Below are 115,343 nucleotides of genomic sequence, written 5' to 3'. Positions count from 1 at the left end.
CTGCTCGAAACAGGCGACGGCCACTGCGCTGTAGCGCGCCGCGGCATCTTGCGTGGCGTCGCCTGCCACATGCCGCGCTTCGATACCCGGCATGCGACCGGAATCGAGATGATCCAGATCGCACAGCAACACCACGTGACGGCGATAATCGACCGCGCCATGGGCGGCGCCGACGGCTTCCCAGCGCGGCACGGCGATCAGGGTGCCGACCTCAATCTCCTGCATCGAGCGCGACGCCAGGCCTGTCAGGCGGGCGCACAGGGTGCCATCCTGGCCGCACAGGTCGATGTCGATCTTTTCTCCGGCGCGGCGCACCCAGGCAAACATGCGCGCCGCGAACGGCGCATGCACGACGATGGCATCGAGCGCAAACGGCACGGCCGGTTGCCTGGGCAGGTTATCGATATCGGCGACGAGGCCAATGGCAGCCTGCAAGGCGCTGTCCAACATGCCGGGATGGAGCACGAATGCGTCCGCATCACCCTGCAAGCTCAGCTCGGCCAGTACCTGGCCGTCGCCGCGCGCAAGCGCCGTGATGCAGCGGAACGACGGTCCGTAGTGAATGCCCATTGTCTTGAAGGCGCCGTAAGCCGATTCGGCGCTCAGCTCACCGAGGTTCATCCCGGCTCGGACGGCGTTCAGGTCGATCCGCTCGGCGCCGGATGCATCCGACAGCACCACTTGTCCCTGGCAGTGCGTGACACCGCCGCCGGTATGTACCTCGAAATCGATGACGCTATCGCCACGCGGCGCCAGCGCGACTGTCACCTCCCGATTGCCATCAACGACAATCGGCTGCGTCCACGCGACATTGTTGATCTGCAGTTGCCGCGCCTGCGCGCCGGCCGGCATCGCCATGTCAACCGCTGCGCGCACCATTTCCAGGTACGCGACGCCGGGCAGGATTTTCTGGCGCGTGGCCCCGATCCGGTGATCGGCCAGGAAAAACTCGTCGCCGCTGAACTGGGCGCTGTAGCTTTGCTCGAAAAAGTCCGACGTATTCGCGTGCACGAGCGGATGCAGCGGCGCGGCCCCACCGGAACGGCGCGTTGCGGCCACGCGGCTGATCCAGTAGCGGTCTTTGGCAAACGGGTACGCTGGAAGGCTGATCAGCACCGGCTTGCGCCCGGCGTGCAGTTGGCGCCAGTCGATTTCCAGGCTGTTGACCCAGAGCTCGGCCAGTTTCGGCAGCTTTCTGCGGGCGATCCACTTGGCGATGGTCTCCATCATGTCATCGTCCTGACTGAGGACGGACATGCTGTCTTTTTCCTTGTCGGCCTGGCCGAGGTAGAACTGGTCGATGCCGTCTTCGCCGCGGCCGAACGCGGCCAGTTTTTCGGCCAGCTGCGCAACCGAGTCCACCACAACCGCCAGCCGCATATCCATGACTTCGCGCCCGACTTGAAGCGTGTACGCCATCGCGTCCAGATCGGGCGCATTGTCCTGCCGTTCGATGAAGTCCAGCAGGTCGCCCGCCTTGCGCTTCAATTGCGCTTGCGTGCGGGCCGACAGAACGATCACCACCCTGCCCTGTTGCGGCGCCACCGCGTTGACGGCGGCGTATTCCTCGATGATCAGGTGCGCATTCGAGCCACCGGCCCCGAATGACGAAATGCCGGCGATCCGTGGCACCCGCTTGCCATCGACTTCCGGCTGGTCCCATGCGCGCAAGGTCTGGTTGACGACAAACGGGGATGCCTCGAAATCGATGTACGGATTCAAAACCGACGAATGCAGCGACGGCACGATCATCCGGTGCTTCATCTGCAGCAGCACCTTGGTCAGGCCCGCGATGCCGGCCGCCGATTCGCAGTGGCCGATATTCGACTTGGCTGAACCGATGGCGCAGAACTGGCGGTCCTTGGTGTACTCGCCAAAGACCTGGCTCAATGCGGCAATTTCGATCGGGTCGCCCAGCCTGGTGCCGGTGCCGTGCGCTTCGATGTAGCTGACATGGCGCGCATCGATGCCATATTCCTTCAACGCCAGGCCGATGACGCTGGCCTGCGCCTTGGGATTCGGCACGGAGTAGCCATTGGTCTTGCCGCCGTGATTGAGCGCGCTGCCCTTGATGACGCCATAGATATGATTGCCGTCGCGCTCAGCATCCGACAAGCGCTTGAGGACGACCGCGCCCACACCTTCGCCAGGAATGTAGCCGTCGCCGCCTTCGCCGAAGCTCTGGCAGTGGCCATCGCTGGAAATGAACTGCCCGGCGCTGAGGATCAGGTATTTGTTGGGGTGGATCGACACGTTGACGCCGCCGGCGATGGCCAGGTGGGTGCGGCCTTGCTTCAGGTCCTGGCACGCGAGGTGAATCGCGGTCAGCGAGGATGAACACATCGTGTCCAGGGTCATGCTCGGACCGTGCAGGTTGAGGATGTAAGACACCCGGTTGGCGATGCTGGCGTAACTGACCGGCACACCCACGCGGGCGCCCTGCAGGCTCGCTTCCGCGCCGAACAGCTGGTATTCGCCGTACATCACGCCCACATACACGCCAACCTGGCCGGTCTGTTCTTCCTTCTGCGCGGTCTTGAGCGTTGCACGGGTGTAGCCGGCGTCTTCGATCGCCATCCAGGTATGCTGCAGGAACAGGCGCTCCTGCGGATCGATCATTTCGGCGTCGACCGGTGGAATATTGAAGAACAGCGGATCGAATTCGTCCACGCCGCTGATGAAGCCACCCCATTTGCTGTAGTGGCAACCTTCGGCGGTGCGGTCTTCGCTGTAATAATCGCGCCAGTCCCAGCGTTCCTTCGGCACCTCGACGATGCAGTCCTTGCCATCGCGCAGATTGCGCCAGAACGCTTCAAGGTCGGCCGACTCGGGATAGCGTCCGCTCAGGCCGACGATGGCAATCGGTTCGTCGTGGCGCGCGCCCGGGGTCGCGGGGGCGATGCCGCGGCCTGCCCGCTTGCGCGGCGTGGCGTGCGTCACCGGCATTACCGGGGGAGCGGCTTCCCGCTCAGGTTCGGCCACCGAGAACAGCGCCGCCAGCGTTGGTGCCTGGCTGCGCACGAAGTATTCGGTCAGCTCGTCGATGGTCTGGTGCTCGAAGAACAGCGTCTTGGACAGCGATCCAAACGTCTTCTCCAGCTGCCGGGTGAGGTCCATCGACAGAATCGAGTCGATTCCATACTTTTCCAGCGCCGCGCGCGGGTCGACCTTGCTGTAAGGGAGCTTGAAAAGGTCGGCGAACTGCTTGCGAAGATAGTCGCGCGTCTGCTCGTGCAGATTTCCGGCCGGTGGCGCCGCGACTGGCGCCGCCTGCTCAACCACCACCGGTACCTGTTCGAACAGGACTTTCCTGATTTTTTCCACATCGCCTTCGACTACCACCGTCTGCTGCTGCCCTTCCAGGCAGCGCAGGAACGCCCGCATGCCGGTCTTGGTCTGCATCGGGTGCATGCCGGTCAGTTCGCGCATCGCGTCCTGGTCGTGCTGCGGCATGCGCATGCCGCCTTCCGCCCACAACGGCCAGTTGACGGCAATCGTCTTGCCCTTGCGCTGGCCGACGGCGGCGAGCCGGTTGCGGTGATCCGCAAACTGGTCCAGGAAGCCGTTCGCGACCGCGTAGTCGGCCTGTCCGACATTGCCCATCACCGATGCGCCGGACGAAAATAGCGCCATGAAGTCCAGGTCCACGTCCTGGCTGGCAGCATCGAGATTGACCGCGCCGGTCACCTTGGGCGCGAGCACTTGCGCGAATTCGTCGCGCGTTTTCTTGACGATCAAGCTGTCGGCAATCATGCCGGCGCTGTGGATGATGCCATTGAGCTGGCCGTGCGTGGCGACGATGCCGGCCACCAGCTGCCGCACCTGGGCCGCCTGCCCCAGATCGAGGGTGCGGTATTCAACGCGGCCTTCACCGGACAGCGCGTTCAGCTTGTCCTGCACATCCTGCGACGAATCCGCGCGGCCGGTCAGGATGACCTTCGCCCGCACCGTCTGGCGCACGATTTCCTGCGCAAACACGGTACCCAGTCCACCCAGTCCGCCTGTAATCAGATAGACGCCACCTTCCTTGAAGGCGATGGCCGGCGTGGCTGCGACGTCGTGCAGCTCTTCCCAGCCCATCACTTCGCGCACCGTGTTCCGGTAGCGGACGATGCCGTCGTGCGCCGGTTCTGCATGGATTTCTTGTGCCGCAAGCGCATCGACGAGCAAAAGCTGCCCATTGACGTCCGGGTGCTCCAGCGCGGCGGACTTCAACAGCCCGGAAAGACCGATCAGCAGGTTCGCTTCCGCCGCATCGGGCACCACCAGCTGGATAAAGACGCCAGCCGGGGTTCTGTTCGCGATGATGTCGCGAATAACGTCGAAGCAGCCGAGCGCCAGATCGGTGTAGCGTTGCGCCATGTCGCCATGTGGCGCTGTCACGTGGTGCACATGCGCATCCGCGATTGCGCCCGCAGCGAGATCGCAAAACAGGACATGGCGCTCGGCGCTGCCGGCGCGCGCATCGCCGCTTGGGCTGGCCGTCCACACCGGCTTGGCGAGCACCAGCCCGACCTGCTGGCGACGCGCATCCGGCCGCACGCTCAAGGTGCGCGATGAAAAGCCCCTGAGCTGCACGCAGACGTTACCGTCGGCGTCGCACAGGTCGATATCGAGCTTGGTGAACTTATCGTTCGCGCCGGTGCCTTGCGCATGCCGTATCCACGCCACCATCTCCTGCTTGCACGCCGACAGGACCCGTACCGATTCCAGCGCGAACGGCAACGATGGATGGCTGGGCAGTACCCGCAGGTCTCCCAGCAATCCGATGGCTGCCTGCAGCGCGCCGTCCACCAGGCTGGGATGAAGCTCGTAGGCTGCCAGCGTGTCCGTTACCGATGGCGGCAGTTTCAAACGGGCCACGACTTCCCTGTCGCCGCGATAAACCTGGCTCACCGCCTGATGCGCCGGCCCGAACTGCATTCCCATGGCGCGGTAGGCGGGATAGACAGCGTCGGCATCAAGCTGGCCGGCGGTCATGCGCGCGGTGAGCGCATCCAGATCGAGCCGCTCGTTCGTGCGGTCGCTGGCAAACCTGGCCATGCCGCGACAATGCACCACTTCTTCACCGTCGGCTTCTTCGCTGAAGATCTCGAACTCGATCGCTTCCGCGCCGGACGAAAGCGCAATGCAGACGTCTGTCCGCTCGCTCACGACCAGCGGCTTGACCCATACCACATCGCTCAATACGACCTGGCCTGCGTCCGGCATGGCATCGGCAAGCGCTGCCCGTGCCATTTCCAGATAGGCGACGCCGGGTAGCACACGAAGCGCGGCGCCACCATCGGCCAGCACCTGATGATCGCTCAGGAAAAACTCGGCGCCGGTGAACGATGAGCGGTAGCACTGCTGATACATATCCGAGATATTCCGGTGCAGCAGCGGGTGCAGCGTTGCCGCGCCACCGGAAATGGCCGCATTCCCGGAGAACTGCCTGATCAAATTGACCGCATTTTCTTTCGACAGCCTTCTGTTCTTCAGTTCCGAAACAACATACTCGATAAAGTCGATCATTGTTTTTGCACTTTCTCGCGGGAGCGGCGCTAGTTTGATTGAATAAGCTTTTTTTTGGTGGCAGAGGGCTTACACGAGCTTTCTCAATAGTTGGGCGCCCTGGGTGGCGTCGAGCGACGATTCGTCGATCCGGTCGATGAGGTCTTCGATCAGCCGCAGACTTCCATGGGCGGCAGGCGCGCGCTCGGCCTTCGCCACCACAGCCACCGGACGGCGCAGGACCGGGCTGTCGAGCCAGTATTCATCCTGTGCGAACGGATAGGTCGGCAGCTGCATGCGGTCCGGCGTAATTGCGCCATGGAGCCTGTTCCAGTCGAGATCCATGCCCTTGGCCCACAGTTCGAGCAGCTTCGAGAACTTTTTGCGTGCAATCCATTTGTCGATTGCCTCGCTGATGTCTTCGTCGTGAATGAAGCTGCTCAGACCATCGTTGTTGCGCTGGACCTGGCCGCGGCACGAACCGTCGATATCGTCGTCGCCATCGACATACGCTGCGAGATTGGCCACCAGCTGATCGACGCTGGTTACCACGAAGCCAACCCGCATTTCCATCGGCTCACGCCCGACCTGCAGGGTGTAAGCGACCGCGCCCAGATCGACACTGGCAGCGGAAGAACGCAGGAAGTCGCGCAAGTCGCTCGCTTTTTGGCGCAGTTGTTCCGCGCTCCTGGCCGACAGCGGAACGATCACCGCATCATCCGGATTGCGCACCGCAGCCGTACTGCGAGCCGGCTGGTATTCCTGCACGATGACGTGGGCGTTGGCCCCGCCGGCGCCAAAGGATGAAATGCCGGCGATACGCGGCTTGACCTTGCTATCGACCAGCGGCCGCTCCCAGGCCACCAACGCCTGATTCACCTGGAACGGCGTCTTCTCGAAGCGGATGTGCGGATTCAGGCTGGATGAATGCAGGGACGGCGCGACCTGCTCGTGCTTCAACTGCAGCAGCACCTTGGTCAACCCGGCGATGCCTGCTGCCGCCTCCAGATGGCCGATATTCGACTTGGCCGAACCGACCAGGCAGTAGCCCTTATCCTGCGTGTCCTCCGCAAACGCCTGCTGCAAGCCGGCGATTTCGATCGGGTCGCCCAGCTCCGTGCCGGTGCCGTGCGCTTCGATGTAGCTGATGTCGCGCGCGCTGATGCCTGCCTTGTCGATGGCGATGCGCACCAGCTCGGCCTGCGCGACCGGGTTGGGCACCGTGAAACCGTTGGTTTTGCCGCCGTGGTTCACATGCGTCGACAAAATCACGCCATGAATGATGTCCTTGTCGCGCACCGCCTGGTCCAGCGACTTGAGCAGCACCACGCCGACGCCCTCGCCCGGCACGAAGCCGTTGCCCGCCTCGCCAAAGCTCTTGCACAGCCCATCTTTCGACAGCATGTGCTGGGACGACATGTCCACGTAGCTGGTTGGATGCAGGTACAGATTCACGCCGCCGGCAAACGCCAGGTCGCAATCGCCGTCGTTGATGTGTTTGCACGCTTCGTGGATCGCGGTCAGGGACGACGAGCACATGGTGTCAACCGGCAAGCTCGGACCATTCAGGTCCATGAAATATGACAGGCGGTTGGCGACCGAGCTGAACGAGGTACGCGGCCAGAACTTGTCGTCACTCTGCGCGGTGTTGCGGTACAGACTGTATCCAGCGCGGGTGATGCCGGCGAACACGCCTACCCTGCCCCTGAATTTGCGCTTGAACACGCTGCGGGTGTAGGCGGCATTCTCCATTGCGCCCCACGATGCCTGCATGAAAAGGCGTTCCTGCGGGTCCATGTTCAGCGCTTCGCGCGGTGGAATGCCGAAGAACAGGGTGTCGAATTCTGCGAACCGGTCGATGAAGCCGCCGCGTTTGCAGTAGCTCTTGCCTTGCTCGACCGCCTTGTGTTCGTCCGGCTCGAAGAAGCCGTCCATCGACCAGCGTTTTTCAGGGATGTCGCTGATGGAATCCTTGCCGGCTTTCAAGTTGTTCCAGAATTGCTCCAGATTGTGTGCGCCTGGATACATGCCGCTGATGCCGATGATGGCGATGGCTTTCTGCTGGCCCGGGTTGTGGCTGATCTGAGCCACGCCACGCGACCTGCCGCGCACGGCCCGTGTCAAAGGCAACGTTGCCTGCGGCGCCAAACGTTCCAGCGCGAACATCCGTTCCAGCGCCGCCCGCTGCGTTTCCACCAGATGCCCGGCCAGCGCGTGCACTGTCTGGAACTGGTCAGTTTTGGCCCGCAAGACGTCATCGCCGACGACTGGCGCGGTGGTGCGCACAGCCACAGGTGCCGGCGCTGGTGCAGGAGCGGAACGGTCGACCTCGAACAGGCCTTCCAGTTTCTCCAGCTGGGTGTCGATCAGGTGGGCCGCCAGCGCATCGATCGTCTGGAACTCGTACAGCACCGTGCTGCCGATCTCGTCGAAGTGCTTCTGCAGCTCCTGGTTGACCAGCCCGATGATGATCGAATCGATGCCGTAGCTTTCCAGCGGCTCGCTTGCGTCGATATCGTGGCTGGCGATCTTGAGCGCCTTGCCGATCACCTGCTTGCAGAACTGAACCGTTTTGTCCCTGAGCAGATCGCCGCTGTTCACGCTCACCAAGGCCAGGTGCGGCGCCACGGTCTTGCCGCTGTCAACCGGCACCTTGACCACGGGGCGCTGGCGCACGACGCCGTCGCTGAAAGCCATGATGATCTGCTGGCCTGCAGCGTGCCCTTCGCTGCAAGGGAACTGCACTGAATAAAAGCCCTCTTCCTCCAACACCATTTTCCAGGCGTCGGGGTACAGGCCTGGCGAGCCGGGAATCCTGACCTCGTCGTCCTCGTTGAGCCACCAGCCGTCCAGCAGACCGAAGGTCAGGTGGCCGCAGACCGATTTATCGCTGATTTCATTGAGCAGCAGCATGCCGCCCTTGCGCAGCACGGCCTTGGCGTTGCGTACGGCGTTGCGGATGTTCTTGGTGGCATGGATCACGTTGGCGGCAATCACCACATCGTAGCTGCCGGCTTCAACTTGTTGCTGCGCAAGCGGCTGCTCGACGTTGAAGATGCGAGTGACAAGGTACGGCGCGCGCGGCGCGTAAATGTTCTCAGCATGGAACAGGAAGGCTTTGGAAAGATCGGTGTAGCAATATTCGGCGATCCGGTCCTGATAAGGCGTCAGCTTGTCCAGGATGCTGACCGTCGTCGCCCCGGTACCGGCGCCAATTTCCAGCATCTTGATCCGTGCAGCCGGCTCGACGTTGAGGCGTGCCTGGACGGCGGCGACCAGGGTCTCGCTCAGGCTGACGTTGTATGCGAGCGAGAGCGTGTCCGACTTGTAGACCCGTTCGACCAGTTCCAGCGACGAGTTCGGAAAGATCACATCGGTGGCCTTTTGCTTTCCGGTCAGGATGTCCGGCAATGCGCGCAGGCACTTATCGACCAGCTGGCACAGCGCTGCCTTGCCTTCGGCTTGCTGCCAGACAGTCATCGCGTGGTCCCATTCGGCCCACATTGCCGCCAGCGGGGTCTTCTCCCGCGTCGCGATCGTCTTGCTTTCCGTGCGCCAGCGTTCATAGGCCGGCAGCACGGTCGGCGTGGTCTCGAGTATGGCGCCCAGCAGGCGTGCAATGAGCCCTTCCATTTCCTGGCCAGCATGCTCCTTCATGTGCACGAATGGCGACGCACGGTTCATGCGCGCGATTTCCGCGTCGGGCACCACCATGGCAGCGGCGGCCTGATTGTCGTAGCTGGTCATCCATTCTTCCGCGCCGGTGTGCGGCACGGTTTTAGCGATCGACATCTGATCGATGCCGCTGGCAATGAACTGGTCCAGCGCCCGCATGCCTTCGGCCGGGTCGAGCGGCCGGTAGCCGATCTCGTTGAAATACGTCTTGGCAGCGTCGGTCAGTGCCTCCCCCGCGCCGACCGACCAGTAGCCCCAGTTGATGACCTTGACCGCGCAATCCCAGTGCTTGCCCAGTTGGAGCGCAAACGCATCCTTGAAGGTGCACCCGGCCGAATAGCCGCTCATCCCCGCGCCGCGCACGAACGATGCGTTCGACGAGAAGAACAGTGCGAAATCGAGCGCTTCCTTGTTGAAAACCTGGGCAATACGCACGCTCAGATCGATTTTCACCGACAGAACCGCCCTGAAATCGTCTTCCGACACCGTTTTCAGACTTTGGTCGAAGGCACCGACAGCCGAATGGACGATGCCGTGAATGCCCGGGTGGCTGCGCTTGATTTGTTGGTAGGCGGCCGCCAGTTCGCCAGGTTTGCTGGCATCGGCCTGGATATATTCGGGGGTTTTGCCGAGTGAGGCGCAGCTATCGAGTTTTTGCTGGATTTCTTCGTTCAATTCGCGGCGTCCGATCCAGATCACGGTCGCCTGATACTGTTCGATGACGTGACGGCTCCAGATTTCGCCAAGCCCGCCGCTGCCGCCGATGACGACGTACACGCCTTGGAAGCGGTACGGCGGTTTTGCATCGGCCAGGCCCGTGACGCGCACCAGCTTCTGCGCGAACCATTCGTCGCCCCGCATGGCGTAGCAGACATTCTTCGCCATCCACGGCAGCTTTTGCATGGTGGTTACCGCGAGGCCGGTCAGCGACTGCAGGTCGAGCATGCGGATTTGCCAGCGCGGATACGCGTCCGACATACTGCCCGAGAAGCCTTGCAAACCGGCGTGCGTTGGATTGACGGTCTCCGATGCCAGCACCGGAAGGCTGTTCAAGGTGACGATATCCCACGCCAGGGCGCGTTTTTCGTAACCGAGGCTGGTCAGCGCACGCATGATCCGCAGCACCTGCATGATGCCGCCGCGCTGGTCGTCGATGATCGTTTCTTCGGCAAAGGTATCGACCGCGTGAGCCGATGCGATCCAGATCAATCGGTCGACATCGACGTTTTGCAGCGTGGCGCTGATGTCGGCGACGGTGTCGCCTTCTTCGATGCGCATGAACGTGGCGGCAGCGTAGTGCTGCTCAAGGAGCTTACGCTGCTCGTTGCTGGCGTTGATGACCAGCACGCGCTCGCCGGCCAGTGCTTCAGCGGATGGCTTGACCGTGTCCCAACGGGGCGTCGTCATCACCATGACCGCGTTATCCACACTCTCCACGGATGTTTGTTCGACAAAATCGGCAACGCCACGCACATGCACGCTGTCCTGAGCGCCGGCCGTGTAGATCTCGAACGAGATGCTCTCGTCGTCGTTGGCGAACAAATCGACTACCAGTTCGAGGTTGCCGGTGACGCGCAACGGCGACTCCCAGCTTACTTCGCCAATGTCGATCGTTCCGGTTTGGTCAAGATCGCTGGTCGAGTGCTCCACCGCCACGCGCGCCATTTCCAGCAAGGCGGAAGGCGCCATGACCTTGACGCCATCGTTGGTCCGCTCGAAGCATGCCTCCTCGCCGCTGAAACTCGAACGGTAGCGCTGCTGGCTCAATACGGAGACGTTTTTGTGCAACAGCGGATGCAGCATGCTGGCAGCGCCCTCTTGCAACACGCTGACCGCGCTGGCGCCGATCCAGAAGCGCTCCTTTGCAAACGGATAGCCCGGCAATGCCATGCGCTGCGGCTTGGCGTCGCCATACAGCATGGACCAGTCCAGATCGAGACCCTTGACCCACAGGTCCAGCAGCTTGCCCAGCGCGCGCTGGCCCAGCCACTTATCGACGATCATCGCCTTCATATCGTCGTCCTGGACAATCAGCTTCATGCCTTCCTTGTGTCGCTTGACCTGGCCCTGATACACGCCATCGATGTCGCCCTCGCCCGCGGTCCAGGCTTTCAACTTGGCGCGCAGCTCGTCGACCGAGCCTGCCAAAAAGCCCAGCCGCTCACCCATCACGTCACGGCCCAGCTGCAAGGTGCAGGCCAGTTCGCCCAGATCGACCGCACCATCGCGTGCATCGATAAAGGCCAGCAGATCGCTCGCCGCCTGGCGCAGTTGCTGCTCCGTGCGGGCCGACAAAGGCACCACCATTTTTCCATCCTGGGTGACTATCGATATGTCTGCCTTTGCCTGCGCGTTTGGCTGGTGCTCGGCGAGCACGATATGCGCATTGGTGCCGCTGAAACCGAAGGAACTGATTGCCGCGCGGCGCCGTGCCCCGCTGGCGGCAGTCCATGGTTTGAGCGTGTCGTTGATGTAAAACGGGCTGCCGTCGAGCTGGAAGTGCTCGTTGCGGCGCTCGAAGTTGATGGTTGGCGGCAGCGCGCGGTGCTGCAACGCCAGAACGAGCTTGATAAAGCCGGCCGCGCCGGCCGCGGTCAGGCAGTGACCGATATTGCTCTTTACCGAACCGAGAGCGCAGAAGCCTGCCGTATCAGTGAACGGTTTAAAGGCTTCCTTGAGTCCAGCCACCTCGATCGGGTCGCCCAGTTTGGTGCCGGTGCCGTGCGCTTCGATCAGGCCGATGCTGGCCGGGTCGATGCCGAACTTGCGGTACACCGACTGCAGCAGCCGGGTTTGCGATTCTTCGTTCGGCGCGGTGATGCCGTTGGTCTTGCCATCCTGGTTCACGCCCCAGCCTTCGATCACGGCTTGTATGCGGTCGTTGTCACGCTCGGCGTCCGCCAGTCGCTTGAGCATCATCACGCCCACGCCCTCGCCCGGCACAAAGCCGTTGGCGCGCTGGTCGAAGCTGAAGCACCGGCCATCGGTCGAGAGCATGCCCGCCTGCGCCGTCATGATGTGCATCGCCGGACCGGCCATCACATATACGCCGCCCGCCAATGCCAGGTCGCTGTTCCCGGCGTTCAGGCTGTCGCAGGCGTTGGCGATGGCAACCAGCGACGACGAACACGCAGTTTCAATCGATATGCATGGCCCGCGCAGATTCAAAAAGTACGAAATGCGCGCTGCCAGGATCGAACTTGCGGCACCGGTGAAGCCTTGCGCGCTCAATTGCTGCTCCGGCGCCACCTGAAGGTAGTCGCTCGGCCCGCAGCCGACGAACACGCCGCACTGGCTGCCCGACAGCGACTGCGGGTTGTAGCCGGCGTTTTCGATGCTGTGCCAGCACGATTGCAGAAACAGGCGCTGCTGCGGGTCCATGCATTCCGCTTCGGTCGGGGAGATGCTGAAGAACAGCGGGTCGAACAGGTCGTATTCGCCGAGCGCGCCGAGCCATTTGCTGTTGGTCTTGCCAGCCTTTGGCGCTCCTTCCTGATAAAACGCGCCGAGGTTCCAGCGTGTGTCGCTCACTTCGTCGATGCAGTTCCTGCCTTCGGCAAGGTTGGTCCAGAATTGGTCCAGATTGTTCGCCTTGGCGAACTGCCCGGCCATGCCGATCACCGCGATCTGCTGCGAGGCGGTCGGCAGCGCCGGGACAACCGGCGATGCGGGGGCCGCAATGACCCGTGCGCGGCCACGCCACGAAACGAGCGCGCTGCGCGTCGGCGCAACTGTGCGTACCGGGGCAGCGGCCACCGGCGGGGGCGCCTCCTTGACCACACGGTGCCCGACTTCATCTTGAAGCAGCCGCGCGAACTGCTTCAGGGTCGGGTGACTATAGACCTTGGTGGCTTCGATGTTTGTGCCGTAGTGCTCATTAATCTTGCGCACCCAGGTCACACCGGTGATTGAATCGAGGCCCATGTCGATAAACTGGGTGGTCTCGTCGATTTCATCAGCGCCCAGATGCAGTTCTTTAGCGAGCATTTCCTTGATCTTGCCGATCACCGCGCCTGATGATGCCGGTGCAGGACCTGGCGTGCTCTCGACTTCGGGCACGGAGGCACCAGCGACCAAGCGGCTCAACTCCTTCAGGGTCGGGTGGCTGTACACCTTGGTGGCCTCGATGTCCGTGCCGTAGTGCGCATTGATCTTGCGGATCCAGGTGACCCCGGTAATGGAATCGAGGCCCAGGTCGATGAACTGGGTGTTGTCGTCGATTTCGTCCGGCGCCAGGAACAGTTCGTGCGCCAGCATCGTTTTCAGCTTGCCGATGATGGACGAGGAAGCTGGCGCGGTCTTTGCCGATGCGGCCACTGGTTGCGCCTTGTCCGCGGCGACTTTCGCCTGGATGTTGCCAAGCGTGTCCGCATTCTTGACGAAGGTTTGCTCGTGCATGTCGACTTCGCGGCGGTAGCTGTCGTCGCGCGAGCGGCGCAGCGCATCGGTCGACAGTCGCTTGAGCTCCATCAGCCGGGCACGCGGCTGCTGCGCCATGCGCGTGGCCAGCGCAATCGCGGCCGGGACTACGTCGCGGCGCGGCAGCACGGTGAGCGGCACGCCGCGTTCCTTCAATTCACGGCCGGAGATTTCCTTCGCCGCCAGCAGCGTCTCTCGCGCCAGGTCGTAGCCGATCTTCGCAGGGAACATCAAGGTCGAGCCGGCGCCCGGAGTGAATCCGTAGCCCATGTAGGGGCTCAGGTAGCGGCTCTCCTCGCTGAGCAAAATCACGTCGGCGAACATCCCGAACGACCAGCCGCCACCGATGCCGTGGCCCTGGATGGCGGCGATGACCGGCAGCGAGCAGTCCATCGGCAGCTGGAACACCTTTTCATCGGTGAACTGGGCTTGGCCTTCCTGGATCGCCAGCAGCGTTTCCATGGTGCCGCCGGTGGCGAAATAGCTGTCGTACCCGGTCAGGACCACCGCCTTGTAGCCCGGAGTTTGCTCGATGTGCGCAAAAGCCTCCTTCAAGCCGCTGACCAGCGCCTCCGAGAACATGTTCTTCGCGTCGCGCTCCTGCATGCAGACCACCACCACGCCATCGGCGTGCGCAGTCAACGTCACCACGCCTGAGCGCAGCTCGACCGGGCCTGCCGGCGGGGAAGCGGCGTCCGCCGCCACAGTTTCCGGCAGCGCCGCGACATCCACGCCGCGCGCCGGTTTCCATGGCCGCTTGCTCCACAATGCTGCCAGCTCATGCGCCTGCGCCAGGGACTCGCCGACACGTGCACCGAGATCGGCGCCGGAGTAGCTGCCGCCTGCCAAACCGATTTCCTGGCCCAGAACGGCGTCGAAACGCCGGGAGCACGGCACCGGCGAGGTGGTGTAGCGGGCGTCGTGTTTGTAAAATGCAGTGTCGCAGGCCGTACCGAACAGCCACGCCATGCCCTCAGCGTCGCCGTCGAACGCGGCAATGACAGGGATTGGGCAATCGCGCACAAGCTGCTGCAAGGCGGCGAACGTTCGGTCATCGGTCTTTGGCAAAAAGCCCTGCAATGCGCTGGTGACAATGGCCACGCGCGTACCTGCATCGAAGCCGCGTTTCAAGTCCGTCATTAATTCCTTGACGCCGTACGCCTTGCCCAGCTTGACGACAACGATACCCTGCGCCGGGCCACCGGCAGCCGGTTCGACAGGCCCCAGGGCGCCGGCCAAGGCCAAAAGATGCCGGCCCAGGTGCGTTTTCAATAGTCCGAGCGCGAGGCGCGATTTTTGCGACAGGTCGGCAGCCAGTTGCCTGGCTTTTGCATCAACTTCCGCTGTTGGCGCAACGATGCCGATGGACGGTTCCCGACCAATCCGATACAGAAACGCATCGGCCGCGGATACGCCCAGCCGCTCCTGGAACAGGCGATCTTCCGCAGCGCTTGGGAAGATGCCATGTTCAATCGCCGTGAAGCTGAACGCCCCGCCCTCGCCACGCACGACAAAGTCGCACAGCGCCGCCAGCAGCATCCCCACGCCGCTGGCGCCGTCGCGCACAACCGCGATGACCGGATACGGGAATGCGGCAACGGCAGCCAGCAAGCCACTCTCGACAGCGTCGTTGCAGGCGGCCCGGTCGCCCCGCCAGAACTGCGCGTTGCGGGCGTTCAGCAGCAGCACCTTGAGCGAACCTTCGCCGCGTGCACGGTTGAGGGCTTGCGACAGCGATGCAATCGCCTCGCGCACAGTCGCCGCGTCGATATCGATCGAAAACACTCCCTCGCCCAGATCGAACATGCGCACATTGGTGGCGTCCGTCGATGGCGCAGCCAGGTCCATCAACGCGAACGTCGCTTTTGGCGCCGGCGGCTGCGAAGGAACGAGCACGCTGGCCTGCAGTGCGATCTGCGCCGGCTTTTTACGCAGCGGCGGCAGCATGATCGGGCCTGCTGGCGCGAGCCGGATTTCACGAGGGCCGACCGCCTGCGGTATGCTTACCGGCGCACTCTGGCTACCGAACACCACCCGCCCCTGGCAATAAACAGCGTTGTCGGCGCCATTGTAAATCTCGGCATCGACAGCGTTGCCGTCGCGCGCGAACAGGGCAATGCCCACCTGTTGGCCGGGCGTGATCACGACGGGCTCGCCCCACACCACGTCCCCAACGTGCCACGAGCCAGCCTCAAGCCGCTTTGGCGACGCCAGCTCGACGGCGGCACGCATCATGTCCAGCACCAGTTGCGGTGGCAGCGTTTTTTGGCCTGCTTCCTCAACCAGATAGTCTTCCGACCCGGTGAAGGTCGACGTGTAGCCTTGTTCGGCCAGATTCGACGTATTGGCGTGGACCAGCGGATGCATGACCGCCGGCGGCGCCGCCGGTGCCGGCACTGGCGCCTTCGTCTGGGCCCAGTAGCGTTCTTTCGCAAACGGATACGTCGGAAGGCTCATCAGGCGCGGTGTGCGTGCCGGATCATTCAGCTTGCCCCAGTCGACGCTCAGGCCCATGACCCACATCCCGGCCAGCCTGGCGATGTTCCTGTCGGCGATCCACTGCGCGAGCGATTCCTGGAAGGCCGGATCTTCGTCGAGCTGCGAGATTTCGTCGCGATGCTGTTTGACCTGGGCACGATACACCTCCGGCCCGGTCGCCTCGCTGCGCATGAACGCTCGCAATTTGGTGGCCAGGTCACCGGCGGACGTCACCAGGAAGGCTGCACGCTCCTCCATCGCTTCGCGCCCGACCTGCAAGGTGTACGCCAGTGAGCGCAAGTCGATTTCGCCTCCGACCACGGCCAGCAAGGCGCTCACGCGCTGCTGCAACTGCTCCGCGGTACGTGCCGACAGCGGTACCACGACCTGCCCTTCGACGGCGGCGGTAGCCATTGCTGGTGCGCGATACTCCTCGATGATGACATGCGCATTCGACCCGCCCGCGCCGAACGACGAAATGCCGGCAATGCGCGGCAGGACCCGGCCATCCACCTCCGGTTGCTGCCATGGCTTGAGCGTCTGGTTGACCACGAACGGCGTGGCCGCGAAGTCGATGTGCGGATTGAGTTTGCTGGAGTGGAGCGACGGAACAATCGCGCCGTGTTTCATCTGCAGCAGCACCTTGGTCACGCCGGCGATGCCGGCCGCAGATTCGCAATGGCCGATGTTCGATTTGGCCGATCCGATCAGGCAGAAGCCCGCCTCGCGTCCGGGTGCCTGCACGCCCTCGTAGAACGCGCGTGTCAACGCCGCGATCTCGATCGGGTCGCCCAGTTTGGTGCCGGTTCCGTGTGCTTCCATATAGCTGACGTGACGCGGATCGATCGCGGCTTCGGCCAGGGCGCGCCGTATCACATCGGCCTGGGCCTGCGGGTTGGGCACGGTGTAGCCGTTGGTTTTGCCGCCGTGATTGAGCGCGCTGCCGCGAATGACACCATATATATGGTTGCCATCGCGCTCGGCGTCGGACAGGCGCTTGAGTACCGCCACGCCCACCCCTTCGCCCGGGATATAGCCGCCACCGCCCTCGCCGAAGCTTTCGCAGTGGCCGTCGCTCGAAATGAACTGGCCGCCGCTCAGCATCGTGTATTTATTCGGATGGATGCTGACGTTCACGCCGCCGGCAATCGCCAGGCTGGTGCGCCCCATGCCCAGGTCCTGGCACGCCAGGTGAATCGCCGTCAACGACGACGAGCACATGGTGTCGAGCGTCAGGCTCGGACCGTGCAGATTCAGGAAGTACGATACACGGTTGGCGATGCTCGCCAGGCTGCCGGAGAGATTGTATTCGCCGTACATTACGCCCGCATACACGCCGACCTGGCCATCCATGCCGCTGGCGTTGGGGATTTGCAGGCTGTCGCGTGTATAACCTGCGTCCTCGATGGCGTTCCAGGCGTACTGCAGGAACAAGCGCTCCTGCGGATCGATGCTGCTTGCCTCGCGCGGGGCGATGTTGAAAAAGCGCGGATCGAATTCGTCCACCCCTTCGATGAAGCCGCCCCACTTGCTGTAATGGGCGCCTTCCTTCGTGCGGTCTTCGCTATAGAATTCGCGCCAGTCCCAGCGATCTTTCGGCACTTCGACGATGCAGTCGGTCCCGTCGCGCAGATTGCGCCAGAATGTATCCAGGTCGCGCGATTCGGGATAGCGCCCGCTCAGGCCCACAATCGCGATCGCTTCATTGACTGGCGGCGCCACTTGGGCAGGTGCGGAGGCGAACGGGAAACGCTGGCGCTGCCGACGCCCGCCGGCAGGGGCCTGCACGGGGGGCTTGATCACAATCGGGCGCGTTGCGTCAGGGGCCGATGGCGTCGCAAACATCGTATTCAGCTTGCCGGCGTGCGACTCCACAAAATAGTCCGCAAGCTGGTCGATGTTCTGGTATTCGAAGAACAGGGTCTTGGGCAAGGCGCCGAAGGTCGCTTCGATCTGCTTGGTCAGGTTCATGGCCAGGATCGAATCGATGCCGTAGTTTTCCAGCGCGGCGCGGGTTTCGATTCGGTGAACCGGGATTTTGAGGATGGCGGCAAATTCGGCGCGCAGGAATGCACGGGTTTTGGTCGACAGGTCGGCCGATCCGGCCACGGCGACCGGTTTCGCGACGCTCTTGCGAATCGTCCGCTCGGCCGCCAGCGCGCGCTGCATGCCTGCGGTATCGCCGTGCATCACCATCACCGAACTTTGCGGTAGCGCAAGGCAGCGGTTGAACGCCTCCACGCCCTGCTCCGTGGCCAGCGAGCGCAGGCCGGTCCTCTGCTGCAAGGCTTCGCTGCTGGCCGCGTCGATATGCATGCCGCCGTCCAGCCAGTGCGGCCACGCGATGGCGACGGTGCGCCCTTTGCGCTGGCCAGCGTCCACCAGCGCGTTGCGGTAGCCCGCGAATTGGTCCATGAATCCGTTGGCGGCCGTGTAATCGGCCTGTCCGACGTTGCCCGACCACGAGGCAATCGACGAGAACAGCACAAAAAAGTCCAGGTCCATGTTCTGGCTGGCCAGGTCGAGGTGCTCGGTACCCGCTACCTTCGGCTGCAGTACCTCGCTGAACTGCGCGGAACTCTTCTTCAGGATGAAATCGTCGCGCACGATGCCGGCGCTATGAATGATTCCGTTAAGGTGACCGTATTGTTCAACAATCGACGCCAGCACGCGTTCCGTACCGGCGGCATCGGCGACATCCATCTGACGGTACTCGACCCGGCCGCTCTTCTGCAGCGCTAGGAGCCTGATGCCGGCGTCCGATGACCGCCCGGTCAGTACGACACTGGCGCCAGTGGTGGCACGCAGGATCTCCGCTGCCACCAGGGAGCCCAAACCGCCCAGTCCACCGGTGATCAGGTAAACGCCATGCTCCTTGAACGCGCACGGCGTCCTGGCCGGTACATCGACAGCGCGCCAGCGCCGCACCAGGCGGCTGTCTGCGGTGTAGTGCACCACGCGGTCTTGCGGATTACCGCGTTCGGTGCGCAGGCGGCGCGCCAGGTCACCGGCCGGTATCGCCGGACGCACCAGGACGATCTGGCCGACGATCGCCGGATTTTCCAGGGCCGCCGTATCGATCATGCCGGACAAGCCGGCGAGCATCTGCGCATCGTCGCGGTCGGCGACGACGATTTGCACGAATTGCACGCCCTGCGGTTTCGCTTCCAGAACGGTCCGAATCGCCTCGAAGCAATGGAGCGCAATATCGGCGTAGGCCTGCGAGACCGTTACTGCGACGAGGTTGACGTTACTGCAGCGGCTTCCCGGCACCAGCGATTCCAGCTCGGTGGCGGCGATCTGCGGCAGGTCGCACAGGACAATGTGGTGCTGGCCGAATGCCGGCGCCTCATCCTGCGCTGTGGACGGGGCGGCGCAGCGCTCCCAGACGGGCGACGCCAGCAGTGTTCCCATTGCGCCGGCCTTCGCCGGCTGTTTTTTCAGCGCCTTGATCTGCTCCAGAGCCTCCTGTTGCGAAAGCTTGCCGGCTGCCAGTGCACGATAGATGTTCGTTATCTCTTGCTTCATAGGTTCCCTAACTCCACAGCTTCGTCAACGGAGATCTTGTTGCTGACAATGTCAGCCAAAATCGATTGGTAATGCGCTTCATCGAAGGAGACGGAGCTCTCCATGGGGCGTGAGGAAAAGCCCCGCATCTGCACGCAGATCTCGCCGGCCGCGTCGCACAGGTCGATATCGACCTTGATCAGGCTTGCCGATGCACCCTGCCCGCCCGGCGAGTACCGCACCCAGGCCACCATCGTCTCCACGCACGGCGATACGATGCGAAGCGATTCAAGGGCAAACGGCAGCGCGACCTTGCCGGACGCTTTAAGGAACGTGTCGATCAGGGTGATCGACCCTTGCAGCGCGCTGTCCATCATGCTTGGATGGAGGATGTAGTTCTCGTCACGGCGCGCGGCCTGCGGCAAACGCAGTTCGACCAGAAGCTCGTTGTCGCCCTGGTGGGCCGCCACGATGCCGCGAAACGCCGGCCCATAATCGAGGCCCATGCCGGCAAAGGCCGGGTACAGCGCTCCCGCCTGCGCGCATGCGCCTGTCATTTGTGCCCGCAAGCGCTGCAAGTCGAGCGGCTGTAAGGCGCCCTGCTCGCCCATTGCGTAGCTGCCCTGGCAATGCAGTACTTCCTCGTAACCGTCACCGGCCTCGCTGTAGACTTCGAAGGCGACCTGCTCGCCGTGGTCGGAGAACACGGCAATCGTTACGCTTCTTGGCCCGGTGACGACGATCGGCTGGGCCCATGCCACGTGGCGCAGTTCGAGTTGGCCGACTGCTTTTTCCGCAGGCATCGCATCCATCAGGGCGGCACGCGCCATCTCCAGGTAGGCTACCGCCGGCAGCACCGGCTGGCCGCCGACCCGATGATCGCCCAGGAAGAATTCGTCGCCACTAAAGGTGCTGGTGTAGCTTTGCTGGTTCAGGTCCGACGTATTGCGATGCAGGAGTGGATGCAGCACCGCCACCGCGCTGGCCGGCGCGGCGCTCTTGCGCGACCCGGTTCCATCAACCCAGCAGCGCTCTTTGGCGAATGGGTAGGTCGGAAGCGTCATGCGACGCGGGGTGGCGTTGGTGTGCAGCTTGTTCCAGTCCAATTCAAAGCCCTTGACCCACAGGTCGGCGACCTTGGACAGGTTCTTGCGCGTGATCCAGCTCTCGATCACGGTGCGCATCTCCGGATCGGCGGCGAAGGCGGACAAGGTGTCGTCGCCCTGCGATGCCTGCCCGCGATACACGTCGGCGACCTGGCGTTCGCCGTCCAGAATTGCCTGGAGCTTCCCGGTCAGTTGCGCGACCGAGTCGACGACCAGCACCAACCGGTGGTCCATTTCATCGCGGCCAGCCTGCAAGGTGTAGGCCAGGCTGCCCAGATCGACCGTTTGTTCCTGGTGGCTGATGAATGTCAGCAGATCGCGCACTTTTTGCTGCAATTGCTCGGTTGCCTTGGCCGACAGAGGCACCAGCACCTTGCCTTCCGGCGTTTGCGTGCGATGGGCCGATGGCGACGACGCCATGTGCTCCTCGATTACCACATGGGCATTGGTGCCGCTGAAGCCGAAGGAACTCACCGTCGCCATGCGCGGAGAATCGCTGATCCAGTCGCGATACTCGGTATTGACGTAGAAAGGCGACCTGTCGAATTCGATGTGCGGATTCGGCTGGCTGTAATGAAGCGAAGGCACCAGCTTGCGGTGTTTGATGCACAGCAGGACCTTGACGATACCCGCCACGCCGGCGGCAAAGCCAGCGTGGCCGATATTGCTCTTGACCGAGCCGAGTGCGCAGTAGCGCGCGTCGCCCGCCGGTTTGCCGAACACGGACGCCAGCGCATTGACCTCGATCGGGTCGCCTAGTGCCGTGGCGGTGCCATGCGCCTCGACATAGCTGATGCGCTTCGGATCGATGTTGAACCGGCTGTAGATCTGGCGCAGCAGCTGTTCCTGCGCCCGGGAGCTCGGCGCGGTGATGCCGTTGGTCTTGCCATCCTGGTTGATACCGGAACCCTGGATCACGCCGAGGATATTGTCGTTATCACGCTGCGCCTGCGACAAAGCCTTGAGCAGCACGACCCCGCAGCCTTCCGAGAACACGATGCCGTTGGCCGATGCGTCGAACGCGGCGCAGCGGCCGTCGCGCGATGGCATGCCCACTTGCGAGGTCAAAATGTGGCCAAGCGGCGTCGCAAGCACGTTGATGCCGCCCGCCAGCGCAAGCTGGGTTTCGCCGCTGCGGATGCTGGCGCAAGCCAGGTGCACCGCCACCAGCGACGACGAACAGGCCGTGTCGAGCGCCAGGGCCGGCCCCTTCAGATTGAGCTGATAGGAAATGCGCGCCGCGAGGATCGCGTTGGATGTGCCCATGAACGCGGCGCCAACAGTATCCTGGCCATCGCCGGCCAGCACCCTTGCGTAGTCGCCAGTGGAGCAACCCACATAGACGCCGCAGGCCTTGTTGGACAACGAGCCTGGCGCGTAGCCTGCGCTCTCGATCGTTTTCCAGCATTCTTCCAGGAAGATGCGCTGCTGCGGATCGATCAGTTCCGCCTCCGCTGGCGAAATTCCGAAGAACAGCGAATCGAAGGTGTCGATATTGTCCATGAAGCCGCCCCACTTCGAATAGGAGGTGTGCGGGTGGCGCGGGTCCGGGTTGTACCAGTCCGGATAGGCGCTCCAACGTTCCGCGGGCACCTCGGTGACGCAATGCGTACCGGATTTGAGGTTCTCCCACAGCGCTTCGACGTTCTCGCTCATCGGATAACGGCACGACATGCCGATGATGGCGACCTTCTCTTCGGCCATGCCGACAACTGCCGGAGATGGCGACACGGTCGTTTGCTGCTCGATAGCCTTGCGCGCTACCCGGCGCAAGCTGATTGCATCGATGACGACAACCGCCTTACCGGCGCCATCGACCATCTCCACATAGAATTCAATCGCATCGCGCTCGATATTGCGCACTTCCGCATAGCAGCGGTAGTCAAGCCCATCGAGCGGGCCGTGCACCGCGATTTGACCTATCCGGTACGGAAGGAACTGGTCGTCGCTGGCGCCGAAGCGTTGGGCGGCAAGGTGCGCACCGTAGTTGATCACGGTGCACAGGGCGCCGTACAAGGCGAACGGATTCGCCGTGAACGCAAAATCGTGCCGTGCGACCTTGATCAGCCCCAGCGCTGCCGACTCGCCGAAGCGCAGCGATTGCAGCGGCGAGTAGTAAGTTCCGGCATTGGTCGCGATGTCGCCATGATCGAGCGTCTTTTCGACCGCGAATCCATCGTCGAAGCGGCTCGCCAGAGGTGCGGCCGCAATCGCGATGAAGCCCTGCATATGCAGCTTGTCGTTGCTGAAGTCAGGCGAGGTGCTCGACTTGACGAAGAACTGCAACTCGTCGCCAGCGCGCCGGATTACGACCTTGATGTGGTTCTTCCTGCCCTGCGCGCCCACCATCGGATTGACGATGACGAGGTTCTTCAGTGTCACCTCGGCGCAGGCGAAGTAGGTTTTGCAGGCTGCCAGAACGAGTTCAAGATAGGCGTCCGTCGGCAGCAGGTGCGCGCCGAAGACGACATGCTCCTTGAGCGAGACGTTGGTCGCCGGATCAATCGCCAGGCGCACTGAAAACTCGCCATCCGCGTCGAAATCGCCCTCGCCATCGCCGCAGTAGAAGTACAGGTCCTTGAACCGCCGGGTAAATTTCGGCTCGAAGCGGATCGCCGCCTGCCCGGCGACGCGAGCCGGCGGAGGCGCGATCACAGGAACGGACACCACCGGAGCGGTGACAGTCATTTCCCCGCCGAGGAAGGCGGCCAGCTCCTTGACGCTCGGGTAATCGTAGACGCGCGTCGCACCGATGCTGGTGCCGTACTGTTTATTGATGTTCTTAACCCACTCGACGCCGATAATCGAATCGAGACCGAGCTCGGTGAACGACTTGTTGACATCGATATCCGACGGCTGCATGAACAACGCTTCCGCGAGGCTGATCTTCAACTGCTGCTGCAGTCCGTCACGCGGGACTGGCGCTATCGCCGGCACCGCTAGCGGTTCTGCCGTGCCGAGCTGCGCCTGGAGAAAATCGGCCAGTTCGGTCACGCTCGGATAATCATAGACGCGTGTCGCCGATAGCGCCGTGCCAAACTGCTTGTTGACCGCCTTCATCCATTCGACGCCAATGATTGAATCGAGCCCCAGATCGGTGAACGACTTGCGCACATCCACATCGGAGGGGGTCATGAACAAGGCTTCCGCCAGACTCGTTTTGAGCTGCTGGCGCACCTGTTCGGCCGGAATGGATACGTCGCGCACTTGAACGACGGGCACCGGCAGCGTAATGACGGGGGCCGCAACCGGAGCGTCATCGACTGCGTCGATCCAGAAGCGCTCCTTGGCAAACGGATATCCGGGCAATCCCATCCGCCGTGGCGGGGTTTGGTGGAATCCGGTCCAGTCGAGCGCCATGCCCTTGACCCACAGCTCCGCCAGGCGAGGCAGTTCCTTCTTGGCGATCCACTTGCCGATCATGGCCTGGAAGTCGCTGTCCGCACTCATTGCCATCAGCGTGTCCTTGCTGCCGCTTACCTGGCCGCGATAGACCTGCGCACCATCGAACGCGGCGAGCGCCTTTTCAAGCTCGCCGACCGTGCCCGCAACGACAGCGGCACGGTCATTGCCCTCTTCCCGGCCCACTTGCAGGGTGTACGCCAGGCTGACGAGATCCAGGTCAGCACCGCTCTGTGCACGGATGAACGCCAGCAGATCGGCCGCCTTGCGCTGCAACTGCTCCGGCGAGCGCGCCGACAGCGGCACGATGACCGGCGCGCTGATCGCGGCGCTCTGGCGCGCGGCCACGTACTCCGCGACGACCACGTGCGCGTTGGTTCCGCTGAAGCCGAACGAGTTGATTGCGGCCCGCCGTGGGTCGCTGCCGTTGCGCTTCCACTCACGCAGCTGGTCGTTGACGAAGAATGGCGAGTCCTTCAGCGAGATATGCTTGTTCAATTTGCTGAAATTGATCGTCGGCGGCAGCTTCTCGTGCTTCAGCGCGAGCAGTACCTTGAGCAGGCCCGAGACGCCGGCCGCGGTCAGGCAGTGGCCGACATTGCTCTTCACCGAGCCCAGTGCGCAGTAGTCTTTGTTGGTGGTGAATCTGGCGAACGACGCCTTGAGACCCGCTACTTCGATCGGATCGCCCAGCGGCGTGCCGGTGCCATGCGCTTCGATCAGCCCAATGCCAGCCGGATCGATACCGAACTTGGTGTAGACATCGTTCTGCAATCGCGTCTGAGAATCGGCGTTGGGCGCGGTGATGCCATTGGTCTTGCCGTCCTGGTTGACGCCCCACCCTTCGATCACGCCGTAGATGCAGTCGCCGTCGCGCTCCGCATCGGCCAGGCGCTTGAGCATCACGACACCAACGCCTTCACCGTTTGCGATGCCGTTGGCGCGGTCGTCAAAGGTGAAGCAGCGGCCCTGCGGCGACAGCATGCCGACCTGGGACGTCATGATCTGCATCGACGGGCCGGCCATGACGTTCACGCCACCGGCAAGCGCAATGTCGCTGCCGCCCGAAACGAGGCTGTCGCAGGCGGTGGCAACCGCCACCAGCGACGACGAGCAAGCGGTATCGATTGGCAGGCTAGGTCCGTGCAGGTCCAGCAGATACGAGATACGCGCTGGGAGGATCGATGGCGACGCGCCCGTGAATCCCTGGCCACTGAGCCTTTCGCGGGTCGACAGTTGATGGTAGTCGCCCGCGTAGCATCCAGCGAACACGCCGCACTTGCTGCCGCCGAGCGATTTCGGGTTGTAGCCGGCATGTTCGATGCTGTGCCAGCAGGTTTGCAGGAACAGCCGCTGCTGCGGGTCCATGCTTTTGGCCTCGCGCGGCGAGATGTTGAAGAACGCCGCGTCGAACAGGTCGAATTCGCTGAGTGCGCCCATCCAGCGGCTGTAGGTCTTTCCGGGTGCGGCGTCGCCGGCCTGGAAGTACTGGTCGATATCGTAGCGGTGCTTCGGAATCTCGTCGATGCAGTCCCTGCCCTGCGCGATGTTCTGCCAGTACTCTTCCAGATTATTCGATTTGGCGAACTGGCCGGCCATGCCGATGATGGCGATTGTCTGCGCGTTCCGGACGGGAGGGACATCGGCCGCCTTTGCAAGGCTTGGCTGGCGCCACGATGTGAGCGTGGCCGGTGTCGTCGCCGCAGCTTGCACTGGAACCGCAACTACCGTGCCCGCACGCCCGGCTTCCCCGGCCACAAAACCGCTCAGTGCAGCCAGCGTCGGATAGCTGTACACCTTGATTGCCTCGATCGCGGTGCCGTAGGTGTCGTTGATTCTGCGGATCCATGTCACGCCGGTGATCGAATCGAGGCCAAGGTCGACAAACTGTTCGTCCTCCGATATCTCGTGCTCCTGCATGCGCAATTCGTGCGCCAGCATGGCCTTGAGATTGGCAGTCACCGTGCCGATGTCCGCTGCGCCGGCCGGTGCCGCTGCCGCAGTGGTGCGCTGTGCCGGCGTGTCGGTGCCGAAGCGGCTTTGGATGCGCGCCAGGGTGTCGGCCTGGCCGACAAACGTCAGTTCGTGCATCGCCAGTTCGCGCGAAAGCGTATCCGCCAGCGAGACTTGCTGCGCTTCGGACCAGTAGCGTTTGACCGCCACCAGATGCGAACGCGGACTTTGCGCGATGCGATGCGCCATTGCCAGTGCGGCAGGCAGCACCTGCTCGCGGGCCAGCGCCGGGTTGCGCATGCCCCGTTCCTTGAGTTCCCCGCCGGCGAATTCGCGGGCGGTCAGCAAGGTTTCGCGGGCCAGATCGTAGCCGATTTTGGCCGGGAACATCTGCGTCGAACCGGCGCCGGGAGTGAAGCCGTAACCCATGTAGGGGCTGACATAGCGGCTTTCGTCGCTGAACAGGGCAAAGTCGGCGTACATACCCATCGCCCAGCCGGCGCCAATGCCGTGGCCCTGCATCGCGGCGATGACCGGCACGGTGCACAGCAACGGGAGCTGGAACACCAGATTGTCGGTAAACTTGGCCCTGCCTTCGTGGATCGCCAGCAGCGTCTCCTGGGTGCCGCCGGACGAAAAGTAGTTGTCGTAGCCGGTCAACAGCACGACCTTGTACGCGCCGCTGGCCTCCACGTGCGCGAATACTTCGCGCATGCCGTCCGAAAAGGCATCCGAAAACATGTTCTTGGCGTCGCGGTCCGCCATGCGCACTTCGAGTACGCCGTCCGGATGCGCCGTGGCCGTGATGACTGTCGATGCGAGCCTGAGTGCCGTTTCAGGCGCAGCCACGTCGCGTTCATCAACGCTGAACGGGATCGCGGCATCGAGGAAGGCGGCGGTGCGCTGCTTCCATACCCCTAGTACAGCTGCCGGGAATGCAGCGATCGCCTCGGCGATCTTCAGGGCAGCGCCAAGTACCTGATCGGCGGGCACGACGTGAAGAACACCAAACTGCGCACGCAACTCGGCACCCGACGCTGCGGCGCCGGCCATCAGGAACTGCTTTGCCGCGTCGTTGCCGAGGCGCAGCGACGCCAGCGCAGGCAGATGGGGATTTTGCAGCGGTCCGGCGTAGCTACCCTGCTCGCTGTACACGCATGCGTCGCAGTATTGGGCGAGCAGCCAGCCGGCATCATTGGCGTCCCCGGCCAATGCCGCAACCACCGGCATGCCCGCACCAAACATCAAGTTTCTGATCGCCTCTTCGCTCGCTGGCGGAAGGAACTGTGGCAGATCGCTGGTAAGCACGACGCAGCGGCAGGCTGTCGCTTGCAGAACCTTGGCCAGTCCGTCCAGCAGGCCATCGACGCTGCGGATTGTCACGATCAATACACGGTCGCCGTGTAACGCAAGATGCAGGGCGTCGGATGGCGCTTCGAGCACGGTACTTTTTGCGGTGACTGGCGCGAACCAGGCATCGGCAACAGCGGGAAGTGCATGTACCGCACTGGTGATCGCGCGTGCAAGGTGCTTTTTCAGCAGGCGCAATGCGCTCTGCGACTTCGTCGCCAGATTGCCGGCCAATGCCCGCGCCACGCCTTCCACTGCATCGGCTGGCACGATCGGGCACGTCCAGCCCTTGGCTTTGAGGTCGGCGCCGGTGGCGTCAGCGCTCAGGTACAGGAAATCGTTCGCCTGTACACGACCGAAGCGTTCGATCAGCAGGTCCTCGGCGGCCGACGGGTACAAACCGCCGGCCGGCTGCGCGAAGGCATAGCATGCCGATTCGCTGCACACGACAAAGTCGCAGACGGCGGCCAGCAGGAAACCTGCGCCGGTTGTATCGCCCTGGGCGACTCCAATGACAGGGTACGGAAATTCGGCCACTGCCTTGTACAAGCCCGCATCGACGGCCTGCCGATGCTGCGCGAGGCCGCCGGTAAGAAATGATTGGGCGCCGCCTTCGATGGTCAGCGCTTTCGCCGTCGGCGCGTCCGCAACGGTGCGCATGGCGCGCAAAAGGTCGCCGATCAGCGCCGGCGACAGACCGCTTTCGGCAACCCGGATCGTAAAGATGCCGTCACCATGTTCGAACAGGCTGACCAGCGATTCGGATCGAGCCGGTGCTGGGGCATCGAACGCGGTTCCCGATAGCGAAATGCGCGGCTTGGCCACGTTGCGGTATGTGTCGGCCAAGGCGGCATCCGGCGTGCGCAAGGTGATGCTGCGCTTGGGCTTTTCCTGCAGCGGATTGTCGAAGCTGACCTGGACCAGCTGGACCGGCGACGGCGCCTGGGTAGCCGGCGCATCGATCCAGGCAGCGTGGCCCTGGCAGTGCACGACAGCGTCACTGTAAATCTCGAACGCCACTTGATCGCCGCGTTTGTCGAACAAGGCGATAGTGACCGGAACGCCACCGGCGTCAAGCGGCTGGACACAGGCGACATCGCTCAATTCCAGCGTCATCGATGCGGAAGCCGCAGGCATCGACCGTGCGATAGCGGCGCGCGCCATGTCCAGGCAGGTCTCGCGCGTCAACTGATGCTCGAATGTCGACGTATAACTCTGCTGCTTGAAGTCCGAGGTATTCGCGTGCAGCAGCGGATGCAGAGCGGATTGCAGTTTCGCCGCGCGCGGTGCAACCTCGACCCAATGGCGCTGACGCGCGAACGGGTACGTCGGCAGGCTGACCAGCGGCGGCTGTGTAGTATGGAAGCCGGCCCAATCGAGATCCGTCCCCTTGGTCCACTGGTCTGCCAGCGCCGCCATGGAAGAATGGTCCACAACAGCGATCCGGCCATCGACATACGCTTGCAGCCGCTCGACCAATGCGGCGGCCGAATCGGCGACGACAGCGAAGCGCTGGCTCATCGCTTCGCGTCCGGCGCCAAGGGTGTAGGCGATGGATGCCAGCGGCGGCGTACTGCCCTCGGCGCGCATGAACGCAAGCAGGTCGCGCGCTTTTTCACGCAGTTGATCGGCGGTGCGTGCCGACAGTGGGAAAATCATCATCGCATCCGGCTGCGCAGCTGCGGCGACCGGCACATACGCCTCCACGATCACATGCGCGTTCGAGCCTCCGGCGCCGAACGACGAAATGCCGGCGATGCGCGCCACCTGCCTGCCGTCCACCACCGGCTGCTCCCACGCGGTGAGCGCCTGGTTGACCACGAACGGCGTGCTGGCGAAATCGATATGGGGATTGAGGCGCGTGGAATGCAGCGACGGCACGACCTGCCTGTGCTTCATTTGCAGCAGGACCTTGGTCAGCCCAGCAATGCCCGCAGCAGCCTCGCAATGGCCGATATTCGATTTGGCCGATCCGATCAGGCAGAAGCCCGTGTCAGGGGTGCTCTCCTGGAACACCCGGCTGAGTGCCGCGATCTCGATCGGGTCGCCCAGTTTGGTGCCGGTGCCGTGCGCCTCGATGTAGCTGATATGGCGCGGCTCGACCCCGGCCTGCGCCAGCGCCTGCCGAATCGCGCTGGCCTGTGCCTGGGGATTGGGCACGGTGTAGCCGTTGGTCCGGCCGCCGTGGCTCAGCGCACTGGCGCGGATGATGCCGTAAATATGGTTGCCGTCGCGCTGGGCGTCCGCCAGCCGCTTGAGGACCACCACGCCGACGCCCTCGCCCGGAATATAGCCGTCCCCACCCTCGCCGAAACTCTGGCAATGGCCGTCGCCGGAGATGAACTGGCCGGCACTGAGCATCAGGTATTTGTTCGGGTGGATGGTGACGTTCACGCCACCGGCGATGCCCACCGGTGTGCGGCCAAGCTTCAGATCCTGACACGCGAGATGAATGGCCGTCAGCGACGACGAACACATGGTGTCCACGGCCATGCTCGGGCCGTGCAGGTTCAGCGCGTACGATACGCGATTGGCGATGCTCGCCAGGTTGCTGGCCATGCCCATGCGGTTGCCCTGCATGCTCGCTTCGGCGCCAAGCAGCTGGTATTCGCCGTACATCACGCCCGCGTACACACCGACCTGGCCCGGCAGGTCGCTGCCGTTCGGGCTTTGCAGCGAGGCGCGCGTGTAACCAGCGTCCTCGATCGCCATCCAGGCGTGCTCCAGGAACAGGCGTTCCTGCGGATCGATGGTTTCCGCTTCCAGCGGCGAGATATTGAAGAAGCGCGCGTCGAATTCGTCCACGCCTTCGATGAAGCCGCCCCATTTGCTGAAATGGTGGCCTTTTTTGGTACGGTCTTCGGTGTAGTAGTCGCGCCAGTTCCAGCGATCCTGCGGCACTTCGACGATGCAGTCCTTGCCGTCACGCAGATTGGCCCAGAAAGCGTGCAGGTCGCGCGCTTCCGGGTAGCGGCCGCTCAGGCCCACGATGGCGATGGCATCATGCTCGGGCGCCAGTGCTTTTTTAGCGGCGCGCTTGCGGATGCTGGACGTCGATTCCTGCACCGGCGCCACGCCCGGCGGGGGCGTTGCCACGCCCGAGAACAGCGCGGCCAGCGCCGGCGCGTGTGCCTTGACGAAGTAGCCCGCCAGTTCGCGGATGTTCAGGTACTCGAAGAACAGGGTTTTCGGCAGCGCGCCGAAGCTGTTTTCCAGCACGCGCGTCAGGTCCAGCGCCAGGATCGAATCGATGCCGTAGTCGCCAAGCGGTGCGCGCGAGTCGACTTTGCCCGCTGGGAGCTTCAGCAAGCCTGCCAGCTGCGTACACAGGAAGGCTTCGCATTGCTCCGATAGGCCGCCTACCACCATGGCCGGCGATCCCGGGTCCGCGCTTACCGGAGCGACGTGCAGCGCGGCACCAATGCCGAGAGTGCGCTGCATTGCGTTCAGGTTTCCTTCCATGACCACCGTGTGATCGACACCCAGCGCGAGGCTGCGGTAGAACATGCGCATACCGGTGCTTGACCGCATCGGATGGATGCCGGTCGCTTCGTGCAGCTGGTCGCTCGCAGCGGCGTCGATCTGCATGCCGCCGTCCTGCCACAGCGGCCAGCCGATTGCCACGGTTCTGCCGCGCCGGCGGCCGGCCGCAAATTCGTTCAGGAAGCCGTTGGCAGCCGCGTAATCGGCCTGGCCCAGGTTGCCCACGGCCGCCGTCAACGACGAGAACAGGACCAGGAAGTCAAGATCCAGGTCGCGCGTTGCGTGGTCCAGATGGACAGTACCGGCGACTTTCGGCCCAAGCACCTGGCGGAATTGCTGCGACGTTTTCTTGAGGATGAAGGCGTCGGCCGTCATGCCGGCACTATGAATGATGCCATTGAGCTGACCGTGCTCGGTGCGGACCGCTGTAATCAACGCGTCGACCTGCGCTGCATCTTCCAGATCGACCTGGCGATACTCGACTCGCGCGCCGCCTGCCTGGAGCGACGCCAGGACCGCCTGTTTATCGCCAAGCTCCCTCAGCGCGGCGCGGCCGGTGAGGACAATGGTCGCCGTCGCGCAGCAAGCCAGGATCTCCTTTGCGAACAGCACGCCCAGGCCACCAAGCCCGCCGGTGATCAGATACACGCCATGATCCTTGAACGGGCTTTCGGCGGGCGCCTCGTCGCTGAGGAAGCGCCATCCGGCCGTATGGCGGGCACCGCGTTCGTATTTGATCAGCGTGTCGTGCGGGTGGGCGCGTTCGGCCAGCAGCAAGGCTGCCAGATCGTCGGTACCCACTCCGGCATCGACCAGCACAATCTGCCCGGCGACCTGCGGATTCTCCAGCGTAGCCGTCTTGAACATGCCGGACAGGCCGGCGTGCACGGTGTTTTCTTCCGTGTTCGGCAGCACGAGCTGCAACAGCGTTTTCCCCTGCGGCTTGCTGTTGACGAGCGACTGGAGCTTGTCGAAACAGGCCAGCGCAAGGTCGGCATAGCGCGCGGCGACGTCTTTATCGGATTCCAGCGGCAGCAGCAGGCAGTCGCGCGCGATCTTGTCGGCGTCGACTTGCGGCAGGCCGCACAAGAGAACATGCTGCTCGGCGAGCGCCGCCTGGCCCTGCGTCACGTCGTTCTGCTGCCATTCGCGCGTGGCCAGCAGGCTGCCCAGCACTTCGCGGCCCAAGGGACGCGGCGAAAACCCGCGGATGCGCACGCACAGCTTGCCGTCGGCGTCGAGCATGTCGATGTCGAAGCTGGCCGCCTTGTCGCCGTCCGCGTGGCGCGCCCAGACCAGCACCTCGCTGGTGCATGGCGCGAGCAGCTGCACGCTGTCGATCGCGAACGGCACGATTGGCGCGCGTGGCGGGTTGGCGGGGTCGAACATCAGCACGGTGGCCGCTTGCAGGGCGCCGTCCATCAGGCTCGGATGCAGCACGTAGGCCGCGCCGCCCGCCTGCACGCTGGCCGGCAGGTTCAAACGCGCGAGCAAGGCCCGGTCGCCGCGCTCGATGCTGGCGATCGGCCGATGGGCCGGGCCGTATGCCAGTCCCATCTTCTCGAACGCGCCGTACAACGCGGTCCCGGACCAGTGGCCCTGTCCCATCGATTCCTTCAACTGCGCAGGATCGAAGCGTTCTGGCGTGGCGTCGGCGCTGAACTGGCACCAGCCCTGGCAGTGAATCTGGTCATCCGAGGTGTAGACCTCGAACTCGATGCGCTGGTCCGCCACGATGGCGATGTTGACCTGCGTGTCGGCGTCGACCGGGATGGGCCGCAGCCAGACGATATCGCGCAGCTCCAGCACGCTGGCATCGGCATGGACGGGGGCCGCCTGTTCGACGGCGGCGCGCGCCATTTCGAGGTAGGCAACCGCCGGCAGCACCTTCTGCAGTGCCGATGCACCCGGTTTGGTGCGCACCAGGTGGTCTTTGAGGAAGAATTCTTCGCCGTTGAACGTCGAGCTGTATTTTTGCTCGTTCAAATCGGACTCGTTCACGTGCAGCAGTGGATGCAGCATCGCCGCAGCCGGAGCGGTGCCAACTGGATCGATCCAACAGCGCTCCCTGGCGAACGCGTAGGTCGGCAGGCTGATGCGCTTGCGCTTGGCACTACCATTGAACGCAGGCCAGTCGATATCGGCGCCGCCTACCCATGAAGCGGCGAGTTCGCCTTCGGGCGGGCTGACTGGCTTGCCGTCGAGGAAAGCGGCCAGGCTCAGCTTGAGTTCGTCAACCGTGGCGACCGTGAATGCCGCACGCACGTCCATTGCTTCGCGTCCGGTCTGCAAGGTGTAGGCCAGGTCGGCCAGGTCAAGCACGCGGTCGGTTGCGAGAAAATCGGCCAGTTTCTGAACCTGGCTGCGCAGGCTGGCGGACGATTTGGCCGACAGCGGAACCACGACGGGGCCGCTGGCGGCTTTCTTCCCGGTGCGTTTCGGCGCAACGTAGTTCTCGATAATCACAAACGCATTGGTCCCGCCCACGCCCAGGCTGTTGACCGCGGCCCGCCGCGGCTTGCCGGCATCCATCCACTGCTGTACGTCGCCGTTGATAAAAAACGGCGTGGTGTCGAACTTGATGCGGGGATTCGGTGTCGAATAGTGTGCGGTCGGGGGAATGACGCCATGCTCGACCGCCAGCACCGCCTTGATGAAGCCGGCAATTCCTGCGGCAGCTTCGAGGTGGCCAATGTTGGCCTTCACGGCGCCGAGCGCGCAAAACGCCTTCTTGTCGGTCTGTTCCTTGAACGCGGCGGACAGGGCCTTGACCTCTTCCGGGTCGCCCATGAGCGTTCCGGTGCCGTGCGATTCGACGAAGCCGATGGAACCGGCCTCCACATCGGCTTTGGCCAGCGCCGCGCGCACGCAGGCGATTTGCCCCTTGGCGCTGCTGGCGGCATAGCTCATCTTGCCTTTGCCATCGTTCATGATGGCCGAGCCCTTGATGACGGCGTAAATATGGTCGCCGTCGGCAATCGCATCCGCCAGGCGCTTGACCAGTACCAGGCCCAGGCCGCTGCCGAAGACCACGCCATCGGCCGCCTCGTCAAACGCGCTGATTTTCCCCGAGCGCGAGAAAATGTAGCCTTCTTTATAGTGATACCCCTGCACGTGCGGCACCCGCACGGTAACGCCGCCGGCAAGCGCCATGGCGCATTCGCCGTTCAGCACGCTCTGGCAGGCCTGATGCAGCGCCACCAGCGAGGTCGAGCACGCGGTTTGCACCGTCATGCTCGGGCCGGTCAGGTTCAGCTTGTACGAAATATAGGTCGCAAGGAAATCCTTGTCGTTGCCCAGGTGCGTCGAGCCCGCCGTGATTTTCTTGAAGCGCTCGTCCACATTGACGAAATTGGCGAAATAGCTGGTCGTGACTCCGCCCGCGCCGGCAAATACGCCAATGTTCTGGGCTTCCTTACGGGCGTGGCCGGCATCTTCCAGCGTTTCCCACGCGCATTGCAGCAGCAGGCGGATCTGCGGATCCATCAGCTCCGCTTCCAGCGGCGATATCTTGAAGAAGCCGGGATCGAACATTTCCACATCATCCAGCAGCGCCGACGCTTTCACGTAGGCACTGTCGGCGATATCGCGCTCGGGCACGCCGGCGCTTCTCAGCTCTTCGTCGGATAGCGCGCGAATGCTCTCTTTTTTCGCGCAGATGTTCTTCCAGAACTCGGCAACACTATTGGCACCGGGGAATTTCCCCGACATCCCGATAACGGCAACACGTTGGTCCTTGATATTCATGCGGTCCTATCTCTCGAAAAACTGATGCCGGGTGATCAGCGGCTGCGCGCGAGGCAGCTCACATACACGTCGCAAAGGTGTTTGATGGTGCGGATGTCGGTGATCATCACGTCCTCGTCCTGGAACGGGTCGACGCCGAACTCTTCTTCCAGATTGGCGATCAGGCCGGCCACCATCATTGAAGAGAAGCCGAGCTCGTCCACGATTTCGGTGTCGTCCTTCAATGCGGGCAGGCTCAGGCTGCGTTCCTCGGCAATCTTGCGGATGACCTTTTCGATCTCAGCCTTCACGTTCACATCGTTCACTTCGCTACTCATCATGCAAATCTCCTGTTCAGACTGTTAGGCCGCCGTCGACGACGAGGGTTTGACCGGTTACGAAACTTGATGCATCGGAAAGTAAAAACTTGACCACGGATGCCACGTCGTCAACCCGGCCCAGGCGCGCCAGCGGCGTTTGCCTTACCAGGCGGGCCTTCTGGGCCTCGGTCAGGTCGGACGTCATGTCCGTTTCCATGAAGCCGGGCGCAACCGAGTTGACGCGGATGCCGACCGGCCCCAGTTCCTTGGCCATGCTGCGGGTGAGGCCGTCGAGGGCGGCCTTGGTGGCGCTGTACGCCGCCACGCCCTTGAAGCCGCGCACGCCGACCACCGACGACACGTTGAGAATCACGCCGAACTGGCCGACCATCATTTGCTTGACGCACGCTTGCGCCAGGTTGATGGCGCCTTCCAGGTTGACCCGGATCATCTGCGCCACGTCCTTGCTCTTCATCATCGTCAGCAAGCCTTCATGCGCCATGCCGGCGCTGTTGACGAGGTAGCCCACGCGGCCGAGCTTGTCTTTCACGCGGCGCAGATAGCCGCCCAGCTGGCCGTCGTCGCAGATGTCGAGCGCTTCCCAGTACAGCCTGCCTTCACTGCGCATGAGCAATTCGTCCAGTTCGGGCGTGCTCTTGCGGCTGAAAGTGGCCACGTGATAGCCGTCCGCCAGCAGGCTCTTGCAAATGGCGAAACCCAAACCCTTGCTGCCGCCGCTGACGACGGCGACTTTCTTTGCCAATTCCGACATGGTCATGCTCCGTGTGTGGTTGTTGCAGGTAATGGCTTATCCAGGCGAATCTTCTTGAAGCGGGCGCCGACCAGGCTGTCGTCATTGCCGATGGTGATGAAGCCAGGCACCTTGAACGGCGCCAGGTGGCGCTGGCAGTGCTCGATGACGCGCTTTTTGAAGACAGCGGCATCCTCGGCGCTGTCCAGCAGAAACTCGGCCCAGACCATCTGCCCCACCACCGGGCTTTTCTTTGCCCGCACCAGCACGTCCTTGACGTTGTCGATGGTGAGAAGAAAACTTTCGATCTCGATCGGGAAGACTTTCTCGCCGGCGACATTGATGATTTCCGACTCGCGGCCCAGGATGTGCACATACTCGCCATCGACCTCGACCCGGTCGCCGGTGTTGTACCAACCGTCCGCATCGAACGGGCTGGGCGCATTCAGGTAGCCCAGCATGGCTTGTTCGCTCTTGATCCACAGCACGCCCTCGCGCACCTGCACCTCGAAACCATCGCCGCCGATCTTCATCCATTTCGACGCCGAATCCTTCGATTTGGTGGCCAGGATGCCGAGCTCGGACAAGCCGTAGGTTTGCTTGAGCACCACGCCAGGCAGCGCGCCGTGCAGGCTGGCCAAGGTGGACGCCGGCATCGCCTCGGTGCCGTAGGTAATTACCCTCAAGGAAGACAGATCGTAGTGCCGGTGCACGCCCGACATCAGCAGCATGGTCAGGAACGATGGCGTGGTCGGCAGCAGCTCGACACGGTAGGTGTCGATGCAGGCGCAGATATCCTTGGCCTGGCGCGATGCGCAGGTGACGATGGTGCCGCCGTTGAAGATGACCGAAAACAGCGTGTTCAGGCCGCCGATGTGATCGAGTTTGAGGAACAGCAAGGTACGGAACGATTCGCGCACCTTGCCGTGGAACTTTTGCGTCATGCGTTCGTAGTCCAGCAGCACGGCCTTGCCCTTGCCGGTGCTGCCCGAGGTAAAGATGACGAAGCCGGGCCGGCCAGCCGCCACCATCGGTTCGAGCAAGCCATGCAGCGGCCCCGGCGCGAGGTCGCGGCAACTGGTGGTGGCCGGGGTAATTTCGCCTGCGGCCGGCACCGTCACCAGCTTGGTGGCGCACACGGTGACCAGACGCTCGTCGAACAGGCTGCGGTCGTCTTCCGACAGGGGAATGACGATGCAGCCGGCCTCCACCAGCGCCTGCAGCAGCGCCACCACATCGATGTGATAGTGCGAGACCAGCCCTACCCGGTCGCCCGCCACCACATCCCATTGCGCAACGGCGACGCGCCACTGCGCCACCTTGCCGAGGAAGTCCGCATAGGTGACTTCGCCCGATTCATTGATGGCGATCAATCGTTGACCGAACTGTTCCAATCGTTCGCTTATCCAGCTCATCGCCGTCGTCCTCACTTGGCCAGGCCTTCATCGATAAAATCCAGGCGCGCGTTGCGGTACTTTTCCTGGCGCAGCAGCTTGGGGTTGTCGAACGTCAGCATCTTGTGGATTTCGCCCGGCGCACCCAGGTTCAGCAGGAACTTGGGAAAGGCGCCGCTCATGTCCATGTCATTGACGAATTCCACCTTGATGTTGCCGTCGCCCACCGGCGTGTAGCGCCACACGTTGTGCACGTGCGAAAGGCGCACGCAGCAGTCGTTCGGGGCGATCTTGTTCGGCACGGCGATGTTTTCCAGCGTCAGCACCTTGGTCGTGGGGTCCTGGGTCAATTGGCCCTGCAGCAAGATTTCGCGCGGCGAGAATGGCCCCGGCATGCCCAGCGTCCACATGGTCACGTTGCTCTGGGTTTTAGGTTCCCACTGCTGAAGAATTTTGTAGCTCAGGCAGCTCGGTACCCATTTGGCGCAGTCTTCCTGGATGCTGGTGTCGAGCAAGGGCGCCAGGTGATTGCTGAGGGTAAATTCCTTCGTCTGCATCACTGCCCGGATCTTGAGCATGGCCGCGCCCGGCGCCTTGAGCGTGTAGACCTGGGTGCCGCCCTCGTCGATCTTCAGTTCCCATTGATTCGAACCGGACATCGTCCACAGCCAGTTGGCAATGAAACTGAGGGTGATCAGGGACATCAGACCCAGCAAGGTGTTCTTCAGGTAACGCCGCAGTCTGGACGGGCCTGCCTTGCGGGACGCCGCCGGAATGACGGGCTCGACCATCGGTGTGGTGATTTGCGCTTGCATGTTTTCTCCAGTTGGGTTTAGTCGGCGGACAGTTCTTGGATGTTGGCGAGGCGCGCATCACGGTATTTCGCCATGTTCATGAGGCCTTGCATACCGAGCAGGATTTCGTGCGTGCCGTAGGTCAGCGCCGGGTTCGCCAGGAAGTAAGGCAAGCCACCGATGTCGGTGTCCTGCATGAATTCGATGTCGAGTTCGCCGTTTTTCAGCGGCGTCAGGGTCCAGTGGTTGTGCAGGTGGGTAATGCGCACGCAGCATTCGTCGCGTGGAATCCGGTTGGGCGCTGCGATGATGTTGATGTCGAGCTTCTTGGTGGCCGGGTCCTGCACGTGCTCCTGCATCAGCACGTATTCGCGCGTCTTGAGGCCCGGAATGTCGAACTTGAACTGCACGAAAGCCGCGTATTGATTGGGGAAGGTCGCGATCGGTTGGATCACCTTGGCGTCGTAGCACTTGGCGTCGACGCAGCTTTCCAGGTCTTCCAGCAGCTTGACCATGCCCGACAGGCTCGATTTGATGCGCGTGGTCGCCTTGATCCGCACCAGGTCGGTGCCGGGCGTCTTCATCGTCCACACCTGCACGCCTTCCTTGTCGAGTGCCAGCTCCCATTGGTTCGAGCCGGAGCGGTTCCAGAGCACGTGCGACAGCGCCAGGATCACGGCCAGCGCCAGGAAACCGACCAGGGCGTAGCGAACGAATTTGCGTTTCCGCTTGGGGGTGGCCGTCGGCGCGGCGGCCGGGCTGAAGTCTTGCGTTGGTGTCAACGTTTGCATTGTGGCTCCGTGGTGGTCAATGAAATAGGTGTGCCCGAACCGCTTACATCGCGTTCAGGAGATGCTTGGAGAGATACCGGCCCATGCTGACCAGGGTCACCGTGGGCGTGCCGCGCATGTCGTCGGGAATCACCGATCCGTCGCACACGTGCAGGTTGCGAAATTGCGTTTCCAGCTTGTGGTCGACGTGCTCGCCGATGCTGACCAGGCCCCCTACCCTGCCGGCGGCGGTCAGGCCGAAGTCGACGATGTGCTCGGCGCCGGCCTGCTTGAGGATGCGGATGGCGGCATCCTTGCCCTTGTTCAGCCTGGCGATGTCTTCGTTGTCGAAGTCCTTGAAGAAGCGGCCATCTTCCTTCAGCCGTCCGCTCAGCTTGTCCTTGACCTTGACGCCGATGCCGATGCAGTCGGAAAAGCCCATCAGATGGCGCAGTTTCATGCCGCCGAGCATCATCGGCCGGTGCAGGGATTGGGGAATGTTGGCGTCGCCCAGTTCGATGCCGTCTTCATACTCGCAGCCCATGCTGCCGACAAAACCGCTGCTGGCATTGAGGCCCGGAATCAGGCCGTAGATGGCGTAACCGGGGTTGCAGTAAAAGCCGCGCTGCCCGATGCCCTGCACGCCGCTGTCGCGCAGCAGCTTCGGCGTGGCCAGTTCGCCCGCCGCCACGACGATTTTTGTGCCGAAGGCGCGTTTGACCTCGGAGGCGAACATGCTCTTCTTGATCCGGTATTCGACCCCGACGGCCACGTTGTCTTCGATGATGATGGACAGGACGGTGGCGCGGTTGATCAGCGTCGCGCCGTCGGCCACGGCGTCTTCCACGTAGCTTTTGGCTTTCCATTTGGCGTCGTACGAATAACCGGCGCCGCACTTGGTCAAATCGACCAGCATGTCGTTCTTTTTCCAGGTGTGGCCGAGCGCATTGGCACTGTCGCGCAGTTTGATGGCCTGCGATCCGAGCAGCGAATCGGGCAAGGGAGCAATCGGCAATTCCTTGCGCACCGCGTCCAGTTCCTTTGACAGATCGATGCCGACGTTGCGGAATGTTTCCTCCTGCGGGTAGTTGACGACCCCGAAATACAGGCTGGTGGAGCCGCCGGTCGTCAGCGCCCGCACCGTCGACAGTTTGTCGTCGCCCAGGAAAACCTGGTTGGCGATGCTGGCGATGCCCATGAAGGTTTCCCTCAAGGCCGCATCGGCTCCCCGTTCGAGGATCAGCACCTTTTTCTTTTGCCTGCTCAGTTCCCTGGCAATGGTCGCTCCGCAGGTTCCCGAGCCGATTACGATGGCATCGAATTCATTTTCTTCTTGGATCTTCATGTGTTTCCCTGGAGAGAATTGCGCCGTTTAAAATTGATACTGAACCCTGAACACGATCTGATCGCGCTGCCGGAACGTCACCAGCTGGCTCTTTACGTGCTGCGCATCGATCAGGTGGGCATCGATGCTGAACGTGGTGTTGTCGTTCCATTTGTACGATGTACGCAGGGACGACTGAATGCTCGAATACGGCCGCGAGCGGATCGTCAGCCAGTTCACCGACAGGTTGTCGTTCAAGAACAGGAAGTTCGCATTCAACACCAGCGAATTGCCGTTTTTCGGAATGCCCATGATCCGGTCGTTCCACGCGCGCACATGGCTATTCACCGCTTCCAGGCCAATCGTGTTCGACTGCCCCAGGGCGTACGTCACGCCGAGCGAGGAATCGACCATGTCGCGGTCCATCAACTGGCCGTTCATGTCGGCAAAGTCCTTCGGCGTCTTGTAGCCGACTTCACCCTTCACCAGAAAATGCCCGCGCGTGTAATTGAAGGTCACCCCGGCCAGGCGCGTGCGCTGTTTGGAGCGCAACAGCTCCATGTCGCCCGCGGCGTTCATGCCGCTCACGCGCACGCCGTAGTTGTTGTCGATCAGGCTGGCGGCCATGAAGCTGATGTCGCTCTTGCCGAAGGTTTTCTTCCAGCGCATGCCGAATTCATGGTCTTTCGCGTCCGTTTTCTCATCGGCGATCGATACCGTGCCGTTGAACGGATAGGTGTCGTAGGCCGAACGCGGGGCCGCATACTGGTTGAATTTGGGCTTGGGCACATAAAAGAAGCTCAAGTCCCCGTAGCTGGTGAAGTGGTCCACGCTCACCATCATCTGGCCGATACGCGATTCCTCCAGCGGCACCAGGAACAGTTCCGAGTAATTGCGCGGACTGACTTCATCGGTAATCGCCCCCGCTTCCGATTCGCCCCAGATGATTTTCTGGATGCCGACCTTGACGCTGGTCTGCCCGCCGGCCGCGCTGTACTGCAAAAACGCTTCCGGCGTCGTGGTTTCGAACAGGGTGCTGCGCTTGTCGGCGCGCGCGCGGTGGTCTTTTTTCCAGAACCCGTTCAGTTTCGAATCGAGCTGCAGGTAAAAACTGTCGAGGAAAAACCTGGAATACTCCAGGCGGAACCAGCTGCGGTTATTCACTACCTCCTTGTTCCCCCGCACCAGGTAGGCGCCCTGGTGGCCCAGGGTAGTGCGCAAGGCTTTGGTTGCCGGATTGGCTTTGTCGCCCCCCGACAGATCGATGTTTTCGGATTGCACCGCCTCCGCGGCGCTCGTTGCATCCTGTGCCAGCGCCACGGAACCGATGGCGAGGCCGCAGGCCAGATAAGCTAATCGACAATGAACTATCATTGAGCACCGAGCCTATTTGGCCAGTCGGGCGCGGTACTCGGCGAGGCTGCGCTCGCGGAAGGCGAAATCGGTCAGGCCACGCTGGCTGAGGAAGTCGTCCGGCACTTCGGTGTTATGGCGCATGGCCATGTAGTCCATCTGGCTCACGCGCGACGACGAGCGGTTGTTGATGACGACCTTGAGCATCACGTTCACGCCATCGATGTTCCTGATGTCGGTCTGGGTGCGCTGTTTGTGAATCTTGCCGTTGCGGTAAAGGTCTTCTTTCAGCGGCAAATGGGTTTCCTTGTCGATCCACGAAATCACCTTGCCGTAGCTGGTCTTGCGGCCCTTTTCCTCGGTCGGCATCATTTCGATGACCCACGCCGGACGGTTCTGGTAATTGGTCTCTTCCAGGATCTTGTAGGTGTATTCGTAGATCTTGCGGGCCTCGGGATTCTCGGTGGTTTCGACCGAGAACTCGGAGCCGAACACGCTGCCGGCATCGTCGTCGCTGGCAATGACGCGATTGACCTTGCCCAGCGCCGGCAGATACAGCCAGTTATCGTTGTCGCGGTTACGTTCGCCGTATTCGTAGACCAGCAGGCTGGTGCCCTTGTCGCTGATCGGCTCGCGCACGATCAACAGCGATTTATCGTTGTACTTGCCGTCGACGACAGCGCCCTTCTTGATATTCTCGGCAACGACGACGCGCGGCTTTTCCGAGCATTTCACATTCCCGCCAACCAGCATGTACTTGCAGGTCGTGATCTTCACGCTGGCCAGCTGGGTGGAATAGGCGGTGCGGGTCGCGTGATCGACCTTGGCCATGATCGCATCGGCCGATTCGGCGGTTGCTGCCATCACGGGTGCCAGCGGAACGATTGCGGCGGCCAACAGGATGACGGGCAGATTCTTCTTGATGAATTTCATACAGTCCTCTTGATTCGGTATCGATGGGTCGGTGCGGTCAGTCGGCGCTGGCCGGTGCCAGCTCCGGTGCGACGAGTGCGGACGGTGCGGCATCCCGGGTGCTGAATTTCAGCTTGAATACCAGGATCATCGCGGGAAGGAAAAACAGGTCGTTCAGCAGGCCGATCAGGATCGCCATCGAACCGAACAGCCCCAGATTGGCCATGCCGGTACCGGAAGCGAATGCCATCACGCCGAAGCCCAGGCCCAGGATCATGGTGGTAAAGACGATCGACTGGCCGGTATCGGTAATGGTGGTATGCAGCGCGCGCCGGATGTTCCCGTCGATGATCACCTCGTTGCGGTAGCGCATGATGAAATGCACCGTATCGTCGACCGCGATACCGATAATGATCGGCGCGATCATCATGGTCGTGATGTCCAGCGGCTTGCCGAGCAGGCCAAGGGCGCCGTAGGCCAGGATGGCCGGAATCAGGTTGGGAATAAGCGCGATGGCGCCCGCTTTTACGGAACCGAACAGCATCAGCAAAATCACGCTGATGAGAATCAGCGCCAGCCCGAAACTTTGCAGTTCGGAGCGGGTCAGGTAATCGGCGCCCTGCATCATCAGCGCCAGCACGCCGGTAATCGACACTTCGGCAGTCGGATATTTGCCGCGCAAGGTACCCACGGACTGGTTGATATCCTTGCGCATCGCCTCCCAGGTTTTCGCATACTCGTAGGAGCCGGCGTTATACAGGCGCACGCTGATGTGCGATTTGTCGAAGTTATCCGATACCAGCTTGCGGCGGTCGTCCGGATTGGACTGGTTGAACAGGAACAGCGTCTGCGATACCGTCGCCTCCTTGTCGGGAATGATGTACATCTCTTCCCTGCCCTCGTTCAGGGTTTTGTACGAGTGCTTGACCGTATCGACCAGGGACGTGGTCTTGACCACCAGATGGCCGTATTTTCCCTCGATGGTGCGCTGCAGCTGCTCCACCGTCCGCAGCACGAACGGGTCGTGGAAGGCGTTGTCCTTGCCCAGGTCGAGGAAGATTTCCATGCTCTGCGCGCCCATCATGTTCTGGTCCACCACCTGCACATTGCGGCGGATGGGCGAATCGAGCGGGAACGAACCGACAGGATCGGTGTCTACCTTGGTCAGCATGGAGCCGTACACGCAGACGGCGAACAGCGACACGAACATGGCAATAAAGGTCACCGGGCGCTTTTCGACGACCGGCAGCACTTTGTCGAGTTGGCGCGCCACAAAACCGGCGAAGTTGGGAATCAGGCGTCCGACGGCCGCGGCCAACCCTGCCCGGGGCGTCTGGCCGGCGTATGTCGGCGCCCAGATATCGAGCATCAGCGGCAGCAGATACACCGAGAACATGAACGGCAGCGCCACGCCCAGGGCGCACATCAGGGCGAACACCTTGATCGGCACCACCGGCGTGACGCTCAGCGCCAGCACCGCCACGATGTTAATCACGCTGGTCAGCAGGCAGGCGACGGCCACATGGCGAAAGCCGGTGCGCAGCGCGGCGGCGTGGTCCTTGCCCTCCTTGCGGGCCGACAAATAGCCTGCCAGCACGTGCACCGTATCGGCCACCCCTACCGCCAGGGTCAGCATCACCGCGATCATCACGAACGAGGTAATAGGCAAGCCGAGCCAGGCGGTGATGCCGGTCATCCAGATCACGCTGAGGACGACGATCACGACCGGCCACACCACGGCGCTCAGCGAGCGGAACAGGAACCACAGCAGCAAGGTGATGATGCACAGGGCCGCCACATTGAGCATCCCCATTTCCATGACCATCGCCCAGTTGAACTCGGCCATCGCGGTACTACCCACCGGGAAGTACTCGAAATGCTGCGCGTATGCCGGCTTGTGCAGCACGCTTTTGACCGCATCCATCAGCGCAATGTAGTCGGGCATGTCGGTCGGCTTGAACCTGGGCCGGTGCTCCATGGCCACGGCGCCCGGGTCGTCGAACTTCAGCTCGGAAAACGCCAGGTCGGACGTAGCCCCCGCCGACACCACCGGAATTGCGCCGAAGTTGGTTTCGACCATGATGCCGCCGTACTTGTTGTCTTTCGAGAAATACAGCAGCGGGAAGCTTTTCTGCGACAGGGCGACCTTGCGGATTTCGTCGAGCTCGGCCTGGGTGCCTGGTACGGTATTGCCCACCAGCTTTTTCGAGATCAGCGCGTCCTGTTCGGCCCGCAGGACCGGCGCATTGATCAGCGAAGTGACCTTGACCACGTGGTTCAGCGGCGAACTGTCGCCTTCCTTGACTGCCGCAACCTTGGCCGCGAGCTCGTCCTGCATCGCCTTGAGGGTCTTGAGCGAGGCTTCGGAGAACACATTGCCGTCTTTCGGCTTGTAGACGATATACAGATGGTCGTCGCTGCCGAACTCGTGATGGAACCAGTCGAAGGCGACGATGGTCGGGTCGTCCGCCTCGAACCAGCCTTCGATCGAGGCATCGAACTTGGCCCGGCCCAGGCCCGCGAACATGAAAGCCGTCGCCAGCACGAAGAACAGCCAGACGACATATTTACGCTTCCTGAGCTGGTCGGGAACGTTCCCGAAGTAAGCAATCAGGGTGTTCATCAAACGCTTCATCGATCTCTCCAAGAGTGTTGAACCAGACGCCTACAATCAAACGCTCACTTCCAGCTCGTCCACGGCTGTGGACTTGCCCGCTTTCCCCGCCTTGCCGCCGAGCGCATTGATCTTTCTCGCCAGCTCTTGCACGGAGCCTTTCTCGATCAGCGAGAAATGGTCGCCCTTCAAGGGAAAGGTGCGTACCGGCACGGGAACGAATTCGCCCCAGCCGTAGTCATTCGGCACGCCCTTGAAGCCGTCCATGGCTTTGAGCAGCACCACGTCCACCTTCTGGACGAGCGGAACCGGCTGATAGGCGCGGCAGGCGTGTTCGCTCGCCGTGGCCACGTTGAAGGTCGCCACGAATTGCTCGCGCGGCAGTTCGTGGCCGAGCATGACCAGGCTGTCGTACAGGTAGTCGCTGCGCTCGCCTTCGGGAATACGCTTCAGGGTCTGGACGTCGAGTTCCACATGCCCGCCGAGCGACGTGGCGAAGTTCTTGAAGACCGCCACCACCATGTCCTCGATCGCTTGGCCGCCGCGCGCGGTGGGGCACAGGCTGTCGAGCAGGATCAGCGAGGCAACTTTTTCCTTGCGCGCCAGCAGTTGCCGCGCCATCTCGAAAGCGACCACGCCGCCGTTCGAGTAGCCCAGCAAGCGGTACGGACCGCGCGCCTGGACCGACTTGAGGCGCTCGATATTGAGTTCGGCAATCTCTTCCACGCTTGTCATCGGAGCGAGACGGCCATCCAGGCCCACCGGTTCCAGGCAGTAGAACGGCTGGTCGTTGCCCAGCGCGTGGCTCAGTTGTTGCAGCGACAGCGCATTGCCGCCGGCACCCGGCATGGCAAAGATCGGCTCGCGCTCGCCCTTGCCCTGGATGGCGATCAGGATCTCGGACGGTGCGCGGGCCGGCGTTGGGCGGGCTGAGTCCGGGTAGGTGTGCGCCAGGTAGGCCGACAGTTGCGCTATGTCAGGGTGCTTGAAGACCTCGCTCGGCGACAAGTGGCAGGCCAGCATCGCGTCCGTCCTGGCAATCAGCTCGGCGATGCCGACCGAACTCATTCCCAGCTCGATCAGGTTCGACTCCACCGCGATCTGCTCGACCCGCCGGCCGAGCTGGCGCGCCACCTCTTGCCTGAGAAACAGCGCAATGGTTTGGGTGCGGTCCATCGGACCAGGTTCGGCCGCATGATCAGACTGCGCCGCGGCGGCGTGCACAGGCAAGTCGGCCATCGGCGCCGCCACGCTGTCGATCCAGTAGCGCTCGCGGGCGAAGGGATAGCCCGGCAGCGACACCGGACGCATGGATTGACCGCGCCACACCACTTCCCACGGCATCGCCACCCCGTTCACCCACAGCAGCGCGACCGGTTTCCAGTGCCGGGTTTGGATTGCTTGCGTCAGGGGCGCCAGCGCCATGTCGGCTGTGATGAGGCTGGCAACCGGGTGGTTGTCGCCCTGAGCAGCGCTGCCGCGGAAGATGTCCTTTGCTTCCAGTCCCAGCGGCGCGCGCAGGCCCGCCTGCTTGACCAAAGTCAACTTTTCGATCAGTTCGGCGCGCGAGGCGGCGACGATGGCCAGGCGCTCGTCCATGGCTGCGCGCCCCATCTGGGCGGTGTAGACCATGCTGCCAAAGTCGCCGTCGCCGCCGCGCGACAGACAGGCGATGTACTCGTCCACACAGGCGGCAAGCCGGCCGGGGTTCTTTGCGGAGAGTACGAACAGTTGTTTGCCATCGGCATGCGACATCGCGGCCGGACGGTTGGCAACATATTCTTCCAGCAAAATATGCACATTGGTGCCGCTGTCGGCGAAGGAATTGATTCCTGCCCGAACCGGCACGCCGGCTTGGCGGATATCCGCAAATGGGATGGATTTACTGGCGATATACAGTGGATGCGCGGCGTTCGCGATATCGATGAAGGAATTGACGGTCTTGCAGGAAATCGTGGCCGGGAAAATCTTGTGATGCAGCGACAGCGCCAGCTTGATTACATTGGTCACCCCGCTGGCGGCCTCCACGTTGCCGATGTTGCCTTTCACACTGCCCAATGCGCAGTGTTTGTCGCCCTGGCGGCCGCCCTTGAACGCGTTCTTCACGCCTTCGTACTCGAAGGAGTCGGCCCACTTGGTCGCATAACCATCGACTTCGACATAGCGCACGGTCGCGGGATCGATCCCTGCATTCACACTGCAGGCGTCAATAACAGCCGTTATCGATTCGTGCTTCACCTCGGACTGGCTGCGCGCCGCGCCGCGGAAGTTCTGGTGGCAGCCTTTGATGAGGGCGTAGATGCGGTTGCCGTCCCGTTCGGCGTCTTCCAGGCGCTTGAGCACGATCGCCGCAACGCCTTCGCCACGCGTAAACCCCTTGGCGTCATTATCGAAAACGCCACTGGTGCCATCGGGCGAGAGCAAGCCGTACTGCGACGATGCAATGTAATCGCCCTCGAACAGGTTCAGCGATACGCCGCCGGCAACCGCCGCGTCCGACTCGCCGTTGACCAGCGAAAAATACGCCCGGTTGATCGCCACCGCCGAGGAGGCGCAGTTGACGTTGAACGATTCGCTCGGCCCGCGCAGGTCGAAGGCGAACGAGACGCGGTTGGCCAGGTAATACGAGGGGCTGGAGGAGCTGAACAGCGGGCCTTGTTTCGCATCCTGGTTGGCACTCTTGCGCAACAGTTGCTCGTACTCCGAATACTGGTAGCCGACAAAGACCCCGGTTGTCGAGCCGGCCAGGGTGCCCATGTCGATGCCGGCATCCTCCACGGCGCGGTACGCTTCCTGCAGCAGCAGGCGCTGCTGCGGGTCCATCATCGCCGCTTCCTGCGCGGAGATGTTGAAAAACGCCGGGTCGAAGCAATCGACGCCGTCGATCAGGGCGCCCCACTTCGAGACGGTCTTGCCGGGTTGCGGCGTTTCCGAATAATGCTGATCCCACTGCCAGCGCGAGGCGGGAATTTCCTGCGCGCTGTTCTTTTCGTTCAGCAGGTTGTCCCAGAAGGCACGCGCATCGGGTGCGTCCGGCAGGCGGCAACTGATGCCGACGATGGCCACATCCTGCGAGCGGGCCGGGGCGGCGGGCGCGTCCGCCACCCCGATGCCGTAATGGCGCAACAGCTCACCCGTGTGATCGGCAAGCAGCGCATCGGCCATGGCGTCGACCGAGGCCAGGCCCAGGTGCGACAGGTCGACCGCGTACTTGCGGTTGATGAAACCGAGCATGTCCGGGGCGGCATCCGCGCGCGGCAGCAGTCCATCGACCAGGGTGGCAAGGTCCGACAGGGTTTCGACGTCCACGAACAGCGCGGGCGTGAGCGCCAGGCCGAATTCGGCGTCGATGTTCTCGATCAGCTCCATCATGATCAGGGAATTGATGCCCATCGTTTCCAGATGCACATCGATATCGATCTTATCCGCGGGCAATTTCAGCGTCGCCTCGATGATGCTGATCAAACGATTCAGAACGTTAGCGTTGGACACGTGATTACCCCTTGTTTGAAGTTTGAAAGCGGCGCAGATCGGCCAGGACCAGTTCCCGCAGCTTGTCGGTCTGGATGGTCGTGACGGTGCCGGCGGCAGGCGGACGCAGCGCAGCCGGAGCGGCGGCCTGGTCCGGGAAAAGCAGTGTTTTCAGGCGCTCGACATGGCCTTCCATGACCAGCGTTTGCCCGACCGGCAGCGCCAGGCTGCGATGGAAGGCGTGCATGCCGATTTCGGTGCGCATGGGCAGCATTCCCGACATCTTGAGCAGCATGGCGCGGCTGCGTGCGTCGACCTGCATGCCGCCCTCCTCCCACAGCGGCCAGTTGATCGAGACGGTGCGGCCGTGGCGCTGTTTCTCGTCGACGAGCGTGTTGCGCCAGGCCGCGAACTGATCCATGAAGCCGTTCGCGGCCGCGTAATCGGCCTGGCCCACATTGCCCATCACCGCCGTGAGCGACGAGAACAGCACCATGAAGTCGAGTTCGATGCCGGCGGTGGCCTGGTCCAGGTGAACGGTGCCGCCGACCTTGGGCGCCAGCACGTGCGCAAACTGAGAGGCCGTCTTGTTGACAATCAGGCTGTCGCGCGTGGCGCCCGCGCTGTGAATCACACCGTTGAGCGCGCCATACGTGGCCACCACCTCGGCGATGACCGCCGTCACCTGGTCCTGGCGATCCAGGTCCAGCTGCCGGTAGGCCAGCTGCGGGTTGCCTTCCAGCACGCCGCGCTGTTCGTCGCCTGGCGCCGAGCGGCCCGTCAGCACGATTCTGGCGGCCGGGGCGTGTTCAAGGATTTCCCTGGCGAACAGCATCCCCAAGCCGCCGAGGCCGCCGGTAATCAGGTACACGCCGCCATCCCGGAATGCCATCGCCGGCCCACCGCGGTTCACCTGCGCCTGCCAGCGCAGCACGCTCTGGGCGGTGCGCTCGAACTTGAACAGCGACTCATCCGGCTGCGCCCTGCACACCAGCAACTGGCCGGCAACGGTGTCGTGGTCCGCCGCGTCGGTCAGGATGACCTGGCCGATCAGGCTGGGGCTTTCCATGCGCGCGCTCTTCATCATGCCGGCCAGTCCCGCCATCAGCGCGTCCCGGTCCGCATGGCTCGCCAGCACCTGGAACAGCACCTTGCCCTTGGGCTTGGTCTTGAGGATGGCTTGCAGTTGCTCGAAGCAGGCCGAGGCGGTCGCGCCGTAGCGCTGCGCGATGCCCGCTCCCGCCTGCGCCGGCACACGGACCGCATCGACACCCAGCAGGGCAATGTCGAGCTGCGGCATGCCGCACACCAGCACCCGGTGCATCTGCACGCCCGCCCGCACGCCGACGACCGCGCCGGCCGTGCGGGCCCATACCGGGCGGGCCAGCAGGCTGCCCACGTCCGGCGACTGCAGCACGGTCACCGTCGGTGCCGGCTTCGGCGGCGCTTTCTCGACAGCGGCGGCAATCCAGTAACGCTCGCGGGCGAATGGATACGACGGCAGGCTGATACGGCGGCGCTGGCCGTGCGGGTGGAGTTCGCTCCAGGCCACGTCGGCCCCCTTCACCCAAGCGTCCGCCACGGTGTCGAGGTCGCCGCTCGCGGTTTCTGGCTTGCTGCGCTGAACACGGCCGCAATGAATGCCGGCGGCCATGCCGTCGCCGAAGGCACGCAGCCGTTGCGCCAGGTCCGCTACCGAGCTGACAACGACAGCCATCCGGTGATCCATCGCATCGCGCCCGATTTGCAGGGTGTAGGCCAGGTCGCCCAGGTCGACCTCGTGCCTGGACATGTGCGACAGCAAGGACGCGGCGCTGGCCTTCAGGCGCTCTTCGCTCTTGGCCGACAGCACCACCAGCTGCGCACCCGCCTCGCCCACCGCGCGCGCTGGTGGAATGTACTCTTCCAGCACAACGTGGGCATTCGCGCCGCCCCAGCCGAACGAACTCACGCCGGCGCGGCGCGGCAAGGGCGAGCCGTCCGGCCCGACAGGCGCTTCCCAGGCGGTCGTCTTGTCGACAATATAGAATGGGCTGCCGCCCAGATCGATGTATGGGTTGAGCTGGTCGAAGTGCAGCAAGGCAGGAATCTGGCGATGCTTGATCGACAGCAGCACTTTGAGCAGGCTGGCGATGCCGGCCGCAGGCTCAAGGTGGCCGATGTTGGTCTTGACCGAGCTCAGGCCGCACGATGGCGCGCTCGGTGCGGCCTTGTTGTGCTTCTTGTACAGGTCCGCAAAGGACTTCTTCAGCGCCTGGATCTCGATCGGATCGCCCAGGCTGGTACCGGTGCCGTGGCATTCGATGTAGCCAACCGTGGCCGGATCGATCTGCGCCTTCTCGTACGCCTCCACCAGCAGCTCGGCCTGCGCCTTCGGATTGGGGGCCGTCAGCATGGTCACGCGGCCGCCGTGGTTCTCGGCGGTGGACTTGATGACGGCGTAGATCGGATTGCCGTCGGCCTCGGCTCGGGCCAGCGGCTTGATGAAAATCGCTCCAGAACCCTCGCCACGGACATAACCGTTGGCATCCTTGCTGAAGGTCTTGCACTTGCCATCGATACTCAGCATGCCGGCCGAACTGAGCGAAATATGCCCGATCGGCGTCAGCATGACTTGCACGCCGCCCACGATGGCCATGTCGCTGCTGCCGGTGTGGATCGATTCGATGGCGCGGTGCAGCGCAATTAGCGAACTGGAGCACGCTGTATCGAGCGGCGCGCTCGGGCCACGCAGGTTGAACAGGAAAGAGACGCGGTTGGCCAGGATCGAATGCGAGTTGCCGGAGGCGGAATAACCGTCGAGGGGCGACTTGTTCTCGGCCAGCACGTCGATATAGTCCTTGGCCGACGCGCCCACGAACAGCCCGGTCTTGGTCCCGGACAAGTCCGACACCTTGTGACCGGCGTCTTCAATGGCGCTCCACACGGTTTCGATGAAAATGCGTTGCTGCGGGTCCATCATCTCCGCCTCGCGCGGGGTGATGCCGAAGAACAGCGGGTCGAATTTATCGACCTCTTTCATGAAGCCACCCCATCTGGAGTTGGATTTATTGACTTCCTTGAAGGGATTGCCGTCGAAGTCTTCCCATATCCAGCGGTCGCGCGGGATGTCCGTGACCATGTTGCGGCCGTTTTTCAGGTTGGCCCAGAACTCTTCCATGTTGGCCGACTGCGGCATGACGCCGCCGATGCCGACGATGGCAATGGGCTCGTTGGCAAAGCGCAGCGCGCGCGACAGGCCGCTTGGCGCGGCCGGTGCCGCTGCGGGCAGTTCCCAGCCCTTGTTGATTGCGAAAACGCTCGCGCTTTCGGCGCGCGCCTCGACCGGTTGCGGAGCCGTCGTCGTGGCGGGCGCCGCGCTGCCGTGCACCTTGGCGACCGCATCCTTGTAATCGCTGGCCAGAACCTCGGCGATGGCGCGAATTGACGGATATTCGAAGAACATGACCGGATTGATATCAAGCTGATAACGCTCATTGATCACGTTGGCAAAGGTCGCCAGGCCGATCGAGTCGAAGCCCAGGTCAAGCAGGATGGCGTCCAGCGACAGGTCGTCGGCGCCGATCTTGAGCAGGTCCATGACTGTGGCGGACAGTTCGCCGGTGACCAGCGCAGGCAGGTCGCCCTGAACGGGAGGCACGCTGGCCGCAACAGGCACGGGGGCGGCTTTCCTGGTGATGCCCCATGCCAGTTCGATCTTTTCGCGCACACCTTCCAGCACCGCGATGTGCGGCTGGGGCATCGACAGCGCACGCAGGAAGGCGTCCAGGCCGAGTTCGGTCCGCAGCGGGACGATGCCCAGGTTCTTCTTGAAGAATTGTTCGGTCTGGGCATCGAGTTTCATGCCGCCCTCTGCCCACAGCGACCAGTTGATGCTGACCGTGCGGCCGCTCCGCTCGCCGCTGGCACGGAGTTGCTCGCGGCGGGCCGCGAAACTGTCCATATAGTGGTTGGCGAAGGCGTAATCGCATTGGCCGGCGTTGCCGCCCACCGCCGCCAGCGACGAAAACAGCACGAAGAAATCGAGATCGTCGTTGCGGGTCGCCTCGTCCAGATGGAAGGTGCCGTAGACCTTCGGTGCGAACACGGCATCCATCTCCTCGCGGGTCTTTTTCCGCAGCAAGGAATCACGCAGGACGCCGGCGCCGTGGATGATGCCGTTCAGCGCGCCGAAGCGGGCCCTGGTGTCGGCGATGAGCTGCTCGACCTGCCCGGCGTTCGACACGTCGGCCGCCACGTACATGACCTGCGCGCCAAGGCTGCGCAAGGTGTCGAGGCGCGCCTCCTGCTCGTCCGACAGGCTGGAGCGCCCGGTCAGCACCAGCCTTGCCTTGCATTCGGTGGCAAGGAACTGCGCGAAAATGAGCCCGAGGCCACCTACGCCGCCCGTGATCAGGTACACGCCGTTCTGCTTGAGGGCGATGTCAGGCGCGCTCGCCGGCGCAGCCGGGTCGAGTCTTGCGAGCACGCGGGTGGACCTGACGCTGCCTTGGTAACGCACGGTGATGTCGTCCTGGGCGCCCGCATGCAGTTCGGCAAGGATCGCCGCCAGCGTTTGCTCCGCGCTGCCGCTTTGCGTGCCGATATCGAGCACCTTGCAATCCATCTTGGGATTTTCAAGACGCAAGCTGCGGGCGAAGCCGTTGACGGCCTCGTTATGGGCGCTGGCACCGGCATGCAAGTACAGCATCTGCACCCTGCCCTTGGGTTTGTGCTCGATCAGGGCCTGGCAGGCCGACAGGAAGCCGTGAACGCCAAGGTCGAGCGCCTTGCCCAGTTGTTGCGGCGCGCTTGGTTCCGCCGCTTCCGGCCAGGCGTAGCACATCTTGTCGATGCCGAAGCTGGACCGGTTCAGCGCCTCGAACAGGCGCGCGACATCCTGGCGCTCACGCGGATTGACCCCGTAGACGCCATTGCCCAAGTCCTCGAAGCGCTCGCGCGGCAAGACCAGTACGGTCTTGATATTGCGGCCAAGGCAAGCATTGCGCAGGCGATCGCTGGTATCGAACAGCAGCAGCGCCTGAACGTCGCTGGCTGCCGGAGCCAGCGGCGCCGCCTGCCAGGAGTGCGCGTAGTACAACTGGTCGTACGTCTCCTCGGCCTGCGCCGGCGCCGGTTTTTCGTGAACGCTGGTCAAGGACACGCCGACCGATTCGCGGATGCGCGCCAACACCTTGCCGTTCTCGTCGACGATGGTCACGTTCTCGCGCGACACGCCGGTCCCCGCGCCGCGTTCGCTCTTCACCTTGGTCAGGTAGCTGTAACAGGTGCGCGTGAGCGGAAACAGCAGCTCGACCTCGCCGATCGAATACGGCACCTTCATCTCGCCCGCCTCCGCGCCGAACTGGGCCATGACGCCGGCCTGCATCGCCGCGTCGAGCACGCAGGGATGCAGCACGAAGTCGTCGAAATCGGCGCTGCGCACGTCGGGAATGGTCAGCAGGCCCAGCACTTCATCGTCGTTTTTGTAGACTTCCTTCAACACCTGGAAGCTAGGACCGTAGTGCATTCCCATGGCGTCAAACAGCGGATACGCGTCCTTTGCGACGATCGGATCGCCACAGCGGGCCCGAATGGCATCGATGTCAATACAGTCCGGCAACGAAGCGCCTTGATCGTCCGGCGCGTACACCAGCTTGCCTTGAGCATGGAGCCGCTTCTTGCCGGCTGCCTCGCTGAACACCTCGAACAGCACCGCGTCGGCACTGGGTTTTAGCTCGACAAAGGCTTGCGTCGGCAGCGTTCCCTCGACCGCGAGCGGGCTGACCCAGGTGACATTGCGGATCTTGCGCACCTTGCGCCCGGTGGCGATTTCGCCCGCCATGCGCGCCAGGTCCAGGTAAGCGGTGCCCGGCAAGGTCGGCACGCCGGACACCACGTGATCGCGGATGAAGAACTCGCGCGCATGGAACGTCTTTTTGAACAACTGGCGCTGGAAGGTCGATTCATTGCTGTCGATCATCGGATGCAGGCCGGGCACCGCCTGCGTTGCCGACACGGCGGGTGCAGCCTTGCCGGCACCGATCCAGTGGCGTTTGTCGGCGAACGGATAGGTCGGCAGGGACGTCCGCTTGCCGCCGAACTCGGCCAGGCCGCGGCAGTCGGACAGCAAGCCATCGATCCACAGCTGCGCCAGCTTGTGCGGATCGCGGCTCTGCGACAGCAAGGCGACGAACAGCTCTTTTTCGGCGCGGCTGAGCAGCTTGGTCACCCCGTCCGCATTTTTCGCGTGGCCGGCCAGGATGTCGCCGTCTTTCTTCCCATCCACGAACAAGCCCAGCCTGGCGATCAGCTCATCCAGGCTGGAGGCGACCACCGCCAGGCGATGTTCGAAAGACTTGCGGCCATCCTGCAAGGTGAAGGCGATGTCGACAAGGTCAGCCTGGTGATCGTCGCGCTGCAGATGGGTACGCAGCCGCGCCGCCATCTCGCGCAACTGCTCGTCATTGCGCGCCGACAGAGGGAAAATCAGGCTCCCATCGATGGCCGGCGTTTCCCGCTCGGGGGCCGTGTACGCTTCCAGCACGATGTGGGCGTTGGCGCCGCCGGCGCCGAACGAGCTCAATCCCGCACGCAAGGGCTGCTGGATGCCATCGACTTCCTTCCCGGCCCATGCTTCCAGGCGGCGCTGGACGTAGAACGGCGAATTCTCAAAGTCGATAAATTCGTTCAGTTCGGCGGAATGCAGCGATGGCGCCAATTGGCGGTGCTTCATCTGGAGCAGCACCTTGCATACACTGACAACGCCGGCGGCCGCTTCCAGATGGCCGATATTGGTCTTGACCGAGCCTATCGGACAACTCTGCTTGGGCACATCGTGCGATGCGAACGCCTTGGTGAGGCCGGCAATCTCGATCGGGTCGCCCAGCTCCGTCCCGGTGCCGTGCGCCTCGATGTAGGCGATGCTGCGTGCGTCGACGTTCGCCTTCTCCAGCGCAGCGGCGATCAGCTCGCCCTGGGCCTTGGGATTGGGCACGGTGTAGCCGCTGGTTCTTCCGCCGTGATTGACGACGGCGCTCTTGATCACCCCGTAAATATTGTCGCGGTCGGCAATGGCCCGGTCGAGCGGCTTGATGAGGATGGCGCCGACGCCCTCGCCTGCCACATAGCCGTTGGCGCCGGCGCCGAAGCTGCGGCACACGCCGTCCGGCGACAGTGCGCCGCCGGCGTTGTTGATGTCGAACTTGTGCTGGTGCAGATCCAGGTTGACGCCGCCGACGATGGCGCTGGTGCAGTCGCCGTTGCGGATCGCTTCGCATGCCAGGTAGATCGCCGTCATGCTCGATGAACAGGCGGTGTCGACCGTCAGGCTCGGACCGGTCAGGTTCATCCAGTACGAAACGCGGTTGGCGATACTCCAGAGGAAGGAGTTCGGGTTCAGGTGGTTGCCGGCAATCTTTTCCTCGACGCCGGCCATCTGGTACATGGCCCACACGGCGCCGACGAACACGCCGACGTTCCGCGCGCCATCTTCCTGGGACATGGTTTCCGGGTAGTAGCCGGCGTCTTCCAGGGTTTCCCACGCCACTTCGAGGAACAGGCGTTCCTGCGGATCGAGAAATTCAGCCTCGCGTGGCGAAATATTAAAGAACAGCGAATCGAATTTGTCGACATTGTCGACAAAGCCGCCGCGGTAGTCCCGGGAAAAGGGATTGCGCAGGCGGCGCGCGCGGCGTTCGGGCGGCAGGTCGCCGACGCAATCGACGCCGTCTCTCAGGTTATCCCAGAATTGCGAAAGGCTGGTCGATTTGGGGTAGCGGCCGGCCATGCCGACGATGGCAAGGTCGCCTACCTGGCTCTCGGTCGGCGCCGCCTTGGGCGCGCGCGCTTTGGGTGCCGTGGGCAGCAGCGACAGCGCGGGCAGCACGGGGCCGGAAGCGGCGGGTGCTTCCTCCTCGACAGGGTCGACAGCGCCGTGGTAACGCACCAGCTCGTACTGGTCATGCACGCCGCCGAAGGACTCGGTACTGGCTGCCGGCAACGCCAGCTCGGGAATATTCCTGTTGTCGCGGAACAGCTGGACCAGGCGGGCGGCGATATCGTCGGCCTGCTCTTTCTTGAGCCCAACCGGGATCGCCAGGCGCACCTGTCCGCTGATCGGACTGTGGCTCTGCATGCCCACGCTGTGCGCCCCGCCGCGGATGCCCGTGTTGACGAACAGCCAGGCCAGGAACGACGGCACCGGATGCGCGAAACCAGCGAACTGCGGCAGCCGCTTGACATCGATCACCACGCAATGGGCGCCGGCCGGGCGAACTAACGGCACCTGCTCGTTGTCCAACGCTTGCCAGATCGTTTCGACCGCGCGCATCCTGCGCACGACCGAGGTTTCGATCTGCCTGCGGTTTTGCAGCGACAAGGCAACCAGCTTCTTCTCGATCACGTTCAGGCCGCCGCCTTCGCGCCGCATCAGGTCCTGGAGCGTGCGCAACAGGGTTTCATCGTTGGTGGCGATCAGGCCGCCCTTGTTGACGCTGAAGTCCTTGGCCAGGCTGCCGATGACGGCATCCGCGTACGACAGGAGCTCGGCGGCGACATCGAACAGTGCCCTGCCGGCACAAGCGGGGTTGCGTTCGATGAGAAATTGCGCGTTTTCCAGCACGCGGGTGCCGTCGATCACGAGGGCAATCGCATGCGGCGTGAGCAAGTCCTTGACTTGCTGGAGGTGCTCGATCGAAACAGGATGTCCGCCGGCCGAGTTGTCGCTCACTTCAATGCAGACGTAAGCGATCTGGTCGGCATTGCTGGCGACGTACGCTTGCAAGGCATCGAAGTCCAGCTCGGACTTGCGCGGGTCGTCGGAATGGGCGACGAAGACCGATGGATGCGCCAGCTCATGCGGCGTGTAGCCTTTGTCGATCTGGTGGTAGATGCAGGTTGGGAACAGCAGGTTCTGGACGACGACGCCCTTCTTCGGCCAGGCTTTGCAGAACAGGTGATCCGCACTGCGGCCGGAATCGGTCAGCACGAAGTACTTGAAAGGAAAGACGGAACGCAAGCTGTCATCGACATTGGCCGGCTGCTGCAGTTGCGTGTGCAGGTGCGCCATCTGCTTGTCGATGAAGGCGGCGCGTCCGAGTTGCGCCCAGGAGTCGGTTTTCAGGTCGTATTCGACCTGATCGGCGGACATATTGAGCGGGTTGTAGCCACAGGCGGCAAAGTCGGCCGACGCCACCGCTACCGGTGTCGTCGCGCTCGCTGCTGCGGCTGGCGGCTTGACGGTCGCGGAAACGGGGGCTGCCGTGGTGCCGGACGGCGCCGCGGCCTTGCCGGCGTGCGCGGTATCGGCGTTCTGGTTCTCCGCTTCCGAGGTCTGGGCCTTGGCCGGGTCGGCGATCATCATGATGAGGTCGATCACGTTGTCGCCGCTGCCGCTGCCGACCGGACGGCACAGGTAGATAGTGCGGTTCTCCGGGCGGAATTTGTTTTTGAATTGCAGGTTGCCGTCGTCGCTGAAAATGTTTTGCTTGTGCAAGTCGTCGAGGATGGCGTCCACCGCCGGGTCCGCGTGCGGCGAGGTCTCCAGCCGGCAGCCGTAGGTGCCGCCCAGGCTGAACATGCTGCAGCCTTCGGCCTTGAGCGTGTCGATGATCCGGGCGATCGCGTACTCCAGGCCGCCGAGCGGCATGTCGTCGCCATAGAATTCGAGGTCCATCAGGTAGCCGTTGAGCGAGGCGCACATCGCCGAAATGAGGATCACGTTTTGCAGCTTGTCGTCGAGCCAGGTCAGGAAGATGCGGTGTTGCGCATGCAAGGTGCCGGCCAGGATTTCTTCGCGCACGATATGGATCAGCGGATTGACCATGGTTTTGGCGGCGCACCAGCGGTCGATGACGGCGGCGATGTCGCGGTCGACAGCGGGATCGCTGCCGCATGCGTACTCCACGGTGCGGCAGGTGCCGGCTTTTTCGAATTTGGCGACCTGGTAGCGCAGGCGCCGCATGGCCCCGCCTTCCAGGGTGAAGCTGCCGATGTCGAGCACGCGCTGCAAGGCGCCGAACGGGGTCGAGGAAAACGCCATGCCGTCGATCTCCGGGATGGGCGCATCGCCGAAGATATTGAGCTGAAAATTCTTCTCGGCGCAGTAGCGCTGCATCTCGGCGGCGATCTCGGCGAAGTACGTTTCCGGGCCGGTGTAGGCGTACACAAGAATGATGTTTTTGCTGCGGCTATAGTTGAAGTAACCCTTGCGCGCGCTGCCGATGAACAGATTCGGGGCGATATTGCGCGTGCCGCGCGATACGCAGCCTTCGTTCTTGTAGCGCTCGAACAAGCCCGCGACCAGGGCCGCCAGCGCCGGATGCCCTGGCAGATCGGTTTCGAGGACGCGCACCGGCACCGCCGATGGCGCGGACGGCAAGCTTGCGGGCGCCGCCGGGCGTGCCCACGCCTGCACCGGAACCGGGGCCTGCAACACTTTTGCAGGCCGTGGAGGGGGCATGGCGGGACGCGCAGCGGGAGCGCTTCCATTGCGAGCTTTTTCAGCCCCGGCCAACGCCTTGGCAGGCGATCCAACCCGGTCTTGCTTACCGGCGGCGAACTTGTCCTGCAGGGTATCGCCGTGCTCATCGACGAAGTAACGCGCCAGCGAATCGACGTTGAAATTTTCGAATAGCAGCGTTTTCGGCAGCGTCCCGAAATCCGCTTCGAGCGCCTTGATGATCTTCAAAATTCTGAAGGAATCAATTCCGAGTTCGCCGAACGGCGCGGCGGTATCGAAATTGGTCCCCAGCGACGCCGACGTATCGGCGATCAGGGATTTGAGGTAGGACTCGGTATATTCGAGCAGCATTTCTTGGCTAAGCATTTCATCTCCGGCGGTAAGGCGGACATACGAAAACTCGAAAGAAAATCGTTGGAAGTACAGGGTGGCGCCGGAAAGATTTGCTCAGCGGATGCTGCTGGCATTACATTCCCGCTGCGGCGCGGTTTTCTGCATCCCAACGGTAAGATAGTTGGACCTGACGATCTACTGCGCTTGCGCGACTTTATGAATCGATCGCCGGAACGGTTCATCCACGCGATTGAATTGTCCTCGTCGATGTCAACTACGGTGGATGAGACCGCTACAACGAGGGCGCCAAAGTTTCATCCGGGCAGGCTCCGCCCTTTCAAGTGCATGGATGCACTGGGCGCGGAACAAGCTTATATATATAGAATGACCACTTCATTACCTGGGAGATTTTTCATCCCCTCACCTGCAGCTGAGGTGAATCCCGGTGCGACTGGGTAAAGCGATGACGTTTAAAGCACTTCGATGGCATCCCGGTCGATATCGACGCGCACGCTGCTGTTGAGCATCTCGATGTTGACGACCAATAAGTCCTGCGATTTCAACGACACCAATTCGCCCTCCATCCCCGCCAGGGGACCGGCAACAATCCGGATACGTTTGCCAGCAGTCATTTCCGGATCGACCATCAGCGAGATGCCGCTGTCGACCAGGATCTTGACCGATTCCAGATCCTTCTCGGGCAGGCAAGCCGGTTTGTTGTCGGCTAGCACTAATCCGCACGAGCCCCGGATGTAGCGCATGCTTTCAAACTGCGCCGCCGTCGGCCGCACGAACACGTAGCCTGGAAACAGCGGCAACTCCACCACCCTGCTGCGGCCTTTCCAGGACCGGACCAGCTTGCATTTTGGTAGATATGAAGTGATGAGCTTCTGCTGGAGGAAGCTCTCGACGACGCTTTCGTGACGACTTCTCGTACGAAGCACCAACCATGGATCGACCCGGACTTCGCTCATTCGGTTTTCTCATATAGACATGCGAAAACTCATCAGATCATGGTTCAAAGATTTTTGTCAATTAAAAATGTTGCACTATCCTTAATGCATAATCTCGCCAAAACTCACAATTTAGGGGAAATTCACGAAACTCACACCGGTTTGAAGGATTGTAAGGCCCGCGTAAGGTCGATATCGCGAGAATTTGAACAGATTGTGAATTTCCACTTTTATTCTTTTGGTGAAGCGGAGCATTGTAACTATCCATGCAGACACAAAAACGCCGTAGTGGCGCGTTTGACAATCGTTTTCATTTATGCAAGCATTAAACTCATGCGCATTGCATACCCTGAATGAATAACATAAGGAAATGAAAACCTTGAAACTAGTACAACCTTTCCCGGCGTGACATACTGTAAAAAAAGTCGAAAAAAATGACTCTCGGGCATGGCGGAAGCGATATTTTTGAGTGGCCCGACATCCGACCGGGCGCAACCGGTCAACGCCGGCGCCGTCGAACGGCAAACGTTAACGCCTGGTTCAGCGGCGGTTTTCAGGGTGGCGCTGGCGGCGCTGACGGCCGTGCTACCTCTGGCCGCTGGTTTCGACTCATCTCACATGGCACACCGTACGAAGAGCCGAGAGAAGAAGCAGGTCGACGAACTGGCCGTGACTGCTTCCGAGGTGGTCGCCGTCTCGCAGGCGCATACCCCCATGCACCAGAACAGCGATTACTCGCGCAAGATCGTCGCCATCATCGGCGTGATCGACGGCCGTGGCTTTCAGATCAACCCGTCCACGAAAGGCGGGCCCTGGTGCCGCCGCCGGAAGCGCTGTCGATCTCGATGTCGATGCCGACGCGCTCGCCGAGCCGTCGCGCAATCGACAGTCCCAGGCCGAAACCATCGCTGGCGTCGCCCTTGGCGCCCGAGCTGAACAGGCGCTCGCGCAGAGCGGGGGCGATCCCCGGCCCGCTATCGGCAACGACCAGGCTGCCGCCTTCCACGTAAATCCGTATTTCGCCCTGCTGCGTATGGCCGAACGCGTTGCTGACCAGGTTGGAGAGCAGGATCGCCAGCGCCGCGCGATGGCTCTGGACGATGGTGCCTTCCGCCACCTCAACGCTGACCTCGACAGCTTTCCCGTCCAGCAGATGCGCAAACTGCACGACCGCTTCTTCGACCAGCGGCAGCAAGGCCACCGGCTCGGCCACGGACGCATCGAGCTCCTCGCGCGCCAGCGACAGCAAGGTCACGACCGTCTGTGCCATCTGCGCCGCGGCGCTGCGCACGCGCTGCAACTGGTCGGCCGCCTGCGCCGACAGCGGTTGTTGCGCCAGCAACTGCGCCGCCCCTTCGATCACGGCCAGCGGCGTGCGCAGCTCATGGCTCGCATCGCGCGTGAAATGCTGTTCGCGTTCGATGAACGCGGCGATACGCGCCATCGCATCGTCTAGCATGCGCGCGAGCGCGCCGATCTCGTTATCCGGAAAATCCTGTGCGAAGTGCCGCGGCAACTGGCCCGGCTCCGCCCCCGACACCAGAAGCGCAAGCCGCGTCAGCGGCGCCGTGGCGCGCCACGCCAGCCAGTAGCCGATCCCCAGCGTCATGGCCAGGATCGCCAGGGTCGACACGGCGAGAAAGCCGAGAATGAACGGCATGCGCGGCCGCACCACCAGGTCGCGGCTCACTTCCGCCACCAGGTAAGCCGGTTCGCTGCCCAGCTCCAGCTTGCGTACGTGATAGTGGCGCCCCTGCTCGCCGAAGAACTCGCCGTTGCGCGCTCCGCCCCCCAACTGAAGCGCAAGGTCCGCCGGAAACGTGGCCAGCGCGCGATGCAGACTGACGTTATCGTGCAGCGGCGCGGCCAGGCTGCCCGACGCACTCCAGCTGCGCTGCTGATGCGCGGCCTCCTGCCGCAGCATGTTGTCGAAAAAACTGTCCTCGACCGAATAGACGAACAGCACGCTGAACAGGCTGAAACACAAGGCCGTCGCCAGCGCGAACAGCGCGAACGCCGCCATCATCCTGCCGCGCAGGGAAGCGCCGACCTTCACGCGCCCGCATCGAGCTTGAACCCGACCCCGTGCACGGTCAGCAGCATGGCGCGGCCGAAGGGTTTGTCGAGACTTCGCCGCAACTGATAGAGATGCGTGCGCAGGGCATCGGAATCGGGCGGCGTGTCGTACCACAGCTTCCGGGTCAGCTCCGAGCGGGTGATCACGCGCGGATGCGCCTGCGCCAACGCCAGCAAAATCTGATACCCGACCGGATTGACCTTGACCGCCTGCCCGTCTCGCGTCACCGCCTGCGCCTGGCGGTCGATGCGCAAGCTGCCAATGGCCAGCGTATGCTCCTGATTGAGCGTATGCCGGCGCGCCAGCACGTTGCAGCGCGCGAGCAGTTCTTCCAGTGCGAACGGCTTGACGAGATAATCGTCGGCACCGCTGTCGAAGCCACTGAGCTTGTCGTGCAAGGCATCGCGCGCGGTCAGCATCAGCACCGGCATGCGGCGCGTCATCTGATTGCGCAGACGCCTGCATACTTCCAAGCCGTCGATGCCGGGCAAGCCGAGGTCGAGGATCATCAGATCGTAGTGGCTTTCCAGCGCCAGCTTCAGCCCCAATTCGCCGTTGCCCGCGAAATCGGCCGTGTGGCCGTGCAGCTCCAGCCCATCGGCGAGATTTTTCGCGAGCATCGCATGGTCTTCGACGACGAGAATATGCAGGGGCATCGGAGTCCTTATCCGTTTGCGAGGCGCTGGAGGTTGACGGCGTCGATCGCGCGCCACTGCATGGCGGCCACCACCGAATGCATCAGTACCAACATTTTATCAAACCGTGGCAGCACGGCTTGCTCGGCGCGGGCCGCGCCCAGGCCGTCGCGATAGTAGGTCGCCAGCAGCCGCAGACTGACCTCTTCGGCGGTGCGTTCGCGCGCCACGGGCCGGTGTCCCAGCGCGGCGATCATCGCTTCCGCCACCGACCAGGTGGACCAGGCGTTCTGCCCCGTGACCAGGCGGCCATCGACGACGGTGTTGTCGATGTACTTGGGACCGGAGACAAAGTGCGCGCCCTCCGCGACCGCCCTTTCCTCCAGCAGGAAGCGAAAGCGCGTGCGCGCGTCCTTCATCAGAAACAGTTCCTCCTCGTTGGTGAAGGCGGTCATGCGGCGACCATCCACCAGCGCCTTGCCGCTGGCCAGCTTCACGCCCAGCAAGGCCGCCGGCCCGTGACAGACCGCGCCAACGACGCCGCGTCCGGCGATATCGTTGACAATGCGGGAAACGTCCGGATTGTCGGGCAAGTCGTACATGGCGCCCTTTCCTCCAACGAAATACACGGCCGCGTACTGGCGCGCATCGACATCGGCCAGCGCGATCGAATTGACGACTTTGTCCTGCGCGGCGGCGTCGTTGAGGAAGGCGTAGTCGGCTTCGCCCATGTCATCCAGATCGATCCGTTCCGGCGGCTTGCCGCCTTTGGGCGAGGCGATATCCACCTCGTAGCCATTGGCCTGGAACACATAGTAGGCCCGGGCGAGTTCGGTCAGCTCGTAGCCGGCCCGCTTCATGGCAGGCCCGCCGCGCTCGGTGCTGCTGACCACGGCCAGGATGCGCCCGCGTTTCTGCGCCACCGTGTTTTTCAGATAGGCCAGATCGGCCACGGCGAACTGCGGATTCGCCTTGGGCAGCTTGTCCAGGTCCAGGCTGCGATAGTAAAGATAGGCGCCAGCGGCCAGGAGAACCAGGGTCGCGGCCAGCCAGGCCCCTGCGCGCAGTAATTTCTTGATCATTGCCACCTCCGTTGTTGTCGTATGGCTGACAGGATGGCGTACGCAATGTGAACTGGACGTGAAAGAGCCAATGTGCCGAGACAACAAGCGTCGCGAGAATACTGGCTAAAAAGCAGCAGCCTTTCATGACGGGTGTTTGGTCAGCCTCTCACGGCCGCAGCAAGCCTTACACTGCGAATCCGCCGGCGCCCGCGCTACCGGCACTGCGCCGCAGCCAGAACCGCTCCCGCGCATAGCGGGTCACTGCCGCATAGGTTTCGCCGAGGCGCTGGCAATACCGCGCTTCAACCGCGCGCATCTCCTCAAGGTAGCGCTCGCGCGCATTCCCGACGCCATCGAGGTAGCGTCCGATCGCATGGGCGCAACTGTCGGCCGTGGCCAAGGCGTTAAACAGCCCCTGGGATGCAATCGGGTCGAATGCCAGCATCGCGTCGCCGATCGCGAAAAACCCGTCGGGCAGCGCGGCCGTGGCGCCTGGATCGAGCCCGCCCCCGCCGGCCGGCCGCAGGTGCACCGGAAAGTCCAGCGTCGTGGGCCGGATCGCGGCCAGCAAGCCATGGCGCTGCGCTTTGGCCAGCAAGCGTTGCGGATCGCGCAGTGCCTTGAGCCCGGCATCGTCGCTATCAAGATGACATGCCAGCACCCGTTGCCCGGACGGCACGCGCACGCTGTACCACCAGCCGTTCGCGTCGGCGCAGACACGGGTGGCCTGATCCTTGTCGTCCGCGTCCACGGGCAAGTGCGCATACAGGCAGACCAGGCGGTCGTGGCCGCGCCGGGCAAGGCCGAGTTGCCTGGCCGCCGCCATGCTTCGGCCACTGGCATCGACCAGCACTGGCGTTTCATGCATTCCACGGAATGGGGGAGCACCGCCCTGCCCCAGGCAGTCGGCATCGATACGCCAGCGCCCGCCCTCGTGCGACAGCGCCAGCTGCCGCACCGTGTCGACCAGCGCCACGCCCGCTTCCACGGCGCTATCGCGCAGGCCAGCGTCGAACAGCACGCGGTCCAGGTGCCACCCCACGCCATGCGGATCGCGAATCGGGTCGAACCACGCCGGCGTATCCGAGTCCCACTGCGAGACCGACGCGCCGCGTCGCGCATGGCCCTGGGCCAGAAAGCGCTCGTAGATCCCCTGACGCTGGAGCAGCACGCGGGCCGCGCCCGGCAAGGACTCGCCGATGCGCGACGCTGCGGCCGCCCTCGCCCGCGCCCGGTCCAATAGCAACACGCGATACTGCGGGCGCAGGCGCCGGGCCAGGGCCGCGCCGGCCGGACCGGCGCCCACGATGACGACATCCCACTGCGCCGTCCAGCGGCCCGGCGGCAGGCCGATCACTCGGCAGGCCTGGGCGTGCCGCGACGCGCGATCTGGCGCATCTGGCTGTCGGTTGCCTCGCGCTCGGCCTCGGTCAGCGGCTGGCCGCCGCGATCCTCGACCTGCATCGTCGCAGGAAAGTCCGGGTCATTCGGAATGCCCTTGCGTACCTCGACGATTCCTTGCCTGTCGAAATGGCTGACCATGACTTGCAACTGCTGCAAATGGCCGGGACCCAGGGTCCGGTCCCAGTCCATGCGCTCGTTGAAGGCGGCCAGCCGCTCCTCGCGGCACAGTTCCGGGTCCATCACTTTCATGTAGTTCCCGGCACTGAGCACCTGGTTCGGCACCCGCGCCGGCCAGAACGTCGGCAGGTAGGGGTCGTACTGCGGGTCGTAGCCGGACCGGCAACTGGCGGTGTCGGTCTGCCAGGGTACCGCCATCCAGCGCGTGACCGACCCGGGAAACTGGCCGTACAAGGGGCCGTTGAAGGAACATGCCTCGGCCGGGGTGAGCGCCTTGCCGTAATCGGCCTCGTGATCGTCCCCGGCGCGGTGGCGCCAGCGATACGCCTCGCTGTACATCGAGGCGTGGCGCACCGGCCAGGTCATCTCGCAGCCGGGATGAAATGCATCGGCCAGGCAAAATTCCAGGGCGGCGCGATCGAGCATGGCCGCCTGATCCGCGAGCGGCACATCGTCGATGTCGTGCCTGTCCTCGTCACCGGCGCCGGCGCCGGGAGGATAATCGGCGATGAAATCGCCCTCCGCCCAGCGTTCGAGCATCGCCAGCTGCGTGTCGGTGAGCGCATTCATCGCCCGCGGGATCGGCGGCATCGGCACATCCATCGCGTCGCCATAGACCCAGGGCCAGGGCTTCATCGATGCATCGTGGTAGCGCGGATTGCGGAACGCGTTGGCGACCGTGCGGCGCAGTTGCGCGTAGGTGTCACCCGCTTGCGACAGCTTGCGCAGATAGGCCGGCGCCATGAAGTCCTGGGGCATGCCGTGGCCGAAGCCCGCCGCGAAGCTGGCGTTCATCCACTGCAGGTCGCACAGCGCCTTAAAGATGGGCAGCAGATCGTTCCTGAACGATGGCCGCACCGGTACCGGCAGGTGTCCGGCCTGGATGGCGACATCGGTCATCAGGGCGTACATGGTGCGGACCGATTTCTGTTGCGGCCCGTAGTTCGGCGGCGCCACCACCACCCATGCCGGCGCCACGCGCAGTTCGCGTCCGCCCACCCGCACCCGCGCGCTGACCGGACCATCGCTGGTGTCGTCGTACCAGCCATCGTTGTTCGCGAACGTGACCGGGGCCTTGCCGTCGAACGAGGCCGACATGCCGTGTCCGCCGAAGACCCGCAAGCGGCCGCGCGGATCGGTGCGCAACTCCCCCAGCGGCACCGGAATGCCGAAGCAGCTGCCGCCATCGAAGTGGTACTGCTGTCCCGCGGCGCCCGCTTCACCGATGGTGCGGGCGCCGGGCTGGATGGACAAGGTGCCGCGCTCGGGCAGCGGCACGCCGGCATTGCGGCGCGTGGAAGGCGGCGCCGTCGCCGCTTCGGGGATGTCCAGCGCCAGCTCGAAGTTATACCAGGCCGCCTTGTGATTGGCCAGTTCGACCTTCCATTCGATCTCGATGCCGTCCTGCATGGCCAGTTCGCACACCACACGCCCCTGGGCGTCGTAGCCATAGATGCGGAACTCCGCCACCTCGCGTTTCAGCGCTCCGGTGCTGTCACGGTAGAAATCCTGGGCCTTGGGCAAGGGATCGATCACCTGGGGGCCGACGTAGAATCCATCCTCTTGCCTGGAATTACCCACCCGCGCGATGCCGATGGACGGGTGGATCTTCGCGTACACGACCTGCTCTGCAAGCTTGCTTTCACTGCTCATGACGGCCCCTTTCAAGGTGACGGTGTTGCTCCTTTGATTGCTGTGCGGGCCCGGTACGGCCGCCCTTCGATCGCACGCGTCCCCCATCGCTTGAACGCCTATGGTGCGCCACTACGGAACGAAATTCGCGAGAAATATTGCCTATGTTTTAATTCTGCCACTCGTGACAATGTGTGATCAATGCGTTACAAGATCGGCGTATGCTGCTTGCCGGCGGCCTTACATCCAGCTGGCGGCGGCGAGCGACAGCGGCGCAAGCAGCGCGGCAAGGCGCGCGCTGGCCGTCACTGCGCTGCGCGCAAACGGCAGCAAGCAGATGAGCGCCACGCCCAGCATCCCGGTCTGGCACGGCCACAGCAGCAGGCCGAAGCGGGTGCCGTCCGCGACGACGGCGGCCACCAGCGAGATGGCGATCAGGGCCGCTCCGGCCAGGATGAAACGCCACCGCTCGCGCCCGCTCTGTTCGCGCAAACCCATGCGGCGGCGCTGGCTGGAGGACTGAAAACACAGGACGGCCAAGCCGGCCCAGGCCGCAAAAGCGGAACCCGCGGCCATCAGCGGCGCGTTCATGGCACCGCTTCCTTCAGCAAGCGCGGCGCGCCCGCCGTTGCCGCGCCGCGCGAGCCCAGGCGGCGCGCGGCCATGGCTGCCAGCGCGGCGCTGGCCAGCAGAACCAGATCGGTTCCGGCCACGGCCATGTTGCCCTGGCTGACGCTGCGCAGCAGATGGTCGCCCGTCAGCACGCCGTTGAGCACGACGGCCAGGAGCGCCAGCAATGCGCTGGCCCAGGCCTGTTCGCGCCACGCGGTGCCGAGCTCGGCCCGGAAGCGTGGCTGCCAGGCCCGCGCCAGCGCATGTACCAGGGTGCCGATCCATACCAGGAAGAACATGCACTGCTCCAGCAGTGCGCGGCCGGCAATTGCCTCGGGCAGCAGCTTGTTGGACACAAGCATGGCCAGGGTCGCCACCAGCACGCCCACGCTGCCCGCCGCCGCCACCGCGTTGACCACCCGATAGCTGCTGCGGCCTTCCTTCACCTGCCGCACCCGGCGCTTCTCTACCCAGAGCAGCATACCGGTGCCGATCATCACACAGCTCACCAATCCCATCCCGAAATACATCCAGCGCAACCACCAATGGTCGAACGGCAGCATGTGCAAGCCGGTGAAAAAACGTTGCAATCCGATTGTGGCCGACAGATCCGAGCGGCCAAGCAGCGCGCCGCTGCTGCCGTCGAAGCTCAGCATCCGCGTGTCGTAGCTGATCTGGTCGTGCGGACGGCGCTGGAAGTCGACGCTGGCATGGGCGTCATGCGGATTGCGCACGCTGACCCGGCGGATCTGGCCGCCGCCCCAGAGCCGCTGGGCCTGCGCCGCCATCGCATCGACCGAGGCCAGTTCGGCGCGCCGCCCGGATGGCTCGCGCTGCACCAGGGCGAACGCTTCCCGTGTCGCCTGGTTCGCCTGCTTGCCGTACACCAGCGCAATGCCCGGCCTGGTGTATACGAACACCATGATGATCAGGCCGGTCAAGGTGATGGTGAAATGGAAAGGCAGCAGCAGGACGGCCGAGACATGGTGCAGGTCGAGCGTGGCGCGCTGGCGCGATTTGGCCGGGCGGAAGGTGAAGAAGTCGGTAAAGATCTTCTTGTGGATGATCACGCCCGACACCAGCAGCGCCAGCATCGCGATCGATACCAGCGCCAGCAACCAGTAGCCGAGGTCCATCCATTTGATATGGAAGGTGTAATGAAACGGGAAAAAGAAGCCGGTGCCGCCCTTGCTGCCCGCTTGCGGCAGCAGCCGGCCGGTATTGGCGTCGACATCGCGGCTCTGGAGTGCGCCGTTCTCGAACCAGCTCAGGCGCATGGCGGGCGCGCGGCTGGTCGGATATTGCACGGTCCATTGCTTCGCATCGGGGGCCAGCCGCTCCAGATGGGGCAAGGCGAGCCGGTCGAACGACACCGCCGCCGGCTGCGCCACCCGGGTCGCCGGCATCATCCAGCGGTCGATTTCCTGGTCGAACACCGACAGCGAGCCCATGAAAAACACGAGGAAGAGCAGCGCGGAGCACAGCACCCCGGCCCAGGTGTGCAGGTAGTCCATGGCATGGCGCAGGCGCGGCGGCGTGGACGCCGCCGTCATGCAACACCAGCCAGCGACAGGCTGGACCAGCCGATCAGCGCGAAGCCGAACGCGCTGCCCAGCACCCAGGCCGCGGCGCGCCGGGTCGTGGCGGCGCCAAAGGCCACCAGCAGCGCGATGGTCCAGACCAGAAAGGCCAGCATGCCGGTGCCGACGACTGCATCGGCACGCCGCATCATGCCGCTGGCCAGCAGGACGCCGGAGCCGGCGGCCATGAAAGAGATCGCCAGGACGTAGCCGCCCAGCGCGCCGATCAATGTGCGCGCCAGGGCCGCCCGCCGGCTGAAGCCGAATTTGGACATGGAAATTATGAGGTGGTGCCACCGTGACGTCGGTTGTGCGTCATACTAGCTGATTATTGAATGAAAATCACTATCATTCTCATTCAATGGTTCAGCCTGGCGGATGCGATGTTCGGATGATTGCATCGGGCAGGCTTGCACCGGCGCGCCAGGCCGACGGCCAGCGCACGGCTCCATCCGGGAGCGCATCGGCAGGCCCGGGCCTGTCGATTTCATTTTTGCAGATCCGTCGTTAATAACCATATGAAAAACACACAGCACCGAGGCCAACAGTCCACGCCCTTCCGGCGCACCGTCATCAGCGCCGCCCTCCACGCCGCCTGCCTGGGCCTGGCCCTGTCCGCCCCCGCGAGCCAGGCGCAGGATGCCGGCGCCGGCGCGCGCCAGGAAACCGTCCTGCCGACCGTCAGCGTCTACGGGGAGCGCACCCCGGAACAGGGCTACGTCGCCCGCCGCAGCGCTGCCGCGACCAAGACCGACACCCCGCTCATCGAAACGCCGCAGGCGGTCTCCGTGATCACGCGCGCCGAGATGGATGCGCGCAACGTGCGCGACCTGGGCGAGGCGGTCGCCTACAGCGCCGGCGTGACCTCGGGCGGCACCGGCGAAACCACCCTGTTCGGCGGTAACAGCGTGCGCGTGCGCGGCTTCGGCGGCGGCGGCACCGCCGGTTTTTCATTCAACGAATACCTGGACGGCATGAAGCTGCAAGGCACCGGTTACGACGGTGGCAATCTCGATCCGTATCTGCTCGAGAGGGTCGATGTGGTCAAGGGGCCGGCCTCGGTCCTGTTCGGCCAGACCCAGCCCGGCGGCATCGTCAACATGGTCAGCAAGCGCGCCGGCGCGGACATGGTCAATGAGGTGCGCCTCGGCGCCGGCACCCGCTCGCACCTTGACGGCGGCGTCGACGTGGGGGGCGCCATCGGCGCCAGCCTGCATTGGCGCGTAACCGGCCTGGCCCTGGACGAAAACCTGCAACAGGAACCCGCCAAACGCCAGCGCCAGGTCGTGGCGCCTTCGCTGACCTGGACCAACGGAAAAACCTCGCTGACCGCGCTGGCGCATTACCAGCACGACGACATCAACGCCACCCTGGTCAATGTGATTCCCGCCGCCGGCCTGTTCGGCAATCCGGGCGGCCGTGTGGCGAGCGATATCCGCGTGGGCGACCCGGGCTACGAGAACTGGGACCGCACCACCGCCTCGATCGGCTATCTGTTCAGCCATGCCGTGAACGATACCCTGACCATCCGCCAGAACCTGCGCTACACCCGCAACGAACTCGATTCGCAGTGGCTGTACCGGCGCACGCTCGCGGCCGACCGCCGCACCCTGAACCGCAGCGCCTTCTCCGCCGTCGAGGATGCCGCCAACATCAGCCTCGACAGCCAGCTCGAATGGAAATTCAAGAGCGGCGCGCTGCAGCACACCATGCTGGGCGGGATCGACTACCAGCGCCGCACCAACGATGCGGTGCGCCATTTCGGTTTCAACGGCGTGCCGGCGCTCGACCTGTTCGCGCCGAAGTACAACCAGGCCATCCCCGCGCAAGCCGTGTTCCAGAGCGAAGATGTGGTGGGACGCCAGCTCGGCGTGTATGTCCAGGACCAGATCAAATTGGGCGCACTGTCCGTGCTGGTGGGCGGCCGCCAGGACCAGGCGCGCAGCGATACGCGCAACCGCCTGACCAACGGCACGACCTTGCAGGACGACGACGCCATCACGGGCCGGGTCGGCGTGATCTACAACTTCGCCAGCGGTGTCGCGCCGTACGCCAGCTACGCCACTTCGTTCGAACCGATCAGCGGCCGGGCATTCGACGGCACCGTGTTCTCACCGATGAAGGGCAAGCAGGCCGAAGCCGGCGTCAAATACCAGCCTGCCGGCAGCGCCCACATGGTGACGCTCGCGCTGTTCGACCTGACCCAGCAAAACATGACAACCGGCGACCCCGGGCACACCGGCTTCAGCATCCAGACCGGCGAAGTGCGCACGCGCGGCATCGAGCTCGAAGGCAAGGCACAGCTGGTCAAGGACCTGGACCTGACGGCGGCCTACACCTACCTGGACGACGAGGTCACGCGCAGCAACAACACCGACCTGGGCAAGCGGCGCGCGCAGATTCCCGCGCACAGCGCTTCCGTGTGGGCCAACTACACCGTGCGCGCAGGCGCGCTGGCCGGCCTGGGCCTGGGCCTGGGCGCGCGCTACACCGGCAAGACGCAGGGCGACACGATCAACAGCTTCGCGGCGCCCGCCCGCACCCTGTTCGACCTGGCGCTGCGCTACGACCTGGGCCGGCTGGGCATGAACGACTGGATGGCCGAACTGCACGTGAACAATGTGGCGGACAAGGAGTATGTCGCCTCCTGCTTCGCCGCCCACAGCTGCTATCTGGGCCTCTCGCGCTCGGCACGGGCGACCTTGAAATACAACTGGTAAGCGCCAGTTTGCGCACTTCATTGCCCATGATGCGGCAATGAGGCGCGCCAGGCTGTCCGGCGCCGGCCGGCAAGCGTAGCGCTTCCTCGGGCCCGGCCTGTCACTGCATATTGAAACGTTGCCAAATACATCAGCAGCCGTTATGATTGCCACGTTTTGGTGCTCGCGGCCTTGTTCTGAAGGCCGCAGTTAAACGGGAAACACGCGCTGGCATGCCAGCGGCAAACGTGTGCTGTCCCCGCAACGGTAAAACAGGCGCCGCATGTCGTGCAACGACGTGCGGCCGGTTGTCTCTTTGGTCCACTGTGCCGCCGGCATGGGAAGGCGAGGCAATCTGACCTGTCAGCCCGGATACCGGCCAGGACGCATGGAAGCAAGCGGCCGGGAATTGTCGTGTTTGTGGATCGCCTGGGACCGCGCTTAACGCCGCCGCTCCCTCATCTCCATCGACTCTCGCGCCTCTGTCGGCCGCAGCTTCTTTTTTCTCGGTGCACGGGGATGTGCGCCGTACAAAACAAGCGGACCGGCCTGTCCGGTCTTAACCGAGAGTACCCGTGAAAAATACCACCCCTGCCCCGTCGCAACGCGGGCTGCGCCTGCTGTCGCCAATGCTGCTGCTGGCCATGCCCGCCTTTGCCAACGCCACCGTCGACGGCGATACCCCATCCCCCGTCCAGCAAGTGCGCGTGTCCGCCAGCCTGATACCGCTCGGCGTCGCCGATTCGGCCAACCAGGGCACCGTGACCGCCAGGCAGCTCGAAAACCGTCCCTTGCTGCGCACAGGCGAGCTGCTTGAAGCGGTGCCAGGCCTGATCGTGACCCAGCACGCCGGCGACGGCAAAGCCAATCAATATTTCGCGCGCGGATTCAATCTCGATCACGGCACCGATTTCCGCACCACGGTCATGGGCATGCCGGTCAACTTGCCGACCAATGCGCACGGCCAGGGCTATTCGGACCTGAATTTCCTGATTCCGGAGCTGGTCAGCACCATCGCGTATAAAAAAGGCACCTATTACGCGGAGGAAGGCGATTTTTCCGTCGCCGGCGCAGCCGCTTTCGACTACGTGCGGCACATGGAGCAAGGCTTGCTGAGCCTGGAGGCCGGCCAGAACCGCTTCAGCCGCGCGCTGCTCGCCAACGCCACCCCGCTCGCCGCCGGTACGCTGCTGTACGCCCTCGAACGCGCGGGCCAGGATGGTCCCTGGGAGACGCCGGAAGACTACAAGCGTGTCAACGGCGTGCTGTCGTACAGCTGGCGGCGCGGCGACGACGATGTGCGGGTGACGGCGATGGGCATGCATTCGTCGTGGACGTCGACCGATCAGGTGCCGCAACGCGCGCTCGACGCCGGGCTGATCGGCCGCTATGGCACGCTCGCTCCCACGGATGGCGGCGACACCTCGCGTTACAGCCTGTCGGGCGAGTGGCGCCGCCAGTACGGCACGGGCAGCGCCAGGGCCAATGCCTACATCATCGCATCGCGGCTCGACCTGTTCAGCGACTTTACCTATGCACTGGACGATCCGGAGCACGGCGACCAGTTCCACCAGGCGGAAAGCCGGCAGATTCTCGGCCTGGACGCGCAGCGCGCATGGCGCCACGCCCTGGGCCCCTTCGCTTCCGAGACAGCGTTCGGCGTTCAGCTGCGCCAGGACAGGCTGGCCCCGGTCGGCCTGTATTTGAGCCAGGCGCGCCAGCGCCGCTTGAGCGTGCGCGAGGACAGGGTCAAGCAGCGCAGCGGCGCGCTGTACCTGTCCAATAGCACCGTCTGGGCGCCATGGCTGCGCACTGTCGCCGGGCTGCGCGCCGACCGCTACGGGTTCGATGTCCACAGCGACACGGGCGCCAACTCGGGCAAGGTGAATGCCGGCATCACCAGTCCGAAGTTCACGGCGATTTTCACGCTGGGGAACAATGCGGAGATGTACCTGAACTGGGGACGGGGCTTCCACAGCAATGACGCGCGTGGCGTGACCGGCACCGTCGATCCCAGGACCGGCCTGGCGGTGGACGCCGACGGTGCGGACATCAAGCCCGCCACGCCACTGGTGCGGGGAACCGGCAAGGAGGCAGGCTTGCGGCTGGCCGGCCTGGTGCCGGGCATGCAAACCACCATCGCCGCCTGGAAGCTCGACCTCGATTCCGAACTGATCTTCATCGGCGACGCCGGCACCACCGAGGCAGGCCGCCCGAGCCGGCGGCACGGCGTCGAGCTGGCCAATTTTTACACGCCCGCCAGGGACTGGATCATCGATGCCAACCTGGCGTGGTCGCACGCGCGCTTTCGCGACAGCGATCCGGCCGGCGCCTTCATCCCCGGGTCGATCACCCGCACCGCCTCGCTCGGTGTGTCGGGCGCCGCCGGCCCGTGGTCGGGCGGCGTGCGCCTGCGCTACTTCGGCCCGCGCGCACTGGTCGAAGACGATTCGGTCCGCTCGCCCTCGTCCACCTTGCTCAACATGAAGCTCGGCTACCGGCTCGCGCCACGCCTCAAGCTGACAATCGAAGTGCTCAATTTGCTGGACCGCCGCGTGAGCGATATCGACTACTACTACGCATCGCAGTTGCCGGGCGAGCCTGCACCGGTCGCCGACATTCATACCCATCCGGGCGAAATGCGCACGCTGCGCGCCGGCCTGGCATGGCGCTTCTGAATGGCCGCGAACCTGCCTGCGCCGGCACGCCGCCATTTACGGCATACATCGTGCGCTGCTACAATCCGCGCATGTTTACCATGAGAGCAGCGCGACGATGCGCATGAACCGCAGCGCGCAGCTCCTGGCGTCCTGGCTGGCCGTGCTGGCCATGCTCGTGGCCGTGCTGGCGCCGGCGCTCTCGCATGCATTCACCGCCAACGCCAGCGCGCCCTACCCGCCGGCTGACATCTGCCGGGCTGGCAGCGCGGCGGCCGCCGCCGACCGACTGCCGGCCGGCGACGCTGCGCCCGCGCCACACGACGGCAAGCTCAAACACTGCCCGTACTGCCATCACAGCAACGGCATGCTCCTGCTGCCGCAAGCGCCTTGCCAGCTGGCGCTTGCCGTCGCCGACGCCCCACCCACCGCGCGCCTCCCCGACGCGCCCAAAGCCCGCTTCGCATGGACAGCCGCGCAGGCACGCGGTCCGCCATCGCTCTGATCCGGTAAGACTTCGCTCACGAATCGGCTCAAGCAAGCCGACCAGGCGCCGCATGCGGCGCCCATCTCCACTCGCCTGTCACAAGGCAAACGACACAAGAGCACCATATGACTGCAACCCCATTCCATGCGGCGGCGCTGGCCCTTGCCTGCACCGCCATGAACGCCCACGCCCGCGCCGATGAGCCCCTTCCCACGGTGGAGATCACGGGAAGCGCGCCGCGCGCCAACGGCAAGCTGAACCTGGACACGGCCGCCGCCACCGGCAGCCGGCTCGGCCTGACGCCGCGCGAGACACCGGCCACCGTCACCCTGGTCGACCGTGCCATGATCGACGCGCGCGGCGCCCAGGATACCCAGGAAATCCTGCGCGCCATTCCCGGGGTCAGCGCCCACAATGCGCCGGGCAATATCGGGGTCAGCTACCGCGGCTTCGGCAGCGGATCGATCAGCCAGCTCTTCAATGGCATCAACGTTCAGTATGCGATCGCGGCGCGCCCGGTCGACAGCTGGATCATCGACCGGGTGGAAGCCATCGGCGGCCCGTCGAGCTTCCTGTTCGGTTCGGGTGCGGTCGGCGGTTCCATCAACTACATTACCAGGGTGGCCGAACGGCGCGATGCCGGCGAGGGGCAAGTACGCCTCGGCACACAGGGATTGAAGGAAGCGTCCATCGGGCTGAACCGGCGTATCGGCGGCGCGGGCGGCGACGAGCATCACGTCCGCATCGACCTCAACCATCGCGATGCTGCCAGCTGGATCGACGCGGGCGGCGCCCGCTCAACCCAGCTGGCGGCATCGCTGCGCTCCGACATCGGTGCGCGCTTCTCCCATATCCTGGCCTACGAGTTCCAGGAGGAGGATGTGGCACGGCCCTACTGGGGCACGCCGCTCCTCAATCCGGTCGCCGGCCGCGCGCGCATCGATCCGGCCACCCGCTTCAAGAACTACAACAGCACCGACGGCGTCTACGCCCAGCGCGTGCACTGGCTGCGCTCAGTGGCCGAATGGCGCGCCAGCGAAGCGGTCCAGCTCACCAATACCGTGTATGCCTACGACGCCGTGCGCGACTACCGTAACGTCGAGAGCTACCGCTTCAACCCGGCCAACACGGCCGTGGCGCGCTCCGGCATCCTGTTGCAGCACCACGAGCAGCGCATGCTGGGCGAGCGCCTCGACGCCACCTGCAAGGGCGAGTTGGCGGGCCGGCGCAGCGACTGGGCGTTCGGCATTGAGGTCAGCGTCAACCGGCAGACCCGCTTTCCGAACAGCCTGCCGGCCTCGCTCGGCAGCGTCGATCCCTACGACTTCGCGACCGAGCGCTTCTTCGACATTCCCGGCATGAGCCCGGCCTTGCGGCCCGACCGCGACAACAAGGTCACGACCCGCGCCGCCTACATCGAAAACCGCACCGCCATCGCGCCCTCGCTGAACCTGGTGACCGCGCTGCGCCACGAGCGCATCGACCTGGACCTGGTCAACCGGCGCGAGATCAGCGCCGCCAACCCGGCCAGCTTTGCGCGCCGCTACAGGCCAACCACCGGCCGCGCCGGGCTGGTATGGAACCTTGCGCCGGGTACCACCGCCTACGTCCAGTATGCAACGGCGGCCGACCCGCCGTCGGGCGTGTTGTCGACCGCCTCGTTTGCCGACGTGCGCAACAACAGCGAACTGACGACCGGACGCCAGGGAGAGATCGGCGCCAAGCTGGACTTCTGGCAAGGCAAAGGCGCGGCCACGGTGGCGGCGTACCGCATCGAGCGCAAAAACATCGCCACCCAGGACCCGGACAACAGCGCCCTGACGGTGCTGGTCGGTGAGCAATCGGCCAGCGGCGTCGAGCTGTCGCTGGGCCTGCAAGCGACGCGCCAGTGGTCGATCCAGGGCAACCTGACCCGGGTCGATGCGCAATACGAGCAATACCGCCAGGGCGGTGTCTCGCTGGCGGGCAAGACGCCGGCGAATACGCCGCGCTCCGTCGCCAACCTGTGGCTGGGCTACGCCGTCACGCCCGCCATCAAGGCCGACCTGGGTCTGCGCCACGTGGGCAGCGTGCATGCGGATGCGGCCAACAGCATCGCCTGGCCGGCCTACACCCTGCTCGACCTGGGCCTGCGTTACCAGATCAGCCGCGATGTCACCGTGGTGGGACGGGTGCGCAATGCGGGAGACCGGGTCCACGCCGTCAACCTCGGTGCGGCCATGGCCTATCTGGGCGCGCCGCGCACGGCCGACCTTGCGCTGCGCGTAGCGTTTTGAGGCCGCCGATGGGAACTTCGTTCAAACGCCTGCTATTGCTGGGCCACCGCTGGCTTGGCATTGTCCTGTGCGCCTTTTTCGCGATGTGGTTCGTCTCCGGCGTGGTCATGATGTACGTCGGCTATCCGAAACTGACCGATGCCGAGCGCCTGCGCCATTTGCCGGCCCTGCAGGCCGGCGCGCCGCTGCTCGGGCCGCAACAGGCCATGGCGATGGCCGGCGTCACCGGACCGCTCAAGGAACTTCGGCTGGCCGCTGCCAGCGGCGGGGACGCGGTCTACCTTGTTCAGCCCACCGGCGCCAAGGGAGCGGCGGCCATCGCTGTCGATGCGCGCAGCGGCGAGCGGATACCGCTCACGGACCGGGCGCGCGCCATGGCCAGCGCGGCCGCGTTCGCCGGCCCGGGTGTCGGCACCCATTACCTGGGCACGGTCGAGGAAGATGCGTTTACCCACTCGCGCGGGCTGGATGGACACCGGCCCCTGCACCGCGTGCAATTGGCCGACCCGGAGCAAACGCTGCTGTATGTGTCGGGCCGGACCGGCGAAGTGGTGCGCGATGCGCCGCGCCATGAACGGCTGTGGAACTACGCCGGCGCGTGGATCCACTGGCTGTACCCTTTGCGCGGCAATGTGTTCGAGCCTTACTGGGCCGATATCGTCAACTGGCTGGCCATTGCCGGCACCGCCATGGTGCTTAGCGGCGCCACAGTCGGCATATTGCGCTGGCGCTTCCGGGCGCCCTACCGCAGCGGTTCGCGTTCGCCCTATCCGGGTGCGATGATGCGCTGGCACCATATTGGCGGCCTGCTGTTCGGGGTGGTGACGGCAACCTGGATCTTCAGCGGGCTGATGTCGATGAACCCGTGGCGCATCTTCGACGGCGGCGCGCCCCCGCTGCGCATCGAGGCGCTCGAAGGCGCGGCGCTGCTGCCGTCCGCGCGCGATGCGGCGCCGGCGGCGTTATTGTCCGCTGCGGGCCCGGGGATACGCGAGCTCAAGTGGACGCGGGTGCTGGGAGGCACAATGGTGCTGGCCCAGCCGGCGGCCGGTGCGCCGCGCGTGCTGGACAGCCGGACCAGCCGCCCGGCAGCGGTCGCTGGCGGCGCGCTGCTCGATGCCGCGCGCGCGCTGCTGCCCCATCCGGTGGCCAAGGTCGAACGCCTGGACGCGTACGACCTGTACTACTACAGCCGCGACGCCCACAGCATGACCGGCGGCGGCGGCAAGCCGCTTCCGGTGTGGCGCATCGCCTTTGCCGATCCGCACCAGAGCTGGGTGTATCTGGATCCCCACACGGGTGCGCTGGTCGGCCGCAGCGACCGCCACAAGCGCTGGAGCCGCTGGCTGTTCGCCATGCTGCACAGTTGGGATTGGCTGCCTTTGCTGGAGCGCCGGCCCTTGTGGGACCTGGTCATGCTGGCGCTCAGTGTCGGCGGCGCCATCTTGAGCATGACCGGCGTGGTGATCGGCTGGCGCAGGCTGGGGCGAAAGTTGCACGCTGCGGGCGACGGCCGCGCATGGTCCAGGCTACGCGGCCGGGCGCTGCCGGACGGCGCGGATGTAGTGCCCATCCATCCGCACACAGGCGATTCCCAGGCGCACCGCAGTGGTGGGTCTTCATCTGAAACGCGACACCGCCGGGCGGCGTCAGCCCGGACACAGGCGCGGTAACGACCCACCGCATGATGCAGGTAGCCTGTCGGCGGCCGGAAAAGCGCGCCCGCAAAAGCGATGAATGGCTTCTGCATCGATTGCCTGGCGCACGCCGCGCTCGAACCGGCGATCGGTGCCGACAAAGCCGGCGGTCCAGCCCAAGCGCCGGCGCGACGTCAACCTATGCAAACCACTTGCAAAGCGAGGTAAATTGCCATGGACATGCCTACAGCACATCCCAACTGAATGACGATTGATCTCTCTCAAACTCCCATGCATGATCGTCGCACGATTGGATCGGCGGGCGATCAAATAGTAGAAAACCGTTGGAATCAGAATCATGCCTCAATTGATAGGCTTCAAGAATCGAATGCAGGCCGGAGAAATGCTTGCGCAGCCCCTTGCAGCCGTCAGGAACCGCAGCGTTCGGAAGTCGATGACATGATTGTCCTGCCGACTCCCGCGCCATTCCATGCCGTGGACCAGCGGTACGAGGTTTTCCACGCAAATCGGTGATGACGAGGTAACGGGTCTGCGCGGCGAAGCGCACCGCATGCGAACCCGGCGCATGCCGGCATCGGCCGCAGATCAGACGGGCAAGAGGGGTAGTATGGAAGCGGGGAGACACTGAGCATGCATCCGGTACTCAAAGAGCTTGTCACGGTCAAGGCTGGCCAAGCCAATCTGGAAGGCATGCTTGAACTGCCCGACAAACCGCTCGGCGTCGTGTTGTTTGCACACGGCAGTGGCAGCAGTCGCTTGAGTCCGCGCAACGTCTATGTCGCCGACCAGCTTTGCCGGGCCGGCGTGGGAACGCTGTTGATCGACCTGCTGACGCAGCAGGAAGACAGGATCGCTCAATCGCGCTTCGACATCGCATTGCTGACGGACCGGCTCAGCGCAGTGATCGCCTGGCTGCGCCGGCACGACAGCACGCGCAGTCTGCCGATCGGCTTGTTCGGCGCCAGCACGGGGGGCGCCGCGGCATTGCAGGCCGCCGCCAGTAACGATGCCGATATCGCGGCCGTGGTGTCACGCGGGGGGCGGCCGGACATGGCGGGACAGAACGCGCTGGAAAAGGTACGTGCGCCAACCCTGCTCATTGTTGGCGGCCGCGACGATGCCGTCATCAGGCTGAACCGCGCTGCCTTTTCCGTGTTGCGTTGTGAAAAGCGGCTCGACATTATTCCTCACGCCACCCATCTGTTTGAAGAGCCCGGAACATTGGAAGCGGTCGCTGCCCTTGCCGCGCAGTGGTTCGGACGGCACTTGCCCGCATCCCGATGAACTCTTCTCTTCCAAGATCATGTAAAGTACGCCGATTCCCCGTCGACCGGCGCCAGTTCCTCAGTTCCGGAGCCGCATGCCCATGCAGCGCAAAGACGAGCGGCCACTGCGCATCAGCGGCTCGAGCATGGCTTTGCCCGGCAACTCCTCGGTTTGCGGTGCCAGCATGTCGCCCGTCATCGTAGCGCCTGCATAGCTGCGAAAAACCTGCTTGGCTCCCGGTCAATAGCGTTTCCCGGTGGCGTCGGCAAGACCGTGTTGCCAATCGTCGCCCTCGCTCCTTCGCCTCGCCGCCACCTCGCCGCGGTCATGGCGGAGACGTCCGGTAATGGTGCGCCAGCAGCAGCGCAACGGCGCAGGAAGCCAGCCGCCGTAACAGATTATCCGAACAGTCGGTCAGGATGACCGGTGCGCGCGCGCCCAGAACGATGCCGGCAGCCTGGGAGTCGGCCAGGTACAGCAACTGTTTGGCGAGCATGCTGCCTGAGGTGAGGTCGGGAACAAGCAGGATATCAGCTTGTCCGGCGACCGGCGATGCGACCTGGCCGGCAAGCGCGGCCGACTGCGACACCGCGCTGTCGAACGCCAGGGGGCCATCGAGCACGCCCCCGGTGATCTGGCCGCGCTGCGCCATCTTGCACAGCGCGGCGGCATCCATGGTCGAGCGCAGCCTGGGATCGACCGTCTCCACCGCCGACAGAATGGCGACCTTCGGCGTGTCGACGCCCAGCACGATCGCCAGGTCAATCGCGTTCTGCACGATGTCGCGCTTGTCGGACAGGCTTGGATCGATGTTGAGAGCCGCATCGGTGATCAACAGCGGCCGCGGATAGCTGGGAACGTCCATCACGTAGACATGGCTCATGCGCCGCCTCGTACGCAAGCCGCCGGTGCGCGCGGTGACAGCGTCCATGAGTTCATCCGTGGGCAAACTTCCTTTCATTAAGATTTCGGCATCGCCGGCGGCGACAAGCCGGACGGCTTTTTCGGCGGCATCGTGGCTGTGCGCCGCCTCCACCAGGGTGAACGATGAAATATCGAGTGCCGCGGCGCTGGCGATAGCGCGGATCTTCGCTGCCGGCCCCACCAGGACCGGCTTGATCAGTCCCGCCTTCGCCGCTTCGACCGTCGCCGACAAGGACGCTTCGTCGCACGGATGCGCGACCACGGCCGTCACCGCGGCCAATGCCCTGGTTTTCGCCAGCAGCTCGCGGTAGCGCGCGTACTTGTCGATCAGGCGCACCTCGGGCAGGACGATGCGCGGCCTGCTGATTTTCGCGGCCGGCGCGATGACCTCGGCCGAACCGGTGATGACTGGCTGGCCATGCTGGTTGACGCACAGGCAGTCGAACACGATGCGGCGTTTCCCGCTGTCCTTCTCCTGCACCGTCAAGGTCACGGTCACGGTGTCCCCCAGCATCACCGGGCGAAGGAAGCGCAGGTTCTGGCCGAGATAGATCGTCCCCGCTCCAGGCAGTTGCGTGCCCAGCACGGTGGAAATGAGCGCCCCACCCCACATGCCGTGCGCAACAATGTCGCTGAACTTGCTGGTCCTGGCGAATTCTTCGTCCAGGTGCGCGGGGTTGACGTCGCCGGACATCACCGCGAAGAGCTCGATGTCGGCTCTGGAGAGCGTACGCGCCAGCGCGGCGGACTCGCCGATCCGGATCTCATCGAAGGTGCGGTTTTCGATACTCGGCGAAGCGGGTACTTGCGTCATGGGAACCCTCAGTCGACGACGTGATAGCCGGCGTCGACATAAATAAGGTTGCCGGTGAGGGAACGCGCGCCGTTCGACACCAGCAATGCGGCTACCGTGCCCACGTCGTCGATGGTCACCAGATGATGGAGGGGGGCTTTTTTTGCCGCCAGTTCCAGCAATGCATCGAATTCCGGAATACCGGATGCGGCGCGGGTCTTGAGTGGCCCGGGCGAGAGCGCATGAACCCGGATGCCCTTTTCACCGAGCTCGGCCGCCAAGTACAGCACCACCGTTTCCAGCGCCGCTTTCACCGGCCCCATGACTCCGTACTGCCTGATGACTTCGCGCGCCCCATGGAAGCTGACCGTCAGCAGGCAGCCGCCCGCTGTCATCAGCGGAGCGGCAAGCTTTGCCATGCGGATGAAGGAATGGACCGACACATCCATGGCGCGGGAAAAACCGGCACTGGGGCAGTCAGTGACCCTTGCGCACAGCGCTTCCCTGGGGGCGTATGCAATCGAATGCAACAAAAAATCGAGCCGCCCCCAGCGTTGCGCGATCTGTCCGAACACGCTTTCCAGTTCCCCTGCCTTTTCGACATCGCAAGGGGCGATGATCGGACATTGCAGCGCCTGCGCCAGCGGCCTCACATGCGGTTCCGCCTTGTCATTGAGATACGTTACGGCCAGTTCCGCGCCCTGGGCACGCATCGTCCTCGCGCAGCCGTACGCGATACTGTCGGCATTGGCAATCCCGACGATTAATCCTTTCATCCCATGCAGTGAGCCTGCGTTGTTCATTGCTTACCTCGCTATCAATCGATGACGCAACAGGTTTCCAAACGCCGTTCGGCACCGCCAGCGCTACCGAAAATTGCGCAGGTGTTTCGAACGGTCATCCGCTGCGCCGGCGTGGCATGCGGCCATGACCCTGCTGGATTAACGGGCCATCTGCCGCGGCAGTGAAACTGCGCCGGCCGGCAAAGCACAGGCAGCCGAACTTCCCCGCCGCACCGAACCCGGGTGCGATCCGCCGGATCCGGCAAGCATCCAGTGCTTATTGCCACTGTCCGATCGGGCCACATATCGGGCCAGGCTGCCGGAAAGCCGGCGCTACCGGTTGCGCAACCCTGGTTGCGCGCGAAGCGAACTGGACAGCCAGGGCAACGCTCGGTAAACGCGGGACAAGGACTGCCGACAACTGCCGAACGCGCGCATGCCGGATCACCACGTGACTAATCGAGCGTGACGTAGAACAAAATGGCACAGCCGATGACCGCCGCCAGCCACAGGACGGCGAGCACGGCGATCAGCGCGACCAAGGCGCGGCTCCAGAAAGCAATTTGCATACAGGTCAGACCCGCGCAAGCCGGATTGGTTCCGCATCGCGGTCCGATGATTCGATCATGGACCGGGCGGGGCGGGCCCATGCATCGGACGCGCCATCCATGGCTTGCCAAGCCCCTTGTTGAACTCGGGAGCGCCATCGCACTCTAATCAGTGACAAACGGAGACTGCCCCATGAATCCCGCCCAAGCGCCCTATCATTTCCAGACTGCCCTGCAGCCCCTGCTGCTCCAGGCGTTCACGCAACTGGCCAACGCCGTCTTTATCACCGATACGGCTGGCCGTATCGAGTGGGCAAACCATGCGTTCTGCGCACTGAGCGGCTATGAATTCGATGAGCTGCCAGGCCGTACGCCCGCCTTGCTGAGCTCGGGCTCGGAGGGGCCGGTCTTTTATGCCGAGCTGTGGCAAAAGGTCCTTTCCGGGCGGGTTTGGCATGGGCAGGTGATCGACAAGCGCAAGGACGGGACGCTGTACGCGGCTGACGAAACGATTACGCCATTGCGCAACGAGGATGGTGCAATATCCCACTTCGTCGCCGTTCAACAAGACATCACGCAGCAGCTTGCCCTGGACAACACGACACGCAGCAAGGGCCGCCTGGAGACCTGGTCATGCTATCCCAACCGGGCGGCCTTTCTCGACTTCCTGTCCGCGGCAATGTCGCGCGCATCCCGGAGCACCGCTCGCACCGCTGTTGTGCGCATGGCACTCGATGGTCATCCGGACCTCCATGGGCAGCTTGCTGTCACGGGAAATACGCTGCTTTGCGCTGCGGCCGACCGCTTGTCCAACACGGTCAGGCAGTCCGATACGCTGGCCCATGTGGGCGATGCCGAGTTTGCGATTCTGGCGACCGGCATTGACAACCGCGACATCGCGCTGGCGCTGGCAAACAAACTGCAAGCCGCGCTCGCGGCGCCGTTTGTAGTCCGTGGAAATCGCATCGTCCTGCAAGCGAGCATAGGCATTGCCATGTCGCCCGAGGATGGCGCCGAGGCTGGCACCTTGCTCTGCAATGCCGACCATGCGCTGTACCAGGCAACGCTTCAGGGAGCCAATCGATGCCAGTTCTTCGAGCGCAGCTTTGCGCACGGCCCGGGCGGGCAACCCGGCGCGGCCAGGACGGCGCAATGAACGCGCCGCAGCTGGCGTCGACCCTGGCGTTCCTGTCGCATGGCGCAAGCTACGGGGCCGGCCAGCACCGGGTCGAAAGAATCGAGACCCACATGTCATGGGTGTTTCTCTCCGCAGACTTCGCCTACAAACTGAAAAAACCCATCCATGTCGACCTGATCGATTTCACGACCGTGGAGGCACGGCTGTTTTACTGCCAGGAAGAACTACGGCTGAATCGCCGCCTGTCGCCCGATATCTACCTGGCCGTGGTGCCGATCACGCTTGACGGGATGAACCAGTTACACCTCGACGGCGAGGGCACGCCGGTGGAATGGCTGGTCAAGATGCGCCGGCTGCCGGCGGCGCGCATGCTCGACGCCGCACTCAGCCGCCGATCGGTGCCGGCTCCCGATATCCGGCGCCTGGCCGCAATGCTGGCCACCTTTCACAATGCACTTCCCACCGAACCGGTCGACGCCATCGCCTACCGTGATCGCTTCGGCCACCAGCTTCAACAAATACAGGACGAACTGGGCGAACCGCGCTACGCCATCGAGCGCAAGCATCTCGACGTGCTCGGCGCCGCCCAGGCAAGGGCACTGCTCAGCGTATCGCACCTTCTGGAGACGCGGGTCCATCAAGGCAAGGTGATTGAAGGGCACGGCGATCTGCGCGCGGAACACGTGTGCATGCTGCCAAAGATCGCGATTATCGACTGCCTTGAATTTTCGCGCGACTTGCGCATCCTGGACAGGGCGGACGAGCTCGGGTTCCTTGCGCTGGAATGCGAGCGCCTTGGCGCGCGCGGCATGGCAGAACTACTGCTGCGCTCGTACGCGCGCTATGCATCGGATGCGCCAGAGGCGGCACTGGTGCATTTTTACCAGAGCTTCCGGGCAAGCAAGCGCGCCCTGATCGCGTTACGGCATTTGAGGGAAGACCAATTCAGCTACTCGCCGCATTGGCGGCGCACGGCGCTCAGCTACCTTGCCCTGGCGGCGGAACACGCGGCCCATTGCACGTTCTGACCGGGAACGCGCCGACATGCGCATCCCTGATGGCATCGGCGACCAGCGCGCCGCACGACAGGACCTGCAACTTTCTCGCGAACGGTTCCGTAAACCAGCCTGAACGGCGGAACCGTATCGGTAACGAATAACTGGTTCAACGGTGCGTCGGCGAGGGTGCGGCACGCATCCCCCGTAAACAGACCGTGCGTGGCCAGCCCATACACACCTCGTGCGCCGCGGGCCACGCACATGCCGGCGCTACGGGCAAGCGTGTTGCCGCTCGCGATCAAGTCGTCGACGATCATGTGCATGTAGCCGCGCCCGGGCGCGCCGGATTTCGGCCTGGCTGATGCGCAATTCCGGGCGCCGCAGCAGCGCCACCTCAAGCGAGGCATCGAGGTCGGGAATGGCGACGATGCCGTCCAGCACCCCTTGCATCTGCAATGAGGGCACGGGGCGGTAGGGTTCCTGGCCCAGCGCGGTATTGAACATGGCTTCGGCCGCGCGCAGGTCAGCTCCGGTGAGAGCGAGGCGGCTTTTCAGCCGCGCCTGCTCGATTTCCATGCGCAGCACATCGGCCTGCGTGGCCGCGCCAACGCCGTGGCGCGCCGCCGCCAGCTTGACCAGTTCCTGCGCCAGCGTCGTTTGCCGCCCCAGGATCTCGACCACCTTGCGCCTTTCATTGAGCATGAAGAATGCCTGCGCGACTTCGGCATCGATTTTCAGGGCGGTCTTGCCGCCCTCGCCCTGATACCTGTCCACGTCCGCTTCCGCCGCGCGGCGCCGATGCGAACGCACGCGCGACAGCGGGAAGCTTTGTTCGAACGTGATGCTGCGGTCGGTTTTCATCATTGGATCGACCGGCTTGTGATCGATCGAGGGGGCAATGATCGGGTCGTCCAATGCGGATACGATGATCGGACGCTGCCTGGCCGCATCGACCCGGGCGGCCGCTACCCGCATCTCCGCGCGCGAGGCACGCGCCACGGCCAGTGCGTCATCCAGGCTGACGGCCGGGCCAGGCGCAGCCACGCACATGCCATTCAGTGCGCTGAAAGCAAGCGCGGACCACACCCACCTATGATGACGCGTGCTGCTCATGTATGCCCCGCAAGAAAAGCCATCCGAATGCAGGAGATCTGCCAACGGCAGCGCTGGATAGGCAATGAGTCTATTGACAAGGTCGGCAAAAAACCCTGACTTGCATCAAAATCTCCACGATGGCCATGTCCCCCACCGCTTCAAGCGCGACGGGTGCCAAAGGTGGCCATGACGCCTTACACGCGCAAGACATGGCCGACGCCCGACAGGAGTTCGATTGCGTCGGCGATCGGCCCGCTCATGTCGATGCGATTGCTTTCGTGCGCAATGGTATTGCTGCTGACGATGCCTGCCACGCCGGCCGCGCGCAACGCGGCATGGGCGTCGCCCGCGAACAGCGGATGGACGGCGATGCACCAGGGCGCGCGCAAGCCGGCTTCATGCATGCGCGCGACGGCGCCAATCATGGTCATCGCGGTCGAGGCGATATCGTCGACCAGCACCGGCGTGCGGTCGCGCCACGCGGCCACGACCGGCACCGACACTTCCACTTCGCGGTCGCCATTTCTGGTCTTTTGCAGCAGCGTGAACGGGCAGCCGGCCACGGCAGCCACTTCCGACACCCATTGCTCGCTCTCCGCGTCGGGCCCCACCAGCAGCGGCAGCTGCACGTTGGCGGCGATCCACGCGGCGATGCTGGGCGAGGCGCGCACCGCGCGCGTGGGCACGCTGTACACCTCGCCCAGATGATGGATACGGTGCAGGTGCGGATCGACCGTCACCAGCCAGTCGCAGGCGCTGGAGAGCAGGCGCGCGAAATGAATCGCGGTCATCCCCTCGCCCGGATGGAAAGCGATATCCTGGCGCATGTAGGCCAGGTAGGGAACCGCCAGGCCAACACGGCTGGCGCCCAGTTCGCGCGCCACGCACGCGGCCAGATACAGCGCGATCGCCCTGGCGTCCGGGTCGGCCAGGCTGCACACGATGGCCACCTCGCGCCCCTTGATGTCGCACAGGTAGCGCACATAGCTCTCGCCGTCGGGAAAACGCCGCGTTTCCCACCGGCCCGCCTCCCACGCGCGGGCCCGGCAGATCTGATCGGCCAGGGCTTCATTGCCCGGCATGGCAAACAAAATCGGCGTCATGTTGGTTCCATTATCGCGTTGCGGATGCGGGCGCGGCTTTCTTGCGCCATGTCGTTTCCATCATCGGGTGCTGCTGGCCCATCATCTGCTCCATCATCTGCGGCATGAGCGCCTGATGTTCCTTCATCCACTCCTCGTGCCCGGGGCCGCTCATCGCCTCTTTCGGCTTCATGACGGCGTGCTTGTCCATCACCTCCTTCATCATTGTCAGATGTTCTCCCATCAGCGCCTTGCGCTGGGAGCCCTTGGCCGCTTCGGCCTGTTTGGGTTTCTGCTTGGCGGCCATCGCCTGTTGCAGAACGTAACGCTGGGCCTCGTCAGGAGCGCCCATGGCGGGATGGGATGCCCGGCCATGCCGATCGCCGTATCGTTAACGGGATCGATGCCGACAAAGCCGAGGATATTGCGCTTCATTGACTTGATGCTGTGGGCGCGCAAATACCACTTGCAGAACAGCCCCGGCATACCCATCGTCGCCACGATACGGGCCGAGCGGCAGGTCGCTATGTTCCCATTCGTCCTGCCTTTTGAGCAGCGGAAAATGCAGGCCCGCGACCTGGATGTGGCGCACCTCGTGCCCCGCCGCCAGCGCGCCCTCCCCGTAGGCCCGTTCCAGCGCGCCGCACAGGTGCGCATGCCCGGCATCGGGATGTCCCTGGATCAGCAGCACACGCTGTTTCATGGCGGCTCCCGGTTTGCCTGGTGCGCCATCCACAGCGGAATAGTCTTGTACATTTGAAACACCTCCCGCAACCACATTCGTCACAGTCCAATGTACGCTTGATGACGGTCCCGGTTATATGATGTGCATCAAGTTATCCAGCCTTGGCAAAGGCCGCTGCCGCTAGCGGGCGGACTGCTGTATCGTCACCAGGTGTTCCTGTGATTGCGCATACGCAAGGGCATAGGCAAGCGCGCCGGGAGACTCGGCATGCACGGTGAACAGCGGATCGCCGGTGACAAGCTGAACCCCGAGTCGCGCATGGATGCTGATGCCGGCCGCGGCCGCGCCCGGCGCGCCGGCCAGCTTGGCCAGCAAGGCGATGCCCCGGTTGTCGAGCGCGACAATCTCGCCGCTATGCAAGGCGCGCACGACGTGGGTGTAGGCGGCCACGGGCGGCTCGCGCATGCCGCCCTGGGCTTCGCAAATGGCCTGGAACCTGGCCCACGCGGCGCCGCTGTCGAGCACCTGGCGCGCCGTCGCGATCCCCTCCCCCGGCCCGGCCTTGCCGCCCATTTCCAGCACCGCCCCGGCCAGCAGCAAGGCGCGCTGGCGCAAGTCGTCCGGCGCTTCGGGACGGCCCTGCAGCACCGCCAGTATGTCGCGCGCCTCGAGCGCCGGACCGATGCCGCAGCCGACCGGTTGCGCGCCGTCGGTCACCAGCACCTGGACCGACAGGCCCAGCGCCTGCCCGACCGCCTTGAGCCGCAATTCCAGCGCGGCCGCGGCCTGCGCCGAGCGCACCTTCGCCGTACGCCCGACCGGAATGTCGATCAGCACGTGGGTCGAGCCGGCGGCCACCTTCTTGGACAGGATCGACGCCACCAGCAAGCCATCGCTGTCGAGCCCGAGCGGGCGCTCGACCCGGATCAGCAAGTCGTCGGCCGGACTGAGCGACACCGCGCCGCCCCAGGCGATGCAGCCGCCCTCCCGCTCGACGACCGCGCGCATGCGGGGGACGTCGAGCGTGACCGGGGCCAGCGTTTCCATGACATCGGCCGAACCGGCCGGCGACGTGATCGCGCGCGACGATGTTTTGGGAATGAGCAGCCCGCACGCGGCGACGATGGGAACGACCAGCAAGGTGGTGCGGTTGCCCGGCAAGCCGCCCACGCAATGCTTGTCCACCACCACGGCGCTGTCCCAGCTCAGGCGCTGGCCGGCGCCGATCATGGCGCGCGTGAGCGCGATCGTCTCGACCACGTCCATCCGCCCGCCCGAACAGGCTGTCACCAGCGCGGCCATCTCGATGTCCGAATAGCGCCCGGCGCACACATCGGCGACAATCGCGATGGCCGCGTCGCTGGTCAGGGGACGGCCGAAAATCTTGCCCCGCACTGCGGAAAACGACTGCAGCGGCGGCGGATGCCCGAGCTGCACCGGCGCGCCCCCGGCCGGCCCCAGCGCGCTCCAGGCCGCCTCGGACAAGCCGATCTCGTCGCGTTCGAGCAAGGAAGAATGCACCACATTGAGCGTGGCGACGACGCACTTGTCGCCGCAGCGCAGCTCGATGCGGGCGCGCGCCTCGAAGCCTTCGGACTTGCACACCTCGCAGTCGCTGCGCATGTAGGCGACCCGCTCCTGGTAGGTGTCGATGCCCATGCGGCGCGCGCGCAGGACGGGTACGCTCATGACAGCTCCACTTCGTCCAGGTAGGACGGCACCTCGCACGGCCAGTCCAGCTCCTCCTGCATCCGGCGCCGCAACGCCTCCGCCGCCGCCGGCTCGCCATGGGTGATGAAGGTGCGGGTCGGACGGCGCTTGAAATGGGAAAGCCAGCCAAGGATCTCGTCGGCGTCGGCATGCGCCGACAGATTGCCGATCTGGCTCACCTGGGCCCGCAGCGGCACGTACTGGCCGTGGATCTTGATCGATTCGGCGCCGGCCATCATCAGCGCGCCGCGCGTGCCGCCGGCCTGGTAGCCCGCAAACAGAATGGTGTTGCGCGGGTCGGGCGCGAACGCCTTGAGGTGATGCAGGACGCGCCCGCCGGTGGCCATGCCGCTGGCGGCGACGATCACCATCGGTACCTGCCGCTCGTTGAGCGCGATCGACTCCTCGACGCTGTTGACGATCGTGGCCGCGTGCCGCATCGCATGGCACTGCGCATGGCTGAGGCGATGGATCGGCAGATGGCGCTGGTACAGCGCTGTGGCGTCGGCAGCCATGGGACTGTTCAGATAGACAGGAATATGGGCCGGGATCTGCCCCTTTTCCTTGAGCCGGTGCAGGTCGTACAGCAAGGACTGCGCGCGGCCCACGGCAAACGATGGAATGATGGTCACGCCGCCCTTGGCGGCGGTGTCGCGGATCGTCTTGCCCAGCAAGATCAGCGGATCGGCCGGGTCGTGCCGCTGGTCGCCATAGGTCGATTCGACCACCAGGTAGTCGGCTTCCCCGATAGGGACAGGTGCCACCATGACCGGGTCGTTCGGCCGCCCCAGGTCGCCGGAGAACACGATGGTCTTGCCGTCGCCGCGCACGGTCACGCTTGCCGCACCCAGGATGTGGCCAGCCAGGGTCAGTTGTCCGTGCAGTTTGCCGGCGATGGTAAAGCGCTCGCCGAACGGCACGGGCGAAAAATGGCGCAGCGCGCGCACCGCGTCCGCTTCCGAATACAAGGGCAAGGCCGGCGCGTGCTTGGCAAAGCCGTGGCGGTTGGCATAGTTGGCCTCTTCTTCCAGCAGGTGGCCGCTGTCGGGCAACAGGATCTTGCACAGATCGTAGGTCGCGGCACTGCAGTAGATCTTTCCGCTGAAGCCATTCTTGACAAGCAGCGGCAGGTAGCCGCTGTGATCCAGGTGGGCGTGGGTCAGCACCACGGCGTCGATCTTCCCGGCGGGAATGGGAAAGCGATCCCGGTTGCGCAGCCTCAGTTCCTTGTAGCCCTGGAACAGGCCGCAATCGACGAGGATATTGGTCGGCCCCGATGTCAGGAGGTACCTGGAACCGGTGACCGTTCCGGTCGCGCCGAGAAATTTGAGCTTCATCACAATACCTTTCCAGAGTGGAAATTGAACTATGAACGAGCCGATCACTTAAAACCTTGACTCAAATCAAAATAGAATAACTTCGTTCTGGTAGGCGCCGGCATCACGGCCTATCCCGATTCGGTGTGTAATCCAAAGGGGCGTCCATGCAAAGCGCGATGGTAAATCTGGAACTGCAGCACACGCCGGCATTGTCGTGCCACAGCACATGCCCGGTGTTCGTGGAAAGCCCGGCCGAGCAGGTTTTCGCTGATGTCGACAACCATCGGCGCGGCGCCGCAGCAACGCCTTTGGACACCTGCGAGACTTTATGCATGTCAAGCAGACCACACGATCACGGCATTAAAAGACCGGCCACCAGTACGGCAGCCAGGCCGCCGCCAGCACCAGCAGCAGACTGCCATTGACGCGCAAGGCGAACTGCCAGCCGCCGGCCAGGGCGGCGGCTGCCTTGCTGAGCGTGTTGGCGGTGATAGCCAGCAGCATGGCCAGCAGCGCGGCGCGCGGCTCGGCCGCGCCACCGGCAAGCAGCGACAGGGCCGAAGCGGAGGCGGCGTGCACATCGAAAAAGCCGGCCACGGCCGTTCCCATCAGCAAAGCGTCCTTGCCGAGCCGCGCATTCGCGTAGGCCAGCGCCGCGCTCGCCGTGCTCAGCAGCAACGCAAACAGCACGGCTTGCCGGACGCTGAAGGCGCGCCCGGACGACGGCGCATCGGCAAGCTGGCCGCGTCCTCCCGCCAGGCTCAGCGCCGCCACGGCCACCACGGCAATCGTGCCGCAAGCCAGTGGAAGCGCCAGATGCGCCACGTGCGCCGGCGCGACCGTGAACGCGACGACCCACAGCAGCAAGAAGGTGGAGATACTCGACAGCAGCGCGCCGGCCACGCAGGCAGCGCGCAGGCTGCTGTCCTGGCGGCAGCGCGCGCCCATCGCCGCCACGGTGGCGACGCTGGAGACGAAGCCGGCGGCAAAGCCGGACACGGCCAGGCCCAGCCTGGGACCGGTCAGGCGCAGGCCGACGTGGGCCGCGCCCTGGATGCACATGATCAGGATGACCAGCGTCCACAAGCTTGTCGGATTGATGCCCAGCAGCCATGCGCTGCTGGCGTCGGGCAGCAAGGGCCTGACCACCAGCGCCGCGCCGGCCAGGATCAGCGCGTCGCGCAGCTCGGTCTTCCTGAGCGACACGCGCGCGAAATGATGAAGCGCACTGCGCAGGTTCAGGGTGGCGGCGATGACGACGGCGGCGCCGGCGGCCAGGGCCGGCTGGTCGAGCGCGGCCACGCCCAGCAAAAAGCTGAGAAACAGCGCCAGTTCGGTGGTGATGCCGGGGTCGCCGGACTGGTCGCGCCAGTACGCCACCACGGTCAGCGCCACGATCAGGGCGGCGCCGGCGAACACCAGGGCGCCGCCGAGCAGTTGCGTGAACGCGCCGATGACGGCCGCCAGGGCGAAGCTGCGCATGCCGGCGTAGGCGCGGGTGGGACCGCTGCCCTTGCGCCGTTCGCGGTCGATACCGATGAGCAAGCCGCAACCGAACGCCACGCCCAGGCCGGCCAGCGCGTTCGCACCGATGGTCAACACAGCCCTGCCTAGGCCGCCGCCGCGAAGGCCGAGCCGGCGCTGGAACCGGCGCACGGCAAGCGCCGCTTGGTGGCGATCGGCTCGGCGCAGGCCTGGCCGCTGGCCACCGCTTCCATGCTGGCGCGGTCGAGCAGTTCGACCTCGCGCAGCGCCACCCGCAGCCAGCCCTTTTGCTTGAACCTGAGCAGCAGGCGGCTGACGCTCTCGACCGTCAGTCCCAGGTAGTTGCCGATTTCCTCGCGCGACATGCGCAACTGGAACACCGTGCCCGAATAGCCGCGCGCCGCATAGCGCGCCGCCAGATTGAGCAGGAAGATCGCGAAGCGCTGCTCCGCACGCATGCCCCCCAGGAACATCATCGCGCTTTGATCGCGCGTGATTTCGTTGCTCATGACGCGGTGGAAGTGGCGCTGCAGCTGGGGCAGCTCGGTAAACAATTCCTCGAGCCGGGCAAATGGGATCTCGCAAATCTCGCTATCCTCCAGCGCCACCGCGCCGCTCTGATGGCGTTCGGTGCCGATCGCGTCCAGGCCCAGCACGTCGCCCGCCATGTGGAAGCCCACCACCTGCTGCTCGCCGTTCCGATTGATGCGGAAAGTCTTGAAATGGCCGCACCGGATCGCGTACAGGTTCTTGAACGAGGCGCCCATGGCAAACAGGCTCTCGCCGCGGTCGACGCGGCGGCGGCGCAGGATGATCTTGTCAAGCCGGCCAGTGTCGGACTCGTCCAGGCCGGTCGGCAGGCACAACTTGTTCATTGCGCAAGACGTGCACTTGATCTGCGTGCGGCCGATGGAGAGGGGCACGGGAGACAGATGGATGGCGGTTTTCATGTTGGTCGACTCCTTGATGGCATAAGGACAGTATCGACGACAACGGGGTCGGGCGGCATCGGGTAACCCGGCCAGTGCTTGTAGGGTTTACCCTACAGCAGCGGCGGCGGCGGCGTGCTAGATGATGCCGTTTTCCAGCGCGTAGCGGGTCAGTTCGGCATTGCTACCCATGCCCATCTTTTCCAGGATGCGCGCGCGGTAGGTAGTGACCGTGTTCGGGCTCAGGTGCAAGGTCTTGCCCACCTGGACCAGCGATTCGCCGGCCGCGATCAGCTTGAACACCTCCAGCTCGCGGTTCGACAGATTTTCGTGGGTGGCCATGCCGCCCCCGCCGATGAGACTGGCGAGCTTTTCCAGCAACGCCGGGCTGACGTGCTTGCCGCCGGCGGCCGCCTTGCGCACCGCCGCCACCAGCACGCCCGTGGGCGCATCCTTGGTCAGGTAGCCGGCCGCGCCCAGCTTGAGCGCGCGCACCGCGTAAATATCCTCGGCGTAGGTGGACAGGATCAGCACGGCCAGTTTCGGCCGTTCGAGGCGCAACGCGCGCAGCAGGTCGAGGCCGTTCTTGCCGGGCATGGTGATGTCGACCAGCGCGACGTCGAACTCGTCGGCCTGCACCAGCAGCATGGCTTCCTGCGCGTTGGCGGCCTCCCCCGCGACCTCGATGTCGTCGGCCGTGCCCAGCATCAGGCGCACGCCGTTGCGCGCGATCGCATGGTCGTCGACCAGCAGGACTTTAATGGTGTGTGTCGTCATTGGTTCGTTCTAACGGTAATTCGAGCGATAATGTGGTGCCCTCCTCGCTGCTGCCCGCGATGCCCAGTTCGCCACCAAAATGGCGCGCCCGTTCGAGCATGCCGCGGATGCCCCAGGACTCCTTGTTGCGCGAGCGTTCGGGGGCGATCCCCTTGCCGTCGTCATGCACCCGCAGCAGCAATCGATCGCCGTGGCGGGCCACCGTCACCCGCACGTGCGCAGCCTCGGCATGGCGCACGACATTGGTCAGCGCTTCCTGCACGATCCGGAACAGCATCGTGCTGCGCTCCGGGTCGAGCTCCAGCGCCAGCAGCGACGGCGCGATGCTGCATTCGCAATGCAGGCCGGAGCGTTTGCCGACCTGCTCGGCATACCACTCGAGCGCGGCCCACACGCCCAGCTGGTCGAGCACGCTCGGCCGTAAATCGGTAATGACCTTGCGCACCGCCCCCATCGCCTCCTTGGCCAGGGCGGCGGCATCGACCATCAGCGGGTCGGGCTCGGCGCCGGCCAGCAGCGCGCGCTCGATCGCCACCGAAATGTGGGCATTGATGCCGGTGAGCAGCCCGCCCAGTTCGTCGTGGATTTCCTGCGCGATGTGCTTGCGCTCGCGCTCCTTGATCGCCTCCTGGTGCGCGGCCAGCTTGCGCAGTTCGTCCTGGGAACTGAGCAGGGCCTGTTCGGCCAGCTTGCTGCGCGTAATGTCGACCAGGATGCCCTGCATGAACAGGTGCTGGCCCGCCTCGTCGGTGACCACCTCGGCTTCGTCGCGGAACCACAGCGCCTCGCCAGTGCGGGTCAGCAGCCGGTATTCGTGGCGCAGCGCGCTGCCGGCGCGCCGGCTGTCGCTGATGGCCCGCAGCGCCCGCGCGCGGTCGTCCGGATGCATCTGGCGCGCATGCAGGCCGGAGGTGGCCAGCCACTCGGCCGGCGAAAAGCCCAGCATCCGGATTTGCGGACTGATGTAGGTGAGCGTGTCTTCGGCCGCCAGCGCGGCGATATAGGTGATCGCCTGGATCTGTTCGACCAGGGTGCGGAACTTGGCCTCGAGCTGGCGCTTGTCGTTGAACAGCTGTTGCTCGCGCAGCATGCGCAGCACGGCGGTGGGCAGGAAGCCCAGGTAGCGGCGCTCGACGTCCTTGACCAGGTAGTCGCGCGCGCCGCGCCGCATCGACTCGGCCGCGACGGTGGCGCTGTCGGCCCCGGTGAGCATCATCACCGGGATCGCCGCCAGGCCCGCGTGGCCGGCGAGGCGGGTCAGGAACTCGAGGCCCGTCACATCCGGCAGGTGGTAGTCGAGCAGGATGCAGTCGGGCCGTCGCAGCGCCGCCAGCGCCAGTCCGTCCTGCCCGGTGTCGGCCTCGAACACCTCGAACGCATGATCGGGGTCGGCCGCCAGCGCGCGCCGGCACGCCATCCGGTCGACCAGGTCGTCCTCCACGATCAGCAGGCGAATCGGCGCTCCGCTCACGGAATTTCGCTGGCGGACCAGTACAGATCGATCGAACGCATCATGTCGACGAAGCGCCGGTAGTCGACCGGCTTGGCCATGTAGCCGGCCACGCCGAGCTTGAAACTGTTGACCTTGTCATGCTGCTCTTCGGAGGTGGTCAGCATGATCACGGGAATCGACCTGAGCTGTTCGTCGTGCTTGGCCTGCTCCAGGAATTCGAGGCCGTTCATGATCGGCATGTTCAGGTCGAGCAGGATGATGCAGGGCCGCGCGCCGGCCGGATCGCGCAGGTAGGCCAGCGCGTCCTCCCCGTTCTCCCTGACCACGACCGGATTGAGCACCGCGATTTCCTTGAGCGCGCGCCGGATCGTGAGGATGTCGACATGGTCGTCCTCGACCAGCAGGATGGGTCTGCTACTGACTCTCATGGGACGGTCCTCGAAACGGGGGAAGTGATGGCCTTGGGCAGCGCAAACCAGAACGTGGCGCCGGCGCCGGGCACCGACTCGACCCAGATGCGGCCGTGGTACATCTCGACAATCTTCTTGGCCAGCGCCAGGCCCACCCCGGTGCTTTCGACCCGGTCGCGCGGCGCCAGCGTCTGGAACAACTGGAAGATCCGCTCGACATGGCGCGCCTCGACGCCAGGGCCGTTGTCGGCCACGCAAAAGCGCCATTCGCGGCCGTCGTCGACGCAGCCGACGCGCACGGCGCCGTGCGGCTTGTCCATGTACTTGATGGCGTTCGAAATGAGGTTGTGGAACACCTGCTCGATGCGGGTCGGTTCGACCACGATCGTCGGCAGGTCGGCCTGCACGGTCACGCTGATGTGGTCCGGCGCGGCCAGCAGGTCGACCACGTCGCGCAGCAAGCGGTTCAGGTCGACCGCGCTGACCGCCTCCTTGACCCGTCCCACCCGCGAATACTGCAAGATACCGTCGATCAGGCCGCCCATGCGGTGCACCCGCTGGATCAGCAGGCGCATGTGCTCCTTGCCCTCGTCGTTGAACTGGTCGGCGTAATCGGTCGAGAGCCAGTCGGCCAGCGAGCCGATGCCGCGCAGCGGCGCCTTCAGGTCGTGCGAGACGACGTAGGCAAAGCTGGTCAGCTCTTCATTTGCGCTGGTCAGTTCGTGCAGCAGGCTCAGGTTACGTTCCTCGACCTGCTTGCGCGCGCTAATGTCGCGCACCATGCCGGTGAACATGCGCCGCTCGCCCAGGCGCATTTCGGCCACCGTCAAGTCCATCGGAAACACCGTACCGTCCTTGCGCAAGCCTTCAACCTCGCGCCCGGTGCCGATGATCTGGCGCTCTCCCGTCCGCAGGTAATGGGCAAGGTAGGCGTCGTGATTGCCCCGGTGCGGCGCGGGCATCAGCATCGACACGTTCTGTCCCGCCACCTCGGCCTCGGTGTAGCCGAACATGCGCTCGGCGGCGGCATTGAGCCGTTCCAGCCGGCCCCGGTCGTCGATGGTGATGATCGCGTCGACCGCCGTGTCGAAAATCGCGCGCATGCGCGCCTCGCTCTCCTGCAGCGCGGCCTCGGCCTGCTTGCGGCTGGTAACGTCGTGAATGGTGGCCATGGCCAGCGGCAAGCCCTGCGCCGTTTGCAGCGGGGACAGGCTCACTTCGACCGGAAACTCGCGCCCGTCGCGGTGCAGGCCGAACAGGGCCGCGCCGCCGCCCATGGCGCGCGCGCGCGGCTGGCTGAAGTAATCGAGGCGCTGGCCCCCATGGGCGTGCTGGAAGCGGGCCGGCACCAGCGCCTCGATGGTCAGGCCCAGCAGCGCATCCTTGGGGTAGCCGAACAAGGTGGCGAGCGCCGGGTTGGCCAGCACGATGGTGCCGTCGCGCTCGATGATGACGATGGCGTCGGTGGCCGACACCAGCAACCACTCCAGGCTCTGCCCTTCGATTACAAGATTTTTCACCGATTATTCCCTGATGGCATCGTTCTCTGGCGTATCCAGGAACAGGCATTGTACATTTGATGGGCGAATTTGACCTACATCAACTACTTGGGCTGACGACGGGCGCTCGCGCCGTTACAGTCGGGGCTAGTGCCCATCGGGCATCGATCAACGCTTTGCCACGGAGTGTCACGTGCCGCACCTTTCTCATGACGACATCAAGCAATTCGACCTGCAGTTGCGGCTGGGGCGCGAGGCGCTGCTTGGCGCGATCCGCAATCGCCTGCACCAGGGCGACGGCCCGGGCGAGATGGCCCTGGCCAATCCGTACGCCGACGTGCGCGAACAGGCCGAGGCCGACCTGCTGGCCGACACCGACATCGGCCGGCTGCAGCGCGAACTGGCCGACCTGCAAGCCATCGACGAGGCGCTCGCGCGCGTCAGTGCCGGCAGCTACGGCACCTGCACCGGCTGCGGCGGCCGCATCGCCGTGCGCCGGCTGCGCGCACAGCCGGCGGCCAAGATGTGCCTTTCATGCCAGGAAAACTTTGAACAGCACCGGCAGGCGCCGCCCTGAACGCCGCCCGCGCTGCCAATCACGCCATTTCGTAGTCCCACCAAGGAGAATCACATGTTCAGAACCAACGACAGCATCGACACGGCCAGCAGGGAAATGCGCGCAATGATCAATGAAGCGGAGCAGTTGCTCAAGGCGGCGGGAGCGGCGACCGGCGAGAAGGCCGCCGAGTTGCAAAAGAAGGGAATGGACCTGCTCTCTTGCAGCATCTCGAAAGCGCATGAGCTGGAACGCAAAACGGTCCATTCGATCAGGGACGTTGCCGCTTCCACCGACAAGCTGGTGGCGGCCAATCCGTGGCGCTCGGTTGCCGTGTCGGGCTTGCTGGGCGCCGGCATCGGACTGGTACTCGGCATTGCCCTCGCGCGCGACTGAGCAGCTAGGCCGTCGCCGCCGGCGGCGCCAGGTTCGCGTCGACGGCCGCCACCCGATTGCGTCCCGCGTTCTTGGCGCGATACATGGCGGCGTCGGCGTCGTTCAACAGGGCGCTCCAATGCGGGTGTTTCTCGGTCAGCATCGCAACGCCGAAGCTGGCCGTGAAGCGCAGCGTGCCCTGCGGCGTGGAAACGCGCAGTTGCTCGATGTTGCCGCGCATGCGCTCGGCGCAGTGCAGCGCGTCATCCCTGCTCGTCTCGGGCATGATGGCGACGAATTCTTCGCCACCGATGCGGCCGAAATGGTCGATCGAGCGCAGCGTGCCGGTGCAGGCCGCGACCAGCTGGCGGATCACCTCGTCGCCAGTGGCGTGCCCATGGTCGTCGTTGATGCGCTTGAAGTGGTCGATGTCGAGCATGGCCACGGCCAGCGGCCGCCCATGCCGGCGCGCCAGCGCGACTTCGCGTTCGGCCAGTTCGGTCAGGAAGGCCTTGTTGCATGCCCCGGTCATGCTGTCGTGGCGCGAACTGTACAGCAGCGCCTTTTCGGACAAGTAGGCGCGCTGGCGAAACACGCGGATCGCCAGCATGAGGGTGGCGGCCATGAGCAGCGAAAAAATATACAGGATCACGCTGTTGATGAAACCGAACGGCGTCAGCGTCGCGGCGCTCAGCGCGAAGAACAGCAACGACGGCGCGGCCACGATCGCCATGAAGGTCGGCAGCCGGATCGCGATCGCGGACACGGTAAACAGGCAGGCGGTGACGCCGGCCAGTCCGTACAGCAGGCCGTTGTGCAGCATCGACGCGGCAATGATGATGGCCCCGACATGGGTGGAATAGACGAAGCCGCAGCGCTGCAGCGGCGTCCAGCGCAGCGCCGTGGCGACATAGGCGATCGCGCCCAGCCCCACCAGTGCCAGCCGCACCAGGAAAGTACTGACGACCCGGCCCGGATCGAGGAGGTAATCCCATACCGTAAACAGCAGGATCGACAGGCCGAAGCACGGCCCCAGCACCGGCAGCATCAGCGCCACCGCGGCCTGGTGCTGTTCGGAAAAAATGGCTTCATCTTCGAGCGGCAGCGACCACTCCTTACCGAACCGGCGATCCATCCCATGCTCCTGGTCTGCGCATGCCTCTTTATACATCAATTGAAAGGAATGCTGGATGAAATCACCAATCTATTTTCTGCTTGCCGCGCTCATCGCTTGCTGGCCGACGCGTGGGCCACGGCGCAGCTGGTGCTCGGCGAGCGCGACGGCCCCGCACTGGCGCGCGAACGCGGCATCGATGCGCTGTTCGCGGTGCGCGACGGGCTACGGCTTGAGGACATTCTGATTGCATCCTGATGGAGTTTAATAATGAAGAACATCCGTGTATTCGATCCGGCGCTGTGCTGCAGTAGCGGAGTTTGTGGTGTCGACGTGGACCAGGCGCTGGTCGGCTTTGCGGCCGACGTGGCCTGGGCCGGCGCGCAAGGGGCGCGCATCGAGCGCTTCAACCTGGCCCAGGAGCCCATGGCGTTCGCCGCCGATGCGACCGTGAAGGCTTTTCTTGTGCGCTCCGGCCACGAAGCGCTGCCGCTCATTCTGGTCGATGGCGACATCGTCATGGCCGGTCGCTACCCCCAGCGCGCCGAACTGGCGCGCTGGGCGGGAATCGCGGTGCCGGCCGACACGGCGGGCCCAGGCAGTTGCTGCCCCGGCGGCCGTTGCGGCCAGACGGGCACCCCATGATGAAGTTTCTCGCGCAGCCGCCCCGCTTTCTCTTCTTTACCGGCAAAGGGGGCGTCGGAAAAACCTCGATCGCCTGCGCCACCGCCGTTGACCTGGCCGCGTGCGGCAAGCGCGTTCTGCTGGTGAGCACCGACCCGGCCTCGAATGTGGGCCAGGTATTCGGCATCGACATCGGCAACAAGATCACCGCCGTCGACGCCGTGCCCCGCCTTTTCGCGCTTGAAATCGACCCGCAGGCCGCCGCCCAAGGCTACCGCGACCGCATCGTGGGGCCGGTGCGCGGCGTGCTGCCCGACGCCGTGGTCAAGGGGATTGAAGAACAGCTCTCCGGCGCCTGCACGACCGAGATTGCCGCGTTCGACGAATTTACCGGCCTGCTCACCGACGCCGGCCTCGACGCCGACTACGATCACATCGTTTTCGATACGGCCCCCACCGGCCACACGATCCGCCTGCTCCAGCTGCCGGGCGCCTGGAGCGGCTTTCTGGACGACGCCAAGGGCGACGCATCGTGCCTGGGCCCGCTTGCCGGCCTGGAAAAGCAGCGCATCCAGTACAAGGGCGCGCTCGAGGCGCTGGCCGATCCGCGGCGCACGCGCATGGTCCTGGTCGCGCGCGCGCAGGCCGCCACGCTGCGCGAAGCGGCGCGCACCCATGACGAACTGACGGCAATCGGCCTGTCGCGCCAATACCTGGTCATCAACGGCGTCTTGCCCTGCGCCGAAGCGCACGACGACCCGCTGGCCCGGGCCATCGTCGAGCGCGAACAGGCCGCGCTGGCCGCCATTCCGGCCAGTCTGCAAACCTTGCCATGCGACCAGCTGTCCCTCAAACCGTTCAACCTGGTCGGACTGGAAGCCCTGCGCGGCCTGTTTGCCCAAGCCGCCCCGCTCCCGGCCAATGACGACGACGCGCCGTTTGTTTCTGCGGCGCCCACGCTGGCGGCCCTGGTCGATGAGATCGCCGGCGATGGCCATGGCCTGGTGATGTTGATGGGTAAGGGTGGGGTCGGCAAGACGACCATCGCCGCCGCTGTCGCGGTGGCACTGGCGCAGCGCGGCCTGGCGGTTCACCTGACCACGTCCGACCCCGCGGGCCGGCTGGCCGAAACGCTCGACGGCACGCTGGCCAACCTGACAGTGAGCCGGATCGACCCGCGGGCCGCCACCGAGCGCTATCGGGAACGGGTATTGCGCACCAAAGGGGCCAAACTCGACGCGGCCGGCCGCGCCCTGCTGGAAGAAGACCTGCGCTCGCCCTGCACCGAAGAAATCGCCGTGTTCCAGGCCTTCGCGGGCGTCATCCGGGAAGCGGGCAAGCGGTTCGTCGTGATGGATACGGCCCCGACCGGCCACACACTGCTGCTGCTCGACGCCACCGGCGCCTACCATCGGGACGTGGCGCGCCAGATGGGCGAGTCGGGCGTGCACTTCGTCACGCCGATGATGCAACTGCAAGACCAGCGCCAGACCAAGATCTTGCTGGTGACCCTGGCCGAAACCACGCCGGTGCTCGAAGCGGCGCAGCTGCAAGCCGACTTGCTGCGCGCCGGCATGACGCCATGGGCCTGGATCGTCAACAACAGCGTCGCGGCGGCCCGGCCGCATTCGGCCTTGCTGCGGCAGCGCGCCCGCAGTGAGATGCGCGAGATTTCCGCGGTCGCAACACGCCACGCCGGGCGCTACGCGCTGGTTCCCCTGCTGCGGGCCGAACCGGTGGGCGTCGAGCGCCTATTGGCACTGACGGCCGGCGCGCGTGGGGAAGATTTGATTTAGGTCAAGTGTTGATATTGCTCTAACAGAAACCGACGTCTATATTCAAAGTTCGGTACGCGCGTACGCGACCGGGTGCGGCATGCCCCATGCCATCGCAAGGATTACCGGAGAAAGCCATGCATGGCCAACAGGACACGGGCGCGGCGGCGCCGCCCGTCTTCCGCATACGCGGCCTGAGCAAAACCTACGGCAGCGGCGAGCTGGCGGTACGGGCATTGCGCGAGGTCGACCTCGACGTCGCGCGCGGCGAGTTCATCGTCCTGCTGGGCGCGTCGGGCAGCGGCAAGTCGACCTTGCTCAACATCCTCGGCGGCCTCGACACCGCAACGTCCGGACAAGTGCTGTTCGGCGAGCAGGACCTGAGCGCGGCCGGCGAAGCGGCGCTGACCGCGTATCGCCGGCGCCATGTGGGCTTCGTGTTTCAGTTCTACAACCTCATTCCCAGCCTCACCGTGTTTGAAAACGTGTCCCTGGTAACCGACATCGCCAGCGACCCGATGCCGGTCGACCAGGCCATCGCCATGGTTGGGCTGGCCGCGCGCAGCGACCACTTTCCGGCCCAGCTGTCGGGCGGCGAACAACAGCGCGTGGCCATCGCCCGCGCCATCGTCAAGCGTCCCGACCTGCTGCTGTGCGACGAGCCGACCGGCGCGCTCGACTATGCCACCGGAAAACTGGTGCTCGACGTCATTGCGCGCATCAACAAGGAGCTCGGCACCACCGCCATCGTCATCACCCACAATGCCGCCATCGCGGGCATGGCCGACCGGGTCATCAAGCTGGGCGACGGGCGCATCCAGAGCGTCGAGGCCAATGCGCACAAACTGAGCCCGTCGGAGCTGGCATGGTAAGCGCGGGGAGCCGGGCGTGAAGATGCTGGACCGCAAGCTGCTGCGCGACCTGATGCGCATGTGGAGCCAGGCGCTGACGATCGCGCTGGTGGTGGCAAGCGGCATCGGCGGCTTCTTGACCAGCCTGTCGGCGGTCGACTCGCTCGAACTGGCGCGCGACCGGTTCTATGCCAACGGCCGCTTCGCCGACCTGTTCGCCGGCGTCAAGAACGCGCCGCTGTCGCTCGCGGCCCGGCTGCGCGAGGCGCCCGGCGTGGCCGACGTGCAGACCACGCTGGAACAGGTGGTCCGGGTCGAGCTGCCGGGCGTTGCCGACCCCATCATCGGCCAGCTGATCGGCATGGACCCGCGCCACCCGCACCGGATGAACCTGGTGACGCTGGCGGCCGGCCGGCCCCTGAGCGCCCAGCTGGACGGGCGCGCCGACGCCGACATCGAGGTGCTGGTATCGGAGGCGTTCGCCCAGGCACGCAAGTTGCGCCCGGGCGCCCGGCTGCGCGCGCTCATCAACGGCAAACAGCGCAATTTAACGGTGGTGGGCATTGCACTGTCGCCCGAATTCGTCTTTGCCGGCCTGTGGGGCATGCCGGACGCGCGCGGCTTCGGCATCTTCTGGGTCGACCGCGACGTGCTGGCCGCGGCCTACAGCATGGAGGGCGCGTTCAACCGCGCCGCGTTCAAGCTGGCCCCCGGCGCGGCGCCGGAAGCGGCCATCGCGGCAGTTACCACGCTGCTCGAACCGTACGGGGGACGCGAAGTGTTCTCGCGCACCGAACAGGTGTCGCATGCCATGCTGGACAATGAAATCAAGCAGCAACGCGTGATGGGCACGATGCTGCCGGCCATTTTCCTCGGCGTGGCCGCCTTCCTGCTCAATGTGGTGCTCGCGCGCCTGGTATCGACCCAGCGCGAGCAGATCGCCACGCTCAAGGCGCTCGGCTATGCCAACGCCGCCATCGCGCTGCACTACCTCAAGCTGGTCCTGCTGATCGTGCTGGCCGGACTGGTGCTGGGCATCTTGATCGGCAAGGAACTGGGCTACCTGCTCACGCGCCTGTATGCCGAATCGTTCCACTTTCCCGCCTTCGAGCACCAGCTCACGCCATCGCTGTTGCTCATTGGCGCCGCCATCACGGTGGCGACCGCGTGCATCGGCACGCTGCATGCCATCATGGCGACGGCGCGCCTGGCGCCGGCCGAGGCCATGCGCGCGCCGGCGCCGGCCCATTTTCGCCGCACGCTGCTCGAACGGCTGGGCATCAAGCGGGTTGGCACGGCGCTGCGCATGGTGCTGCGCAACATGGAACGCCGGCCGGCACGCAGCGCGCTGGCCAGCGCCGGGGTGGCCGCGGCCGTGGCCATTGTCATCATGGGCAGCTTCTTCCGCGACGCGATCGAACTTGTCATCGACAACCAGTTCACGCTGGGCCTGCGCGGCGACATCACCGTCTGGACCACCGATCCGGTCGACGACAGCATGCGCCATGGTTTGCGCCGCCTGCCCGGCGTGCGCCACGTCGAGTCGCTGCGCTTCGTCACCGTCAGCGTCGGCAACGCGCAGCGGCGCGAGCGCACCATCATGCGCGGCTACGCCGGCAGGCCGGAACTGTACCGGGTCATCGACATGGCGCAGCGCGAAACCCTGCTGGACGGTCGCGGCCTGGTGCTGACCGACCGCCTGGCCGACAAGCTCGCGCTGCGGGTGGGCGACACGGTGCGCATCGAGGTGCTGGAAGGACGGCGCCGCACCCTGCTCGTCCCCTTGCGCGCCACGGTCGACGAAATGTTCGGCCTGAATGCCTACATCGAGCGCGAGGCGCTCAATCGCCTGATGGGTGACGGCGACCTGAGCACCGGCTTCGTGCTGTCCGTCGATCCCGGCTTCGAGGCGCGGGTGCTCGAAGCGAGCAAGGCCATGCCGCGCATCGCCGGCGCCTGGAGCAAGTCGACCATGCTGCGCAACATGGAAGACATCACCGCCCGCAACATCCGCATCATGAGCGCCATCCTGACCACGTTCGCCAGCGTCATTGCCGTGGGCGTGGTCTACAACAACGCCCGCATCGCGCTGTCGGAGCGGGCCTGGGAACTGGCCAGCCTGCGCGTACTTGGTTTTACCCGGGCCGAGGTGTCGGCCATGCTGCTGGGCGAAATGGCCATCATCATCGGGCTGGCCCTGCCGGCCGGCATGCTGCTGGGGCGAGGCATGGTCGGCATGCTGGCCGAACTGATGAAATCGGACCAGCTGCATTTTCCGGTCGTGATCCTGGCCCGCACGTACGCCTGGGCGGCGCTGAGCGTGCTGGTGGCCGGCGTGGCCAGCGCGCTGGTCGTGCGGCGCCGGATTGACCGCCTTAATCTGGTCGAAGTGTTGAAAACAAGGGAGTGACATGATTGCGCGTCGATGGTGGTATGTGGGAGCCGCGGGGGCCGGCCTGATCGCCGCGCTGGCGTGGGCATTTGCGCCGCGGCCCCTGCAGGTGGAGGCCGCCGGCGTCACCGTGGGCCGCTTCGAGACCGCCATCGAGGAGGACGGCAAGACGCGCCTGCGCGACCAGTACGTGGTATCGGCGCCGCTGGCCGGCGTGGTCGGGCGCATCGTCTTGCGCGAGGGCGATCCGGTCGCCGCCGGTGCCGTGGTGGCCACCATGCGGCCGGCCAGCGCGCCGCTGCTCGACGAGCGCGCGCGGCGTGAACTGCAGGCCCGCCTGGGCGCCGCGCAGGCGCAGGCGCGCGGCGCGGCGGCGGCGCTCGAACGCGCGGCCGTGGCCTTGCGCGGCGCCGAGCGCGATGCCCGGCGTGCCGTGCAGCTGGCCGGCGCCGGCTATGTCGCCCCCAGCATGCTTGAAGACGCGCAACAGGCAGCCCTGGCCGCCACCAAGGAATACGACAGCGCCGCCGCCCAGCGCCAGATGGCGCAGTACGACGTGGCCCAGGCCCGCGCCGCGCTTGACGTGCGCGGCGCTCCCGACAAGGCCGGCACCGCCAGTGTCGCGCTCCATGCCCCGATCGACGGTCAGGTGCTGCGCGTGATCCAGGCCAGCGAAGCGGCAGTGGCGCCTGGCGCGCCGCTGCTGGAAATGGGCGACCCGCGCCAACTCGAAGTCATTGCCGAACTGCTCACCGCCGACGCCCTGCTCTCCCGTCCCGGCAGCGAGGTGCGCATCGATCGCTGGGGCGGCCCGGTATTGCGGGGCCTGGTCAGGCGCATCGAGCCGGCCGCGTTTACCAAGATATCGGCGCTGGGGGTGGAGGAACAGCGGGTCCGGGTGCTGATCGACATCCTGGAGCCGCCCGCCAGGGCCGACACGCCGGGTATCGGCTATCGCGTCAACGTGCGCATCCTCACGTCCCGCGCCGAGAACGTGCGCAAGGTGCCGGTGAGCGCGGTGTTCCCGCTGCCGGGCAGCGCCGCAGGAGACGCTGGCGGCATGGCCGTGTATGCCGTGCGCGACGGGCGCGCGCGACTGGTGCCGGTGCGCCTGGGAGGCCGCAACGACCGCGAGGCATGGGTGCTGGACGGCCTGGCCGACGGCGCCCAGGTCGTCGTCTATCCGCCACCCGAGGTGCGCGACGGCGCCCGCATCAGCGTGCGCGCGGTTGGCCGGCCCTTGTGAGCGCAGCGAGCAGCGTATCCTTTCATCGGCACACCGACAAGAAGAAGCAATGATATGAGCGAGCGGAACGACATGCGCAGCGGGGGGCCGGCTTTCCAGAGCATTCGGCAATTGGAACTGGCGGAGACATTTTTCGAGCATAGCGTCGCCTGCCTGGTCATATTGGACCGCGACTACAATTTCATCCGCGTCAGCGGGTATTGACCGCGCTGCAAGAGGTGGAGTCGCATACCGTCCGCAGCAATTTTTCCGCCGCACGCGAACTGGTCGCACTGCTTCCACACTGGTTCCTGTTTCACTGGGTGCACATGGACACGACACTGGTCGTGGCGGCCGACCTGGCGGCGTCCGCCACCGCCCCGGCGCCGCCATCGCATCAGCCGGCCCAAGGCGCCTTACCCGCCCGCGCCCTTTCCTGAGGCCAAAGATGGACAAGCGCAACAAGTCAGCATTGGCACGCGTGTGTTGTCTTGGCAGTACTGGTCGCCGAATTGATGGTACTGCTCCGGCGTGTCGGTCACCATTGCCGGCGCGTACGCGAACACGTGAAACTCGGGAGTGATGCTGGACTTGCTCGCGCTCCGTCGTGCGGATCGCCTCCGTCGGGAAGCAATCTCATCTGGTGCCTGCAATACAGGGCGCATCAGCGTGAATTGATGTGCATCACAAAAACGCCATTTTGCGCGCGGGAGCACGGGCATCTTTCCAGGCATGTCGGCCAAACCTGATCCACCTCAAGTATTGGCAATGACAATATGCAAGATCTCACCTACATTGGTGATCGCGCGGTGCAGCCTGTTGCACGGCGCACGCCATCTTTCGTCAATGTGCCAGCCCAGGAGACCAGCATGCCCGACTATCCCAACGCGCCGCAGCGGCAATCGGACGATCCCGCGACCGAATCGTTCGCCGGATTGACCCGTTACGAAAGACATTCGGAAATACGGCAGATTTCCTACTACCTGTCGGGCAGTATTGTGCAGTCGAATTATTACAATGAACTGTTCTATACCTTGCGCACCGCCACCGAAACAGATTTGATCTACTTGCATCTGAATACCTGCGGGGGCGACTTCGATACCGGTCTGCAGATTATCAACAACATGCAGGCATCGAGCGCGCGCGTGGTCGCGGTACTGGAAGCGCGCGCGTATTCGATGGGCGCCTTTATCTTTTTGGCCGCCGATGACATGGTGGTGCATGATAATTGCCAGCTTCTGTTCCACAATTATTCAGGGGTGTTCTCGGGCAAGGGGAACGAGCAGCAAGCCCAAGGGATGGCACTTGCCAGCTGGTTCGAGAAATTCATGGAGCGCATCTGCCAGCCCTTTCTCACCATCACTGAGATAAAAAGCATCTTGAAGGGCGCGGACATGTGGATGGACTCGGACGAGATCCGTCACCGGATGGCACGTATGCAACGCGCGCAACACAAATTGATGACGCCCCACCTGGAACGGCACGGCGCCGCGCACCGGACAGCGCAAGCGCCGCTGATCGACACGGCAGCAACATGACCAAGTCGTTCGCATGCCTATCGCCAGTTCCCGACGCATCAAACCTTCGCCTCCTTTTGCAGGCGACGCAATAGGCTCAGGCATCGGGATGAGGAGCGAAACACGCGCCTTGTGATGCGCGTGGCCACGACTTCATCGAGCTCGACGCGGCGCGCATCCGCGTCGCCGCCGTGGCCGAGTCTCGTTAACAAGCTAAGCCGCATGATCAATAAGAAGGATGAAATTGCGCAACTCAGCAAAATTTCATTAGAAAAAGCCCTGTAAAAACAGGGCCTTATCTCTCACCAAGAGGGGAGCAATGTTTCCAAATGGGAACTCACTCCCATTCGATCGTCGCTGGTGGCTTCCCGGAAATATCGTAAACGACACGGTTGATCCCGCGCACTTCATTGATGATCCTGTTCGACACCTTGCCCAGCAGGCTGTGCGGCAAGTGCGCCCACTGTGCCGTCATGAAGTCCAGCGTCTGCACCGCGCGCAGCGCCACCACATATTCGTAGGTGCGGCCATCGCCCATCACGCCCACCGACTTGACCGGCAGGAACACGGCAAACGCCTGGCTGGTCGCTTCGTACCAGTTCTTCGGCGCCGCGCCCGCATCGATGCTTTCCAGCGCCGGCAGGTCGCACGGCGTGTTGCGCAGTTCTTCGATGAAGATGGCATCGGCCTGGCGCAGCAGGTCGGCGAAGTCCTTCTTCACTTCGCCGAGAATACGCACGCCCAGGCCCGGACCCGGGAATGGATGGCGGTACACCATATCGTGCGGCAGACCGAGCGCCACGCCGAGCTTGCGTACTTCATCCTTGAACAGTTCGCGCAGCGGTTCGAGCAATTTCAGGTTCAGCGTTTCCGGCAGGCCGCCCACGTTGTGGTGGCTCTTGATGGTCTGGCCTTTCTTGCCCTTGCCGGCGCTTTCGATCACGTCCGGATAAATCGTGCCTTGCGCCAGCCACTTGGCGTTCTTCAGCTTGCCCGCTTCGACCTGAAACACTTCGACGAACTCGCGACCGATGATCTTGCGCTTGGCTTCCGGATCGGCCACGCCGGCCAGATGGCCGAGGAACTGGTCTTCGGCATCGATGCGCAGCACTTTCACGCCCAGGTTCTTGGCGAACATGTCCATCACCATCTTGCCTTCGTCCAGGCGCAACAGGCCGTGGTCGACGAACACGCAGGTGAGCTGGTCGCCGATGGCGCGGTGAATCAGCGCCGCCGCCACGCTCGAATCGACCCCGCCCGACAGGCCGAGGATGACGTCGTCGGTACCGACCTGCCCGCGGATCTTGGCGACCGCTTCGCTGATGTAGTCGGGCATGTTCCACTCCGACTTGCAGCCGCAGATTTCGTGCACGAAGCGGCCCAGCATGGCCTTGCCCTGCGCCGTGTGCGTCACTTCCGGATGGAACTGCACGCCGTAGAAGCGGCGCTCCTCGTCGGCCATGGCGGCCACCGGGCAGCTCGGGGTATCGCCCATCAGCTTGAAGCCCGGCGGCATGTCGAGCACCTTGTCGCCGTGGCTCATCCAGACCTTGAGCATGCCGTGGCCTTCGTCGGTGACGAAGTCGTTGATGCCGTTCAGCAGCGTGGTGTGGTTACGCGCACGCACTTCGGCGTAGCCGAATTCGCGCACCAGGCCGTTTTCGACCTTGCCGCCCAGCTGGGCCGCCATGGTCTGCATGCCGTAGCAGATGCCCAGGACCGGCACGCCCAGCTCGAACACGGCCTGCGGCGCGCGCGGGGCGTCGCCTTCCAGGGTGGAGCTGTGGCTGCCCGACAGGATCACGCCGGCGGCGCCGTAGTTGCGCACGAATTCGTCGCTGACGTCATACGGGAATACTTCGGAGAACACGCCGGCGTCGCGCACGCGGCGGGCGATCAGCTGGGTGACTTGGGAGCCGAAATCGAGAATGAGGATTTTAGAGTGCATGTAGGGCCAGGAGAAATGACAAAATTGGTGCCGTTGGGCGGCGCTCTTGGGCGAGGGATGCCCGCGCCAAAAACAACGCGGCGAACTTGTCGCCGCGTTTTGCTCGCATTTATTCGCCGGAACGGTAGTTCGGCGCTTCTTTGGTGATCTGCACGTCGTGCACGTGCGATTCGCGCATGCCGGCCGAGGTGATCTCGACAAACTCCGCTTTTTCGCGCAGTTCGTCGATGGAGGCGCAACCGCAATAGCCCATCGACTGGCGCACGCCGCCGACCAGCTGGTAAATGATCGCCAGCACGCTGCCCTTGTAGGCAACGCGGCCTTCGATGCCTTCCGGGACGAACTTGTCGGCCTTGGCCGCCGCATCCTGGAAGTAGCGGTCGGCCGAACCGTCCGCCATCGCGCCCAGCGAACCCATGCCGCGGTAGGATTTATAGCTGCGGCCCTGGTACAGGATCACTTCGCCCGGCGCTTCTTCGGTACCGGCGAACATGGAACCCATCATCACGGTCGACGCGCCCGCGGCCAGTGCCTTGGAAATATCACCCGAGAAGCGGATGCCGCCGTCGGCGATGCACGGCACGCCGGTGCCGGCCAGCGCCGCTGCCACGTTGGAGATCGCGGTGATCTGCGGCACGCCCACGCCTGCCACGATACGGGTGGTGCAGATCGAGCCAGGGCCGATGCCGACCTTGACCGCATCGGCGCCATGTTCAACCAGCGCCAGCGCGGCGGCCGCCGTGGCGATGTTGCCGCCGATGACGTCCACGTGCGGGAAGCGCACCTTGATCCACTTTACGCGGTCGAGGATGCCCTGCGAATGGCCGTGGGCGGTATCGACCACCAGCACGTCCACGCCGGCCGCGACCAGCAGCTCGATGCGCTCTTCGTCGCGCTGGCTCACGCCGACGGCGGCGCCGACCAGCAGCTTGCCCTGCGCGTCTTTGGACGCGAACGGGTGCTCGTGCGACTTCTGGATATCCTTGACGGTGATCAGGCCGCGCAGCTCGAAGTCGTCATTGACGACCAGCACGCGCTCCAGGCGGTGCTTGTTCATCAGGCGCTTCGCTTCGGCGGTGTCGGCGTCTTCCTTGACGAACACCAGCTTCTCGCGGGGAGTCATCTTGGCGCGCGCTTCGGCGTCGAGCTCTTCTTCAAAACGCAAGTCGCGGTTGGTGATGATGCCGACCACGGTCTTGCCTTCCACGACAGGGAAACCGCTGATGCCGTACTGTTCGGTCAGGGCGATCACGTCGCGGATCTTCATGGTCGGCGGAATCGTGATCGGGTCGCGCAGCACGCCGGCCTCGAAACGTTTTACGCGCGCTACTTCGCGGGCCTGGTCCTTCGGCGACAGATTCTTGTGGATGATGCCGATGCCGCCTTCCTGCGCCATGGCAATGGCAAGGCGCGCTTCAGTGACCGTATCCATCGCTGCGGACAGCAAGGGAATATTCAGGGCAATATTACGGGTCAGGCGGGTCTTGAGGGAGGTGTCGGCTGGCAGGACATTCGAGTAAGCCGGGACGAGCAGCACATCATCGAACGTGAGTGCTTTTTGAAGTAGACGCATAGCATTTTCCTATTGGCGCAAAAGTGAATTATACAGAAGTTCCTGTGCGCCGTCTCTGGATGCCCTCAAAATGCCCGGAAAGCCGTCAAGTTCGTTGACACGGCGGGCAAATCATGGCGAAATCGGGGATTGATTACTAACGGAAAGATTTACATGGTCAACCTTATCGGAAAACGAACATTGCAGCTGCTGGCCGGAGGCGCACTGATGCTGTTCGCTACCGTGTCTTCCGCGCAATACGTGTGGGTCGACGCGAATGGCACCAAGCAATTCTCGGATCGCCCGCCGCCGCCTGGCGTGCCGGCCAAGAATATTATCAAGTCGCCAAGCGCGGCCGCGGCCGCGCCGCAGACGGGCGACGCGGCAGCGCCCCCATCGACGCCGATGAGCGCCGACGACAAGGTGCCGCCAAGCCTGGCCGACCGCGAAGCGGAGTATCGCAAGCGCACCAAGGCCAAGGAAGACGAGCAAAAGAAAGCCGGCGAAGACGCCACCAGGAAGGCCGCCAATAAAGTCGCCTGCGAAAGCGCCCGCAACTACAAGCGCACCCTGGAACAAGGCACGCGCGTGAGTTCGACCGACAAGAACGGCGAACGCAGTTTCCTGGACGACTCGCAGCGCACGGCGGAAATTGCGCGCGCCAACAAGGCGATCACCGAAGCGTGCAAGTAAAGGTAGTTGCGGTAGTTGCGGTAGTTCCGGCTCAGCCTGGCTGAGCCTTTTTTTCAGCCCGCTTGCGGCGCGACTCTTTCGGGTCGGCCACCAGCGGGCGGTAGATTTCGATGCGGTCGCGCGCCCGCAAGACCGTCTCCAGCGGCTTTTTCTTGCCGTACAGGCCAACCGGCTGGAGCGCCAGGTCGATTCCGGGAATGGCGTCGAGCACGCCGCTTTGGCGGATTGCCTGTTCGATCGTGCAGCCCTGCTCCACCGTCAGCTCCTGCAGGTACTCGCGCAACGACGTCGCGTAGCACACCTGGACCGTGAATGTTTCCGTCACTGGATCAACCATAGACCGTCTCGGCGCGCTTGCAGAACGAGTCGACCATGCTGTTGGCAATCACGCCGAACACGGGCCCGATCAATTGTTCGAGTATCATGCTTGAAAATTCGTAGTGCAGGTCGAATTCGACCTTGCAGGCATCGGCCCGCAGCGCCTTGAACGTCCAGGTGCCATCCATGCATTTGAACGGGCCGTCGACCAGCTTCATCTTCATCTGGGTCGGCCGCGTGTTGATGTTGCGGGTTGTGAAGCTTTGCTTCACGCCATGGAAGTGAATTGCCAGGCAAGCGACCAGGATGTCGTCGGTCCGCTCAATGAGCTTCACGCCGCCGCACCAGGGCAGGAATTTGGGATAATCTTCCACTTTGGCCACCAGATCGAACATCTGTTCGGCGCTGTAAGCCAAAAATACTGTTTTGTGTACTACTGCCATTAATCAACCGTTTGCTATGATGTTGGGTATCTTGCATCAGTAGTTTAACCGAACCGCGCGTTTTAGCCATTTCATGAGTATTGTTGACAATAAAAAAGCATTCCACGACTACTTCATCGAGGACCGGTACGAAGCCGGTATCGTGCTCGAAGGATGGGAAGTCAAGGCGATTCGCGATTCGCGCGTCCAGATCAAGGAGGCGTACGTGGTCGTGCGCGGGGACGAGCTGTTCCTGTTCGGCGCGCACATCAGCGCGCTGTCGACCGCATCCTCATTCACCCACCCGGAAGCGGTACGCACGCGCAAGCTGCTGCTGCACCGCGCCGAAGTCGACAAGCTGATCGGCAAGGTCGAGCGTTCGGGCTACACCCTGGTGCCGCTCAACCTGCACTACAAGGGTGGACGGGTGAAGTGCGAGATCGGACTTGCCAAGGGCAAGAAGCAGCACGACAAGCGCGCCACCGAGAAAGAACGCGACGGCAAGCGTGAAGTTGCCGCGGCGATGAAGACGCACAGCCGCTAAATCCGTCCAGGCCTGGCGTCCGCAACACCGTCGCTGCTGCCATTGGCAGCAGCGACGCAGGTCACGCCACCTGCACCGCAGGCCGCGCCATCATCAGGCTCAGGCGCCAGCACAGGAAGCTCAGCACCAGCGAGCCGCCCACCCCGCACGCCAGTTTCAGCGCGCTGTCGAACAGCAGCGGCGCCAGCATGCCCGACACCAGCGCAAACGCCGTCATCTGGATAAACGACATCATCGACGAGGCCAGCCCGCGATTGTCCGGAAACAGCGACAAGGCGCCAACCTGAAGCGCCGGCATCGCCACCGCCAGGCCGAAGGTGTACACCGCCAGCGGCAGCACCGCCCACGGCACCGCCGCCACGAACATGACGTTGTAGGCAATGCTGATCACGCTGCCCGCCCCCATGATGCCGAATCCCAGCCACATCATGCTGGCCGGTGCGATGCGCGCCGTCGCCTTGCCGCCCCAGGCCGAGCCGATCACCATGCCGCCGATCATGGGAATGAACAGCCACGCAAACGCGGTTTCCGGCAGGTGCAGGATATCCATGATGAAATTGGCAGCCGCGCCGATGTACAGCGACAAGCCGCTGAACGCCAGCCCGACAGCGAGCGACAGCAGCAAAAACTGCGGGTGGCGCAGCACCTTGAGATAGTTTTTCGCAATCTCGACGCCATGAAAGGCATGGCGCTGCGTCTTCGGCAAGCTCTCCGGCAAGCCGCGGTACACCAGCAGCAGCATCAGCACGCCGAACACGGCCAGGAACACGAACGTCGAGCGCCAGCCGAAATGCACGTGCAGATAGCCGCCCAGCACCGGCGCGATGGCCGGGGCCAGCCCGAACACCATCATGATGTGCGACATGATGCGCTGCGCATGAGCCTGGTCGTGCGAAAAGCGGTCTTGCACGATGGCCTGGCCGATCACCGGGCCGGCGCCCGCCGCCAGCCCCTGCAACGCGCGGCAAGCGAGCAGCACGCCGAAGCTGGGCGCGAACGCGGCCCCGAGCGAGGCCAGCGTGTACACCGCCAGCGAAATCAGGATCACCGGGCGGCGCCCGAACGAATCGGACAGCGTGCCGTAAAACAGCATCATGAACGCAAAGGTAAACAGGAACACGCTGAGCGTTTGCTGCACCGCCAGCGGACCGACCGCGAATTCCCGTCCGATTGCCGGGATGGATGGCAGATAGGTGTCGATCGCGAGCGCGCCCACCATCCCGATACAAGCCAAAATGACTGTTAACATTCGCTGCATGCCAGACGTGCCTTATTCAAAAACGGCACCGCGACAGTGCGGGCAACCGAGCCCGCAATTTTACCGGCATTTTGGAAACGTCACCGGGCCCGGCGGCGATTGCTACTTGCCTCCTGCCAGGCGCGCTTCGATGCGCTCGGCGGGAATATAGCCCGGGGTCCTGGTATTGGACTGGAACAGGATGGCCGGCGTGCCGTTCAGGCGCAGCTTGCGGTACAGGGCGGCGTTGCGTTCGAGCGGCGTGGCGCAGTCGGTGGCGGCCGGCAGCGGGCTGTTGTCGGTCATGTGCGAGACCCAGGTCTTGGC

General features: G+C 64.2%; 66 protein-coding genes and 1 riboswitch (2 of these 67 cut by a window edge). Of the genes, 21 read left to right on the top strand and 45 right to left on the bottom strand.

The annotated features are described in order from the left end of the window. The 23 genes from RBA41_RS03635 to RBA41_RS03525 form a co-directional block, all read right to left on the bottom strand. Window positions 1–5,514, bottom strand: partial view of an SDR family NAD(P)-dependent oxidoreductase gene (locus RBA41_RS03635; RefSeq protein WP_306621128.1) — the 5' end (the start) only. The gene continues 7,494 nt to the left of window position 1, outside the view; only the first 5,514 of its 13,008 coding nucleotides appear in the window; the start codon lies at window positions 5,512–5,514; the stop codon falls past the left edge of the window. A gap of 69 nt (window positions 5,515–5,583) precedes the next feature. After that, window positions 5,584–19,593 carry an SDR family NAD(P)-dependent oxidoreductase gene (locus tag RBA41_RS03630; RefSeq protein WP_306621126.1) on the bottom strand — a complete coding sequence of 4,670 codons (14,010 nt, stop codon included), beginning with the start codon at window positions 19,591–19,593 and terminating at the stop codon, window positions 5,584–5,586. Next, on the bottom strand, window positions 19,590–34,613 hold the full coding sequence (locus RBA41_RS03625) for an SDR family NAD(P)-dependent oxidoreductase (RefSeq protein ID WP_306621124.1): 15,024 nt from the start codon (window positions 34,611–34,613) through the stop codon (window positions 19,590–19,592). The genes RBA41_RS03630 and RBA41_RS03625 overlap by 4 nt, the downstream gene beginning before the upstream one ends. A gap of 35 nt (window positions 34,614–34,648) precedes the next feature. Further along, entirely contained in the window at window positions 34,649–34,933 is a 285-nt protein-coding gene (locus RBA41_RS03620) for an acyl carrier protein (protein ID WP_306621122.1), read from the bottom strand. A 13-nt stretch (window positions 34,934–34,946) separates the two neighbouring features. After that, window positions 34,947–35,684 carry an SDR family NAD(P)-dependent oxidoreductase gene (locus RBA41_RS03615; protein WP_306621120.1) on the bottom strand — a complete coding sequence of 246 codons (738 nt, stop codon included), beginning with the start codon at window positions 35,682–35,684 and terminating at the stop codon, window positions 34,947–34,949. 2 nt (window positions 35,685–35,686) lie between these two features. Then, window positions 35,687–37,078 carry an ANL family adenylate-forming protein gene (locus RBA41_RS03610; RefSeq protein ID WP_306621118.1) on the bottom strand — a complete coding sequence of 464 codons (1,392 nt, stop codon included), beginning with the start codon at window positions 37,076–37,078 and terminating at the stop codon, window positions 35,687–35,689. Between the two features lie 11 nt (window positions 37,079–37,089). Further along, complete coding sequence (locus tag RBA41_RS03605; protein WP_306621116.1) at window positions 37,090–37,872, bottom strand: SRPBCC family protein; 783 nt, start codon at window positions 37,870–37,872, stop codon at window positions 37,090–37,092. 17 nt (window positions 37,873–37,889) lie between these two features. Then, window positions 37,890–38,642, bottom strand: a complete 753-nt coding sequence (locus tag RBA41_RS03600) for an SRPBCC family protein (RefSeq protein ID WP_306621114.1) — start codon at window positions 38,640–38,642, stop codon at window positions 37,890–37,892. A gap of 43 nt (window positions 38,643–38,685) precedes the next feature. Next, on the bottom strand, window positions 38,686–39,966 hold the full coding sequence (locus tag RBA41_RS03595; protein ID WP_306621112.1) for a GMC family oxidoreductase N-terminal domain-containing protein: 1,281 nt from the start codon (window positions 39,964–39,966) through the stop codon (window positions 38,686–38,688). 27 nt (window positions 39,967–39,993) lie between these two features. Continuing rightward, window positions 39,994–41,319 carry a DUF1302 family protein gene (locus RBA41_RS03590; protein WP_306621110.1) on the bottom strand — a complete coding sequence of 442 codons (1,326 nt, stop codon included), beginning with the start codon at window positions 41,317–41,319 and terminating at the stop codon, window positions 39,994–39,996. 12 nt (window positions 41,320–41,331) lie between these two features. Next, entirely contained in the window at window positions 41,332–42,231 is a 900-nt protein-coding gene (locus RBA41_RS03585; RefSeq protein WP_306621108.1) for an outer membrane lipoprotein-sorting protein, read from the bottom strand. Between the two features lie 37 nt (window positions 42,232–42,268). After that, on the bottom strand, window positions 42,269–44,845 hold the full coding sequence (locus RBA41_RS03580) for an efflux RND transporter permease subunit (RefSeq protein WP_306621106.1): 2,577 nt from the start codon (window positions 44,843–44,845) through the stop codon (window positions 42,269–42,271). A gap of 36 nt (window positions 44,846–44,881) precedes the next feature. Then, on the bottom strand, window positions 44,882–48,316 hold the full coding sequence (locus RBA41_RS03575) for a beta-ketoacyl synthase N-terminal-like domain-containing protein (RefSeq protein WP_306621104.1): 3,435 nt from the start codon (window positions 48,314–48,316) through the stop codon (window positions 44,882–44,884). Between the two features lie 4 nt (window positions 48,317–48,320). Then, window positions 48,321–59,102 carry an SDR family NAD(P)-dependent oxidoreductase gene (locus tag RBA41_RS03570; RefSeq protein WP_306621102.1) on the bottom strand — a complete coding sequence of 3,594 codons (10,782 nt, stop codon included), beginning with the start codon at window positions 59,100–59,102 and terminating at the stop codon, window positions 48,321–48,323. Window positions 59,103–59,539: 437 nt separating this feature from the next. Then, entirely contained in the window at window positions 59,540–60,043 is a 504-nt protein-coding gene (locus RBA41_RS03565) for a UpxY family transcription antiterminator (RefSeq protein WP_306621101.1), read from the bottom strand. 766 nt (window positions 60,044–60,809) lie between these two features. Next, on the bottom strand, window positions 60,810–62,078 hold the full coding sequence (locus RBA41_RS03560; RefSeq protein ID WP_306621099.1) for a sensor histidine kinase: 1,269 nt from the start codon (window positions 62,076–62,078) through the stop codon (window positions 60,810–60,812). Further along, window positions 62,075–62,755, bottom strand: coding sequence for a response regulator transcription factor (locus RBA41_RS03555; RefSeq protein WP_306621098.1), 681 nt, complete (start codon window positions 62,753–62,755; stop codon window positions 62,075–62,077). The genes RBA41_RS03560 and RBA41_RS03555 overlap by 4 nt, the downstream gene beginning before the upstream one ends. An 8-nt stretch (window positions 62,756–62,763) precedes the next feature. Continuing rightward, on the bottom strand, window positions 62,764–63,816 hold the full coding sequence (locus tag RBA41_RS03550) for a type 1 glutamine amidotransferase domain-containing protein (RefSeq protein WP_306621096.1): 1,053 nt from the start codon (window positions 63,814–63,816) through the stop codon (window positions 62,764–62,766). Between the two features lie 166 nt (window positions 63,817–63,982). After that, window positions 63,983–65,155 carry an NAD(P)/FAD-dependent oxidoreductase gene (locus RBA41_RS03545; protein WP_306621094.1) on the bottom strand — a complete coding sequence of 391 codons (1,173 nt, stop codon included), beginning with the start codon at window positions 65,153–65,155 and terminating at the stop codon, window positions 63,983–63,985. After that, window positions 65,152–67,032 carry a LodA/GoxA family CTQ-dependent oxidase gene (locus RBA41_RS03540; protein ID WP_306621092.1) on the bottom strand — a complete coding sequence of 627 codons (1,881 nt, stop codon included), beginning with the start codon at window positions 67,030–67,032 and terminating at the stop codon, window positions 65,152–65,154. Before RBA41_RS03540 ends, RBA41_RS03545 begins: the two co-directional genes overlap by 4 nt. A gap of 219 nt (window positions 67,033–67,251) precedes the next feature. Beyond that, window positions 67,252–67,602 carry a DUF3325 family protein gene (locus RBA41_RS03535; protein WP_306621090.1) on the bottom strand — a complete coding sequence of 117 codons (351 nt, stop codon included), beginning with the start codon at window positions 67,600–67,602 and terminating at the stop codon, window positions 67,252–67,254. Then, entirely contained in the window at window positions 67,599–69,176 is a 1,578-nt protein-coding gene (locus RBA41_RS03530; RefSeq protein WP_306621088.1) for a PepSY-associated TM helix domain-containing protein, read from the bottom strand. Before RBA41_RS03530 ends, RBA41_RS03535 begins: the two co-directional genes overlap by 4 nt. Beyond that, window positions 69,173–69,478: a hypothetical protein gene (locus tag RBA41_RS03525; protein ID WP_306621086.1), complete on the bottom strand. Its 306-nt coding sequence runs from the start codon at window positions 69,476–69,478 to the stop codon at window positions 69,173–69,175. The genes RBA41_RS03530 and RBA41_RS03525 overlap by 4 nt, the downstream gene beginning before the upstream one ends. 243 nt (window positions 69,479–69,721) lie before the next feature. On the opposite strand from RBA41_RS03525, the gene RBA41_RS03520 reads away from it, so the two are divergent. The 6 genes from RBA41_RS03520 to RBA41_RS03495 all read left to right on the top strand — a co-directional run bounded on the left by RBA41_RS03520 (window position 69,722) and on the right by RBA41_RS03495 (window position 80,264). Next, a complete protein-coding gene (locus tag RBA41_RS03520; RefSeq protein ID WP_306621084.1) occupies window positions 69,722–71,923 on the top strand; it encodes a TonB-dependent siderophore receptor in 2,202 nt (733 codons plus the stop codon). 140 nt (window positions 71,924–72,063) lie between these two features. Then, window positions 72,064–72,300: riboswitch (cobalamin riboswitch) on the top strand. Between the two features lie 177 nt (window positions 72,301–72,477). Continuing rightward, complete coding sequence (locus RBA41_RS03515; RefSeq protein ID WP_306621082.1) at window positions 72,478–74,580, top strand: TonB-dependent receptor; 2,103 nt, start codon at window positions 72,478–72,480, stop codon at window positions 74,578–74,580. A 97-nt stretch (window positions 74,581–74,677) separates the two neighbouring features. After that, the gene (locus RBA41_RS03510) at window positions 74,678–75,064 is read left to right on the top strand and encodes a DUF2946 domain-containing protein (RefSeq protein WP_306621081.1); all 387 of its coding nucleotides are present in this window, start codon (window positions 74,678–74,680) and stop codon (window positions 75,062–75,064) included. 107 nt (window positions 75,065–75,171) lie between these two features. Further along, window positions 75,172–77,322: a TonB-dependent receptor gene (locus tag RBA41_RS03505; RefSeq protein ID WP_306621079.1), complete on the top strand. Its 2,151-nt coding sequence runs from the start codon at window positions 75,172–75,174 to the stop codon at window positions 77,320–77,322. A gap of 8 nt (window positions 77,323–77,330) precedes the next feature. Continuing rightward, entirely contained in the window at window positions 77,331–78,995 is a 1,665-nt protein-coding gene (locus RBA41_RS03500) for a PepSY domain-containing protein (protein WP_306621077.1), read from the top strand. 615 nt (window positions 78,996–79,610) lie between these two features. Continuing rightward, the gene (locus RBA41_RS03495) at window positions 79,611–80,264 is read left to right on the top strand and encodes a dienelactone hydrolase family protein (RefSeq protein WP_306621075.1); all 654 of its coding nucleotides are present in this window, start codon (window positions 79,611–79,613) and stop codon (window positions 80,262–80,264) included. A gap of 307 nt (window positions 80,265–80,571) precedes the next feature. Here the strand turns inward: RBA41_RS03495 and RBA41_RS03490 are convergent, their stop codons facing one another. Together RBA41_RS03490 and fabI are read right to left on the bottom strand one after the other, a co-directional pair. Continuing rightward, entirely contained in the window at window positions 80,572–81,984 is a 1,413-nt protein-coding gene (locus tag RBA41_RS03490; RefSeq protein ID WP_306621073.1) for a bifunctional enoyl-CoA hydratase/phosphate acetyltransferase, read from the bottom strand. Between the two features lie 8 nt (window positions 81,985–81,992). Continuing rightward, complete coding sequence (gene fabI, locus RBA41_RS03485; RefSeq protein WP_306621071.1) at window positions 81,993–82,766, bottom strand: enoyl-ACP reductase FabI; 774 nt, start codon at window positions 82,764–82,766, stop codon at window positions 81,993–81,995. Window positions 82,767–83,486: 720 nt separating this feature from the next. On the opposite strand from fabI, the gene RBA41_RS03480 reads away from it, so the two are divergent. Continuing rightward, window positions 83,487–84,449: a sensor domain-containing diguanylate cyclase gene (locus tag RBA41_RS03480; RefSeq protein ID WP_306621069.1), complete on the top strand. Its 963-nt coding sequence runs from the start codon at window positions 83,487–83,489 to the stop codon at window positions 84,447–84,449. Next, complete coding sequence (locus RBA41_RS03475; protein ID WP_306621066.1) at window positions 84,446–85,459, top strand: hypothetical protein; 1,014 nt, start codon at window positions 84,446–84,448, stop codon at window positions 85,457–85,459. Before RBA41_RS03480 ends, RBA41_RS03475 begins: the two co-directional genes overlap by 4 nt. Here RBA41_RS03475 and RBA41_RS33395 read toward each other — a convergent pair. The 13 genes from RBA41_RS33395 to RBA41_RS03415 all read right to left on the bottom strand — a co-directional run bounded on the left by RBA41_RS33395 (window position 85,414) and on the right by RBA41_RS03415 (window position 97,894). Next, window positions 85,414–85,746 (bottom strand): hypothetical protein, encoded by a 333-nt coding sequence (locus RBA41_RS33395; RefSeq protein ID WP_374709478.1) that lies wholly within the window; start codon window positions 85,744–85,746, stop codon window positions 85,414–85,416. The two genes, RBA41_RS03475 and RBA41_RS33395, sit on opposite strands and share 46 nt — an antisense overlap. Then, entirely contained in the window at window positions 85,700–86,542 is an 843-nt protein-coding gene (locus tag RBA41_RS03470; RefSeq protein WP_306621064.1) for a TolC family protein, read from the bottom strand. The genes RBA41_RS33395 and RBA41_RS03470 overlap by 47 nt, the downstream gene beginning before the upstream one ends. A 176-nt stretch (window positions 86,543–86,718) precedes the next feature. Next, on the bottom strand, window positions 86,719–87,627 hold the full coding sequence (locus RBA41_RS03465; protein WP_306621062.1) for a ribose-phosphate pyrophosphokinase: 909 nt from the start codon (window positions 87,625–87,627) through the stop codon (window positions 86,719–86,721). Window positions 87,628–87,637: 10 nt separating this feature from the next. After that, window positions 87,638–87,958, bottom strand: coding sequence for a hypothetical protein (locus tag RBA41_RS03460; protein ID WP_306621060.1), 321 nt, complete (start codon window positions 87,956–87,958; stop codon window positions 87,638–87,640). Window positions 87,959–87,997: 39 nt separating this feature from the next. Beyond that, window positions 87,998–88,309, bottom strand: coding sequence for an NADPH-dependent FMN reductase family protein (locus RBA41_RS03455; protein ID WP_306621058.1), 312 nt, complete (start codon window positions 88,307–88,309; stop codon window positions 87,998–88,000). 162 nt (window positions 88,310–88,471) lie between these two features. After that, window positions 88,472–89,980, bottom strand: a complete 1,509-nt coding sequence (locus RBA41_RS03450; RefSeq protein ID WP_306621056.1) for a thymidine phosphorylase family protein — start codon at window positions 89,978–89,980, stop codon at window positions 88,472–88,474. Then, window positions 89,977–91,338, bottom strand: a complete 1,362-nt coding sequence (locus RBA41_RS03445) for an MBL fold metallo-hydrolase RNA specificity domain-containing protein (RefSeq protein ID WP_306621054.1) — start codon at window positions 91,336–91,338, stop codon at window positions 89,977–89,979. Before RBA41_RS03445 ends, RBA41_RS03450 begins: the two co-directional genes overlap by 4 nt. Before the next feature lie 342 nt (window positions 91,339–91,680). Continuing rightward, window positions 91,681–92,922 (bottom strand): MgtC/SapB family protein, encoded by a 1,242-nt coding sequence (locus RBA41_RS03440; protein WP_306621053.1) that lies wholly within the window; start codon window positions 92,920–92,922, stop codon window positions 91,681–91,683. Between the two features lie 8 nt (window positions 92,923–92,930). Next, window positions 92,931–93,755 carry a fumarate/nitrate reduction transcriptional regulator Fnr gene (fnr, locus tag RBA41_RS03435; protein WP_306621051.1) on the bottom strand — a complete coding sequence of 275 codons (825 nt, stop codon included), beginning with the start codon at window positions 93,753–93,755 and terminating at the stop codon, window positions 92,931–92,933. 117 nt (window positions 93,756–93,872) lie between these two features. After that, on the bottom strand, window positions 93,873–94,511 hold the full coding sequence (locus tag RBA41_RS03430; RefSeq protein ID WP_306621049.1) for a response regulator: 639 nt from the start codon (window positions 94,509–94,511) through the stop codon (window positions 93,873–93,875). Beyond that, entirely contained in the window at window positions 94,492–95,982 is a 1,491-nt protein-coding gene (locus RBA41_RS03425) for a response regulator (RefSeq protein ID WP_306621047.1), read from the bottom strand. Before RBA41_RS03425 ends, RBA41_RS03430 begins: the two co-directional genes overlap by 20 nt. Then, window positions 95,979–96,392 (bottom strand): response regulator, encoded by a 414-nt coding sequence (locus RBA41_RS03420; RefSeq protein WP_306621045.1) that lies wholly within the window; start codon window positions 96,390–96,392, stop codon window positions 95,979–95,981. Before RBA41_RS03420 ends, RBA41_RS03425 begins: the two co-directional genes overlap by 4 nt. Next, the gene (locus RBA41_RS03415; protein WP_306621043.1) at window positions 96,389–97,894 is read right to left on the bottom strand and encodes a sensor histidine kinase; all 1,506 of its coding nucleotides are present in this window, start codon (window positions 97,892–97,894) and stop codon (window positions 96,389–96,391) included. Before RBA41_RS03415 ends, RBA41_RS03420 begins: the two co-directional genes overlap by 4 nt. A 172-nt stretch (window positions 97,895–98,066) precedes the next feature. Here RBA41_RS03415 and RBA41_RS03410 point away from each other — a divergent pair, with 172 nt between their 5' ends. Together RBA41_RS03410 and RBA41_RS03405 are read left to right on the top strand one after the other, a co-directional pair. Further along, on the top strand, window positions 98,067–98,450 hold the full coding sequence (locus RBA41_RS03410; RefSeq protein ID WP_306621040.1) for a TraR/DksA family transcriptional regulator: 384 nt from the start codon (window positions 98,067–98,069) through the stop codon (window positions 98,448–98,450). Between the two features lie 54 nt (window positions 98,451–98,504). Next, the gene (locus RBA41_RS03405; RefSeq protein ID WP_306621038.1) at window positions 98,505–98,825 is read left to right on the top strand and encodes an ElaB/YgaM/YqjD family protein; all 321 of its coding nucleotides are present in this window, start codon (window positions 98,505–98,507) and stop codon (window positions 98,823–98,825) included. 4 nt (window positions 98,826–98,829) lie between these two features. Here RBA41_RS03405 and RBA41_RS03400 read toward each other — a convergent pair whose 3' ends face one another. Further along, on the bottom strand, window positions 98,830–99,939 hold the full coding sequence (locus RBA41_RS03400) for a GGDEF domain-containing protein (protein ID WP_306621035.1): 1,110 nt from the start codon (window positions 99,937–99,939) through the stop codon (window positions 98,830–98,832). A 48-nt stretch (window positions 99,940–99,987) separates the two neighbouring features. Here RBA41_RS03400 and RBA41_RS03395 point away from each other — a divergent pair, with 48 nt between their 5' ends. The 9 genes from RBA41_RS03395 (at window position 99,988) to RBA41_RS03355 (ending at window position 108,323) form a co-directional block, all read left to right on the top strand. Further along, window positions 99,988–100,176, top strand: a complete 189-nt coding sequence (locus RBA41_RS03395) for a hypothetical protein (RefSeq protein WP_374709476.1) — start codon at window positions 99,988–99,990, stop codon at window positions 100,174–100,176. Window positions 100,177–100,188: 12 nt separating this feature from the next. Beyond that, window positions 100,189–100,563, top strand: coding sequence for an arsenite efflux transporter metallochaperone ArsD (gene arsD, locus RBA41_RS03390; protein ID WP_306621033.1), 375 nt, complete (start codon window positions 100,189–100,191; stop codon window positions 100,561–100,563). Next, complete coding sequence (arsA, locus tag RBA41_RS03385; RefSeq protein ID WP_306621349.1) at window positions 100,563–102,338, top strand: arsenical pump-driving ATPase; 1,776 nt, start codon at window positions 100,563–100,565, stop codon at window positions 102,336–102,338. The genes arsD and arsA overlap by 1 nt, the downstream gene beginning before the upstream one ends. A 116-nt stretch (window positions 102,339–102,454) precedes the next feature. Then, on the top strand, window positions 102,455–103,189 hold the full coding sequence (locus tag RBA41_RS03380; protein WP_306621032.1) for an ABC transporter ATP-binding protein: 735 nt from the start codon (window positions 102,455–102,457) through the stop codon (window positions 103,187–103,189). 22 nt (window positions 103,190–103,211) lie between these two features. Further along, window positions 103,212–105,578 (top strand): ABC transporter permease, encoded by a 2,367-nt coding sequence (locus RBA41_RS03375; RefSeq protein ID WP_306621348.1) that lies wholly within the window; start codon window positions 103,212–103,214, stop codon window positions 105,576–105,578. Window position 105,579: 1 nt separating this feature from the next. Next, a complete protein-coding gene (locus RBA41_RS03370; protein WP_306621030.1) occupies window positions 105,580–106,806 on the top strand; it encodes an efflux RND transporter periplasmic adaptor subunit in 1,227 nt (408 codons plus the stop codon). 54 nt (window positions 106,807–106,860) lie between these two features. Further along, a complete protein-coding gene (locus RBA41_RS03365) occupies window positions 106,861–107,010 on the top strand; it encodes a hypothetical protein (protein WP_306621028.1) in 150 nt (49 codons plus the stop codon). Then, on the top strand, window positions 107,007–107,225 hold the full coding sequence (locus RBA41_RS03360) for a hypothetical protein (RefSeq protein ID WP_306621026.1): 219 nt from the start codon (window positions 107,007–107,009) through the stop codon (window positions 107,223–107,225). Before RBA41_RS03365 ends, RBA41_RS03360 begins: the two co-directional genes overlap by 4 nt. 336 nt (window positions 107,226–107,561) lie before the next feature. Then, window positions 107,562–108,323, top strand: coding sequence for a Clp protease ClpP (locus RBA41_RS03355; protein WP_306621024.1), 762 nt, complete (start codon window positions 107,562–107,564; stop codon window positions 108,321–108,323). Between the two features lie 316 nt (window positions 108,324–108,639). On the opposite strand, the gene guaA is transcribed toward RBA41_RS03355, so the two are convergent. Beyond that, window positions 108,640–110,250, bottom strand: a complete 1,611-nt coding sequence (gene guaA, locus RBA41_RS03350; RefSeq protein ID WP_306621022.1) for a glutamine-hydrolyzing GMP synthase — start codon at window positions 110,248–110,250, stop codon at window positions 108,640–108,642. Window positions 110,251–110,359: 109 nt separating this feature from the next. Further along, window positions 110,360–111,823 carry an IMP dehydrogenase gene (gene guaB / locus RBA41_RS03345; RefSeq protein WP_306621019.1) on the bottom strand — a complete coding sequence of 488 codons (1,464 nt, stop codon included), beginning with the start codon at window positions 111,821–111,823 and terminating at the stop codon, window positions 110,360–110,362. A 153-nt stretch (window positions 111,824–111,976) separates the two neighbouring features. Between guaB and RBA41_RS03340 the strand changes: the two genes are divergently transcribed. After that, window positions 111,977–112,495 carry a DUF4124 domain-containing protein gene (locus RBA41_RS03340; protein WP_306621017.1) on the top strand — a complete coding sequence of 173 codons (519 nt, stop codon included), beginning with the start codon at window positions 111,977–111,979 and terminating at the stop codon, window positions 112,493–112,495. 31 nt (window positions 112,496–112,526) lie between these two features. Here RBA41_RS03340 and RBA41_RS03335 read toward each other — a convergent pair whose 3' ends face one another. Both RBA41_RS03335 and RBA41_RS03330 read right to left on the bottom strand, forming a co-directional pair. Then, window positions 112,527–112,832, bottom strand: coding sequence for an RnfH family protein (locus tag RBA41_RS03335; RefSeq protein WP_306621015.1), 306 nt, complete (start codon window positions 112,830–112,832; stop codon window positions 112,527–112,529). Further along, window positions 112,825–113,256 (bottom strand): type II toxin-antitoxin system RatA family toxin, encoded by a 432-nt coding sequence (locus tag RBA41_RS03330; protein ID WP_306621011.1) that lies wholly within the window; start codon window positions 113,254–113,256, stop codon window positions 112,825–112,827. The genes RBA41_RS03335 and RBA41_RS03330 overlap by 8 nt, the downstream gene beginning before the upstream one ends. A 73-nt stretch (window positions 113,257–113,329) precedes the next feature. Between RBA41_RS03330 and smpB the strand changes: the two genes are divergently transcribed. Next, window positions 113,330–113,779, top strand: coding sequence for an SsrA-binding protein SmpB (smpB, locus tag RBA41_RS03325; RefSeq protein WP_306621009.1), 450 nt, complete (start codon window positions 113,330–113,332; stop codon window positions 113,777–113,779). Window positions 113,780–113,840: 61 nt separating this feature from the next. On the opposite strand, the gene RBA41_RS03320 is transcribed toward smpB, so the two are convergent. Both RBA41_RS03320 and RBA41_RS03315 read right to left on the bottom strand, forming a co-directional pair. Beyond that, window positions 113,841–115,037 (bottom strand): multidrug effflux MFS transporter, encoded by a 1,197-nt coding sequence (locus RBA41_RS03320; RefSeq protein WP_306621007.1) that lies wholly within the window; start codon window positions 115,035–115,037, stop codon window positions 113,841–113,843. Window positions 115,038–115,139: 102 nt separating this feature from the next. Beyond that, on the bottom strand, window positions 115,140–115,343 hold the 3' end of the coding sequence (locus RBA41_RS03315) for a DsbC family protein (RefSeq protein WP_306621005.1). It continues 522 nt past the right edge of the window; the window shows 204 of its 726 coding nt (coding positions 523–726); the start codon falls outside the window, past its right edge; it ends in the stop codon at window positions 115,140–115,142.

This window comes from Massilia scottii, from assembly GCF_030846495.1.
GTDB classification, from domain to species: Bacteria; Pseudomonadota; Gammaproteobacteria; order Burkholderiales; family Burkholderiaceae_D; genus Telluria_A; species Telluria_A violaceinigra.
Note: the sequence above shows the minus strand (reverse complement) of the source record. Positions and strands in the feature narration are given on the sequence as shown.

What these genes read in the sequence shown, in the direction of transcription:
- RBA41_RS03540 (WP_306621092.1), bottom strand. Translation starts at nt 67,032, where the DNA reads ATGAGCAGTGAAAGCAAGCTTGCAGAGCAGGTCGTGTACGCGAAGATC.
- RBA41_RS03620 (WP_306621122.1), bottom strand. Translation starts at nt 34,933, where the DNA reads ATGATGAGTAGCGAAGTGAACGATGTGAACGTGAAGGCTGAGATCGAA.
- RBA41_RS03340 (WP_306621017.1), top strand. Translation starts at nt 111,977, where the DNA reads ATGGTCAACCTTATCGGAAAACGAACATTGCAGCTGCTGGCCGGAGGC.
- fnr (WP_306621051.1), bottom strand. Translation starts at nt 93,755, where the DNA reads ATGAAAACCGCCATCCATCTGTCTCCCGTGCCCCTCTCCATCGGCCGC.
- RBA41_RS03335 (WP_306621015.1), bottom strand. Translation starts at nt 112,832, where the DNA reads ATGGTTGATCCAGTGACGGAAACATTCACGGTCCAGGTGTGCTACGCG.
- RBA41_RS03585 (WP_306621108.1), bottom strand. Translation starts at nt 42,231, where the DNA reads ATGAAATTCATCAAGAAGAATCTGCCCGTCATCCTGTTGGCCGCCGCA.
- RBA41_RS03320 (WP_306621007.1), bottom strand. Translation starts at nt 115,037, where the DNA reads ATGCAGCGAATGTTAACAGTCATTTTGGCTTGTATCGGGATGGTGGGC.
- smpB (WP_306621009.1), top strand. Translation starts at nt 113,330, where the DNA reads ATGAGTATTGTTGACAATAAAAAAGCATTCCACGACTACTTCATCGAG.
- RBA41_RS03495 (WP_306621075.1), top strand. Translation starts at nt 79,611, where the DNA reads ATGCATCCGGTACTCAAAGAGCTTGTCACGGTCAAGGCTGGCCAAGCC.
- RBA41_RS03580 (WP_306621106.1), bottom strand. Translation starts at nt 44,845, where the DNA reads ATGAAGCGTTTGATGAACACCCTGATTGCTTACTTCGGGAACGTTCCC.
- RBA41_RS03370 (WP_306621030.1), top strand. Translation starts at nt 105,580, where the DNA reads ATGATTGCGCGTCGATGGTGGTATGTGGGAGCCGCGGGGGCCGGCCTG.
- RBA41_RS03550 (WP_306621096.1), bottom strand. Translation starts at nt 63,816, where the DNA reads ATGATCAAGAAATTACTGCGCGCAGGGGCCTGGCTGGCCGCGACCCTG.
- RBA41_RS03600 (WP_306621114.1), bottom strand. Translation starts at nt 38,642, where the DNA reads ATGCAAACGTTGACACCAACGCAAGACTTCAGCCCGGCCGCCGCGCCG.
- RBA41_RS33395 (WP_374709478.1), bottom strand. Translation starts at nt 85,746, where the DNA reads ATGATCGTCGACGACTTGATCGCGAGCGGCAACACGCTTGCCCGTAGC.
- fabI (WP_306621071.1), bottom strand. Translation starts at nt 82,766, where the DNA reads ATGAACAACGCAGGCTCACTGCATGGGATGAAAGGATTAATCGTCGGG.
- RBA41_RS03565 (WP_306621101.1), bottom strand. Translation starts at nt 60,043, where the DNA reads ATGAGCGAAGTCCGGGTCGATCCATGGTTGGTGCTTCGTACGAGAAGT.
- RBA41_RS03460 (WP_306621060.1), bottom strand. Translation starts at nt 87,958, where the DNA reads ATGGGCGCTCCTGACGAGGCCCAGCGTTACGTTCTGCAACAGGCGATG.
- RBA41_RS03465 (WP_306621062.1), bottom strand. Translation starts at nt 87,627, where the DNA reads ATGACGCCGATTTTGTTTGCCATGCCGGGCAATGAAGCCCTGGCCGAT.
- RBA41_RS03450 (WP_306621056.1), bottom strand. Translation starts at nt 89,980, where the DNA reads ATGAGCGTACCCGTCCTGCGCGCGCGCCGCATGGGCATCGACACCTAC.
- RBA41_RS03510 (WP_306621081.1), top strand. Translation starts at nt 74,678, where the DNA reads ATGCGCATGAACCGCAGCGCGCAGCTCCTGGCGTCCTGGCTGGCCGTG.
- RBA41_RS03475 (WP_306621066.1), top strand. Translation starts at nt 84,446, where the DNA reads ATGAACGCGCCGCAGCTGGCGTCGACCCTGGCGTTCCTGTCGCATGGC.
- RBA41_RS03395 (WP_374709476.1), top strand. Translation starts at nt 99,988, where the DNA reads ATGCTGGATGAAATCACCAATCTATTTTCTGCTTGCCGCGCTCATCGC.
- guaA (WP_306621022.1), bottom strand. Translation starts at nt 110,250, where the DNA reads ATGCACTCTAAAATCCTCATTCTCGATTTCGGCTCCCAAGTCACCCAG.
- RBA41_RS03405 (WP_306621038.1), top strand. Translation starts at nt 98,505, where the DNA reads ATGTTCAGAACCAACGACAGCATCGACACGGCCAGCAGGGAAATGCGC.
- RBA41_RS03500 (WP_306621077.1), top strand. Translation starts at nt 77,331, where the DNA reads ATGGGAACTTCGTTCAAACGCCTGCTATTGCTGGGCCACCGCTGGCTT.
- RBA41_RS03520 (WP_306621084.1), top strand. Translation starts at nt 69,722, where the DNA reads ATGAAAAACACACAGCACCGAGGCCAACAGTCCACGCCCTTCCGGCGC.
- RBA41_RS03605 (WP_306621116.1), bottom strand. Translation starts at nt 37,872, where the DNA reads ATGCAAGCGCAAATCACCACACCGATGGTCGAGCCCGTCATTCCGGCG.
- arsA (WP_306621349.1), top strand. Translation starts at nt 100,563, where the DNA reads ATGAAGTTTCTCGCGCAGCCGCCCCGCTTTCTCTTCTTTACCGGCAAA.
- RBA41_RS03625 (WP_306621124.1), bottom strand. Translation starts at nt 34,613, where the DNA reads ATGAATATCAAGGACCAACGTGTTGCCGTTATCGGGATGTCGGGGAAA.
- RBA41_RS03555 (WP_306621098.1), bottom strand. Translation starts at nt 62,755, where the DNA reads ATGCCCCTGCATATTCTCGTCGTCGAAGACCATGCGATGCTCGCGAAA.
- RBA41_RS03570 (WP_306621102.1), bottom strand. Translation starts at nt 59,102, where the DNA reads ATGCTTAGCCAAGAAATGCTGCTCGAATATACCGAGTCCTACCTCAAA.
- RBA41_RS03445 (WP_306621054.1), bottom strand. Translation starts at nt 91,338, where the DNA reads ATGAAGCTCAAATTTCTCGGCGCGACCGGAACGGTCACCGGTTCCAGG.
- RBA41_RS03525 (WP_306621086.1), bottom strand. Translation starts at nt 69,478, where the DNA reads ATGTCCAAATTCGGCTTCAGCCGGCGGGCGGCCCTGGCGCGCACATTG.
- guaB (WP_306621019.1), bottom strand. Translation starts at nt 111,823, where the DNA reads ATGCGTCTACTTCAAAAAGCACTCACGTTCGATGATGTGCTGCTCGTC.
- RBA41_RS03355 (WP_306621024.1), top strand. Translation starts at nt 107,562, where the DNA reads ATGCAAGATCTCACCTACATTGGTGATCGCGCGGTGCAGCCTGTTGCA.
- RBA41_RS03480 (WP_306621069.1), top strand. Translation starts at nt 83,487, where the DNA reads ATGAATCCCGCCCAAGCGCCCTATCATTTCCAGACTGCCCTGCAGCCC.
- RBA41_RS03330 (WP_306621011.1), bottom strand. Translation starts at nt 113,256, where the DNA reads ATGGCAGTAGTACACAAAACAGTATTTTTGGCTTACAGCGCCGAACAG.
- RBA41_RS03590 (WP_306621110.1), bottom strand. Translation starts at nt 41,319, where the DNA reads ATGATAGTTCATTGTCGATTAGCTTATCTGGCCTGCGGCCTCGCCATC.
- RBA41_RS03530 (WP_306621088.1), bottom strand. Translation starts at nt 69,176, where the DNA reads ATGACGGCGGCGTCCACGCCGCCGCGCCTGCGCCATGCCATGGACTAC.
- RBA41_RS03380 (WP_306621032.1), top strand. Translation starts at nt 102,455, where the DNA reads ATGCATGGCCAACAGGACACGGGCGCGGCGGCGCCGCCCGTCTTCCGC.
- RBA41_RS03615 (WP_306621120.1), bottom strand. Translation starts at nt 35,684, where the DNA reads ATGTCGGAATTGGCAAAGAAAGTCGCCGTCGTCAGCGGCGGCAGCAAG.
- RBA41_RS03365 (WP_306621028.1), top strand. Translation starts at nt 106,861, where the DNA reads ATGAGCGAGCGGAACGACATGCGCAGCGGGGGGCCGGCTTTCCAGAGC.
- RBA41_RS03455 (WP_306621058.1), bottom strand. Translation starts at nt 88,309, where the DNA reads ATGAAACAGCGTGTGCTGCTGATCCAGGGACATCCCGATGCCGGGCAT.
- RBA41_RS03490 (WP_306621073.1), bottom strand. Translation starts at nt 81,984, where the DNA reads ATGACGCAAGTACCCGCTTCGCCGAGTATCGAAAACCGCACCTTCGAT.
- RBA41_RS03470 (WP_306621064.1), bottom strand. Translation starts at nt 86,542, where the DNA reads ATGAGCAGCACGCGTCATCATAGGTGGGTGTGGTCCGCGCTTGCTTTC.
- RBA41_RS03595 (WP_306621112.1), bottom strand. Translation starts at nt 39,966, where the DNA reads ATGAAGATCCAAGAAGAAAATGAATTCGATGCCATCGTAATCGGCTCG.
- RBA41_RS03400 (WP_306621035.1), bottom strand. Translation starts at nt 99,939, where the DNA reads ATGGATCGCCGGTTCGGTAAGGAGTGGTCGCTGCCGCTCGAAGATGAA.
- RBA41_RS03610 (WP_306621118.1), bottom strand. Translation starts at nt 37,078, where the DNA reads ATGAGCTGGATAAGCGAACGATTGGAACAGTTCGGTCAACGATTGATC.
- RBA41_RS03535 (WP_306621090.1), bottom strand. Translation starts at nt 67,602, where the DNA reads ATGAACGCGCCGCTGATGGCCGCGGGTTCCGCTTTTGCGGCCTGGGCC.
- RBA41_RS03375 (WP_306621348.1), top strand. Translation starts at nt 103,212, where the DNA reads ATGCTGGACCGCAAGCTGCTGCGCGACCTGATGCGCATGTGGAGCCAG.
- arsD (WP_306621033.1), top strand. Translation starts at nt 100,189, where the DNA reads ATGAAGAACATCCGTGTATTCGATCCGGCGCTGTGCTGCAGTAGCGGA.
- RBA41_RS03630 (WP_306621126.1), bottom strand. Translation starts at nt 19,593, where the DNA reads ATGAAGCAAGAGATAACGAACATCTATCGTGCACTGGCAGCCGGCAAG.
- RBA41_RS03420 (WP_306621045.1), bottom strand. Translation starts at nt 96,392, where the DNA reads ATGAGAGTCAGTAGCAGACCCATCCTGCTGGTCGAGGACGACCATGTC.
- RBA41_RS03430 (WP_306621049.1), bottom strand. Translation starts at nt 94,511, where the DNA reads ATGACGACACACACCATTAAAGTCCTGCTGGTCGACGACCATGCGATC.
- RBA41_RS03505 (WP_306621079.1), top strand. Translation starts at nt 75,172, where the DNA reads ATGACTGCAACCCCATTCCATGCGGCGGCGCTGGCCCTTGCCTGCACC.